Origin of the sequence: Nocardioides sp. NPDC006303 (assembly GCF_040613175.1) — a bacterium.
GTDB lineage: Bacteria > Actinomycetota > Actinomycetes > Propionibacteriales > Nocardioidaceae > Nocardioides.
The window spans coordinates 1-112,764 of sequence record NZ_JBEXRR010000005.1 but is presented as its reverse complement, the minus strand read 5'-3'; the positions used below and the strand labels follow the sequence as shown (position 1 = coordinate 112,764).

107 protein-coding genes and 1 riboswitch (1 of these 108 only partly in view) are annotated in these 112,764 nt (G+C 70.3%); of the genes, 36 read left to right on the top strand and 71 right to left on the bottom strand.

The features are described 5' to 3' along the window. The 3 genes from ABZY89_RS06250 to ABZY89_RS06240 all read left to right on the top strand — a co-directional run. Positions 1-183, top strand: the 3' end of a protein-coding gene (locus ABZY89_RS06250; RefSeq protein WP_355225653.1) for a gluconokinase. The gene continues 321 nt to the left of window position 1, outside the view; 183 of the gene's 504 nt are visible here — the last part of the coding sequence; the start codon falls outside the window, past its left edge; its stop codon occupies positions 181-183. Next, complete coding sequence (locus tag ABZY89_RS06245; protein ID WP_355225544.1) at positions 180-1,562, top strand: gluconate:H+ symporter; 1,383 nt, start codon at positions 180-182, stop codon at positions 1,560-1,562. Before ABZY89_RS06250 ends, ABZY89_RS06245 begins: the two co-directional genes overlap by 4 nt. Before the next feature lie 81 nt (positions 1,563-1,643). Further along, the gene (locus ABZY89_RS06240; RefSeq protein WP_350658041.1) at positions 1,644-2,222 is read left to right on the top strand and encodes a hypothetical protein; all 579 of its coding nucleotides are present in this window, start codon (positions 1,644-1,646) and stop codon (positions 2,220-2,222) included. Between the two features lie 47 nt (positions 2,223-2,269). On the opposite strand, the gene ABZY89_RS06235 is transcribed toward ABZY89_RS06240, so the two are convergent. Beyond that, a complete protein-coding gene (locus ABZY89_RS06235; protein WP_355225542.1) occupies positions 2,270-2,764 on the bottom strand; it encodes a VOC family protein in 495 nt (164 codons plus the stop codon). Positions 2,765-2,877: 113 nt separating this feature from the next. Between ABZY89_RS06235 and ABZY89_RS06230 the strand changes: the two genes are divergently transcribed. After that, positions 2,878-3,369, top strand: coding sequence for a MarR family transcriptional regulator (locus ABZY89_RS06230; protein WP_355225540.1), 492 nt, complete (start codon positions 2,878-2,880; stop codon positions 3,367-3,369). A gap of 73 nt (positions 3,370-3,442) precedes the next feature. On the opposite strand, the gene ABZY89_RS06225 is transcribed toward ABZY89_RS06230, so the two are convergent. Further along, positions 3,443-7,234 carry a S8 family serine peptidase gene (locus ABZY89_RS06225; RefSeq protein ID WP_355225539.1) on the bottom strand — a complete coding sequence of 1,264 codons (3,792 nt, stop codon included), beginning with the start codon at positions 7,232-7,234 and terminating at the stop codon, positions 3,443-3,445. A gap of 116 nt (positions 7,235-7,350) precedes the next feature. On the opposite strand from ABZY89_RS06225, the gene ABZY89_RS06220 reads away from it, so the two are divergent. Next, positions 7,351-8,382 carry a helix-turn-helix domain-containing protein gene (locus ABZY89_RS06220; RefSeq protein WP_355225537.1) on the top strand — a complete coding sequence of 344 codons (1,032 nt, stop codon included), beginning with the start codon at positions 7,351-7,353 and terminating at the stop codon, positions 8,380-8,382. Here ABZY89_RS06220 and der read toward each other — a convergent pair. The 17 genes from der to ABZY89_RS06135 form a co-directional block, all read right to left on the bottom strand. Beyond that, entirely contained in the window at positions 8,379-9,764 is a 1,386-nt protein-coding gene (gene der / locus ABZY89_RS06215) for a ribosome biogenesis GTPase Der (RefSeq protein ID WP_355225536.1), read from the bottom strand. The genes ABZY89_RS06220 and der overlap by 4 nt on opposite strands. Next, on the bottom strand, positions 9,757-10,497 hold the full coding sequence (locus ABZY89_RS06210; protein ID WP_355225534.1) for a lysophospholipid acyltransferase family protein: 741 nt from the start codon (positions 10,495-10,497) through the stop codon (positions 9,757-9,759). The genes der and ABZY89_RS06210 overlap by 8 nt, the downstream gene beginning before the upstream one ends. Beyond that, entirely contained in the window at positions 10,494-11,189 is a 696-nt protein-coding gene (gene cmk, locus ABZY89_RS06205; RefSeq protein WP_355225532.1) for a (d)CMP kinase, read from the bottom strand. The genes ABZY89_RS06210 and cmk overlap by 4 nt, the downstream gene beginning before the upstream one ends. Before the next feature lie 10 nt (positions 11,190-11,199). Then, entirely contained in the window at positions 11,200-12,300 is a 1,101-nt protein-coding gene (locus tag ABZY89_RS06200) for a prephenate dehydrogenase (RefSeq protein ID WP_355225531.1), read from the bottom strand. Between the two features lie 102 nt (positions 12,301-12,402). Then, complete coding sequence (locus ABZY89_RS06195) at positions 12,403-12,801, bottom strand: VOC family protein (RefSeq protein WP_355225529.1); 399 nt, start codon at positions 12,799-12,801, stop codon at positions 12,403-12,405. After that, a complete protein-coding gene (locus ABZY89_RS06190) occupies positions 12,798-13,601 on the bottom strand; it encodes a helix-turn-helix domain-containing protein (RefSeq protein WP_355225527.1) in 804 nt (267 codons plus the stop codon). The genes ABZY89_RS06195 and ABZY89_RS06190 overlap by 4 nt, the downstream gene beginning before the upstream one ends. 94 nt (positions 13,602-13,695) lie before the next feature. Further along, on the bottom strand, positions 13,696-14,934 hold the full coding sequence (thrS, locus tag ABZY89_RS06185; protein ID WP_355225525.1) for a threonine--tRNA ligase: 1,239 nt from the start codon (positions 14,932-14,934) through the stop codon (positions 13,696-13,698). A gap of 201 nt (positions 14,935-15,135) precedes the next feature. Next, positions 15,136-15,903, bottom strand: a complete 768-nt coding sequence (locus ABZY89_RS06180; protein WP_355225523.1) for a pseudouridine synthase — start codon at positions 15,901-15,903, stop codon at positions 15,136-15,138. Then, positions 15,900-16,580 (bottom strand): SMC-Scp complex subunit ScpB, encoded by a 681-nt coding sequence (gene scpB, locus ABZY89_RS06175; protein WP_355225521.1) that lies wholly within the window; start codon positions 16,578-16,580, stop codon positions 15,900-15,902. The genes ABZY89_RS06180 and scpB overlap by 4 nt, the downstream gene beginning before the upstream one ends. Continuing rightward, complete coding sequence (locus ABZY89_RS06170; protein ID WP_355225519.1) at positions 16,573-17,457, bottom strand: segregation/condensation protein A; 885 nt, start codon at positions 17,455-17,457, stop codon at positions 16,573-16,575. Before ABZY89_RS06170 ends, scpB begins: the two co-directional genes overlap by 8 nt. A 29-nt stretch (positions 17,458-17,486) precedes the next feature. Next, positions 17,487-17,855, bottom strand: a complete 369-nt coding sequence (locus tag ABZY89_RS06165; protein WP_355225517.1) for a hypothetical protein — start codon at positions 17,853-17,855, stop codon at positions 17,487-17,489. After that, a complete protein-coding gene (locus ABZY89_RS06160; RefSeq protein ID WP_350714237.1) occupies positions 17,837-18,673 on the bottom strand; it encodes an AAA family ATPase in 837 nt (278 codons plus the stop codon). Before ABZY89_RS06160 ends, ABZY89_RS06165 begins: the two co-directional genes overlap by 19 nt. Before the next feature lie 417 nt (positions 18,674-19,090). Then, positions 19,091-19,237, bottom strand: coding sequence for a hypothetical protein (locus tag ABZY89_RS06155; RefSeq protein ID WP_160023752.1), 147 nt, complete (start codon positions 19,235-19,237; stop codon positions 19,091-19,093). A 30-nt stretch (positions 19,238-19,267) separates the two neighbouring features. Beyond that, a complete protein-coding gene (locus tag ABZY89_RS06150; RefSeq protein ID WP_355225516.1) occupies positions 19,268-21,886 on the bottom strand; it encodes a DUF3516 domain-containing protein in 2,619 nt (872 codons plus the stop codon). Beyond that, positions 21,883-22,791, bottom strand: coding sequence for a site-specific tyrosine recombinase XerD (gene xerD / locus ABZY89_RS06145; protein ID WP_355225651.1), 909 nt, complete (start codon positions 22,789-22,791; stop codon positions 21,883-21,885). Before xerD ends, ABZY89_RS06150 begins: the two co-directional genes overlap by 4 nt. A 211-nt stretch (positions 22,792-23,002) precedes the next feature. After that, positions 23,003-24,118 carry an alanine dehydrogenase gene (ald, locus tag ABZY89_RS06140; protein WP_355225514.1) on the bottom strand — a complete coding sequence of 372 codons (1,116 nt, stop codon included), beginning with the start codon at positions 24,116-24,118 and terminating at the stop codon, positions 23,003-23,005. Between the two features lie 148 nt (positions 24,119-24,266). Beyond that, the gene (locus ABZY89_RS06135) at positions 24,267-24,908 is read right to left on the bottom strand and encodes an NUDIX hydrolase (protein ID WP_355225512.1); all 642 of its coding nucleotides are present in this window, start codon (positions 24,906-24,908) and stop codon (positions 24,267-24,269) included. A gap of 22 nt (positions 24,909-24,930) precedes the next feature. Between ABZY89_RS06135 and pepN the strand changes: the two genes are divergently transcribed. Both pepN and ABZY89_RS06125 read left to right on the top strand, forming a co-directional pair. Beyond that, on the top strand, positions 24,931-27,369 hold the full coding sequence (gene pepN, locus ABZY89_RS06130; protein WP_355225510.1) for an aminopeptidase N: 2,439 nt from the start codon (positions 24,931-24,933) through the stop codon (positions 27,367-27,369). A gap of 86 nt (positions 27,370-27,455) precedes the next feature. Beyond that, complete coding sequence (locus tag ABZY89_RS06125) at positions 27,456-27,929, top strand: SRPBCC family protein (RefSeq protein WP_355225508.1); 474 nt, start codon at positions 27,456-27,458, stop codon at positions 27,927-27,929. 63 nt (positions 27,930-27,992) lie between these two features. On the opposite strand, the gene ABZY89_RS06120 is transcribed toward ABZY89_RS06125, so the two are convergent. The 7 genes from ABZY89_RS06120 to ABZY89_RS06090 all read right to left on the bottom strand — a co-directional run bounded on the left by ABZY89_RS06120 (position 27,993) and on the right by ABZY89_RS06090 (position 36,778). Then, a complete protein-coding gene (locus ABZY89_RS06120) occupies positions 27,993-29,705 on the bottom strand; it encodes a CTP synthase (protein ID WP_355225506.1) in 1,713 nt (570 codons plus the stop codon). A 14-nt stretch (positions 29,706-29,719) separates the two neighbouring features. Continuing rightward, positions 29,720-31,651, bottom strand: coding sequence for a putative cytokinetic ring protein SteA (gene steA / locus ABZY89_RS06115; protein WP_355225504.1), 1,932 nt, complete (start codon positions 31,649-31,651; stop codon positions 29,720-29,722). A 170-nt stretch (positions 31,652-31,821) separates the two neighbouring features. Next, complete coding sequence (recN, locus tag ABZY89_RS06110) at positions 31,822-33,600, bottom strand: DNA repair protein RecN (RefSeq protein ID WP_355225502.1); 1,779 nt, start codon at positions 33,598-33,600, stop codon at positions 31,822-31,824. After that, positions 33,593-34,519, bottom strand: coding sequence for an NAD kinase (locus tag ABZY89_RS06105; RefSeq protein WP_355017332.1), 927 nt, complete (start codon positions 34,517-34,519; stop codon positions 33,593-33,595). Before ABZY89_RS06105 ends, recN begins: the two co-directional genes overlap by 8 nt. 65 nt (positions 34,520-34,584) lie before the next feature. Then, complete coding sequence (locus ABZY89_RS06100) at positions 34,585-35,448, bottom strand: TlyA family RNA methyltransferase (RefSeq protein ID WP_355225501.1); 864 nt, start codon at positions 35,446-35,448, stop codon at positions 34,585-34,587. 11 nt (positions 35,449-35,459) lie between these two features. After that, a complete protein-coding gene (locus ABZY89_RS06095; protein ID WP_355225499.1) occupies positions 35,460-35,732 on the bottom strand; it encodes a hypothetical protein in 273 nt (90 codons plus the stop codon). After that, positions 35,729-36,778 carry an HAD-IIA family hydrolase gene (locus tag ABZY89_RS06090; protein ID WP_355225497.1) on the bottom strand — a complete coding sequence of 350 codons (1,050 nt, stop codon included), beginning with the start codon at positions 36,776-36,778 and terminating at the stop codon, positions 35,729-35,731. The genes ABZY89_RS06095 and ABZY89_RS06090 overlap by 4 nt, the downstream gene beginning before the upstream one ends. A 64-nt stretch (positions 36,779-36,842) precedes the next feature. Here ABZY89_RS06090 and ABZY89_RS06085 point away from each other — a divergent pair, with 64 nt between their 5' ends. After that, on the top strand, positions 36,843-38,003 hold the full coding sequence (locus ABZY89_RS06085; RefSeq protein ID WP_355225495.1) for a DUF1015 family protein: 1,161 nt from the start codon (positions 36,843-36,845) through the stop codon (positions 38,001-38,003). On the opposite strand, the gene ABZY89_RS06080 is transcribed toward ABZY89_RS06085, so the two are convergent. The 10 genes from ABZY89_RS06080 to argC all read right to left on the bottom strand — a co-directional run bounded on the left by ABZY89_RS06080 (position 38,000) and on the right by argC (position 47,088). Next, complete coding sequence (locus ABZY89_RS06080; protein WP_355225493.1) at positions 38,000-38,422, bottom strand: single-stranded DNA-binding protein; 423 nt, start codon at positions 38,420-38,422, stop codon at positions 38,000-38,002. The two genes, ABZY89_RS06085 and ABZY89_RS06080, sit on opposite strands and share 4 nt — an antisense overlap. Positions 38,423-38,544: 122 nt before the next feature. Beyond that, positions 38,545-39,114: a DNA-3-methyladenine glycosylase gene (locus tag ABZY89_RS06075; protein ID WP_355225490.1), complete on the bottom strand. Its 570-nt coding sequence runs from the start codon at positions 39,112-39,114 to the stop codon at positions 38,545-38,547. After that, positions 39,114-40,535, bottom strand: a complete 1,422-nt coding sequence (gene argH / locus ABZY89_RS06070; protein ID WP_355225488.1) for an argininosuccinate lyase — start codon at positions 40,533-40,535, stop codon at positions 39,114-39,116. The genes ABZY89_RS06075 and argH overlap by 1 nt, the downstream gene beginning before the upstream one ends. Beyond that, a complete protein-coding gene (locus ABZY89_RS06065) occupies positions 40,532-41,002 on the bottom strand; it encodes an NUDIX domain-containing protein (RefSeq protein WP_355225487.1) in 471 nt (156 codons plus the stop codon). Before ABZY89_RS06065 ends, argH begins: the two co-directional genes overlap by 4 nt. Next, a complete protein-coding gene (argG, locus tag ABZY89_RS06060; protein ID WP_355225485.1) occupies positions 41,002-42,462 on the bottom strand; it encodes an argininosuccinate synthase in 1,461 nt (486 codons plus the stop codon). The genes ABZY89_RS06065 and argG overlap by 1 nt, the downstream gene beginning before the upstream one ends. Before the next feature lie 25 nt (positions 42,463-42,487). Further along, on the bottom strand, positions 42,488-43,015 hold the full coding sequence (locus tag ABZY89_RS06055; protein ID WP_141804442.1) for an arginine repressor: 528 nt from the start codon (positions 43,013-43,015) through the stop codon (positions 42,488-42,490). Further along, positions 43,012-43,935 (bottom strand): ornithine carbamoyltransferase, encoded by a 924-nt coding sequence (gene argF / locus ABZY89_RS06050; protein ID WP_355225484.1) that lies wholly within the window; start codon positions 43,933-43,935, stop codon positions 43,012-43,014. The genes ABZY89_RS06055 and argF overlap by 4 nt, the downstream gene beginning before the upstream one ends. Continuing rightward, complete coding sequence (locus ABZY89_RS06045; protein WP_355225483.1) at positions 43,932-45,122, bottom strand: acetylornithine transaminase; 1,191 nt, start codon at positions 45,120-45,122, stop codon at positions 43,932-43,934. Before ABZY89_RS06045 ends, argF begins: the two co-directional genes overlap by 4 nt. After that, on the bottom strand, positions 45,119-46,057 hold the full coding sequence (gene argB / locus ABZY89_RS06040; protein ID WP_355225649.1) for an acetylglutamate kinase: 939 nt from the start codon (positions 46,055-46,057) through the stop codon (positions 45,119-45,121). Before argB ends, ABZY89_RS06045 begins: the two co-directional genes overlap by 4 nt. Further along, complete coding sequence (argC, locus tag ABZY89_RS06035) at positions 46,057-47,088, bottom strand: N-acetyl-gamma-glutamyl-phosphate reductase (protein ID WP_355225481.1); 1,032 nt, start codon at positions 47,086-47,088, stop codon at positions 46,057-46,059. The genes argB and argC overlap by 1 nt, the downstream gene beginning before the upstream one ends. 80 nt (positions 47,089-47,168) lie before the next feature. On the opposite strand from argC, the gene ABZY89_RS06030 reads away from it, so the two are divergent. From ABZY89_RS06030 to ABZY89_RS06015, 4 genes are all read left to right on the top strand, one after another. Further along, positions 47,169-48,002 (top strand): maleylpyruvate isomerase family mycothiol-dependent enzyme, encoded by an 834-nt coding sequence (locus ABZY89_RS06030; protein WP_355225480.1) that lies wholly within the window; start codon positions 47,169-47,171, stop codon positions 48,000-48,002. A gap of 10 nt (positions 48,003-48,012) precedes the next feature. Next, complete coding sequence (locus ABZY89_RS06025; RefSeq protein ID WP_355225479.1) at positions 48,013-48,567, top strand: TIGR00730 family Rossman fold protein; 555 nt, start codon at positions 48,013-48,015, stop codon at positions 48,565-48,567. 69 nt (positions 48,568-48,636) lie between these two features. Then, entirely contained in the window at positions 48,637-49,647 is a 1,011-nt protein-coding gene (locus tag ABZY89_RS06020; protein WP_355225477.1) for an ATP-binding cassette domain-containing protein, read from the top strand. Position 49,648: 1 nt separating this feature from the next. Next, positions 49,649-50,467, top strand: a complete 819-nt coding sequence (locus tag ABZY89_RS06015; RefSeq protein WP_355017222.1) for an ABC transporter permease — start codon at positions 49,649-49,651, stop codon at positions 50,465-50,467. 13 nt (positions 50,468-50,480) lie between these two features. Here the strand turns inward: ABZY89_RS06015 and ABZY89_RS06010 are convergent, their stop codons facing one another. Beyond that, positions 50,481-53,468, bottom strand: coding sequence for a BTAD domain-containing putative transcriptional regulator (locus tag ABZY89_RS06010; RefSeq protein WP_355225476.1), 2,988 nt, complete (start codon positions 53,466-53,468; stop codon positions 50,481-50,483). A gap of 194 nt (positions 53,469-53,662) precedes the next feature. Between ABZY89_RS06010 and ABZY89_RS06005 the strand changes: the two genes are divergently transcribed. Next, positions 53,663-54,694: a beta-eliminating lyase-related protein gene (locus tag ABZY89_RS06005; protein ID WP_355225475.1), complete on the top strand. Its 1,032-nt coding sequence runs from the start codon at positions 53,663-53,665 to the stop codon at positions 54,692-54,694. Between the two features lie 61 nt (positions 54,695-54,755). Then, positions 54,756-56,966 (top strand): acyltransferase family protein, encoded by a 2,211-nt coding sequence (locus ABZY89_RS06000; RefSeq protein ID WP_355225473.1) that lies wholly within the window; start codon positions 54,756-54,758, stop codon positions 56,964-56,966. Positions 56,967-57,032: 66 nt separating this feature from the next. Here ABZY89_RS06000 and pheT read toward each other — a convergent pair whose 3' ends face one another. Together pheT and pheS are read right to left on the bottom strand one after the other, a co-directional pair. Further along, positions 57,033-59,522 carry a phenylalanine--tRNA ligase subunit beta gene (gene pheT / locus ABZY89_RS05995; protein ID WP_355225472.1) on the bottom strand — a complete coding sequence of 830 codons (2,490 nt, stop codon included), beginning with the start codon at positions 59,520-59,522 and terminating at the stop codon, positions 57,033-57,035. Then, the gene (gene pheS, locus ABZY89_RS05990; protein WP_355225471.1) at positions 59,519-60,640 is read right to left on the bottom strand and encodes a phenylalanine--tRNA ligase subunit alpha; all 1,122 of its coding nucleotides are present in this window, start codon (positions 60,638-60,640) and stop codon (positions 59,519-59,521) included. The genes pheT and pheS overlap by 4 nt, the downstream gene beginning before the upstream one ends. Before the next feature lie 175 nt (positions 60,641-60,815). Here pheS and ABZY89_RS05985 point away from each other — a divergent pair, with 175 nt between their 5' ends. From ABZY89_RS05985 to ABZY89_RS05950, 8 genes are read left to right on the top strand one after another with little or no spacing between them, the layout of a single operon-like run. After that, positions 60,816-64,469 carry a nitrate reductase subunit alpha gene (locus ABZY89_RS05985; RefSeq protein ID WP_355225469.1) on the top strand — a complete coding sequence of 1,218 codons (3,654 nt, stop codon included), beginning with the start codon at positions 60,816-60,818 and terminating at the stop codon, positions 64,467-64,469. A 1-nt stretch (position 64,470) separates the two neighbouring features. Continuing rightward, positions 64,471-66,168 carry a nitrate reductase subunit beta gene (gene narH, locus ABZY89_RS05980; RefSeq protein WP_355225467.1) on the top strand — a complete coding sequence of 566 codons (1,698 nt, stop codon included), beginning with the start codon at positions 64,471-64,473 and terminating at the stop codon, positions 66,166-66,168. Then, positions 66,165-66,836: a nitrate reductase molybdenum cofactor assembly chaperone gene (gene narJ, locus ABZY89_RS05975; protein ID WP_355225466.1), complete on the top strand. Its 672-nt coding sequence runs from the start codon at positions 66,165-66,167 to the stop codon at positions 66,834-66,836. Before narH ends, narJ begins: the two co-directional genes overlap by 4 nt. After that, on the top strand, positions 66,836-67,594 hold the full coding sequence (gene narI / locus ABZY89_RS05970; protein WP_355225464.1) for a respiratory nitrate reductase subunit gamma: 759 nt from the start codon (positions 66,836-66,838) through the stop codon (positions 67,592-67,594). The genes narJ and narI overlap by 1 nt, the downstream gene beginning before the upstream one ends. Continuing rightward, the gene (locus ABZY89_RS05965; protein ID WP_355225462.1) at positions 67,591-68,769 is read left to right on the top strand and encodes an MFS transporter; all 1,179 of its coding nucleotides are present in this window, start codon (positions 67,591-67,593) and stop codon (positions 68,767-68,769) included. Before narI ends, ABZY89_RS05965 begins: the two co-directional genes overlap by 4 nt. Positions 68,770-68,816: 47 nt before the next feature. Continuing rightward, positions 68,817-69,614 carry an ABC transporter ATP-binding protein gene (locus ABZY89_RS05960; protein ID WP_355225461.1) on the top strand — a complete coding sequence of 266 codons (798 nt, stop codon included), beginning with the start codon at positions 68,817-68,819 and terminating at the stop codon, positions 69,612-69,614. A gap of 27 nt (positions 69,615-69,641) precedes the next feature. Then, entirely contained in the window at positions 69,642-70,655 is a 1,014-nt protein-coding gene (locus ABZY89_RS05955; RefSeq protein WP_355225459.1) for an iron-siderophore ABC transporter substrate-binding protein, read from the top strand. Continuing rightward, the gene (locus ABZY89_RS05950; RefSeq protein WP_355225458.1) at positions 70,652-72,751 is read left to right on the top strand and encodes an iron ABC transporter permease; all 2,100 of its coding nucleotides are present in this window, start codon (positions 70,652-70,654) and stop codon (positions 72,749-72,751) included. Before ABZY89_RS05955 ends, ABZY89_RS05950 begins: the two co-directional genes overlap by 4 nt. Positions 72,752-72,763: 12 nt before the next feature. On the opposite strand, the gene ABZY89_RS05945 is transcribed toward ABZY89_RS05950, so the two are convergent. From ABZY89_RS05945 to ABZY89_RS05925, 5 genes are all read right to left on the bottom strand, one after another. After that, positions 72,764-73,807 (bottom strand): ATP-binding protein, encoded by a 1,044-nt coding sequence (locus ABZY89_RS05945; RefSeq protein WP_355225456.1) that lies wholly within the window; start codon positions 73,805-73,807, stop codon positions 72,764-72,766. Between the two features lie 35 nt (positions 73,808-73,842). Next, positions 73,843-75,045, bottom strand: a complete 1,203-nt coding sequence (locus tag ABZY89_RS05940; protein ID WP_355225454.1) for an oxygenase MpaB family protein — start codon at positions 75,043-75,045, stop codon at positions 73,843-73,845. Positions 75,046-75,113: 68 nt separating this feature from the next. Next, a complete protein-coding gene (locus tag ABZY89_RS05935) occupies positions 75,114-76,301 on the bottom strand; it encodes an MFS transporter (RefSeq protein ID WP_355225452.1) in 1,188 nt (395 codons plus the stop codon). A 4-nt stretch (positions 76,302-76,305) separates the two neighbouring features. Then, entirely contained in the window at positions 76,306-77,349 is a 1,044-nt protein-coding gene (locus ABZY89_RS05930) for a MerR family transcriptional regulator (protein ID WP_355225451.1), read from the bottom strand. Positions 77,350-77,404: 55 nt separating this feature from the next. Further along, entirely contained in the window at positions 77,405-77,947 is a 543-nt protein-coding gene (locus ABZY89_RS05925; protein ID WP_355225449.1) for a TetR/AcrR family transcriptional regulator, read from the bottom strand. Between the two features lie 80 nt (positions 77,948-78,027). On the opposite strand from ABZY89_RS05925, the gene ABZY89_RS05920 reads away from it, so the two are divergent. Next, on the top strand, positions 78,028-78,576 hold the full coding sequence (locus tag ABZY89_RS05920; RefSeq protein WP_355225447.1) for a hypothetical protein: 549 nt from the start codon (positions 78,028-78,030) through the stop codon (positions 78,574-78,576). Here ABZY89_RS05920 and ABZY89_RS05915 read toward each other — a convergent pair. The 5 genes from ABZY89_RS05915 to ABZY89_RS05895 form a co-directional block, all read right to left on the bottom strand. Next, the gene (locus ABZY89_RS05915; protein WP_355225445.1) at positions 78,566-79,369 is read right to left on the bottom strand and encodes an RNA methyltransferase; all 804 of its coding nucleotides are present in this window, start codon (positions 79,367-79,369) and stop codon (positions 78,566-78,568) included. The genes ABZY89_RS05920 and ABZY89_RS05915 overlap by 11 nt on opposite strands. Positions 79,370-79,453: 84 nt before the next feature. Next, complete coding sequence (rplT, locus tag ABZY89_RS05910; RefSeq protein WP_355225443.1) at positions 79,454-79,837, bottom strand: 50S ribosomal protein L20; 384 nt, start codon at positions 79,835-79,837, stop codon at positions 79,454-79,456. A 43-nt stretch (positions 79,838-79,880) separates the two neighbouring features. After that, the gene (locus tag ABZY89_RS05905; protein WP_008359371.1) at positions 79,881-80,093 is read right to left on the bottom strand and encodes a 50S ribosomal protein L35; all 213 of its coding nucleotides are present in this window, start codon (positions 80,091-80,093) and stop codon (positions 79,881-79,883) included. Positions 80,094-80,168: 75 nt separating this feature from the next. Continuing rightward, positions 80,169-80,912, bottom strand: a complete 744-nt coding sequence (infC, locus tag ABZY89_RS05900; protein WP_355225442.1) for a translation initiation factor IF-3 — start codon at positions 80,910-80,912, stop codon at positions 80,169-80,171. A 296-nt stretch (positions 80,913-81,208) separates the two neighbouring features. After that, positions 81,209-81,703 carry an SseB family protein gene (locus ABZY89_RS05895; protein ID WP_355225440.1) on the bottom strand — a complete coding sequence of 165 codons (495 nt, stop codon included), beginning with the start codon at positions 81,701-81,703 and terminating at the stop codon, positions 81,209-81,211. Positions 81,704-81,793: 90 nt separating this feature from the next. Between ABZY89_RS05895 and ABZY89_RS05890 the strand changes: the two genes are divergently transcribed. Both ABZY89_RS05890 and ABZY89_RS05885 read left to right on the top strand, forming a co-directional pair. Next, positions 81,794-82,258, top strand: a complete 465-nt coding sequence (locus tag ABZY89_RS05890; RefSeq protein WP_355225438.1) for a hypothetical protein — start codon at positions 81,794-81,796, stop codon at positions 82,256-82,258. 1 nt (position 82,259) lies between these two features. Next, the gene (locus tag ABZY89_RS05885) at positions 82,260-82,829 is read left to right on the top strand and encodes a 4-amino-4-deoxy-L-arabinose transferase (protein ID WP_355225437.1); all 570 of its coding nucleotides are present in this window, start codon (positions 82,260-82,262) and stop codon (positions 82,827-82,829) included. Between the two features lie 12 nt (positions 82,830-82,841). Here ABZY89_RS05885 and ABZY89_RS05880 read toward each other — a convergent pair whose 3' ends face one another. The 5 genes from ABZY89_RS05880 to ABZY89_RS05860 all read right to left on the bottom strand — a co-directional run bounded on the left by ABZY89_RS05880 (position 82,842) and on the right by ABZY89_RS05860 (position 87,929). Beyond that, positions 82,842-83,789, bottom strand: a complete 948-nt coding sequence (locus ABZY89_RS05880) for a TauD/TfdA family dioxygenase (protein ID WP_355225435.1) — start codon at positions 83,787-83,789, stop codon at positions 82,842-82,844. A 30-nt stretch (positions 83,790-83,819) separates the two neighbouring features. Then, entirely contained in the window at positions 83,820-84,722 is a 903-nt protein-coding gene (locus tag ABZY89_RS05875) for an ABC transporter permease subunit (protein ID WP_355225433.1), read from the bottom strand. Further along, on the bottom strand, positions 84,715-85,968 hold the full coding sequence (locus tag ABZY89_RS05870) for a betaine/proline/choline family ABC transporter ATP-binding protein (RefSeq protein WP_355225432.1): 1,254 nt from the start codon (positions 85,966-85,968) through the stop codon (positions 84,715-84,717). Before ABZY89_RS05870 ends, ABZY89_RS05875 begins: the two co-directional genes overlap by 8 nt. Continuing rightward, entirely contained in the window at positions 85,968-86,924 is a 957-nt protein-coding gene (locus ABZY89_RS05865) for an ABC transporter substrate-binding protein (protein WP_355225430.1), read from the bottom strand. The genes ABZY89_RS05870 and ABZY89_RS05865 overlap by 1 nt, the downstream gene beginning before the upstream one ends. A 129-nt stretch (positions 86,925-87,053) precedes the next feature. Next, a complete protein-coding gene (locus ABZY89_RS05860; protein ID WP_355225429.1) occupies positions 87,054-87,929 on the bottom strand; it encodes a LysR family transcriptional regulator in 876 nt (291 codons plus the stop codon). Between the two features lie 59 nt (positions 87,930-87,988). Between ABZY89_RS05860 and ABZY89_RS05855 the strand changes: the two genes are divergently transcribed. Genes ABZY89_RS05855 through ABZY89_RS05845 form a run of 3 tightly spaced genes read left to right on the top strand, consistent with a single transcriptional unit; the run spans position 87,989 to position 90,977 of the window. Further along, on the top strand, positions 87,989-88,891 hold the full coding sequence (locus ABZY89_RS05855) for an aldose 1-epimerase family protein (protein ID WP_355225427.1): 903 nt from the start codon (positions 87,989-87,991) through the stop codon (positions 88,889-88,891). After that, on the top strand, positions 88,888-89,526 hold the full coding sequence (gene ccmA, locus ABZY89_RS05850) for a heme ABC exporter ATP-binding protein CcmA (RefSeq protein ID WP_355225426.1): 639 nt from the start codon (positions 88,888-88,890) through the stop codon (positions 89,524-89,526). Before ABZY89_RS05855 ends, ccmA begins: the two co-directional genes overlap by 4 nt. After that, positions 89,523-90,977, top strand: coding sequence for a DUF6297 family protein (locus ABZY89_RS05845; protein WP_355225425.1), 1,455 nt, complete (start codon positions 89,523-89,525; stop codon positions 90,975-90,977). The genes ccmA and ABZY89_RS05845 overlap by 4 nt, the downstream gene beginning before the upstream one ends. Positions 90,978-90,984: 7 nt before the next feature. Here the strand turns inward: ABZY89_RS05845 and ABZY89_RS05840 are convergent, their stop codons facing one another. From ABZY89_RS05840 to ABZY89_RS05825, 4 genes are all read right to left on the bottom strand, one after another. Next, positions 90,985-92,199 (bottom strand): SGNH/GDSL hydrolase family protein, encoded by a 1,215-nt coding sequence (locus ABZY89_RS05840; RefSeq protein WP_355225423.1) that lies wholly within the window; start codon positions 92,197-92,199, stop codon positions 90,985-90,987. 91 nt (positions 92,200-92,290) lie between these two features. Next, on the bottom strand, positions 92,291-92,758 hold the full coding sequence (locus ABZY89_RS05835) for a PH domain-containing protein (RefSeq protein WP_355225421.1): 468 nt from the start codon (positions 92,756-92,758) through the stop codon (positions 92,291-92,293). Then, a complete protein-coding gene (gene hisG / locus ABZY89_RS05830; RefSeq protein ID WP_355225419.1) occupies positions 92,742-93,632 on the bottom strand; it encodes an ATP phosphoribosyltransferase in 891 nt (296 codons plus the stop codon). The genes ABZY89_RS05835 and hisG overlap by 17 nt, the downstream gene beginning before the upstream one ends. Before the next feature lie 10 nt (positions 93,633-93,642). Beyond that, positions 93,643-93,906: a phosphoribosyl-ATP diphosphatase gene (locus ABZY89_RS05825; RefSeq protein WP_008359350.1), complete on the bottom strand. Its 264-nt coding sequence runs from the start codon at positions 93,904-93,906 to the stop codon at positions 93,643-93,645. A 107-nt stretch (positions 93,907-94,013) separates the two neighbouring features. Between ABZY89_RS05825 and ABZY89_RS05820 the strand changes: the two genes are divergently transcribed. Together ABZY89_RS05820 and ABZY89_RS05815 are read left to right on the top strand one after the other, a co-directional pair. Further along, a complete protein-coding gene (locus tag ABZY89_RS05820) occupies positions 94,014-94,268 on the top strand; it encodes a helix-turn-helix transcriptional regulator (protein ID WP_355017193.1) in 255 nt (84 codons plus the stop codon). Continuing rightward, a complete protein-coding gene (locus ABZY89_RS05815; RefSeq protein WP_355225418.1) occupies positions 94,265-94,885 on the top strand; it encodes a hypothetical protein in 621 nt (206 codons plus the stop codon). Before ABZY89_RS05820 ends, ABZY89_RS05815 begins: the two co-directional genes overlap by 4 nt. A gap of 30 nt (positions 94,886-94,915) precedes the next feature. On the opposite strand, the gene ABZY89_RS05810 is transcribed toward ABZY89_RS05815, so the two are convergent. The 3 genes from ABZY89_RS05810 to ABZY89_RS05800 are packed head-to-tail and all read right to left on the bottom strand — an operon-like array spanning position 94,916 to position 96,839. Next, positions 94,916-95,443: a gamma carbonic anhydrase family protein gene (locus tag ABZY89_RS05810; RefSeq protein ID WP_355225416.1), complete on the bottom strand. Its 528-nt coding sequence runs from the start codon at positions 95,441-95,443 to the stop codon at positions 94,916-94,918. Between the two features lie 11 nt (positions 95,444-95,454). After that, positions 95,455-96,486, bottom strand: coding sequence for a cation diffusion facilitator family transporter (locus tag ABZY89_RS05805; RefSeq protein ID WP_355225414.1), 1,032 nt, complete (start codon positions 96,484-96,486; stop codon positions 95,455-95,457). After that, complete coding sequence (locus ABZY89_RS05800; RefSeq protein ID WP_355017189.1) at positions 96,483-96,839, bottom strand: metalloregulator ArsR/SmtB family transcription factor; 357 nt, start codon at positions 96,837-96,839, stop codon at positions 96,483-96,485. Before ABZY89_RS05800 ends, ABZY89_RS05805 begins: the two co-directional genes overlap by 4 nt. A gap of 318 nt (positions 96,840-97,157) precedes the next feature. Between ABZY89_RS05800 and ABZY89_RS05795 the strand changes: the two genes are divergently transcribed. Continuing rightward, the gene (locus ABZY89_RS05795; protein WP_355225412.1) at positions 97,158-97,322 is read left to right on the top strand and encodes a hypothetical protein; all 165 of its coding nucleotides are present in this window, start codon (positions 97,158-97,160) and stop codon (positions 97,320-97,322) included. 143 nt (positions 97,323-97,465) lie between these two features. Here the strand turns inward: ABZY89_RS05795 and ABZY89_RS05790 are convergent, their stop codons facing one another. Further along, positions 97,466-98,707, bottom strand: coding sequence for a DUF222 domain-containing protein (locus ABZY89_RS05790; protein ID WP_355225410.1), 1,242 nt, complete (start codon positions 98,705-98,707; stop codon positions 97,466-97,468). Positions 98,708-99,143: 436 nt separating this feature from the next. Here ABZY89_RS05790 and ABZY89_RS05785 point away from each other — a divergent pair, with 436 nt between their 5' ends. The 3 genes from ABZY89_RS05785 to ABZY89_RS05775 are packed head-to-tail and all read left to right on the top strand — an operon-like array spanning position 99,144 to position 101,144. Next, positions 99,144-99,752 carry a class I SAM-dependent methyltransferase gene (locus ABZY89_RS05785; RefSeq protein ID WP_355225408.1) on the top strand — a complete coding sequence of 203 codons (609 nt, stop codon included), beginning with the start codon at positions 99,144-99,146 and terminating at the stop codon, positions 99,750-99,752. 50 nt (positions 99,753-99,802) lie between these two features. After that, entirely contained in the window at positions 99,803-100,324 is a 522-nt protein-coding gene (locus ABZY89_RS05780; protein ID WP_355225406.1) for a VOC family protein, read from the top strand. Positions 100,325-100,340: 16 nt separating this feature from the next. Further along, entirely contained in the window at positions 100,341-101,144 is an 804-nt protein-coding gene (locus tag ABZY89_RS05775; protein WP_355225404.1) for a MerR family transcriptional regulator, read from the top strand. A 7-nt stretch (positions 101,145-101,151) separates the two neighbouring features. Here the strand turns inward: ABZY89_RS05775 and ribH are convergent, their stop codons facing one another. The 9 genes from ribH to ABZY89_RS05730 all read right to left on the bottom strand — a co-directional run bounded on the left by ribH (position 101,152) and on the right by ABZY89_RS05730 (position 107,889). Further along, on the bottom strand, positions 101,152-101,634 hold the full coding sequence (gene ribH, locus ABZY89_RS05770; RefSeq protein WP_350657968.1) for a 6,7-dimethyl-8-ribityllumazine synthase: 483 nt from the start codon (positions 101,632-101,634) through the stop codon (positions 101,152-101,154). Further along, the gene (locus ABZY89_RS05765) at positions 101,631-102,902 is read right to left on the bottom strand and encodes a bifunctional 3,4-dihydroxy-2-butanone-4-phosphate synthase/GTP cyclohydrolase II (RefSeq protein ID WP_355225402.1); all 1,272 of its coding nucleotides are present in this window, start codon (positions 102,900-102,902) and stop codon (positions 101,631-101,633) included. Before ABZY89_RS05765 ends, ribH begins: the two co-directional genes overlap by 4 nt. After that, positions 102,899-103,495 carry a riboflavin synthase gene (locus tag ABZY89_RS05760; protein ID WP_355225400.1) on the bottom strand — a complete coding sequence of 199 codons (597 nt, stop codon included), beginning with the start codon at positions 103,493-103,495 and terminating at the stop codon, positions 102,899-102,901. The genes ABZY89_RS05765 and ABZY89_RS05760 overlap by 4 nt, the downstream gene beginning before the upstream one ends. Continuing rightward, on the bottom strand, positions 103,495-104,580 hold the full coding sequence (gene ribD / locus ABZY89_RS05755; protein ID WP_355225398.1) for a bifunctional diaminohydroxyphosphoribosylaminopyrimidine deaminase/5-amino-6-(5-phosphoribosylamino)uracil reductase RibD: 1,086 nt from the start codon (positions 104,578-104,580) through the stop codon (positions 103,495-103,497). Before ribD ends, ABZY89_RS05760 begins: the two co-directional genes overlap by 1 nt. Before the next feature lie 92 nt (positions 104,581-104,672). After that, a riboswitch (FMN riboswitch) is annotated at positions 104,673-104,832 on the bottom strand. Between the two features lie 50 nt (positions 104,833-104,882). Next, positions 104,883-105,551, bottom strand: a complete 669-nt coding sequence (gene rpe / locus ABZY89_RS05750; protein WP_355225396.1) for a ribulose-phosphate 3-epimerase — start codon at positions 105,549-105,551, stop codon at positions 104,883-104,885. Between the two features lie 28 nt (positions 105,552-105,579). After that, positions 105,580-106,221 carry an HAD family phosphatase gene (locus tag ABZY89_RS05745; protein ID WP_355225394.1) on the bottom strand — a complete coding sequence of 214 codons (642 nt, stop codon included), beginning with the start codon at positions 106,219-106,221 and terminating at the stop codon, positions 105,580-105,582. 49 nt (positions 106,222-106,270) lie between these two features. Continuing rightward, positions 106,271-107,302, bottom strand: coding sequence for an alpha/beta hydrolase (locus ABZY89_RS05740; protein ID WP_355225392.1), 1,032 nt, complete (start codon positions 107,300-107,302; stop codon positions 106,271-106,273). Positions 107,303-107,339: 37 nt separating this feature from the next. Next, complete coding sequence (locus ABZY89_RS05735) at positions 107,340-107,489, bottom strand: hypothetical protein (RefSeq protein WP_355225390.1); 150 nt, start codon at positions 107,487-107,489, stop codon at positions 107,340-107,342. Next, the gene (locus ABZY89_RS05730; protein ID WP_355225388.1) at positions 107,455-107,889 is read right to left on the bottom strand and encodes an Ohr family peroxiredoxin; all 435 of its coding nucleotides are present in this window, start codon (positions 107,887-107,889) and stop codon (positions 107,455-107,457) included. The genes ABZY89_RS05735 and ABZY89_RS05730 overlap by 35 nt, the downstream gene beginning before the upstream one ends. A gap of 172 nt (positions 107,890-108,061) precedes the next feature. On the opposite strand from ABZY89_RS05730, the gene ABZY89_RS05725 reads away from it, so the two are divergent. Together ABZY89_RS05725 and ABZY89_RS05720 are read left to right on the top strand one after the other, a co-directional pair. Next, positions 108,062-110,761 carry a LuxR family transcriptional regulator gene (locus ABZY89_RS05725; protein ID WP_355225386.1) on the top strand — a complete coding sequence of 900 codons (2,700 nt, stop codon included), beginning with the start codon at positions 108,062-108,064 and terminating at the stop codon, positions 110,759-110,761. 114 nt (positions 110,762-110,875) lie between these two features. After that, positions 110,876-112,645 carry a tannase/feruloyl esterase family alpha/beta hydrolase gene (locus tag ABZY89_RS05720; protein ID WP_355225384.1) on the top strand — a complete coding sequence of 590 codons (1,770 nt, stop codon included), beginning with the start codon at positions 110,876-110,878 and terminating at the stop codon, positions 112,643-112,645. Positions 112,646-112,764: the final 119 nt, after the last annotated feature.

Here is a 112,764-nt window from a genome sequence, read left to right as displayed (position 1 = left end):
GCCCGCGCGGGGCACTTCATGCCGCCGTCACTGCTGCGCTCGCAGTTCGCGACCCTCGAGCCCCTCGCTCCCGACGAGCAGGGCACGACCATCGACATCGACCAGGACATCGACGCGATCGTCGACCGCTACCTCACCACCGAGAACCTCTCCCCGAACCTGATCTCCAAGGAGTCGGCATGATCCTCCTCGCCGCGCCAGAGCCGGTCGCACCGGTCGCCTCCGGCGGCGTACTCCTCGCCGCCGCGCTGGCCTCGATCGCCCTGATCGTCGTCCTCATCACCTACGTGAAGCTGCACCCGTTCCTCGCGCTCCTGCTCGGCGGCGTTGCGGTCGGCGTGCTGGCGGGACGCAACGTGATGGACGTGATCACCTCCTTCGGTGAAGGCTTCGGCGCGACCGCGACCAGCGTTGGCCTGCTGATCGCGCTGGGCGCGATGTTCGCCAAGCTCCTCTCCGACTCCGGCGGCGCCGACCAGATCGTCGACACGATCGTGGGCAGGTCCTCGGTTCGTACGCTGCCGTGGGCGATGGCGCTCGTCGGCGCGATCATCGGTCTGCCGATGTTCTTCGAGATCGGCCTGGTCCTGCTGATGCCGGTCATCTACCTGGTCGCCCGTCGCGCGCAGGTCTCGCTCATCACCGTCGGTATCCCCACCCTCGCGGGCCTCTCGGCGATGCACGGCCTGGTGCCGCCGCACCCGGGTCCGCTCGCCGCGATCGACGCGCTCCAGGCCGACCTCGGCACGACGCTCGCGCTCGGCGTACTCGTCGCGATCCCGGTCATCGTCGTCAGCGGCCCGCTGTTCGGCCGGCTCGCGGGCCGCTGGGTCGTCGTCGACGCGCCGCACACCTTCGACGCCACTCCGGTGAACCCGGAAGGCGACACCCGCCGCCCCTCCTTCGGCGTCACCCTGTTCAGCGTCCTGCTGCCGCTCGTACTGATGCTCGCCAAGGCGATCGTCGACATCGTCATCAACGACCCCGAGAACAATGTCCAGCAGGTCTTCGACGTGATCGGCTACCCGCTCGTCGCGCTGACCATCGCGGTCCTCGTCGCCATGTTCACGCTCGGCCGCGGGTCCGGGATGGACCGCCGCCAGATCGCCAAGACGGTCGAGATGTCGCTGCCGCCGATCGCGGGCATCGTGCTCATCGTCGCCGCCGGTGGCGGGTTCAAGCAGTCGCTGATCGACACCGGCATCGGCACCCAGCTCGCCGACTGGGCTCAGGGCTCCGGCGTGTCCGCGATCGTGCTGGCCTGGGTGCTCGCGGTCCTCATCCGCCTCGCGACCGGCTCCGCCACCGTTGCCACCATCACCGCCTCGTCGCTCGTGGTCGACCTCGTCGCCAACATGCCCACCGCCGAGGTCTCGCTCGTCGTGCTCGCGGTCGGCGCCGGCTCGGTGTTCTTCTCCCACGTCAACGACGCCGGGTTCTGGCTGGTCAAGGAGTACTTCGGCCTCGACGTCGGCCAGACGATCAAGTCCTGGTCACTGATGGAGACGGTGCTGTCGGTGTCCGGTCTGGTGTTCGTACTGGCGCTCAGCTTGGTGGTCTGACACCCGCACTCACGAAACTGTCGGTGCTGTCCGACAGAATCACTCCTGACACATGGATCACACCCACCACAGGAGCTCACCGTGTCGGACTTCCCCCTTGCTGACAACACAGCCCCGGGCAACACCGCACCAACCAGCAAGCTCGACCCGATCTCCCGCAAGGGCACACCGGCCCATCGCACGAAGTCGAAGCGGGAGGGCGCCGGGCGGCGCCAGGGCATGCCGGTGCAGGCGATCAGCCTCTCCGTGCCGGCATCCCTGGCGGCGCAGTGGAAGACCTACAGCCAGGAGGTCCCGCGCTCGCTGGTCGACGTCATGCTCGACGCCGTCGCTGCGACCCGCCCCCGGCTGCCGGTCCTGCTGCGCGCCCACCAGGCAGCGCTGCGCGAGAAGACCAGGCCCGTCTCCGACGGCACCTTCATGCGCACGGTCCCTCAGCCGAAACGGCTCGAGGACCCGTACGTCACGATGCCCCTGCGTCTGCTGGCGACGAATGTCGACGTGCTGGACGCCATGGTCCACGAGATGGCCGCGGAGTCCCGCTCGCAGCTGGTCGTCGTGGCGCTGACGGCGTGGCTGGCCGACCGGCGGGCCGAGGAGCAGGTCTACGCCGAGCAGCTCGAGCTCGAGGTGCCCGAGGACCCGTTCGACCGTCCCTGAGCGCGGCCGGGACGGGCCGAGACGACCCGTCCCGACTGCGTCCCGTCTCAGAGCACCTTGGTGCCGTACATCTCCCCCAGCGGGTCGGCGAGGAGCTCGAGCCGCTCGCCGTCGGGCCCCTTGAAGTAGAGCGACGACTTGGACTCGACCATGTAGTCGACGCCGGCGACGTCGAGCTTGGCGCGCAGGTAGTCCCAGTTCTCAGGTGTCACCGAGATCGCGATGTGGTGCAGCCCGCCGAGCACTTCCGCGTACGGGCCCAGGTCGAGCCCGGGAAGCGTGAAGAAGGCCAGCAGGTTGCCCGCCCCGACGTCGAAGAAGAAGTGGTCGGAGCCGGCGTAGTCGCGGTTCTCGAAGATCTCGGTCAGCGGGAACTCCAGGAGCCCCTGGTAGAAGTCGATCGACCTGCGTACGTCCGAGGAGAGCAGCGCGGTGTGGTGGATCCCGCGAGCCGTGCTGGCCGGGCGGAGGCCCTCCTCGCGGAGGTACTCCTTCTTGATCCGCTCACGGTCCTTCGTGATGAAGTCCATGTCGATGCTCATCGTGCTCTCCTCAGCCATAACGTCTCAGGTCCAGTCTAGTTTCTGCGTCAACAGTTGCCGGAGGCGGGCGGCGGTGCTGAAAGCGCGAGCTACGACTCGGTAAGGTGTGCCTTATGGATGAGGTCAAGTGGCTCAGTAACGACGAACAGGTGGCGTGGCGTGCCTGGCTCGCCGTCAACGCACAGCTCACCTCGCGGATGAACCGTGACCTCCAGTCCAAGAACGGCCTCTCCCTTGCCGACTACGACGTCCTGGTGAACCTGACCGACGTCCCCGACCGCTCGCTTCGGATGTACGAGCTCGGCGACAAGCTGCAGTGGGAGAAGAGCCGCCTCTCGCGCCAGGTGATGCGGATGGCCGCGCGTGGCCTCGTTGAGCGCCGCGAGTGCCTCGACGACCGGCGTGGTGCCTTCGTCGACCTCACCCCGGCCGGGCTGGAGGCCATCGAGGCCGCTGCCCCCGAGCACGTGAAGCTGATCCGCCACGTCATGTTCGATGCGTTCACCGCCGAGGAGGTCGCCGCCCTGACCAAGCTCTACCAGGGCGTGCTGGAGCGTCTCGAGGTCAAGCCCCCTTCGGTCGCCGCGGACGGCTCCGCCGCCTGAGCCCGTTCCGAAGACGTACGTCAGGCCCGCAGGTCACCACCGGTGACCTGCGGGCCTGAACTCTTGTGGGCCGCTAGCGCTTGATCCCGAAGGCCGAGACGACCTTCTGGGTCACCGTGTTGCCGGCATCGTCGCGGGCGGTGGCCCGGAGCGAGACCAGGTCCGCGCCGCGGGCCGGGATCCGCAGGCGCGTCTCCCACCGGTCACCGTCCTTGCGCAGCTTGGCCGCCGTCCAGGTCGACCCGCCGTCGTAGCTGACCTCCAGCGTCGCCGCCTTCACCGAGCCGGCCCGCTCGGCGCCCGGCACGGTGTAGGGCACCACAGCGAACGGGACCTCGGAACCCGCGCGCACCGTGCCGTCCAACGCCGTGTCGACGTCGTAGTCGAGCTGGAGCAGGGGCAACGGCGTACCGACCTCACCGGACGGGACCGGGTCGGCCTGATCGGCCACGAACGTCCAGGACGTACGGGTGCTGGTCGAGTAGCGGTGGGCATCGCCCGCCGCGTCGGTGTCGATCTCGAACCGGTACGTCTGCGGACCCTCGGCCACGGGGACAGCGGTCTGAACCGCGTGGCTGATGCTCTCCCGCACCAAGGTGTCGCCCTGGAAGAGACGCGAGGTCACCGGGGTCTCGCCCCACGGGAACCCACCGGTGATCCCGGCCGCCCCGCTTGAGTCGGGGACGTTGACCGCGAACCAGTCGCCACTGTGTCGCGGACCCCAGTAGCCGTCGCCCGTGCGGGGCGCGGTCACCGGAGCGAACCAGTTGCGCACGGTGGTCGTGCGCGGCTCGTAGGCCTCCCGTACGCCGCGCTGCTCCCAGGTGCTCTCGTGCTCCACGGCCTCGTACCAGGTCACGTCGTCGTAGGTGGAGACGTAGTCGGTCCGCTCGGTCGCCGTGGGCTGCAGCGCATACAAGGAGAGGCACGGCGGCCACTGGTAGCCGCGGCAATCGGCGCGGTTGTCGACAGCCAGACGCTGCTCGGTGTCGTTGTAGCGGCTCTTGACCGTGGCGAGCTGTCGCGAGGTCGGGGCCAGCGCCAGGTCCGCCGGGATCTCACCGGGCCAGCTCTTCGCCACGTCGTAGAGGTAGGTGGGGAACTCCACGGCATCACCGGTCAGGGTCAGTCGTCCCTTCTCCGCCGCGGCGAGCAGCTTCGCGCCCTGTGCCTGCGACACCGAGACGACCGGCAGGTCAGCCTGGGTGACGTAGTCGACCAGGGATCCGGGGCGGTCGTTGACGACCACGAGCAGGGCGGCACCGGCTGCCTGGGCGGCAGCCTCCCGCTCCGCGGCGGTGACGGCGTCGTCCCGGGTCACGAGAACAGCCCGATCCTTGGCGTCGACGCCTTCAAAGTCAGCACTCGCACCCTTGCCGGCCGCGACAGTCCGCAGCGAGACGCGACCGTCGAGCTTGGCCGAGCCGACCTGGTAGACCGGGTTGAACGCAAGCGGCCGGGAGCTCTTCGCGGTCACCTCGAGTGCCGGCTCGGTGGCCCTCCAACGTACGGCGAAGTCGAACTGCTCGCTGTCGACCTCACCCGTGGGTACGGCATAGAACGAGTCGACATCGGCCGGTACGGCGTATGCGGCACTGAGGCTCGAGAGCGGGCCGTCGATACCCGAGTCGTTGAAGAACTGGAAGCGGCGGTAGTCGACGTCGCTCTCCTTGGGCGTCTCGAGAGTTAGCTCGGTCGCCTCGCTCGCGTCGAAGACGCGCGACTGGTCCGCGTCGGTGATGACGATCTGCGGGTCACCGACCAGCGCCACGCCGGTCGAGCCGTCCCCTTGCGAGCCCTCGACCTCGAGGAACGCCGTGGCCGAGTAGACGCCGGGCTGCAGGCGCTGCGCCGCGACCTTGCCGGTGGCAGGGTCGATGGGCAGATTGCTGACGTACTCGTCGCCGTAGCGGTAGAAGGTCACGTAGCCGCTGGCTGGTTCGCCGGACCGGTCGAGCAGAGTGATGTCGAGGCCGTAGCGCTCCTCCTCCTTGACCAGCGCGGTCGCGGTGCGCACGGTGATCTCGCCGGAGGTGGCGACGACGGCGCCGCTGTACTTGCCGGTGAGGGCGGCGTCATCAGCGTCGGCCGTGATGGTGACCTCGGCGCTGCCGCCGGCCGGGACGACCACCTGGTCGGCCGAGAGCGAGACGAGGTCGCTCGCTTTGCCGTCGGGCCCGACGACATCGGTGCTCAGCGCGAGCCTCACGTCGGTGTCCGTGGAGTTGGTGTAGGTGACGGTCTCGCTGACGGGCTCGTCGCCGTCGTGCGGCCAGCCGTAGAAGCCGAGGAACCCGTCGCCGGAGCCGTCCACGCCGTCGAGAGCCGCGGGCACGTCGAGACGGCCGGTGCCGACCTCGTACGCCGGTGCGTCGATGTCCGCGGCCGAGGAGACCAGGGCGCTCTTGAGCTGCTCACCGGTGAGGTCGGGGTGGGCGCCCTTGAGGATCGCGGCGGCTCCCGCGACGTGCGGGGTGGCCATCGAGGTGCCGTCCATCGAGCGGTACCAGCCCTCGCCGGACGACTGCTGGGAGCGGGCCGCGACGATACCGACGCCGGGCGCGGTCAGGTCGGGCTTGATCGCGTGGTCGCCGACCCGAGGACCGTAGCTGGAGAAGTCGGCGCGTACGTCACCGTCGTCCACTGCGCCGACTGTCAGGGCGGCGTCCGCGGTGCCGGGGCTGCCGATCGATCCCTCGGCGTAGCTGTTACCGGCGGCGACGACGAACAGCGCACCCGTCTCCGCGCTCAGTGCGTTGAGCGCCTGCGCCATCGGGTCGGTGCCGTCGTTGAGGCTGGAGTCGCCGAGGCTCATGGAGACGATGTCGGCGTTCGCCGCACCCCACTCCATGCCGGCGATGATCCAGGAGTCCTGGCCGTAGCCGGCGTTGTCGAGGACCTTGCCGACCAGCAGGTCGGCCCCCGGGGCGACGCCCTTGTAGGAGCCCTCGCTGGCCGAGCCGGTGCCCAGGACGGTCGAGGCCACGTGCGTGCCGTGCCCGTGCACGTCGCTGGTGGCCTCCTCCCCCGGTACGAACGACTGCGCCCCGTCGACCTGGTCGGCGACGTCGGGGTGGGTGGCGTCGATGCCGGTGTCGAGGACCGCGACAGTCGCGCCCTTGCCCTCGAAGCCCGCGGCCCACGCCTCGGGCGCACCGATCTGCGCGGTGCTGCGGTCCAGGGTCGTCTCGGCCTTGCCGTCGAGCCAGATCTTCTCGACGCCGCCGCCGAGCTTCCCGGCCGCACCTGCTGAGCGCGTGGACGCCCCGCCGTCGGCAGCCACGGCCGACCAGAACGCGGACGACTTCTTCTTGCTCACCGCGACTGCGTCGGCGTCGATGCTCGACAGGTCGAGCGTACGTTCCGCGCCCGGCAGCTTCGCCGCCTTGGCGCGGGTCGACGCCTGCTCCAGGATCAGCGGCGTGGCATCGACGGTCTCGTCGTCATACCGCATCTCGAGGAGCGCGGTGACGTCGAACAGCCGGCGGTCGAGAGTGCCCGCGGCCAGGTACGGCTTGGCAGCGGTGGGGATCGCATAGAGGTGGTCGCCCACCTGCTGGGTCTCCATGGCACCGCTGGCGGAGTCGAACCCGATGGTCAGGACGCCGTCGTCGGTCGCGGTCACGTCGATGACGTCGCCGGTCACGAGGGTGATCGTGGTCCGTCCGTCGTCGAGGGCGGGCGTACGTGGCGCCGTGCCGGCCGTGGTGGCGCCGGCGTCGGTCTTGGGGGCCTCAGGCGTGGGGTCGGCGCCTGGGGTCGCGTGCGCACTGGTGGCCATGGTCGCGACCAGGGCAGTCGCGGCAGCAGCAGCCGCGACGGCCTTGGTGGCGGCCGAGCGGCCGGATCTGGTTGGGGGTCTCATGGAGATGGACCTTGTCAATGGGACGCGACAGGCGACAAGAGCCATGTCGTGGCGGTTTTACGGCATGGCGAGCCTCCGTCAGCGGTGGAACGCCCTCGTTCTGTCGTAGAAGTGACATGCTCGGCGACGTGCTCGGTCTGACCCCTGATGAGACCCTCGCCTACGGCGAGCTCATCACCATGCCCTCCGCCACCGCCGCCGAGTTCGCGGCCGCCCTCAGCGCCTTCGGCACCTCCCCGGGAGAGGCCCATCTGCTGCTGCGCCGGCTCGAGGAGCACGGCCTGGCCGCTCGGATCACCGGAGACGAACGGCGCTTCGCCGCCGCCCCGCCCGCGATCGCGCTCGGCGCGCTGCTCGCCCGGCAGCAGGACGAGGTGCGGCATGCCGAGATCGAGCTCAGCCGCCTCGACGAGGCCTATCGGGTGGCCGCCGCCGGCCGTGGACCCACCGACGTGGTCGACGTCATCCACGGCGAGGACGCCGTCCGGCACCGGTTCGAGCAGGTCCAGCTCGGCGCACGCGAACGGGTCGACGCATTCGTACGTCCGCCCGTGATCGTGACCTCCAGCCAGGAGAACTCTGCCGAGAACAAGGCGGTCGCACGCGGCGTGCTCTACCGCGTCGTCGTGGAACGCAGCATGCTGGAGAGCCACGACGTGACGGTCGACGAGGCGATCGAGGCGACCGACGCGGGCGAGGAGGTCCGGTTCGCCGATCAGGTGCCGCTCAAGCTCATCATCGTCGACCGGCGGCTCGCCCTGATGCCGCTGACCTCCTCCGGCGACGTCGTCGGTGCGCTGCTGGTCCGGGAGAGCACCCTGCTCGACGCACTGATCGCGCTCTTCGAGAACGTGTGGGACCAGGCGACACCGATGCTGGTGGGCACCTCAGGGCTCACCGGCGACGTCGCACAACAGGTCGACGACGAGGACGCGCAGGTCCTCGGGCTGCTGCTCGCCGGGCTCACCGACCAGGCCGTCGCCAAACAGCTCGGTACGTCGCTGCGTACCGTGCAGCGCAGGGTGCGGGCGCTGCTCGACCTGGCCGGCGTGGAGACCCGGATGCAGCTCGGCTGGCACGCCGCGAACAACGGCTGGGTGCAGGCAGGGGCGGACGGTCAGCTGACGCCCGCCCCGCCTGAGGACTAGCGCTTGCGCTTCTCCCGAACCCGCTGCTGGAGCACGATCGGGGTGCCGACGAAGCCGAACTCCTCACGCAGGCGGCGCTCGATGAAGCGCTCGTAGGAGGCCTCGAGCTTGCCGCTGGTGAACAGGACGAACGTCGGCGGCGCGGTCGAGGGCTGGGTGCCGAAGAGGATCTTCGGCTGCTTGCCGGACCGGACCGGGTGGGGGTGCTCGGCGACGAGGCGGCCGAGGAACGAGTTGAGCGCGCCGGTGCCGATCCGCGTCTCCCAGCCCTCGAGGGCCTTGTCGAGAGCGGGGACCAGGCGGTCGACGTGCCAGCCGGTGCGGGCGGTGACGTTGATCCGCGGGGCCCACTGCACCTGGACGAGATCGCGCTCGATCTCGCGGTCGAGCTGCCAGCGACGGTCCTCGTCGACCAGGTCCCACTTGTTGAACGCGATCACCAGGGCCCGGCCGGCCTCGCGGACGGTCTGCAGGATGCGGATGTCCTGCTCGGAGATCTTCTCGCCACCGTCGAGGACCAGGACGGCCACCTCGGCGCGGTCGATGGCGGTGGTGGTGCGCAGGGAGGCGTAGTACTCGTGGCCCGAGGCCTCCTTGACCCGCTTGCGGATCCCGGCGGTGTCGATGAAGCGCCACTCGCGGCCGCCGAGCTCGATCAGCTCGTCGACCGGGTCGACGGTGGTGCCGGCGACGTTGTCGACGACCGCCCGCTCCTCCTGGGCCAGCTTGTTCAGCAGGCTCGACTTGCCGACGTTGGGCTTGCCGACCAGCGCGATCCGACGCGGGCCACCGATCTCGGTGCCCTCGGGAAGCGGCGGCGGGTCGGGGAGCACCGCGAGGATCGCGTCGAGCATGTCGCCCGAGCCGCGGCCGTGCAGCGCGGAGACCGGCCAGGGCTCACCGAGCCCGAGGTTCCACAGCGCTGCGGCCTCGGCCTCGGTGCGCATGTCGTCGACCTTGTTGGCGGCCAGGACGACCGGCTTGCCGGACTTGCGCAGGATGCGTACGACTGCCTCGTCGGAGTCGGTGATGCCGACGGTCGCGTCGACCACGAAGAGGACGGCGTCGGCCAGGGAGACCGCGATCTCGGCCTGGGCGGCGATCCGCTCGGCCAGGCCCTGGGCGTCGGGGTCCCAGCCGCCGGTGTCGACCAGCGTGAACGCCTTGCCGTTCCAGTCGGCGTCGTAGGAGACGCGGTCGCGGGTCACGCCGGGGACGTCCTGGACGACGGCCTCGCGACGACCGATGATCCGGTTGACCAGGGTCGACTTCCCGACGTTCGGGCGGCCGACGACCGCCAGCACCGGCAGCGGGCCGGTCGGGGTCTCGTCGGTCTCGGTCAAGTTCCGTACGTCCTCATACGAAACGTCGGGGTCAGTCATTGTTCTCCTCGCTAGGTAGCGGACCGGGCAGTTCGCGACCGGTCAACGCCAAGGCATGGTCCTGTTGGACCTGCATGTGCTTCTGGATCAAACCCGAGACAAGCCCGACTTGTTCCCTCGTACGCGGCCAGCCTACGCGCTCGACGGCGAAAGGCTCGCCATAGACGATGTCGATGCGCGCACCCTTGCGCGGCAACGACGAGATGCCACCGCCCGGCTCGCGGCTGCCGAGCATAGTCACGGGCACCACGACAGCACCGGAGGCGAGGGCGAAATAGGCCGCTCCGCGGTTGAACCGCACCAGGTCGCCCGCGCCGCGGGTGCCCTCGGGGTAGATCCCCATCGCGTTGCCCTCACGCAGCACCCGCAACGCCAGCTTCACCGCCGCCGGGTCGCTGCCGAACCGGTAGAGCGGGATCTGGCCCGCCCAGCGCAGGAACGGACCGAGGAACCAGTGCTCGAACATCTCCGACTTGGTCAGCGCATGCACCGGACGCGGGGTGAAGATCGCCAGCAGCGGACCGTCGATGATGCCGACGTGGTTCGAGGCGAAGACCACCGGACCCGTCTCCGGGATGTTGGCGGTCTCGTGCAGCCGCACGTCGAACCGGCGCCGGATCAGCCACCGCGCGTAGACGTTGATGTGATACAGCGCCCACCGGCTTGGATGCGGGACCCCATCCAAGACGGGGAGCTCGGTGCGGGGCGTACCCGCGTGCGGGCTCGTGCTCACTCCCCCGCCTTCTGGGCGAGGTCGACGACGAGGTCGATGACCTCCTCCAGCGTGTAGGGCGTCGTGTCGAGGTGGGTGGCGCCCTCCGGCACCGCCGCACCGCCCTTGGTGGAGTCGATCCTGTCGCGGTTCTCCAGCGACGCGCGGACGGCTTCCGCGTCGGTGCCGCCCTCCTCGGCCGCGCGGCGCGCGGCGCGGGCGGCGGGGTCGGCGGTGACGTACAGCTTCAGGTCGGCCTCGGGCCAGACCGCGGTGCCGATGTCGCGGCCCTCGACAACGATGCCGGTGCCGGCGGCGAGCGCTTCCCGGATCTCCTGCTGCTGGAGCGCGACCAGCCGAGCGCGGACCTCGGGGACGGTGGCGACCGGGGAGACCGCCGCGTTGACCCGGTCGCTGCGGATCTCGACCGAGACGTCGGCCCCGTCGAGAGCGATCGTCGGCGCGAGCGGGTCGGTGCCGGAGGTGATCACCGGCTTGCCGGCTGCCGCGGCGACCGCGTCCGCGTCGTGCACGTCGATGTCGTTGCTGAGCATCCACCAGGTCATCGCCCGGTACATCGCGCCTGTGTCGAGGAAGCGCATGCCCAGGCGGTCGGCGACCCCGCGGGAGGTGCTCGACTTTCCGGAGCCGGAGGTGCCGTCGACGGCGATGACGATGCGTGCGGGGTCAGTGGTGGGATTGCTGCTGCTCACGGGCGGGAGCCTACCGGTGAGCGACCCAACCCCGGGACTCCAGAACCGCCTGCATCCGGTCGGCCGCGTCGTCGGCCACGATCAGCTCCATGACACCGACCGGGCGACCGGGGTCGTGGTCGATGCGTACGTCCTCGATGTTGACGCCGCTCTCCCCCGCGTCGGCGAAGAGGCGAGCCAGGTTGCCGGGCTCGTCGGGCACGGTGACGTAGATGGTCGCCTGCGCGGTCTGCGGCCGGCCGTGCTTGCCGGGGATCGCTCTGGTCCCGGCCTGACCTTCTTTGAGCAGTACGTCCAGGGCGGCCGCGTCACCGGTGCCCACCGCCGCGATCATCTCGTCGAGCTGGGCGCGCACCTCGGTCAGCAGGTCGGTCACCGCACGGGCGTTGCCGGCCACGATCTGGCCGTAGAGGCCGGGGTCGCCGGCGGCGACGCGGGTCACGTCACGTACCCCCTGGCCGCTGAGGCCGAGGTGTCCCTCTGGTGCCACCGCGAGGCGGCCGGCCACCAGGGCGGCCATCAGGTGCGGCACGTGGGAGGTACGGGCGACGGCCTGGTCGTGGTCCTCCGGGCTGAGCGTCAGCGGAACGGCTCCGCACAGCGTGGCGAGCTCGCCGACGAGCTCGATCGCCTCGGGGTCCGCCTCCGCATGCGGGGTGACCGCCCACGGCCGCCCCTCGAACAGCGTCGAGGTCGCGGCCAGCGGCCCGGAGCGCTCGCTGCCGGCCATCGGGTGCCCGCCGACGTAGCGTCGTACGTCGCCAGGGCTGTGCTCACGGACGTAAGCCAACGGCGAGGCCTTCACGCTGCCGACGTCGGTCACGACGGCGTCGGGGCTGTCGGCGAGCGCTCGGGCGATCACCTCGCCGAGGTGCGCCGGAGGGACCGCGACCACGACCAGCTGCGGAATGTCGCCGGGCTTGCGGCGGCGGCCTGCGCCGAGGCCGGTCGCGGTGCGTACGTGACTGGCGACCGAGTCGCTCAGCAGCACGTCGAGGCCGGCGGAAGCGCAGGCGAGTGCAACCGAGGTGCCGAGCAGGCCGACACCGACGATCTCGACCGGGCCGGTCAGAGCCGACAGCCCTCCCCCTGCTTGCCCGGTCTGTGTCATGTCTCCAAGGCTAAAGGGTCGATGCCTCGGGACCCTCCTCGTCTCAGCGCCTGTGGTGCGCTATCGCGGCTGACGACCACGGTGTGCGATATCGCCTGGCGATCACGATGGCTGGTAGCTGCCGATGGACCAGGAGTTGCCCTCGGGATCGGTCACGGTGCCGCCGCGGCCGCCGTAGTCCTGGTCGACCATCGGCCGGTCCACGGTGGCGCCGGCGGCGACCGCCTTGTCGAAGACGGCGTCGGGATCGTCGGTGACCAGGTAGGCGGAGGACACACCGGTGTTCTTGATGCCGCCGTCCTCGCGTACCTGTCCGAACATCAGCCCGCCTCCCCCGGGCCAGAGCCACTCCGCGTGGTGCACGATGCCGCCCTCGCGGTAGGTGGCGTGCTCGACGAAGCCGATTGCGCTCAGCCACGCCATCATCGCTTCGGGGTCCTGGAACGCCATCGACTGCCAGTACTTGATCTTCGCTACGTCGGTCTTCTGCTCAGTGCTCATGCATCCGAGTCAACCGCGGATGTGTCGGCCAGGTCTTGAACGAATGGGAACTCCTCCCGTAGCCAGGTCGTCGGCGTACACCCGCCGAACTCCTGCCACTCACGCGTCAGGTGCGCCTGGTCGGCATAGCCGCAGGCCGTCGCCGCCCGAGCCAGTGGCATCCGGCCGACGAATCCGCGGGAGCGGTCGAAGCGCGCCAGCCGCTGGAACTGTTTCGGCGCCACCCCGGTCTCCGCGCGCACCAGGTCACTGATCCGACGGCGGCTGTAGCCGACGTCGTCGGCCACCTCCTGCACTCCCGCTCCCCCGGTCAGCAGGGCCAGCGCACGCCCCACCTCCGCCCTCGGTCCGGGCTCGCCATGGCGCGCCAGCGCCTCGACCAGACTGCTCACGACCAACCGCGACCACTCCCGCGGATCGGCCTCGGCCAGCCGCTCCGGAAGGTGACGTACGCCCCCAGGTGCCGCGACCTCGTCGAGGGCGAGGAGCTCACCACGCCACGCCGCCGCCGGCATCCCGAACAGCGCCCGCACCCCGGCAGTCGTCAGCCCCAGCTGTACGCCGCGCTGGTAGCCGTGATGATGGATCGCCGCCGGCCGGGTGTGCAGCCCGGAGACCAGCGACCACGCCGTCACCGGCTCCGTCCCGCTCCCCCACGAGGTCACCAACGGCTCGTCGACCGAGAGCACGAAAGTGATCTCGGTCGACGGCATCCCCCGATGCACCCCCGGCGCCCCGAAATCCACGTCGTAGGTGACCAGCGAGGTGACATAGGGCCGCAGCACCTCCGGCACGGTCATGTCTCGATGGTGCCACGGTCGACGCGGGTTGCCCATGCACTAGCGCGCCAGGCGGAGATGGTGTGCGATAGCGCTGAGCGGCACGGCCCAGATCTCACCAGGAGATCTCAACCGCGCGAGACACATACGCCGCCTTCATCACAGCCACCAGATCATCGACATCAATCCGCCGCTCGAGACCCGCCGCGACGTCGCGTACCTGAACCTGCCCGGCGTCGGCCTCGACCGCCCCGATGACCGCGATCAACGGCTCACGCCGACGACGAGACTCCCGGATCCTGCCCCCGAGAGAGCCGCCCGCGTCCAGCCGCGGGCGAAGGCCCTCGGCGACGAGCGCGTCGACGAGCCCGCGGGCCGCGGAGTCCTGAGATGCGGAGACCGGGAGGACGGCGATCTGGGCTGGCGCCAGCCACAACGGTAGACGACCCTGGTAGCGCTCCAGGAGGGCGGCGGTGACGCGCTCCATCGACCCGACGGTGCCACGATGGACCATGACGACCCGCGGCTGGGAACCGTCGGCGGCGTCGTAGGTCAGGTCGAAACGCTCGGGCTGGTTGAAGTCGATCTGGACGGTGGCGATGGTCTCTTCGTGGCCCGCTGGGTCGATGACCTGCAGGTCGAGCTTGGGTCCGTAGAAGGCGGCCTCACCAGACGCCACGACGACGTCGACGCCCGCCTCGGCGGCCGCCTTCCTCAGCGCCTCCTCGGCGCCGTCCCACTGCTCGGCGGAGCCGAGGTAGGACGGGGAGGCGTCGCGGAGGGAGAGGCGTACGTAGTCGACCCGCAGACCGAGGATCTCCTGTGCCCTCAGCGCCGACCGCAGCGCCTTCCCCGCCTCCTCGGCGACCTGGTCGGGCCGGCAGAAGACGTGGGTGTCGTCGAGGTTGATCTGGCGTACCCGGCTCAGCCCCGAGAGCACCCCGGAGCGTTCGGCGCGGAACATCGGGGCGAGCTCGTGCAGCCGGATCGGGAGCTCGCGGTAGGAGTGCTGGCGGGCCTTGTAGACCAGCGCGTGGTGGGGGCAGTTGGCGGGACGGAGCACGAGCTCGTCGCCGCTCTCCCCCGCCGGACCCGACCCCATGGCCATCGGCGGGAACATGTCCTCGGCGAACTTCGCCCAGTGACCCGAGCGCTCGAAGAGCGCACGTTTCCCGAGCACCGGGGTCTTGACCGGTACGCAGCCGTCGGCCCGGGCCAGGTCGGCGGCGAGCCGCTCCAGCTCGGCGAAGATAACGGCCCCGTCGGGCAGCCAGAGCGGCAGCCCGGATCCGGCCAGCGGGTCGGTGGCGAAGATGGCGAGATCGCGGTTGAGGTCACGATGATCGAGATTCATGGTGGGTGCTCCTGAGGTGATGCCGGAGCACAGCCACCAGAGACGAGAACCGCCCCGGAGCGATGCTCCGGGGCGGTCTGCGAAAAGTGGACAGCAGGTCAGCGCCGGAGTGGGTCCGGCGTCGTCGTGCTCATCGCGCGCTGCTGCATGTCTCTCACCTTAGCGACTCAGGAAGGCGTACGCACCAGGGTTTCCGAGCCGTCAGAGCTCGGTGGTGTCGAGGAGCTCGCCGAGCTCCTCGCGGGAGAGGTCGCGCATCTCCCCCGGCTTCATGGTGCCCAGCCGGACGGGGCCGATCCGGGTGCGGGTCAGCCGGGTGACCGGGTGGCCGAGGTGGTCGAGGAGTCGGCGCACGATGCGGTTGCGCCCCTCGTGGATGACCAGCTCGATGATCGACTTGTCCTTGCGGGTCTCCATGATCCGGGCCTTGGTCACGGTCACCGGGCCGTCCTCGAGGGTGACACCGGCGAGGAGCCGCTTGCGTACGTTGGGGAAGATCTCGCCACTGACCTCGGCGACATAGGTCTTGTCGACCTCGTAGCTGGGGTGAGCCAGCCGGTGGGCGAAGTCACCGTCGTTGGTGAGGATGATCAGGCCCTCGGTGTCGGTGTCGAGACGGCCGACGTGGAACAGACGCTCCGGGCGGTCGGCGACCAGGTCCGAAAGGTTGCGGCGGCCCTCGGGATCGCTCATCGTCGAGACCACGCCACGCGGTTTGTTGAGGGCCAGGTAGACCTTGCCGGAGATCGGCGGAAGCCGCTTGCCGTCGACGCGTACGACGTCCTTGCCGGGGTCGACCTTGGTGCCGAGGCGGGTGACCACCTCGCCGTTGACCTCGACGGAGCCGTTGAGCATCAGGAGCTCGCTGCCGCGCCGCGACGCGATGCCGGCCAGGGCCAGCAGCTTCTGGAGCCGGATCAGGCCCTCGTCGTCCAGCGGCAGATCGTCTCGCTCAGGCAGGTCACTCACGTTTGCGATTCTGCCGTATCCGCCGAGTCATCCCCATTTGCCGCGCTCTCTTCGGGCTGCGCGGCGAGCGCCTCCTGGCTGACCTGCTCGGTCAGCTCCTCCTCCATGTCGGCGAGGTCGGGCAGGTAGGGAGCCAGCTCCGGCAGCTCGCCGAGGTCGGTGATGCCGATCCGCTCGAGGAAGTAGCCGGTGGTGCGGTAGAGATTGGCGCCGGTCTCGTGGTCCTGTCCGGCCTCCTCGACGAGGCCGCGGGTGAGCAGCGTACGCATCACACCGTCGACGTTGACGCCGCGGATCGCGGAGACCCGGGCGCGCGAGACGGGCTGCTTGTAGGCGACCACGGCCAGCGTCTCCAGGGCCGCCTGGGTGAGCCGGGCCTGCTGACCCTCGAGCACGAAGCCCTCGACGACGGCGGCGTACTCCTCGCGGGTGTAGAACCGCCAGCCGCCCGCTACGTTGCGCAGGTCGAAGCCGCGGCCCTGCTCGGTGTATTCGGCCGCCAGGGCCTGCAGGGCGTCGATCACCGCGGCCGTCGGGTGGCCGACCGCCGAGGCCAGCGAGGCCGCCGCCAGCGGCTCGTCGGCGACCATCAGCACCGCCTCGAGCGCAGGCCGCAGGTCGGCGAACTCGATCGCCAGGGTGTCCTCGGTGGTCTCCCCGGTCGCAGCCTCAGTCATCGTCCTTCTCCCCGTCATCGGCGCCGCCCTCCGCGGGTGGCTGCCCCTCGAACTCGTCCTGGATCAGCTCATCGACATCGAGCGCCTCGTCGCCGGTCCAGCGTACGGTCAGCTCGCCCAACGCGGTGACTTGGTCGAAGGCGACCGCACCCTCGCGGAAGAGCTCCAGCAGCGAGAGGAACCGGGCCACGGTGGTCAAGGTGTCGGGCGAGTCGGAGCAGAGGCTACGGAAGGTGACCTGTCCCCCGGCGCGCAGCCGCTCGATGACCAGGGCCGCCTGCTCCTTGACCGACACCTTCGAGCCGTGGATGTGGGACAGCCCGATCTCGGGCGGACCCGGCTTGGGCGCCATCGCAGCCGCGGCGAGCTGGGCGAACTGCTCCAGCCCGATCCCGATCAGCACCTCAGGCAACAGCCCCGCATAGCGCGGCTCGAGCTGGACCGAGCGTGGGTGTCGCTTCGACTCCTTCGCGAGCCGCTCACCGAAGACGGCCGCGACCTGCTTGAACGCCTTGTACTGCAGCAGCCGCGCGAAGAGGAGGTCGCGCGCCTCGAGCAGCGCAAGGTCCTCCTCGTCCTCGACGTCACCCTGCGGCAGCAACCGAGCCGCCTTCAGGTCGAGCAGCGTGCTCGCGACCAGCAGGAAGTTGGACGTCTGCTCGAGGTCCCAGGACCCGCTGTCGGCGGCGCCCTTCTTGACGTAGGCGATGAACTCGTCGGTCACCGTGGCCAGGGAGACCTCGGTGATGTCGAGCTTGTGCTTGGCGATCAGGCTGAGCAACAGGTCGAAGGGACCTTCGAAGTTGCCGAGGTGGACCTCGAAACCCCCGGTGCCGCTCGACTCCTGCTCCTCGGCCCCGTCCGGGGCGTCTGTCATCTGTGCGGCCGTCCGACCATCGAGCACCGTCACTCGGCGAGCCGGTGCACGAGGGCGCTGTCGTCCCCGTACTCCTCGAGGTCGGCCAGCACGATCGCGAGCGCCTCGCGCACCAGCCGGCCGCGGTCGACCGCGATGCTGTGTTTGGCCCGCAGGTTGAGCCGGGCGTGCTCGAGGTCGAGCAGCTCCTCGGAGGTGATGTAGACCGTCATCTTCTCGTCATGACGTACGCGGCCGCTGGACCGCTTCTTGGCGGCCGGCGCCTCCTCGGCCGGCTCGGGCACGGCGTGCACCGGCCGGGCCTTCGCCTCGGCGGCAGGTCCGGCGGCGGCAGCGCCGTCGGACGTACGCCTGAAGAGGTCGTCGGCGGCCGGAACCCTCACTCGCCGCGTTGCCATCGGGCCAGCACCTCCTTGGCGAGCATCCGGTAGGAGTCGGCGCCGGTGGAGCTGGAGGCGTACTCGGTGATCGGCTCGCCGACCACGGTGGAGTCGGCGAACTTCACGGTGCGGCGGATGACGCTGTGGAAGACGCGGTCGCCCCACCCGTTGACCAGGGTCTCCATGACCTCGCGGCTGTGCATGGTGCGGCTGTCGTACATCGTGCCCAGTATTCCGTCGATCTTCAGACGCGGGTTGAGCCGCTCCTGAACCTTGTCGATGGTGTCCTTGAGCAGGGCGACGCCGCGCAGCGCGAAGTATTCGCACTCCAGCGGCACGACCACGGAGTCGGAGGCGGTGAGCGCGTTGACGGTCAGCAGACCCAGGCTCGGCTGGCAGTCGATGAGGATCACGTCGTAGTTGGCGACGGCCGGAGCCAGGGCGCGGGCCAGGGTCTGCTCGCGGGCGACCTCCTGGACCAGCTGCACCTCGGCGGCGGAGAGGTCGATGTTGGCCGGAAGGAGGTCGACGCCGTCGATGCCGGAGGGGACGACGACGTCCTCGAGCGTGATGTCACGCTCCATCAGCAGGTTGTAGACGGTCAGCTCGATCTCGTTGGGCTGGAGACCCAGACCGACGGAGAGCGATCCCTGCGGGTCGAAGTCGACCATCAGGACCTTGCGACCGTGCTCGGCCAGCGCGGCACCCAGGTTGATGGTGGTCGTGGTCTTGCCGACGCCACCCTTCTGGTTGACCATCGCAACCGTGCGCGCGGGGCCGCCGGTGGCGGGGCCGGGCTCGGGAAGGTTGGGCCAGGGGCGACCGGTCGGGCCCATCTTGGTCTTGCCCGGGGAGTCGAAGGAACCCGCGTCGGGCTCGGGCGCGTTGGCGCGCAGCCGGGCCGAGGGCGGATAGGCCGGCGGCGGGGCTGCCGGCGTCTGCGGAGGCATCTGCGGCGCGGTCGCGCCACCTGCTCCGAAATAGCTGTCTTCCATTCCTCCACCCCCGGTTCAGTTGCCGCGGCCCTGGGACGATCACGGCTAGCGGGTCTATATGTCGACACGGCGACTCTAAGACCCGGATCTGCGCGACTGTAGGAGCCGCGCCGGGCGTGTCACAAGGCAAATCCGGGTGATTCTGCTACGCGACCCGAATCTGTTGATGACCTGTGCACTTGGCACCGTGCCAGCCCCACAGGAAGGGCCTTGGCTGTGGAGAAACCTGTGGATGAATCTCCGCTCGAACAGCCGGGCTCAGTGCGACCGGCGGCGCTTCTGGAACTGGTCGTAGGCCTTGCTCGCAGCGTCCTTGATCTTCTTCTGGTTCTCGGGCTTGCGAGCCTCGTTGGCGATCTTGGCGATGGCCGCGACGACGACGGGGTTCTTCAGTAGCTTGCGCACGCCCCAACGCTAGCGGAACCGAGCAACCCGTCACAGCCGACGCATCGACACCGTCGCCAGAACCAGCTCGCCGGCCTCGTCGCTCTCGTCCAGGTCGGCCACCGCCTCGATCACCCAGTCGTGGTCGCCGGCCGGATCGTCGAGGGTCTGGGTGACCCGCCAGATGCGGGTCTCGTCGTACGTCTCGTCATCCTCGTCGACGCCCGCGGGCGCTCCGCGCTCGACGGTCCAGGTGAGCAGCTTGGGCGAGCGCGAGTCGGCGGAGATGCCCACGTCGTCGTGCTCGGCGAAATAGGCCTCCAGGGCGTCGTCCCAGCGAGACCTGGTCATCACGACGTCGCGCGCAGGCTCGACCCGGTCAGCGGCGGAGCGTTCCAGTGACATCAGCGCGTCGAGGTCGTCTCGCGAGACGGCGTCGACCCGGGCCCACATCGCGTTGCGGACCATGATCTCGAACGCACGAGTCTGCTGGGACAGCGACCGCGGCGGCGGTGGCGCCTCGTGGTGGGCAACGGCCGACGGGATGTGCTCAGGGTCGGAGAGCGCCTCCCACTCGTCGAGCAGCGAGGAGTCGGTCTGCCGGATGGTCTCCCCTAGCCACTCGACCAGGTCCTCGATCTCGGGGCTCTTGTGGGTCTCGGGGAGGGTGTGCCGGAAGGTGCGGTAGGCGTCGGTCAGGTAGCGCAGCACCAGGCCCTCGGAGCGGGCGAGCTGGTAGCGGCGTACGACGTCGGTGAAGGTCATCCCCTGCTCGTACATCTCCCGCAGGATCGACTTCGGGTCGAGGGCGTCCTCGGGCAGCCACGGGTGGGTGCCGCGGTAGACCTCGAAGAGCGCCTCGAGCCGCTCGGCCATCGGCTTGGGCCAGGTGATCTCCTCGATGAGGGCCATCCGCTCGTCGTACTCGACGCCGTCGGCCTTCATGTTCTCGATCGCCTTGCCGCGGGCCTCGTGCTGCTGGGCGAAGAGGATCTGGCGCGGGGGCTCGAGGACGGACTCGATCACCGAGACGATCTCGAGGGTGTGCTCGGGAGACTCCGGATCGAGCGTGTCCAGCGCGGCGAGGGCGAAGTGGGCCAGCGGCTGGTTGAGCGCGAAGTCGGCGGGAAGGTCCTCGGTGAGAACATAGCGTCGTCCGTACGCATCGGGCTCGGCGAGCCTGGTCAGGACCCCGCTGTGGACCAGCGAGCGGGTCAGGCGCAGGGCCCGGCGGGCGAGCTTGAGCTGGGTGCGCCGCTCCTCGTGGTTGTCCATGGTGATCCGGCGCATCACCTCGAAGGCATCCTCGTCGCGGGCGACCACGTTGAGGATCATCGAGTTGTCGACCTTCATCTTGCTCTGCAGCGGCTCGGGGGCGCCGTCGACGAGCTTGGTGAAGGTCGCCTCGGTCCATACGACCGTGCCCTCGGGCGGCTTCTTGAGCTGGGCCTTGGAGTTCTTCTTGCCGGCCTTGCGGCGCTCCTCGGACTTCGCCTTGGCCTTCTCGTTCTCGATGATGTGCTCAGGCGCCTGGACGACGACGTAGCCCTGGGTGTCGAAGCCCGCCCGGCCGGCTCGTCCGGCGATCTGGAGGAACTCCCTGGTGCGCAGGATGCGCTGGCGGCGACCGTCGAACTTGGCCAGGCCGGTGAAGAGCACCGTGCGGATCGGGACGTTGATGCCGACGCCGAGGGTGTCGGTGCCGGCGATGACCTTGAGCAGCCCGGCCTGGGCGAGCTGCTCGACCAGCCTTCTGTATCTGGGGAGCATGCCGGCGTGGTGGACACCGATGCCCTTGCGCAGCAGCTTGGAGAGGGTCTTGCCGAAGCCGGCGGCGAAGCGCACCGGCTCGAGCCGCTTGGCGATCTGGTCCTTCTCCTCGTTGGACAGCTTCAGCCAGCCGGCGTTGAGCAGGGAGGTGCCGTGGGTGACGGCGTCCTTCTGAGTGAAGTGGACGACGTAGACCGGCGCCTGGCCGGTGGTGACGAGCTCCTCGAGGGTCTCCTGGAGCGGCGTGAGGCGCCAGTCGAAGGTGAGCGGAACGGGTCGTTCCGCTTGGTCGACGAGGACCGTCTCGCGGCCGTTTCGCCTGGTCATGTCCTTGGCCAGAGCGCTGGTGTCGCCGAGAGTCGCGGACAGCAGGAGGAACTGGGCCTGCGGCAGCTCGAGCAGCGGCACCTGCCACGCCCAGCCGCGGTCGGGCTCGCCGTAGTAGTGGAACTCGTCCATGATCACGAGCCCGACGTCGGCGTGTTTACCTTCTCGCAGCGCGAGGTTGGCGAGCACCTCAGCGGTGCAGCAGATGATCGGTGCATCGGCGTTGACGCTCGCGTCCCCGGTGAGCATGCCGACGTTCTCGGCCCCGAAGGTCTCCACGAGATCGAAGAACTTCTCACTGACCAGCGCCTTGATCGGCGCGGTGTAGAAGGAGACCTTGTCCTCGGCCAGCGCCGCCGCGTGCGCGCCCGCCGCGACCAGCGACTTCCCCGAGCCCGTCGGCGTCGCCAGGATGACGTTGTCGCCGGCCAGGATGGACATGATCGCCTCGTCCTGGTGGGGGTAGAGGCTGCGGCCACTCCCCTCGGCCCAGTCCACGACCGCCTCATAGACGTCGTCGGGGCTCGCTCCGACCTTGGGCATCCAGTCGCCGGGTTTGGTCGAAACGGTCACAGGGCCCTCGGGTGTGCGGTCGCGAAGACCTCTCGGAGATTGTCCACGGTGACAAGAGTGTAGATCTGCGTCGTGGTCACCGACGCATGGCCCAGCAGCTCCTGCACGACACGTACGTCGGCGCCGCCGTCCAGCAGGTGGGTGGCGAAGGAGTGACGCAGAGTGTGGGGCGAGACGTCCTTGTGGATCCCGGCGCGCTCGGCGGCACGGGTCAGGACGGTCCAGGCCGACTGGCGGGAGAGGCGGCCGCCGCGGGCGTTGAGGAAGAGCGCGCCACCCGAGCGGGCGGCTGCGAGGTCAGGGCGGGCCCGGGTCAGGTAGGCCTCGACCGCCTCGATGGCGTAGGAGCCGACCGGGACGATCCGCTCCTTGCCACCCTTGCCTCGCAGGAGTACGACGTGGTCGACCCGGTCGAGGTCGTCGACGTCGAGGCCGACCGCCTCGGAGATGCGGGCGCCGGTGCCGTAGAGCACTTCCAGGAGGGCCCGGTCACGCAGCGCGAGCGCCGTCCCGGGCGCGCCCGCCGCCTCCAGGATCGCCTCCACGTCGGCCAGCGGGAGCGCCTTCGGGAGCCGCTTCTCCGCGCGCGGCGGCTTCACGTGGCCGGCCGGGTTGGCCTCGACCAGCCCGTCGGCCACCGCGAACTTGTGGAACCCGCGTACCGCGACGACCGTCCGTGCCGCCGAGGTCGCGCTGAGCGCCGGGTGATCCTCGCTGCCTTCGCGTAGGTGGGCCAGGAACCCCGACACCGTCGCCTCCGAGACGCCGGCGAGGTCATCGACTCTCTGCTGGGCGAGGAACTCGGCGTACCTCCTCAGGTCGCGCCGATAGGAGGACAGCGTGTTGACTGCCAGTCCGCGCTCGACGGTGAGGTGGTCGAGGTAGGTGCGCATCGCGTGCTCCACCGCCGAAGCGGAGCCCGAGGCATCGGATACCGCGGTAGCGGAGCCCGAGACATTCGATGCGGCGGTCACGGGTCCATCCAACCAGGGGTGGTGGATCCGATCAGGTAGGAATACCCGGTTAACCGGGTATTCCGGCACTTCTCGGGCATTGCATTGCCTGAGAAGTGCCGGAATTGCCTGTACGGCGTGACTCCTGTGACTCCTGAGGAGATCAGCCGAGCACGTCCGCGAGCGCGACGGAGTCGATCCCGACCGCATCGCCGACGGGGCCGTAGGTGAGCTGGCCGGCGTGGGTGTTGAGGCCCTTGGCGAGCGCGGCGTCGTCACGCAGCGCCTGGGTCCAGCCCTTGTTGGCCAGCGCGACGGCGTACGGCATGGTCGCGTTCGTGAGCGCGTAGGTGGAGGTGTTGGGGACCGCGCCGGGCATGTTGGCCACGCAGTAGAAGGTGGAGTTGTGGACCTGGTAGGTCGGGTCCGCGTGGGTGGTGGCGTGGGAGTCCTCGAAGCAGCCGCCCTGGTCGATGGCGATGTCGACGAGCACCGAGCCCGGCTTCATCCGCGAGACCAGGTCGTTGGTGACCAGCTTCGGTGCGGCTGCTCCCGGGATCAGCACGGCGCCGATGACCAGGTCGGCCTGGAGCACCTGCTCCTCGAGCGCGAGCTTGTTCGACGCGAGCCCGTGGACCTGGTTGGAGTAGCGCCAGAACGACATCCGCAGCTTCTCCAGGTCGGTGTCGAGCAGCGTGACGTCCGCGCCCATCCCCAGAGCGATGTTGGCGGCGTTCTGGCCGGAGACGCCGGCACCGATGATGACGACCTTGGCGTTGGCGACACCGCCGACACCACCCATCAGCGTGCCGCGGCCGCCCTGGGCCTTGAGGAGGTTGTAGGCGCCGACCTGGGGCGCCAGGCAGCCGGCGACCTCCGACATCGGGTAGAGCAGCGGCAGCGCCCGGTTGGGCAGCTCGACGGTCTCGTACGCGATCGCGGTGACCTTCTTGGCCAGCAGCTCCTGCGTCAGCGGCTTGTCGGCGGCCAGGTGGAGGTAGGTGAACAGGGTCAGGCCCTCGCGCAGGCGGTGGTACTCCTCCGCGACCGGCTCCTTGACCTTGAGCACCATGTCGGCGTTGCCCCAGGTCTCGTCGGCATCGCCGAGGATCTTGGCGCCGACCGCGGCGTAGTCGCTGTCCGGGATCGAGGAGCCGACGCCGGCACCGGCCTCGACGAAGACCTCGTGGCCGTTGGCCACCAGCTCGTGGACGCCCGAGGGGGTGATCGCCACCCGGTACTCGTGGTTCTTGACTTCCTTGGGTACGCCGATTCTCATTGCCCTGCCCTTCATGTGATGGCCCCTGAATGTGGTGGTCAGTGGGTCTACGGGTCAGCCGGATGTGCGCCGCCTGACGCGGCATGTCTAACCCGGTGTGGCGCAAGTCACCAAAATCACGTCGCTCGGTCCTGACCAGACCCCCTGATCAGACTCTGCCACGAGACTTGAGAGCCGCGTACGCAAGCACGGCCTGGACGACCGGCGAGTCGGTCGCCCGGCCGCTCAGCACGGCCTCCAGGAGCTCCTCGAAGGGCACCCAGTGGACGCTCATCTCGGCCTCCTCGTGCTCGAGCTCGAAGCCGTCGCGGTCGCTCGCGGTGAGGCCGCGGGCGAGGAAGAAGTGGTGGATCTCCTCGGTGAGCCCGGGTGAGGCGTACGTCGAGAGCAGCGGCGTCCACTCGGCCGCCTCGTGGGCCACCTCCTCGCGCAGCTCGCGCACGGCGACTTCGAGCGGGTCCTCGCCGGGATAGTCGATCAGGCCGGCCGGCAGCTCCACGAAGCGCCGTTTGGCGGGATGGCGGTACTGGGTGATGACCAGGGCCCGCTCCTCCTCGTCCAGCGCCAGCACGACCGCGGCGCCCGGGTGCTCGACCACCAGGCGGCGGAACGGCTCCTCGTCCTCGTGGCCGGGGCGGTTGATCCGGTCGGCGCGCAGCGCGACCACCCAGCCGTCACGGTGGAGGTCCTCGCTCGAGGCGACCGGCCAGCTCTCCGGGACGTCCCACTCGGTGAGCGGTCCCTGGTCCAGCGGCACGGGCGAGTCGGAAATTCGTGCGTCCGATGTCATGGCCCGAGGCTACCCTCGGCTCATGTCTGACACCTCCCCCGCCGCCCCTGCCTCACTCACCCAGGAGGAGGCGGCCGCGCGGGCCGCCACGGTCACCGTCGAGCGCTACGACATCGCGCTCGACATGACCGGTCTGCTGGAGGGCGAGACGCTCTCGAGCGTCTCCACGATCACCTTCTCCGCCACCCCCGGCTCGAGCACGTTCGTCGACTGCGTGGCCGAGGTCAGCGCGGCCACTCTCAACGGCACCGAGCTCGACCTCGCCACGATCAGCGCGGGCCGGATCCCGCTCGAGGACCTCGCCGGGACCAACACCCTGGTCGTGACCGCCGCCCAGTCCGACACCGCCTCCTCCGAGGGCGTGCTGCGCACGGTCGACCCGTCCGACGGCAACGTCTATGTGTGGACCTCCTTCGAGCCCGACGACGCTCGTCGGCTGTGGGCCTGCTTCGACCAGCCCGACCTCAAGGCCGTGCACGGGTTCACCGTGGCGGCGCCCGAGCAGTGGACGGTGCTGTCCAACTCCGCACCTGCGAGCGTCTCGGACGCGGCAGCCGGCGCGCGGACCTGGGTCTTCGAGGACACGCCCCCGCTCTCGACGTACGTCGTGGTGGTCAACGCCGGGCCGTTCGTCGAGGTCCGCGAGGAGCGCGGCGGCTACGACCTGGGGCTCTACGCCCGTCAGTCGCTGCGCAGCCAGCTCGAGCGGGACCGGGAGGAGATCCTGCAGGTCACCGAGCACGGGCTGGCCTGGTTCGGCACCAAGTTCGGGATGCCGTTCCCGCAGCGTCGTTACGACCAGATCTTCGTACCCGACATGGGCGGCGCGATGGAGAACTGGGGCGCGGTCACCCACAGCGACGTGTTCCTCTTCCGCACGGCACCGACCCACGCCGACCGGACCGAGCGCACCAATGTGGTCCTCCACGAGATGGCGCACATGTGGTTCGGCGACCTGGTCACGATGCGCTGGTGGGACGACCTGTGGCTCAACGAGGCCTTCGCCTCGTGGGCGGCCGTGTGGGCCTCGGCCGCGCTCCCCGACCACGCCGACGTGTGGGCCTCGATCGCGCTGACCGAGAAGAAGGCGGGCTACGACATCGACGCGACGCCGGCCACCCACCCGATCCGCGGTGTGGTGCCCAGCGTCGACGTCGCGATGGCCAACTTCGACGCGATCACCTACATGAAGGGCCAGGCCGTGCTGCAGCAGCTGCACGCCTACATCGGCGAGGACGCCTACCTCGCCGGGCTGCAGGCCTACTTCACCGAGCACGCGTACGGCAACACCGTGCTCGATGACCTGATGGGCGCCTTCGGAGCGGCCGCGGGCAAGGACCTCTCCGCCTGGACGACCGCGTGGCTCGACCACGCCGGCACCGACGTGATCACCCTGGCCGACGGCAAGGTGTCGGTCACCAGCCCCGACGGAACCGTACGTCCCCACCGGCTCGACATCGCCTCCTACGACGCCTCCGGTGTCCTGCTCGCCACCACTCCGGTCACCGTGGCGGGCGAGCCCATCGCGGTCTCGCTCCCCGATGCCGCCGCGCACCTGGTCAACGCGACCGACGTGACCTTCGCGGCAGTGCGCTCGGATGAGGCCAGCGAAGCCTGGCTCGGCCAGAACGCCGGCATGCTGCCCGATGCGGTGGCGCGGGCGGTCGCGGTCAACAGCGCCTGGACCGCCCTGTTCCGCGGCGAGATCGCCGGCCCCGAGGTCGTCTCGCGCGTCCTCTCGGTCCTCGAGCGCGAGCGCAACCCGCAGGTCACCGGCGAGTTCCTGAGCATGGCCGTCACCGCTGCCGAGCTGTGGACGGCGCCGGAGCGGGTCGCCGAGCAGCGCGCGCTGGTCGCCGGAGCGGCCGCGGCGCTCGCCGAGGACCCGGCCAACCGCGACACCGCTCTTCGCGTCGTCGCAGCGCACGCCTCCACGCCCGCGCAGCTCGCGCTGGCCGAGGCAGGGGCCGCCGAGGACGTACAGGTGGCCTGGCGGCTGCTCGGCCGGCGCGCCGAGACGGGCGACTACGACGCCGAGGCGGTCGCCGCTCTGGAGGCACGCGACCCGGATCCCGAGTCCTGGGTCAGTGCTCTGGGCGTACGCACCGCGCAGCCGCTCGCGGAGGCCAAGGAGGAGGCCTGGCAGGTGTCCATGATCGAGCGCCGGCTGCCGCGCACCGACGGCGGATACGCGTTGAGCTCGGCGTTCTGGCGGCCCGGCCAGGAGCAGATCCTGGCTCCGTACGCCCACCGCTATCTCGACGCCGTCGCCGCCATCCGGGGTGGCGGGCTGCTCGCCTACGGACTCCAGCTCCGGTTCTACCCGGTGCAAGCCGGTGAGGAGGTCGCCGCTGCCGCACGCGCCGCGTGCGAGGGCGACGCGCTGGTTCCCTTCGTCCGGCAGACGGTCATCCGCATGGCCGACGTGCACTCGCGGCAGGTCGCCGCTCGCTCGCTGTAGGGCAGCCAGAATCCGGGCCGAGAAGGTATGGCTCGCGAGGTCGGCGGGTACCCCTCGTGTCGTACGCAATCGAGAGGAGACACGACATGAGCACCATCGAGAAGAGCGTCCAGGTCGAGGTCCCGGTCAGCACCGCGTACGACCAGTGGACCCAGTTCGAGTCGTTCCCGCAGTTCATGGAGGGCGTCGAGTCGGTCAAGCAGCTCGATGACAAGCACCTGCACTGGAAGGCGGAGATCGGCGGTGTGACCCGCGAGTGGGACGCCGAGATCGTCGACCAGGTTCCCGACGAGCGGATCACCTGGCGCGCCGTGGAGGGCGCCCAGAACAAGGGGACGGTGTCGTTCACCCAGGACCCGATGGGCAATGCGACCCAGGTGACGCTGCACCTGGAGTACGAGCCCGAGGGCGCGGTCGAGAAGACCGGTGACGTTCTCAAGATCGTCGACATGCGCGCCAAGGGCGACCTCGAGCGCTTCAAGGACTTCATCGAGAACCGCGGCACCGAGACCGGTGCGTGGCGCGGCGAGGTGAAGCCGACCGGCGAGGTACGTCGCTAACACACAGACACAGAGCCCCTGGGTCCGGAAAACACCGGTCCCAGGGGCTCTGTCAACTGATGCTCAGGCGTCAGCCGTCTCCGGCAGCTCGACCTCGCTGACCTCGCGGCGCAGGTTGGTCTCGTCGATCGGGAACCGCTGCTCCTTCTGCCGGTCGAGGGCCGCCTTCACCAGCCCGGCGAAGAGCGGGTGCGGGCGGGTCGGCCGCGAGCGAAGCTCGGGGTGAGCCTGGGTGGAGACGTAGTAGGGGTGTACGTCGCGGGGCAGCTCGACGAACTCGACGAGCTGGTTGTCGGGCGAGAGGCCGGAGAAGACCAGGCCGGCGTCCTCGAGCTGGTCGCGGTAGGCGTTGTTGACCTCGTAGCGGTGGCGGTGACGCTCCTCGATGGAGGTCTCGCCGTAGACCTCGGCCGCGATCGAGCCCTTCTTGAGCTCGGCCGGGTAGAGGCCCAGGCGCATGGTGCCACCGAGGTCGCCCGCGCCCTCGACGTAGGCCTTCTGCTCCTCCATCGTCGCGATGACGGGCTCGGGGGTCTCGGCGTCGAACTCGGTGGAGTCGGCCTTCTCCAGGCCGAGCACGTTGCGGGCGTACTCGATGACCATGCACTGCAGGCCCAGGCACAGGCCGAGGGTGGGGATCTGGTGAGCGCGGGTGTAGCTCAGCGCGCCGAGCTTGCCCTCCAGGCCACGGATGCCGAAGCCACCGGGGACGCAGACCGCGTCGACGTCGTGGAGGTTCTTGGCGGCGCCCTCGGGGGTCTCGCACTCGTCGGAGGGGATCCAGCGGATGTTGACCTTGGCCTCGTTGGCGAAACCGCCGGCGCGCAGCGCCTCGCCGACGCTCAGGTAGGCGTCGGGGAGGTCGATGTACTTGCCGACCAAGGCGATGGTGAGCTCCTCCTTGGGGTGGTGCACCCGGCGGAGCAGGTCCTCCCACAGCGCCCAGTCGACGTCGCGGAAGGGCAGGTCGAGCTTGCGTACGACATAGGCGTCGAGGCCCTCGCGGTGGAGCACCTTCGGGATGTCGTAGATGCTCGGGGCGTCGGCGGCGGTCACCACGGCGTCCTCGTCGACGTCGCACATGAGCGCGATCTTGCGCTTGATGCCCTCGGGCAGCTCACGGTCGGCGCGGCACACGATGGCGTCGGGCTGGATGCCGATCTGGCGCAGCGCCATCACCGAGTGCTGGGTCGGCTTCGTCTTGAGCTCCTTGGACGGGCCGATGTAGGGCACCAGGGAGACATGCACGAAGAAGACGTTGTCGCGGCCGAGACGCTGGCGCACCTGGCGGGCGGCCTCGAGGAACGGCAGCGACTCGATGTCGCCGACGGTGCCGCCGATCTCGGTGATCACCACGTCGATCTCGGGGCCGTGCATGGCCAGGACCCGCTCGGAGATCTCGTCGGTGATGTGCGGGATCACCTGGACGGTCTCACCGAGGTAGTCGCCGCGGCGCTCCTTGGCGATCACGTTGGAGTAGACCTGCCCGGTGGTCACGTTGGCGTGGCCGACCAGGTCGGTGTCGAGGAACCGCTCGTAGTGGCCGATGTCGAGATCGGTCTCGGCACCGTCGTTGGTCACGAAGACCTCACCGTGCTGGAACGGGTTCATGGTGCCGGGGTCCACGTTGAGGTACGGGTCCAGCTTCTGCATGGTCACGCTCAGACCACGCGACCGGAGAAGACGGCCGAGGGACGATGCCGTCAGGCCCTTTCCCAATGAGGAGGCGACGCCCCCGGTGACAAAAATGTGCTTGGTCAAGCTCGCCGACTTCATGGGCCTCAATCCTATCAACGCTTCAGCAGGCCGCCGAAACCTGACGCACCGAAATCGCCACCTTGTTGACTCATCTGCCGAGCCAGCGCGAGCGGAGCGGCGACCTGACCGGTGGTGGTCTCGATGCCGTCGACCGACGCGAACCAGCCCGGCCAGTCGTTGCCGCGGAGCGTCTCGAGGTCCTCGGAGCCCGTGGGTGCCGTCACGACCAGGCCTTTCGTGGTCGCGCCGAGACCCTCGACAAGGCCCTCGACCGCGGTCGTGTCCTTGCTGTCGTCGCCGAGGACGACCAGGACGAGGCCGGCCGGTCCGGTCGGTCGTCCCTGGGCCTTGACCAGGTCGCCGGTGAGCAACGCCACAGCGGCGGTCTTGGCGGGCTGGTCGAACGCTGTCGGCGGCTTCGTGCCGGCGTAGGTCTCCCCGATCACCTGGCCCATCCGCTGATAGGTCGCCTGTCCCGCGTCGCCGCGGCCGAGCTGCTTGACCAGCTGTGTGGCCAGGCTGTCGACGTACTGCTTGCGGTCGGGGTCGAGCAGATTCGGTCGTACGTCGAGCACCCCCGTCGTCTCGCCGCCGGCCGCCTCGATGTTGCCGGTGAGCGCTGCGACCGTCTTCTGGTCGGCGCCGGGGAGGGTGACGACGGCGACCTTCTGGCCGGTGAGCCTGCCGGGCAGGAGGGCGTCGCCGGCCTCGGCGACGAACTGGGCCTCGGCGCTCTGCTGGGGGTCCTTCGCGGCCTTCGTCTCGCTCTCGCCGGAGGTGGGGCTCGCCGCCGTCCCGTCGCCGGCTCTGTTCACGATTTCCGCGCCGATGGCGGTGAGGTCGTGGTCGGCGGCCCAGATGCCGGCGGGTACGCCGATCGCCAGCGCCGTCACCGCGGCCAAGACCGGGAGGACGAGCCGACGGCTGCGGGGCTCCTTGCGGCGCACCGCCGGAACCGCGGACGCGTCGATCAGCGTCGGGCCGAGGGCGAGCCGGGTCAGGTAGGTGCCGGCCAGGCCCGGGCGCTGGTCCTCGAGGAAGTCGGTCAGGGTGGTGCTCAGCCCGGCCCCGACCACCAGCGAGGGGTGCTGGGCGTAGGCGACCAGGAGGGCCGCGTCCTCGGGGGTGAGTGCGGACTCGAACCGCTTCGGCTGGACGCCGATCCGCTCGAGGAGCTCGGTGGCGTTCTCGCTCGCGGAGGCGCCGGGCGCGAGGACGACCTCGGCAGCGCTGGTGAGCACCTTCGGTTCGGGGTAGCCGTCGGTGTCGGGCCCCAGGACGATCACGGCGTGGCGTACCTGCTTCTTGGACAGCCTCTTCGCCGCGGGACCCACCGCGATGATGGCCGGGCGCTGCTCGCGCAGGAAGCCGGCGAGGTCGCCGAGGAGCCGGTCCAGGTCGGGGTGGTCGGCGACCACCACGACGGGTCGGCCGGCCAGCGGCGTGTCGAGAGGTGGTACGCCGTTGCCGTGCAGCAGCACCTCCTCCTCGCGCTTGAGGAGCTCGCTGCTGTTGTGGGTGAAGAGGTCCAGGTGGGAGCTCAGGCCGCGCTTGGCGTCCTCGAGGTCCTTGTCGAGGGACTCTTGGTCGAGCGCACGGCCGGAGGTCAGCAGCTGCTCACCGTCGAAGATCTCGCCGTCGAGGATCCGGGCCTTCCGCCCGTCGACGAGCTTCTCCTGCCCTGCCTCGCCGATCTTGTCGATCAGCTCGATCCCGGCGTCGGCCAGCGTCTGCGGACCCCGGTTCGGGTAGCGGCCCGAGACCATCGGCTGGGCGTTGACCACGGCGATCACGCCCTTGGCCGCGATCGCCAGCGCGGTGCTCCGGTCCAGGTCGACATGGTCGATGACCGCGATGTCGCCCTCTTTGAGCCGCGGGATCAGGGCCCTGGTCGGCCGCCCCGCGCGGAGCGTCCCGCGGATGCCTGGGAGTACGGAGGGAATCTGGCGAGTAGGCAGTCTCATGTCCCGCCAATCCTCTCCCCTCGCCGGCGCCCGTCCCAGGATCTCCCATCCGGCGAGTCGGTCGTTGTGGCGGCCGAATGCGTACGTTTGGCCGCCGAGTCGGTCGTTGTGGCATGTGTCGTTCGCCACAACGACCGACTCGGGTCGCCAGAAATGAGGTTTCGGCGGGATCAGACCTTCGCCGCGCGGGCCACCTCGAGGAGCTCGCGGGCGTGCGCGATGGCGGTGTCGGACGCCGTCAGCCCGGCCAGCATGCGCGAGAGCTCGCGCTCGCGGGACTCGTCGTCGAGGACGGTGAGGCCGGAGCTGGTGACCACGCCGTCGCTGGTCTTCTCGACGGCGACGTGGTGGTCGGCGAAAGCGGCGACCTGGGGCAGGTGGGTGACGACCAGGACCTGGGCGGTGCGGGCGAGGTGGGCCAGACGGCGGCCGATCTCGACCGCGGCGGAGCCGCCGACGCCGGCGTCGACCTCGTCGAAGACGAAGGTCGGGACCGGGCTGGTGGCCGCCAGAACCACCTCGATCGCCAGCATCACCCTGGAGAGCTCACCGCCGGAGGCACCCTTGTGGAGCGGGCGGGGCTCCGAGCCGGTGTTGGCGGCCAGCAGCAGCTCGACCTCGTCGAGGCCGTTGGAGCCGTAGCGGAGCCAGCGGTGGTTCTTGCCCGAACCGACCTGCCCCGATCCAACCAGTAGCGGCGCGTGCGGCTCGTCCTCGGATGCGGGCGCGTCGGTCTCCTTCTGGCGCACGTCGACCACCAGTCGCGCGTGCGGCATGGCCAGTCCGGTGAGCTCGTCGCTGACCGCTTCGGCCAGGGCGCCGGCGGCGTCGGTGCGGGCGGCCGACAGCGCCAGGCCGGCGTCTGCGAGGGCGGCTCGCAGCCGGGTGCGCTCCCCGCGGAGCTCCTCGATCCGGTCGTCGTCGGAGTCGAGCTCGAGCAGGCGCTTGGCGCCGGTCTCGGCCCAGGCGAGCACCTCGTCGATGGTCTCGCCGTACTTCCTGGTCAGCGCGGTCAGCGCCGCGCGGCGCTCGGAGACGACGGAGAGCCGCGCCGGGTCGGTCTCGATCGCGGTCGCGTAGGAGGCGACGTCGGCGGCCAGGTCGGAGAGCAGGTAGGAGACCTCCGCGAGGCGGTCGGCCAGGGACGCCGCGTCGGGGTCGTGGTCGCGGACGCCGTCGAGGGCCTGGCGCGCGGCCGAGATGGCGCCCAGCGCGTCGGGGGCGTCGACCTCCGAGGAGAGCGCCTCGCGGGCCTGCTCGGCGGCGGTGCGCAGGGTGTCGGCGTAGCCGAGCTTCTCCTCCTCCTGGGCGAGGGTGACATCTTCGCCGGACTCCGGCGAGACCTCCTCGACCTCACCGAGGCCGAAGCGGAGCAGGTCGGCCTCCTGTGCTCGCTCGCGGGCGTGGGTGGTGACCTCGTCGAGCTCGCGCTCGACCTTCTGGAGCTCGGCGTAGATGTCGCCGTAGGCCGCGATGAGCTTGGCGACCGCGTCGCCGCCGAAGCGGTCGAGCGAGTCGCGCTGGGCACGCGGCTGCAGCAGCCGGTGCTGGTCGGACTGGCCGTGGACCGCGACCAGCGGTGAGGTCACTGAGCCGAGGGTCGCGACCGGGACGGTCGCTCCCCCGACGTACGCCCTCGCTCGGCCTTCGGCGGCGACGGTGCGGGCCACCAGGACGCGGCCCTCCTCGACCTCTCCCCCGGCCTCCTCGGTCGCCTCGATGACGCTGGGCAGCGACCGGGCGTCGATGACGCCCTCGACCCGGGCCGCTTTCTTGCCCTTGCGGACCGAGCCGGCGTCGCCGCGGCCGCCGAGCAGCAGCCCGAGCGCGGTCACGATCATGGTCTTGCCCGCGCCGGTCTCACCGGTCACCACGGTCAGCCCTGGTCCGAGCTCCAGGGTCGAGGACTCAATGATCCCGAGTCCGGAGATCCTGATCTCCTCAAGCATTCTCGCCTCCGTTCATCCTGAACGGACGCCGTTCCGCGGCGCCTCGCCATCCCTCCACAGACAGTCCGAACTTCCGCACCAGACGATCCGTGAACGGGGCCTGGTGCAGGCGAACGAGTCTGACAGGCTCCACCCCCCGGGTGACCTCGATCCGGGCACCCGGGCCCAGGTCGTAGGAACGCCGGCCGTCGCACCAGAGCACTCCGGCGCCGTCGGCCCGAGAGATGACCTCGACGGCCAGGACCGAGGTCGGCGCGACCACCATGGCCCGCGCGAAGAGCGCGTGAGCGCTGATCGGGGTCAGCAGGAGCGCCTCGACGCCCGGCCACACGACCGGGCCGCCGGCGGAGAAGTTGTAGGCCGTCGAGCCGGTCGGGGTCGCACAGACGACGCCGTCGCAGCCCCACCTCGACAGCGGTCGGCCGTCGATCTCGACGACGACTTCGAGCATCCGCTCGCGCGCGGCCTTCTCGACGCTGGCCTCGTTGACCGCAAACGTACGGAAGACCTTCTGACCGTCCTCGAAGACGCTGACCTCGAGCGCGAGGCGGTCCTCGGAGGTGTAGCGACGCTGCACGATCGCCTCGATCGTCGACTCGACGTCGTCGTACTCCGCCTCGGCCAGGAACCCGACGTGTCCCAGGTTGACCCCGAGCACCGGGGTGCGGTGGGGCTGGACGATCTCGGCCGCGCGCAAGATGGTGCCGTCGCCACCGATGACCAGCGCCAGCTCGCAGTCGCGGCTCGCGTCGTCCTCGTCGGCGGCGAGCTCGAGCTGCGGTTCGTACGCCGCCGGGTCGATGCCCAGGTCGGCGGCCTCGCTCGCCAGCACGCGGACCACGATCCCGTGGACCGCCAGCGACTTGGCGCAGGCGAGGCCGACCTCGCGGGCCTCCTCGCGCCCGGTGTGGATGAGCATGAAGACCCGCCGAACCTCGGCTGGGTCCACAGGCGCTGGGTCCACCTGAGCGGTGTCGGCGTCGGTCACGGATCAACCTTCTCAGACGGCACCGACACAGCCCCGGTGGCGGGGCTCTCCAGGCCGCGCTGCTCGCGCACGGCCTCCTCGATCTCCGCCTCGGTGACGGTGGCCTCCCCGCGTCGCAGCCACAGGAAGAACTCGACGTTGCCCGACGGGCCCGGGAGCGGGCTGGTGGTGACCGCGCGTGCACCCCAGCCTCGTCTCGCGGCGGCCGCGGCGACTGCGTTGACGGCCTCGGCCCGCAGGGCAGAGTCGCGAACCACGCCACCCTTGCCGACCCGGTCCTTGCCGACCTCGAACTGGGGCTTGACCATCAGCGCCAGGTCGCCGTCGGGGCTGGTCACCCGGATCAGCGCGTCCAGGACGAGCTCGAGAGAGATGAAGGAGAGGTCGCCGACGACGACGTCGACGGGTTCGCCGACCACGTCGAGGGAGAGGTCGCGGATGTTGGTGCGGTCGTGGACGACGACCCGCTCGTCCTGCTGCAGCCGCCAGGCGAGCTGGCCGTAGCCGACGTCGACGGCGACGACCTGCCGGGCCTCGTTGCGCAGCAATACGTCGGTGAACCCGCCCGTCGACGCGCCGGCGTCGAGACAGCGGCGGCCCTTGACCGAGAGCCCGAGCGGTTCGAACGCCGCGAGTGCTCCGGCGAGCTTGTGCCCGCCGCGGGAGACGAAGTCGGGACGGTCGGGGTCCTCGGTGACCACGATCGCGACGTCGGTGGTGACGCCCGTGGCCGGCTTGGTGGCTCGGTTTCCCGAGACCGTGACCCGCCCGGCAGCGATCAGCTCACTGGCGTGCTCGCGGGACCGGGCCAGCTTGCGCCGGACCAGCTCGGCGTCGAGACGCAGGCGGCGAGGAGGCATGCGCTCGCCTCTCAGGGCTGGTCGGTCGGCTGGGACTCGCCGGACGCCGCGGCGATCCGGGCCATCGCATCGTGGGCCCCGGTCTCGGGGTCCAGGGCGCGACGCAGCTCGGTGTGAGCGGCCTCGAAGACGCCGACGTGCTCGGCCAGCGGCAGCTCGTCGAGCCGGTCGAGCGTCTCGAGCACCGCGTCGACGCGGGCGACACCGGTGTGCGGCGCCGTGCCGGCGCCACCCAGCCCGGCCGAGGCCTCAGCCGGAGTCTCGTCGAAATGCTGCTCGCTCATGAGGCTGAGACTACCGTCCCGCCGTCGGCATCCGGGCCAGGCGGCACGGCCTGTGCGCCGATCGTGGCCACCGATCCGGTGGCGTCCAGGTGTGCCCAGGCGCCGGCCGCGGCCACCCGCCACCAGTCGTCGGGTCTCCCCTCGCCGGTGACCTGCAGCTCTCCGTCGCGTACCTCTGCCGTCCAGCCGCCGAGCCGCGCGGTCGTGCCTTCGGTCTCCGGCGCCGGGTGGGTCTCCAGCAGCCCGCCCAGATCGGCGGAGATGTAGGAGGGCCGTCGCTGCGGCTCGGCCGCGACCAGGTCCTCGAGCCCGGTGACGCCGGTGAGCACGAGCAGCGTGTCGATGCCGGCGTTGCGGCCGCCCTCGATGTCGGTGTCGAGCCGGTCGCCGACCATCAGCGGGTGATCGGCCTCGGTGCGCCGGATGGTCTCCTCCAGCAGCGGTCGCGACGGCTTGCCCGCCACGACCGGCTCGACGCTTGAGAAGCGGCGCAGCGTGTCGACCAGGACGCCGTGGCCCGGCGCGATCCCGTAGGCCGCCGGGAAGGTCATGTCGGTGTTGCTGGCGACCCAGAAGAGCCCGTCCTTGATCCGCACGGCCGCGCGCAGGATGTCCTTCCACAGCAGCTCGGGGTTGTAGCCAGTGACGATCGCCTCGGCGTCCTCGTCGACGGCCACCGGCACCAGGCCGGCTGCCTCGAGCGGCTCGCGCAAACCGGCGGCACCCAGGTTGACGACCTTCGCCCCCGGGGCGAGCCGCTCGGCCAGGACACGCGCAGCCGCCTGGGCCGAGGTGACCACGTCCTCGGCGGTCGCCTCGATCCCCAGGTTGCGGATGTTCTCGGCGACCTTGGCCGGAGGCCGGGCGGCGTTGTTGGTGATGAACGCCAGCCTGAGCCCGGCCTCGCGTGCGGCGGCGAGCGACTCCGGGGCGCGCCGGACCGCTGTGCCGCCGATGTAGACCACGCCGTCGAGGTCGAGCATCGCCACGTCATGGGCGGCGGCGAGCGGCTGGGCTGAGCCCTTCAACTGATGGCCGGTCAGCACACGAAGTTCCTTCTCTGAGTCGGGGGTTCGGCGAATGGCACCAGTGTGACCCTACGATGTGCGGATGGACGATACGGGTGTGGTCAGGGCGCCGTACCTCGGGCGTCCGCTGCGCCTGGAGCCGTTTCGAGCGCTCTCGTTGGCCCCTTCACGGATCGGGGACCCGACCTCCGCACGGCTCTACTCCCGCCCCTATCGAGGGGTCGCCTCCCGGATCAGCTCGTGGCTGGCGCGTGGCGATCTGCGCCAGCACCAAGACCTCGCGCTCTACCTCCACGAGTACACCGCCGCGGGGATCACCGTGCGTGGCGTCGTCGGGATCCTCGACGTCTCGCACCGCACTGACGACCCCGCTGTTGCCGCGGTCATCCCCCACGAGGGCGTACGCACCGCCCAAGCCGAGCAGCTCGCCTCCCGGATGCGGCAGATGCGGGTGCATCCGGCGCCGATCCTGCTCACCTACCACGCTCCCGACGGAATCGCGGCCCTGCTCGACCGGGTGCAGAGCGGCACGCCCGAGGAGCAGTACGACGACCACGGCGGCCAGCACCATCGCGTCTGGGCGATCACCGACGAGGCGCTGATCGGGCAGCTGCGCACCGCATGGGCAGATCAGCAGGCACTGATCGCCGACGGTCACCACCGCTACGCGGCGTACGCCGAGCTCCAGGGTCTCGCCGAGCCCGGCGACGGCGCCGCAACCGACTTCGGTCTGGCGATGCTGATCGACCAGGACGACACTCCGTTGCAGCTCGGGGCGATCCATCGGGTGCTGGCAGGGGTGAACCTGCGCGACCTACGGGCCGCGGCCGAGTCCGTCGGCGCCGAGTGGACCCCCGGCAGCCGCGACGCCGCCCTGAGCAGGCTCGGGCCTGGTGTCATCGTGCTCAGCGACGGCCGGGGCTGGGCCAGCCTCGACGTCGACACCGCCAACAGCCCGATCACTGGTGATGTCGGCTATCTGCACGACCGCGTCCTCCCGGAGCTGCGCCGGCAGCCGTCGCGGGTGCTGCACGCCCACCAGGTCGACGCCGCGCTGAAGCGGGCCCGCCCGGGCCGCGACGTCGCCGTGCTGTTGGCGGCACCGACTTTCGACACCATCCTCTCCTCCGCCTCGATCGGGCAGCTGCTCCCGGAGAAGGCGACCTCCTTCCAGCCCAAGCCGCACCCGGGCGTGCTCATCCGTCTCCTGGACTCGGCGCGGCTGGAGAAGTCGCGCCACTAGCTGGCCTGCCTGGCCGCGGCGGCCGCCCGGCTCACCCGCCTGGCCGACGACACCTCCACCTCGGTCATCGACTGCAGCCGGCCGCCGGTCTTGAAGAACCGGCGACGAAGGGAGCCGTTGACCTCGATGACGTCCCCGACCTGCCAGGTCATAGCCGCTCGGCGGACCCGGGCGACCCAGGTGTGACACTCGAGCGCGTCGATCTGCACCCGGCTGCTCCCCCGGCGTTTGTCCCGCGGTCTGTTCACAACCACCCGGAACGCGGTGAGCTGATCTCCGCTCGGGAGCTCCTTCTCCTCCGCGGCCAGCGACAGCCGACCGATCAACCGCACCTCGTTGACCGTCGCCAGCCCGCCGGCCGGCCCCATCCGCTCGCCATCGTCCGGTGATGGCTCCTTCTCTACCCTTGCGACCGTCATCTCGATCACCTCCGACCACCATCCTGATCAGGGGCACCGACAGTTCCGCCCGGGCCTGTGCGGCCTGTGGAGAACCGCGGTCCGAACCGGGCCTGTGGACGGTGATCGGCCCGGCCGGCCAGCTATCGGAGGGCTTTCGCCGGCCGGTAGGGCGAGACGGTCGGGTCACCTGCGACCCAGAACCGCCAGGGACGGTCCGGGGCGAGACGCAGCCCGACGCGCGGTCCGGCCGCAACCTCGATCTCCGCCCACGTCTCGGTCGGCGCCAGGTCCAGCTCGAAGTCCGTGGTCCCGTTCATCGTGAGGTCGATCCCGAGCGCCGAGCAGAGCCGCGCGGGTCCCCGGGCGAGGTCGACGTCGCGTACCGCTCCACGCCGCTCCCGGGCGATCTCGATCCCGTCGATGATCTCGCCGGCACGCAGCAGGATCCCCCCGGGCTCACCGTCCGGATGGCAGACGAGGTTCGCGCAATAATGCATGCCGTAGGTGAAGTAGACGTAGAGCCGCCCGGGCGGACCGAACATCACCCGGTTGCGGTTCGTCTCGCCCCGGAAGGCGTGCGAGCCGGGATCGTCGGCCGCGTACGCCTCCACCTCGGTCAGCCGCACCTTCACGCCGTCGAAGGACAGCGTCGCCCCGAGGAGCCGCGGAGCGGTCACCTCGGGGCGCTGGTTCAACAGGTTCGCGAGCACTACGAGGGACGGAACCCGGCTGCCTTGGCCCGGAGCTCGGCGAGCTGCTCGGCGACCCGGTCGGGAGCCGTGCCACCACGGCCGTCGCGGGACGCGACCGAGCCTTCGATGGTCAGCACCAGGCGTACGTCAGGGGTCAGCGCCGGCGAGATCGTGGCGAACTCCTCGTCGGTGAGCGCGTCCAGCTCCACGCCGCGCTTCTCCGCCGCCTGGACACAGGCGCCGGCGAGCTCGTGCGCGATCCGGAACGGGGTGCCCTGCCGGACCAGCCACTCGGCGATGTCGGTGGCCAGCGAGAAGCCCTGCGGGGCGAGCTCGGCCATCCGGTCGGTGTTGTAGACCAGTGTGGCGACCTGGCCGGTGAAGGCAGGGAGCAGCACCTCGAGGGTGTCCAGGGAGTCGAAGACCGGCTCCTTGTCCTCCTGCAGGTCGCGGTTGTACGCCAGCGGCAGCGCCTTCAGCGTCGTCAGCAGCCCGGTCAGGTTGCCGACCAGGCGTCCGGCCTTGCCGCGGGCGAGCTCGGAGATGTCGGGGTTCTTCTTCTGCGGCATGATGCTCGAGCCCGTCGACCACGAGTCGTGCAGCGTGACGAAGTCGAACTCCTTGGTCGCCCACAGGATGATCTCCTCGGCGATCCGGCTGATGTCGACCCCGATCTGCGCGCACACGTAGGCGAACTCGGCGACGAAGTCCCGCGAGGCGGTCCCGTCGATCGAGTTGGCGCTCGAACCCGTGAAGCCCAGCTCGGAGGCGACCAGCTCCGGGTCGAGCCCCAGCGACTGCCCCGCGAGCGCCCCGGAACCGTACGGCGAGTCGCACACGACCCGGCTCTGCCAGTCGTTGAGCCGATCGACGTCGCGCAGCAGCGACCAGGCGTGAGCCATCAGGTGGTGGGAGAGCAGCACCGGCTGGGCGTGCTGGAGGTGCGTACGTCCGGGCATGATCGCGCCCAGATTCTGCTCCGCCTGCCCCGCGAGCGCGTCGATGAGATCGAGCACGAGCCCACGAAGCACCCGCTCGTGGTCGAGCAGATAGCTCCGGAACAGGGTCGCGATCTGGTCGTTGCGCGAGCGCCCCGCCCGCAGCTTGCCGCCGACGTCGGGACCGATCTCCTCGATGAGGAGCCGCTCCAGCGCGCCGTGTACGTCCTCGTCCGAGTCAGCCGGAAGCAGCCGCCCGGCGGTGAACCGGTCGGCGAGGACGTCCAGACCCCGGTGGATCTCGTTCTCCTCGTCACCGGTGAGCAGCCCGGCCGCCCCCAGCGCCTTCGCATGGGCGTGGGACCCGGCGATGTCGTAGAGCGCCAGCCGCCAGTCGAACTGCGTCGAGCGCGAGAGCGCCTCGAGCTCCGGCGATGGACCACCGGCGAACCGGCCGCCCCAGAGCTTGCCCTCGTTGGTGGTGTTGGCAGGCGTGGTCACGACTCTCCTCGTACGGCTTTGATAGCGATCTCCATGATGTCAGGAAGTGCGCCCGGGGACGCGGTGCCCTCGGCGCGGAGCTTGTCCGGCGTCCACCAGCCGGCCTGGACGACCGACCCGACCTCGATCGGCTCCAGGTTGGCGAAGCTGATCTCGACCTCACGGTCGAGCGCCAGGGCGAAGTAGGTGTTGTGGCCGCTGTAGTCGACGCCGTTCCAGCTGTACTCGTCGGAGTGGACCTGGATGGGGCCAACCAGCGCCTCGGGCAGGGTCCGGATGCCGGCCTCCTCCCACAGCTCCCGCACCGCCGCGCCTACCGCGTCCTCGCCGGGGTCGATGGCGCCCCCGATGCTGGTCCAGTAGGCGCCCCGCGACGGGTCCCCCGGGTCGGTGTCCTGCAGAAGCAGCACCTCGCCGTCGGCACTGACCGGGAGAACCCGCGCGGACTCGCGGTGCACACGCACCATCAGTCGTTGCCCGCCTCCAGCGCGGCCTCGTCCAGGATCGTGTCGTCCAGGACGGACGCCTCGACCGGGAGCGCGGCCGGGAGCGGCTTGCCGTCGGTGGCGGCGATGCGGTCGAAGCCGCCCGCGGGCAGCTCGCCGAAGAGGGTGCCGTGCTCGACGAGCACCGTTCCCTGGTCCAGGGGATGCCCGGCGTAGATCTCCAGCTTGGAGCGGGAGTCGGCGATGTCGAGGTTGCGCATGGTGAGCTGGCCGATGCGGTCGACGGGACCGAAGGCGGCGTTCTCGACGCGCTCCATGGAGAGCTTCTCGGGGTGGTAGGAGAAGTGCGAGCCCTCGGTGTTGAGGATCGTGTAGTCCTCGCCGCGGCGCAGCCGAAGCGTGACGGTCCCCGAGACCAGCGACGCGATCCAGCGCTGGATCGACTCGCGCAGCATCAGCGCCTGCGGGTCGAGCCAGCGACCCTCATACAGCAGCCGGCCGAGCTTGCGGCCCTCGTTGTAGTAGTTGGACATGGTGTCCTCGTTGTGCACCGCGTTCAGCAGCCGCTCGTAGGCCGCCCACAGCAGCGCCATCCCCGGCGCCTCGTAGATGCCGCGGGACTTGGCCTCGATGATCCGGTTCTCGATCTGGTCCGACATGCCCAGGCCGTGGCGGCCGCCGATCGCGTTGGCCTCGTAGACCAGCTCGACGGGGTCGGAGTAGGACTTGCCGTTGATCGCCACCGGGCGGCCCTCGACGAAGGACACCGAGACGTCCTCGGACTCGATGGAGACCGACGGATCCCAGAACTTCACGCCCATGATCGGCTCGACCGTCTCCAGCGACACGTCGAGGTGCTCCAGGGTCTTGGCCTCGTGGGTGGCGCCCCAGATGTTGGCGTCGGTGGAGTAGGCCTTCTCGGTGGAGTCGCGGTAGGGCAGGTTGTGCGCGACCAGCCACTCCGACATCTCGTGGCGTCCACCGAGCTCGTGGACGAAGTCGGCGTCGAGCCACGGCTTGTAGATGCGCAGCTCGGGGTTGGCCATCAGGCCGTAGCGGTAGAACCGCTCGATGTCGTTGCCCTTGAAGGTCGACCCGTCGCCCCAGATGTTGACGTTGTCGGCCTGCATGGCCCGGACCAGCATGGTGCCGGTCACCGCACGCCCCAAAGGCGTGGTGTTGAAGTAGGCGCGGCCACCGGAGCGGATGTGGAAGGCACCGCAGGCGAGCGCGGCAAGGCCCTCCTCGACGAGCTGCGGCTTGATGTCGATGGCGCGGGCGATCTCGGCGCCATAGGCCATCGCACGGTCCGGTACGCCGGAGATGTCGGGCTCGTCGTACTGCCCGATGTCGGCGGTGTAGGTGCACGGCACCGCGCCCTTGTCGCGCATCCAGGCGACCGCCACGGAGGTGTCGAGACCTCCGGAGAAGGCGATGCCGACGCGCTCACCCTTGGGAAGGGAGGTCAGGACCTTGCTCACGAGATGTTGCTCCTTGCTCTGAAACTTACGGAATGTCTGTGGTCTTGCCAGCGAGGCTGAGGAAGCGGTTGACGAGCGCAGCGCCGCCCTTGGGCTCGCGGCCGATGACGAGCACGGTGTCGTCGCCGGCGATGGTGCCGAGGATGTCGGGGTATTCGGCGCGGTCGATCGCGGAGGCGAAGTACTGGGCACCCCCTGCAGGAGTACGCAGCACCACGAGGTTCCCACTGCCGTCGGCGCTCACCAAGAGCTCTCGGGCGAGTCGGCCGAGCTTGCTGCGTCCGCTGGCCGACTCCCCCGGGGCGACCGCGGTGCGGTCACCGCCCTCGCCGGGAACCGCGTAGACCAGCGCACCCGAAGGCGCCCGCACCTTCACCGCGTCGAGCTCGTCCAGATCACGCGAGAGCGTCGCCTGGGTGACGTTGACCCCGTGGGCGAAAAGCGCCTCGGAGAGCTCGGTCTGGGACCGGATCTCCTTGCCCCAGATGATGTCCACGATCAGGGACTGGCGCGCGCCCTTGGTCGCGGGCCGCTGGGTCTCGTTCGTCGTCATCGTCGCTCCCACAAGAAGGCCAGGATCGCCTTCTGGGCGTGGCGCCGGTTCTCCGCCTCGTCCCACACCAGGCTGCGCGGCCCGTCGAGCACCTCGGCCTCGATCTCCTTGCCGCGGTAGGCGGGCAGGCAGTGCAGCACCACCGCGTCGGGGTCGGCGTGGCCGAGCAGGTCGGTGGTGAGCGCGTAGGGCGAGAAGACCGCGACCCGCGCGGCTGCCTCGCTCTCCTTGCCCATCGAGACCCAGGTGTCGGTGATGAGTACGTCGGCCCCGGCTGCCGCCGCAACCGGGTCGGAGGTGACGGTGACCGAGCCGCCGGTCTCCTGGGCGATCTCCTTGGCCCTGACCAGCACCTCCGCGTCGGGCGCGTAGCCGTCCGGCGCGCCGAACCGGACGTGCATCCCGGCGATCGCTCCGGCCAGCGCCCAGGAGTTGCCCATGTTGCAGGCGGCGTCGCCGAGGAAGGCCGCGGTCAGGCCCGCCAGTGATCCCTTGTGCTCGCGCAGCGTCTGCAGGTCGGCGAGCAACTGGCAGGGGTGGAACTCGTCGGTGAGCGCGTTGACGACCGGGACCCCGGAGTGGGCGGCCATCTGCTCGAGGTCGGTCTGCGCGAACGTACGCCACACGATCTCCCCCGCCTGCCGGCCGAGGACTCGGGCGACATCGGCGACGGACTCCCGCTCGCCGATCCCAGCCAGGCGGCCGTCGACGAGCATCGAGTGACCGCCGAGCTCGGCGATCCCGGAGGAGAACGAAGCCTGGGTACGCAGCGTCGGCTTGTCGTAGATCGTGGCCACGGTCACCGGGCCGGCGAGCGGCTTGGCGGCGTAGGGGTCCTGCTTCATCGCTGCCGCGAGCGCCAGCACCTCGGCCTGCTCGGCCGGGGTGAGGTCGTCGTCGCGGAGGAAGTGTCTGGTCACTTCGTCCCCTCCGCCGCGTCCAGGATCGCGGGCCAGGCGGCCAGGAGGCTCTCGGCGTCGTCCTCGGTGAGCACCAGCGGCGGCACGATCCGGATCCGCTCGGGCGTGGCGTTGTTGAGGATGAAGCCCGCCTCGAGGGCGGCCGCGGCGACAGCGCCGGAGTCGAGACCGGCGAGGACCACTCCGATGAACAGGCCCTCCCCGTCGACCCGGGCGACCCGCGGGTCGGCGGCGAGGCCGTCGCGGAGCTTCTGGCCGAGCACGGTGACGTGCTCGAGGAGCCCGTCGGCCTCGATGGTGTTGATCACCGCGAGGCCAGCCGCGCAGGCGACCGGGTTGCCACCGAAGGTGGTGCCGTGGTTGCCGGGCTCGAAGAGCGTCGCGGCCCGGCCCAGGCCGATGCAGGCGCCGATCGGGAAGCCGCCACCGAGGCCCTTGGCGAGGGTGACGATGTCGGCGGTGATGCCGGAGGTCTCGTGGGCGAACCAGCGACCCGTGCGGCCGAGGCCGGACTGGATCTCGTCGAGCCAGAGCAGGGCGCCGTGCTCGTCGGCCACGGCCCGCGCCGCCGCCAGGTAGTCGGCGGGCGGCACGATGACGCCGGCCTCGCCCTGGATCGGCTCCAGGATGATCGCCGCGGTCTCGTCGGTGACCGCCGCAGCCAGCGCCTCGGCGTCGCCGTAGGGGACGAAGGTGACCTCGCCCGGCAGCGGCTCGAACGGCGCCCGGTAGGCCTCCTTGGCGGTCAGCGCCAGGGCGCCCATCGAGCGGCCGTGGAAGGCGCCCTGGGCAGCTACGATGTGCTTCCGCCCGGTGCGTCGGGTCAGCTTGAAGCCGGCCTCGTTGGCCTCGGTGCCGGAGTTGGTGAAGAAGACCCGGCCGGTCTCGCCACCGGGGACCCGGGCGAGCAGCGCCTCGGCCAGCTCGACCTGGGGGTGGGAGGTGAAGAAGTTGGAGACGTGGCCGAGGGACTCCATCTGGGAGGTCACCGCGGAGACCAGCGCCGGGTGGGCGTGGCCGAGCGCGTTGACCGCGATGCCGGCCAGCAGGTCGACGTACTCCTTGCCGTCCTCGTCCCACACATGGGCGCCCTCGCCTCGGGTGAGGACCAGCTTGGGAGCGCCGAAGGTGTTCATCATGGCGCCGGCGTAGCGCTCGGACCAAGAAATGGGCTCAGTGGTCGTCATTTGTCGAGCTCCCTTGCCTTGCGGGTCTTCGTGGTGACGCCGGGGAGCACCTGGGTGCCGACCCCCTCGGCGGTGAACAGCTCCAGCAGTACGGCGTGCTCGGCGCGACCGTCGACGACGGTGGCGCGCTTGACGCCGCCCTTGACCGCCTCGAGGCAGGCGCTCATCTTCGGGATCATCCCGCTGGCCAGCTCGGGCAGGATGCCCTCCAGCGCCTCGGGACTGATCTCGCCGATGACCTCCTCGGGGTCGGGCCAGTCGAGGTAGAGACCCTCGACGTCGGTCAGGACCAGCAGCTTCTCGGCCTCGAGCGCGACCGCCAGGGCCGAGGCGGCGCGGTCGGCGTTGACGTTGTATACGGCGCCATCGATGTCGGGCGCGACGCTGGAGACGACCGGGATCCGGCCCGCCTGGATGAGGTCGAGGACCGATTCGGGACGTACGTCGACGACCTCGCCGACCTGGCCGAGGTCGATCTCCTCACCGTCGATGACGGTGCTGGCCGGCTCGGCGGTGAAGAGGCCGGCGTCCTCGCCGGAGAGCCCGACGGCCAGCGGACCGTGCTCGTTGATCAGCCCGACGAGCTCACGCTGGACCTGGCCGACCAGGACCATCCGGACCACGTCCATGGCCTCGGGTGTGGTCACCCGCAGTCCGCCGCGGAACTCCGACTCGATGCCGAGCCGGTCGAGCATGCTCGAGATCTGCGGGCCGCCGCCGTGCACGACGACCGGCTTGAAGCCGGCGAACCGCATGAAGGCGATGTCCTCGGCGAAGGCACGCTTGAGCTTGTCGTCGGTCATGGCGTTGCCGCCGTACTTCACCACGACGATCTTGCCGTGATACTCCTTCAGCCACGGCAGGGCGCCGGCGAGCGTACGCGCCTTGGCGGGGTCGGGGCGTCCGGGCTCGTGGGCCACGGTCTCCAGGTCGATCACGGCGCGACTCCAACCGTCGTCAGGCCCGTGGTCTCCTCGAGACCGAGCGCGAGGTTCATGCACTGGATCGCTCCCCCGGCGGTGCCCTTGGCGAGGTTGTCCTCGGCACCGACGACGACCAGCCGCCCGGCGGCCTCGTCGACGGTCACCTGCAGGTGGACAGCGTTGGAGCCGAGCACGGCCTGCGTCTGGGGCCACTGGCCCTCGGGGAGCAGGTGGACGAAGGGCTCCTCGCCGTACGCCTTCTCGTAGACAGCACGCGCATCGGCCACCGTCACGCCGTCGCCGAGCTTGGCCGAGCAGGTCGCCAGGATGCCGCGCGGCATCGGCACCAGCACCGGTGTGAAGGAGACCGACACCTCGCCGTCGACCAGCGCGGAGAGGTTCTGGACGATCTCGGGGGTGTGCCGGTGGACGCCGCCGACGCCGTAGGCGCTGACGTTGCCCATGACCTCGGCGCCGATCAGGTGCGGCTTGGACGACTTCCCCGCGCCGCTGGTGCCGGTGGCGGCGACCACGACGACCTCGGGCTCGACGATGCCGGCCTCGACCGCCGGAGCGAGGGCCAGGGTGGAGACGGTCGGGAAGCAGCCCGGCACCGCGATCCGGCTGGCCGAGGAGAGTGCGGCCCGCTGCCCGGGAAGCTCAGGGAGCCCGTAGGGCCAGGTGCCGGCGTGGTCGGTGCCGTAGAACTTCGCCCACGTCTCGGCGTCGGCGAGCCGGTAGTCGGCGCCGCAGTCGATCACGACCACGTCGTCGGGAAGGCTTGCCGCGATCGGCCCGGACTCGCCGTGCGGCAGCGCCAGGAAGACGACGTCGTGACCGGCCAGGGTCTCGGCGGTGGTGGGCTCCAGGACTCGGTCGGCGAGCGGGATCAGGTGGGGCTGGAGGCTCCCCAGGGTCTTGCCCGCGCTGGAGGCGGCTGTCAGGGCGCCGATCTCCACCTCGGGGTGGGCCAGCAGCAGCCTGAGCAGCTCACCTCCGGCATATCCACTGGCACCGGCGACGGCGACGCGCTTCTTCGTCATGTGCATGAACATACGTCAGGCTGCATGTATGTCGCAAAACCCGTTCGGAGATTGAGACGTGGGCCTTTAGTGTTCGCTCCATGACAACCCGCCTCACCCCCACCGCCTACCTCGACCACATCCGGTCGGAGTCGGCGCGCTTCCGTGCCGTACTCGCCGACACGGACCCCACCACCCCGGTCCCGACCGCTCCGGAGTGGACCGCCGCCGACCTGCTGTGGCACGTCGGCGGCGTGGTGCAGCACTTCTGGACCTTCATCCTGGAGACCCGGCCCGCCGTGCCTACCGACGAGACGTACACCGAGCCGGAGAAGCCGGCCGAGGCGACGTACGAGCAGCTTCTCGCCCACTTTGACGAGGTCAACGCCCGGTTCATCAAGACCCTCGAGGAGACCGGGCCCGAGGAGCCCGCCTGGACCTGGTCGCGGGAGCAGACCGCCGGCTTCACCTATCGCCGCCAGGCCCACGAGATCCTCATCCACCGCCTCGACGCCGAGCTCACCGCCGGCGCGGTGACACCCCTCGACCCGGCCCTGGCCGCCGACGGGATCGACGAGATCCTCGACGTCTTCTACGGCGGCAAGCCGGAGTGGGCGAGCTTTGCCGGCGGCGGTCAGTACGTACGCGTCGACGCGGTCGACACCGACACCCAGACCTGGATCGAGCTCGGCCTCGTCTCCGGCACTCGCCCCAACGGCGACAGCCTCGAGGACGAGCACGACCTCAGCGTCGTCTCCCCCGGCGACATCCCCGCCGGAACCGAGCCGGACGCCCTGGTCGAGGGCACAGCGGCCGACCTGGACGCCTGGCTCTGGCGCCGGCGCGACGACGAGGGCATCCAGGTCACCGGCGACAAGGACGTCTACGAGCGCTTCCGCGCGTTGACGAACCAGGCGATCACCGACGACGACTAACCTCACGCCCATGATCAAGCACCTGGCGGTCTTTCTCGGCTCCCGCGACGGCAACGACCCGGCGCTCATGGAGACGGCCTACGAGGTCGGCAAAGGGCTCGCCGAGCGCGAGATCGAGCTGGTCTACGGAGCGGGCGGCGGGGGCCTGATGGGCCAGATCTCCCAGGGCGCGATCGACGGCAACGGCAAGGTCTTCGGCGTGATCCCACGGTTCATGGTCGACCGCGAGTGGGGTCGCGTCGAAGGCGCGCCGGGGATGCAGACGGTCGTGGTCGACACCATGCACGAGCGCAAGGCGCTCATGGCCGAGCGCGCCGACGCCTTCCTCGCGCTCCCCGGCGGGATCGGCACCCTCGAGGAGCTCTTCGAGGTCTGGACCTGGCAGACCCTCTCGCTGCACGGCAAGCCGGTCGGCCTGTTCAACATCAACGGCTTCTGGGACCCGCTCGTGGAGATGATGGAGCGCATCGCCGCGGCGGGCTTCCTGCACGGCTCCCCCGCGGAGTCGCTGGTGGTCGGCGACGATCTCGACGACGTCCTCGCCCGCCTCGACGCAGCCCGCTGAAACCAGGCCCGAGAGCTCGTGAAACCACGGTGAAGGCGCCCTGAAACCGGCGCCCCACACCCTGGGAGCATGACAACAACCACCGAACTGGCCGTATCGGCCTCAGGTCTGGTCAAGACCTTCGGAGACTTCACCGCAGTCGACGGGATCGACCTCGAGATCCGCCGCGGAGAGGTCTTCGGCGTGCTCGGCCCCAACGGCGCCGGCAAGACCACCACCTTGAAGATGCTCGCGACCCTGCTCCCGATCGATGCCGGCAAGGCGGAGATCTTCGGGGTCGACGTCAAGGCGCACCCCCACCAGGTGCGTCAGCTCGTCGGCGTGACGGGGCAGTACGCCTCCGTCGACGAGAACCTCACCGCCACCGAGAACCTGGTCCTCTTCGGCCGGCTGCTGGGCATGTCCAGCAAGTCCGCCCGGGCCGCCTCGGAGGAGCTGCTGGAGTCCTTCGGGCTCCAGGAGGCCGCCAAGCGGCAGATCTCGAAGTTCTCCGGCGGCATGCGCCGCCGCCTCGACCTCGCCGCCTCGCTGCTGTCCCGCCCGCCGCTGATCTTCCTCGACGAGCCGACCACCGGCCTGGACCCACGCACCCGGGGCCAGATGTGGGACACCATCCGTACGCTGGTCGCCGGCGGCTCCACCGTCCTGCTGACCACGCAGTACCTCGACGAGGCCGACCAGCTCGCCGACCGGATCGCGGTCATCGACCGCGGCGTCAAGGTCGCCGAAGGCACCTCGGAGCAGCTCAAGACCTCCGTCGGCAACTCCACGCTGCACCTGCGCCTGAGCGACAAGACGCAGGTCGCCACCGCCGCCGCCGTGGTCGAGAAGGTCACCGGCGATCATCCGGTGCTCACTCCCGAAGCGGGCGGCGTCAACGTACCGCTGGCCGATGCCGACCGGGCCGCCGACGTGCTCATCGGCCTTCGCCACGCAGGCATCTCGATCACCACCGCCAACGTGCAGCAGCCGACCCTGGACGAGGTCTTCCTCGCCCTGACCGGTCACGGCACCGAGAGCTCACAAGACTCAGCGCACACCGGCGTCCACACCGACATCAACACCGAGGAGGTGGCCTGAGATGGCTGCACTGATCTCCACGTACGCCGTCGCCGACCGCCCGCTCAAGGCTCGCCCGGGCGTGGGCGAGACGATCGGCCAGACGCTGACCATGGCCCGCCGGGCGTACATCAAGATGATGCGCAACCCCGAGCAGTTCTTCGACGTCACGATCCAGCCGCTGCTGTTCACCGCGATGTTCGCCTACATCTTCGGCGGCGCGATCTCCGGTGACGTGAAGTCGTACCTGCCCACCATCATCACCGGCATCCTGGCCCAGACCGCGCTGACCGCCTCGATGGCGCGCGGCACCCAGCTGCGAGAGGACATGGACAAGGGTGTCTTCGACCGGTTCAAAGCGCTCCCGATCGCCCGGATCGCGCCGCTGGCCGGTCCGGCGGTCGCCGACCTGCTCCGGTACGGGATCGCGGCGACGCTGACCATCGTGGTCGGCCTGCTGATGGGCTACCGGCCCGGTGGCGGCGTCGGCGGGGTGCTCGCCGGCTGGGCGCTGACCATCTTCGCCGGCTGGTCGCTGAGCTGGATCTTCACCTGGCTCGGCACGGTCCTGAAGACCGCGGGCGGGGTGCAGGGCCTGGGCATGATGATCATGTTCCCGCTGACCTTCCTCTCCCCCGCGTTCGTACCGAAGGAGACGATGCCCGACTGGCTGCAGCACTTCGTCGACGTCAACCCGGTCACGCTGGTCATCAACGCCACCCGCGACCTGATGAACGCCGGCGACGTCACCCTGAGCGTCGTGTGGGCGCTCGTCGGCTGTGCCGCGGTCGTCGCGATCTTCGCGCCGCTCTCGGTGTGGAGCTACAGCAAGAAGCTCTGACGGCTCCCGGGTCTCAAGCCAGGCGCGCGATCACGCCGCGGGCCTCGTCCAGCAGGGCGAGCCCGCGGCGTTCGCCGTACTCCTCGCAGACCCGTTCCAGTACGCCCGGCGCGAGCCGGTTCGCGTCGACGACCGCACGCTCCCAGCGCATGTCCAGGAACGAGCGGGAGTAGCCGAACCGGTCGGCCAGCACCACCAGCCGCACCGACTCCTCGCGCGGCAGCGCGTCCCGCAGCAGGCCCCACAGCCCGAGCGCGAGCAGCACCATCCCGGTGACGGGATAGTCCTGAGCCCGGCGCTCCTCGGAGACCAGGCGCGGCGCCTTGCCCATCAGGGCCTCGAAGAGGTCGGAGCCCTCCGGACCCTCACCGTGCCGGGCGCAGGCGACCACGGTGACCGCCTCGGCCGCCACGCGCCACGGCACCAGGTCGGGGTCGTCGGTGAAGCCCGGGAACGGCATCTCGCCCATCGTCTCCACCACCTCGCGGAACAGCGCGAGCCCCTCGCCGACCCGTCCCTGGGCGAGGAGGAGTTGCGCCCGGGCGCCGTGGACGGCGCCCCGGGAGCCGAAGCCGCCGTGGGGCTGCTCGTCGGCGAGCTGGGCGAGGATCTCGGCCGCCTCCTCGAGGCGGCCCTGCTCCACGGCGTACGTCACCAGGATGGCGTTGGTCTGGACGAGGTCGTCGTCGGCACCGAGACGGCGCAGGACCGGGACGGCCTCGCGGGCGTGCTCGGCCGCCTCGCCGAGCCGGCCGAGCTGGGCATAGAGGCCGCTGAGCTGGGCGTGCAGCATCGCCTGCGGCCAGAGTCCGCCGTCGGTGCCGGTCAGACGCAGCGCCTCCCTCCCCGCGGCGACCGCACCCTCGGGGTCGCCGAGGTTCTCCCGCTCGTGGCTGAGGAAGGTGTAGGCCCGAGCGCGTACCTCTTGGTCGGGATCGGTGACCAGGTCGGCCAGCTCGTCCTCCAGCGGCCGCCCGGCCCCGGTGCCGGCTCCGTTTCCAGAGACGGTGGCCGCCATCGCCTGCATGACCTTCAGCATCACCCTGAGCTGTGGGTCCGCGGCCTCGGCGCCGACCCGGTCCAGGATCGTCATCAGCCGCTCGAGGCCGGAGCCACCGGTCACGGCGGCACCGAAGAGCAGCAGGGCCAGGACGAGCCGGGTCTTCTCCAGCAGCTCGGGAGGCGGCTCCCACTCGGCGAGCAGATCGGCGACCGGTCCAGCCAGCATGATCACCCGCTGGTGCTCGCCCGCGATGGTCCAGAAGACACCCATCGCGCAGAAGAGACGGATCACCGACTCGGCCTCGTCGTCGGCCAGGACCTGGCGCAGGATGTCGGCGAGGTTGCTCTCCTCGGCGCGCAGCTCGTCCATGGCGTCGAACTGCTCCGGGGAGTAGATCCGGCCGGCGCTCGCGTCCGCGTAGTCGCGCGCCCACGCGCGCTGCGCCGCCCGGGCCGCGGCGTCCTCTCCGGCGTCGATCAGCTGCATCCGGCCGAACTCGCGGACGGTCTCGAGCATCCGGTAGCGGAAGCCCAGCGGCGCGTCGACGACGGTCAGCAGCGACTGGTCGACGAGCTCCTCGATCGCGGCGAACGTGTCGGCGCCGAGCATCGACTCTGCCGCCGCGAGGGTGAACCCGTCGTGGAAGACCGAGAGCCAGCGCATCGCCCGCCGCTCGCGTTCGGAGAGGAGGTTCCAGGACCAGTCGATGACCGCGACCAGGGTCTGATGGCGATCGGGAGCACTGCGGTCGCCACCGCGCAGCAGCTCGAACCGGTTCTCCAGGCGCCGCGCGATGTCGTCGACCGACATCGCCCGCACCTTCACCGCGGCCAGCTCGATCGCCAGCGGCAGGCCGTCGAGCCGGGTGACGATCTCGTCGACCCGGCCCTCGTCGAGGTGGACCCCGGGCCGCGCGGCGACGGCGCGGCGCCGGAACAGCTCGCTGCCGTCGTACGTCCCCAGCCGGCCGAGCGGGTAGACCCGCTCCGCGCCGATGGCGAGCGGGCTCCGGGAGGTGGTCAGGACGGTGAGGTCGCGCACCGTCGCGACCAGGAAGGCGACCAGGTCGGCGACGGCGGCCACGATGTGCTCGCAGTTGTCGAGAACGAGCAGTGTCGGTACGCCGTCGAGCTGCTGCGCGATCCGCGACCGCACGTCGGCCCGCTGATCGGGAGTGAGCCGGTCGCGGTGGGCGACCGAGTCGCGCACGCCGAGAGCCGAGCCGACCTCGCTGACCAGGTCCTCGGGAGCGGTCACGCCGACCAGCTCGACGAAGTGGACCACCGGTTGCTCGGCGCCGTGGGCGATGACCTGGGCCAAACTGGTCTTTCCGAGTCCGCCGGGGCCGAGGATGGTGACGACCCGCGAGGCCTTCAGCAGGGCGGAGACCTCGGCGGCGTCCTGCTCGCGACCGATCAGCACGTCGGCGTCGTGACGCAGCCCCGAGCGCACCGGGCGGTCGCGCGCGAGCAGCTCGGCATGAACGGCCCGCAGCCGCGGGCTCGGGTCGACGCCGAGCCCGTCGGCCAGCCCGCTCCGGTACGCCTCGAAGCGCTCCAGCGCCGCCGGCACACCGTGCACCGCGGCGACCGCCCGCAGCACCGCCTCGGTGACTTCCTCGTCGGGGTCGAGACGGAGGAGCCGTTCGAGGAGCGGGAGCGCCTCGGCGTACCTCTTCTCGGCGGCCAGCCTCAGCGCCTCCGGACGCAGCGACCAGGCGTCGACGTCGCCGGCCTGGAGGTTGAGGCGGTAGCCCCGCGGCGTACGTTCGATCGCGCTGGATTCGGTAGCCGTCCGGGCCCGGGAGACGACCACCTGGAGCGCCTTCGAGGGGTTGGCCGGAACGTCGTCACGCCCCCAGACCTCCTCGACGAGAGCAGCCTCGGAGGCACCTCGCGGGCCGGCCTCGACCAAGGCACGCAACAGCGCCCGGGTCCGCTCGCCGGCCACCGGCGCGCCCGCCCAGGTGACCTCGTCCAGCACACTCAGCGTCGTCACAGCCGCCATTCTGTCATAGCGATATATCGCGTACGTACGGGATAGATCCCAGCCCCTCCTCGACGCGCCGCCCGCCTGTAACACGTTGTTCGTAGGACTGCTCGCCCCATTAGATAGGGCGAGTAGTCCTACGAACAACGTGTTACCCCGCGTCCCGCCGACCGAGGCGACCAGGCGATCGCCAGAATGGGTCCGTGACCGTCGAACTACGCTCTGACAACGCCGCCTCCGTCTCCCCCGCGATCCTGGAGGCGATGGCCGCCGTGAACTCGGGCTCCGCGCTCGCCTATGGAGGTGACGAGGTCACCGCCATAGGCGAGGCCCGTGTTCGCGAGGTCTTCGAGCACCCGACGGCACGCGTGTTCCCGGTGCTGAGCGGCACCGCGGCCAACGCACTCTCGCTCTCCGCGCTGACCCCGCCCTGGGGCTCGGTGCTGTGCCACGAGACCGCGCACATCCTGAGCAGCGAGGGCGGCGCCACCTCCTACCTGAGCGGCGGCGCGGTGATGACGGGCCTCACCGGCGAGGGCTACAAGATGGCGCCGGAGGCGCTGCAGGCCCACCTGGACGGCGTACGTTGGGGCGACCCGCACCACTCCCAGCCGACCGTCCTCTCGCTGACCTCACCGTCCGACTACGGCACGGTCTACTCCGTCGCGGAGATCTCCGAGCTCACCGGGATCGCCAAGACCCGCGACCTGCGGGTGCACCTGGACGGCGCTCGGTTCGCGAACGCCGTCGTGGCCACCGGCGCCGCGCCGGCGGACCTCACCTGGCGGGCGGGCGTCGACGTACTTTCCCTGGGCGCGACCAAGAACGGCGCCCTCTCGGCCGAGGCGATCGTCTGCTTCAGCGACGCTCCCGCCGACGAGCTCGTCTACCGCACCAAGCGCAGCGGCCACGTCACCTCCAAGATGCGCTACCAGTCGGCACAGCTGCTGGCCTACCTCACCGACGACCTCTGGCTCCACAACGCCCGCAACGCCAACGAGCGGATGGCCGAGCTCGCCGCCGGCCTGGAGAAGGCAGGCGTACGCATCACCAACTCCGTCGACGCCAACCTCGCCTGGGTGGATCTCCCCGAGGAGACGGCGGACCGCCTGGAGGCGGCCGGGGTGCTCTTCCACCGGCTCGGAGGCCAGGTCCGGTTCGTGACGTCGTGGCAGACCACGAGCGAGGACGTCCGCACCGTCCTGAGCCACCTCGAGGTGGGCGGCGCGAGCTGAGACATGGCCGACAGGCCACATCTGGGAATCCAGGGGGTGAACTCGGTAACCTCACCCGCCTATGTCTCACGACCTCCAGGTCCCCCACCTCGCCCCCAGCACGACCGTTTCGAACCAGCCTGCCTCCGTGCCGGCGAAACGGCTACGTGGCGACGTCCAGGGGCTACGCGCCGTCGCCATCCTCACCGTCCTAGCCGCCCACGCGGGAGTCTCCTGGTTCGCCGGCGGGTTCGTCGGCGTCGACGTCTTCTTCGTCATCTCGGGCTTCCTGATCACTCAGCAGCTCGTCGGAGAGCTCGGCCGGACCGGCCGGATATCGCTGCGACGCTTCTACGCGCGCCGGGCGCGGCGCATCCTCCCGGCTGCCACCCTCACCCTCGCGGCCACCGTGGTCGCCGCGGTGGTGCTCCTGGGACCGGCGCAGGTCGCCCCGCTCGCCGTCGATGCGGTCTGGGCCTCGGCGTTCGCCGCCAACATCCGGATGGCCATCGCCGGGACCGACTACTTCCAGGCCGAGCTGCCGCCCTCCCCGGTCCAGCACTTCTGGTCGCTGGCGGTCGAGGAGCAGTTCTACCTGGTCTGGCCGCTCGTCGCGCTGATCTGCATCGTCCTGGCGAGCAGGATCGGCGGCTCCCGGGGCGGCGGCGAGCGTGACGTCCAGCAGGGCTCGGCACGGGCTCGCCGGTTCCTCCTCGCCGCGATCGCGCTGATCACCCTCGCGAGCTTCGTCTGGTCGATCGTCCACACGCCGGGCGAGGCGACCGCGGCGTATTTCTCCTCGCTCACCCGCGCCTGGGAGCTCGGGATCGGCGCGGCGCTGGCGATCCTGGTCACCAGCGGCCGGGTGATGCAGCGGCTCGGGGGCGTACGCCTGGTCCGCGAGATCCTCGTCCTGGGCGGGCTGATCGCGATCGTCTGGGCCTGCCTGGCCTACGACGAGTCCACCCCGTTCCCCGGCTACCACGCCGCGCTCCCGGTGCTCGGCTCCGCGGCCATCATCCTCGCCGGTGCCCTTCCCTCGGGCGAGACGACGATCGGCGCCCGACTGCTGTCGGTGGCGCCGATGCGGGCGATCGGTGACTGGTCCTTCTCGCTCTACCTGTGGCACTGGCCGCTCCTGGTGCTACCCGAGATCGTCCTCCAGCGTGAGCTCACCTGGCCCGAGCGCGGCCTGGCCGTCGCGGGCGCGTTCGTGCTGGCGTACGTCTCCTTCCGGCTCGTCGAGGCGCCGTTCCGCGAAGGTGCGATCTGGCGGCCGACCCGGCGCGCGCTGACCTTCTACCCGGTCAGCATCGCGCTCGTGGCGGCCATCGCGTTCGGTGGCACCGCCTACGCCGACTACGAGGCCACCCGCGGCGACTTCCAGCCGGCGATCACCCTGGCCGACGCACCCGCGGCCGATCCGTCGCTGGACAAGCAGGAGGCGCTGGTGCGGGCGTCGGTGCTCGCGGCGCGCGAGGACACGCCGGTCCCGACCGAGCTGCGTCCTGCGCTCACCGAGCTCGACTCCCTCAAGCCGAGCCGGACCAGGTGCGACTACACCGACGACTCCGAGCGCGACCTATGCGTCGACGGCGACCCCGACGGGAAGAAGACGATGGTGGTCTTCGGGAACTCCCACGCCCTGCACTGGGTCCCGACGCTGAACGACATCGCGAAGAAGCACGGCTTCCGAACCTACTTCCTGGTCAAGAACCGCTGCGTGTCAGCCTCGATCACCACCGACCGCGGCAGCGAGAAGGACCCCTACACCGAGTGCGACGACTTCAACCGCTGGGCCTTCAAGCAGTACCGCCGCCTCGACCCCGACCTGACCGTCGTCTCCACCGCCCCGCCGATCCAGGGCGTCTTCGACGAGGACGGCAACTGGGTCGGTGAGAGCCGCAAGATCGACGAGCTCATGCATCCGGCCTACACCGACTTCCTTCGCCGCGTGGACAAGCACACGAGGCGTACGGTGCTGATCCGCGACATCCAGGGCTTCGACGCCAACGCCGGCACCTGCCTGTCCCGGCCCGGCGCCACGCTGGGTGACTGCCTGATGGGTGCGGTGGAGTCGCGGGAGCGGTCGATCGACGTGCAGGTCCGGGCGGCCGAGGAGGTCGGTGTCGACGTCGCCGACATGAGCTCCTACTTCTGCTGGGACGGGTCCTGCCCTGCTGTCGTCGGCGACACCATCACCCACTACGACGGCACCCACATGTCGCGCCAGTACGCACCCCAGCTCGCCGAGCCGCTGGCCCGCGAGCTGGACATCCGCGGCCGAGGATAGCGACCGTACGCAGCAGGGAGGGCCGCTCGCATCACGCGAGCGGCCCTCCCCGTTCTGGTCAGATCCTCAGCGCTGGACGGCGCCGGTGAGCTCGGCCGCCCTGGCGACCGCCGCATCGCGTGCGGCCGCGGTCTCCTCGGCCTTCAGCGTGCGGTCGGGAGCGCGGAAGCGCAGCGCGAAGGCCAGCGACTTCTTGCCCTCGCCGACCTGGTCGCCCTCGTAGACGTCGAAGAGCCGCACCGTCTCCAGCAGTGGCCCGGCACCCTCACGCAGCGCCGCCTCCACGGCGGCCACAGTGACGTCGACCGGCACGGTCAGCGCGACGTCCTCCTTCGCGATCGGCATGGTCGAGAAGACCGGGCCGGCGGCGGTGGCGGGCACCTTCGAGATCAGGAAGTCGAGGTCGATCTCGACCGCTGCCGAACGGGCCGGCAGCCCGAACGCCTTGCACACGTTGGGGTGCAGCTCGCCGGCGTGGCCGAACTCGACACCGTCGACGGAGACGACCGCACAGCGACCCGGGTGCCACGGCGCCCGCGAGGCCGAGGCGACCTCGACCGGGACTCCGAGCTCGGTGCCCAGGCGGCGTACGACGTCGATGGCGTCGGCCCACGATGCCGTCTCGGCGGCGCCCCACCAGCCACCCCGCGTACGCTCCCCGGCGAGCACGACGGCGAGATGCAGGGGCTGGCGCGGGATCGCGGCGAGGAGCTTCTCGAGCTCCTCCTCGGTCGGGCGCCGGTCTACGCCATAGATCGGCGCGGCCTGGTCGACCGGAAAGGCGACGGTCGCGGTCTCGAAGAGGGAGACCCCGTCCTGACCCCGGGAGACGTTGCGGGCTGCGACCTTGAGCAGGCCCGGGAGCAGCGTCGTGGTGTAGCCGGGCTCCTCGCTGCTGAGCGGGTTGGCCAGCTTGACGGTGTGCCTCAGCACGTCGTCGGCGGGCAGCCCGAGGCGATCGAAGTCGGCCTCGCCGACGAACGGGAAGTCGACGACCTCGACCAGCCCGGCGCCGGCCAGGGCACGCCCGATCCGGCGGCGCAGCTGCTGCGCGCGGGTGAGACCGCCACCGGTCGCCCGGCGCGGCAGCACCGAGGGGACCTTGTCGTAGCCGACGATGCGGGCGACCTCCTCGACGAGGTCGTAGGGGTCGGTGAGATCGACGCGGTAGCTCGGGATGGTCGCACGCAGCGAGTCACCCGACACGGCGACCCGCGCCCCGATCAGCTCGAGCGACTTCACCACCGTCGCCTCGTCGATGTCGAGCCCGATGATCCGGGCCGGCAGGTCGACCGGGATCGTGATCGTCCGGAACGGCTCGCGCGTCTCGGGCGAGGCCCCCGGCCCGACCTCGGAGACACCGACGGCCTGGCCGCCACCGTGCTCGACGAGCAGCTCGACGACGCGCTGGGCCGCGGCGGGCGGCAGCAGCGGGTCGACGCCGCGCTCGAAGCGCTTGGACGCCTCCGAGGGAAGCTTGTGGCGCTTCTGGGAGCGGAAGACGGTGGTCGGGTCGAAGTGCGCGGCCTCGACCACGATGTCCGTGGTCGACTCCGAGATCTCCGTGGACGCTCCGCCCATGACACCGGCGATGCCGATCGGGCCGGAGTCGTCGGTGATCAGCAGGTCCTCCTCGGAGAGCACCCGGACCACGTCGTCGAGCGTGGTGATCTTCTCGCCCTCGCTCGCGCGTCGCACCACGATGTCGCCGGACAGCTTGGCCCGGTCGTAGCAGTGCGTCGGCTGGCCGAGCTCCATCATCACGTAGTTGGAGACGTCGACGGCCAGCGAGATGGAGCGTACGCCGGTGGCCTCGAGCCGCTTCTTGATGAACTCCGGCGTCGGCGCGGCCGGGTCGAACCCGGTGATCACGCGGGTGACGAAGAAGTCGCAGCCGTCGTCCTCGAGCCGGACCGGGTAGCCCGAGCCGTCGGCGACGGGGTAGTCGACCTGCGCCGGGTCGTGGAACGGTACGTCGAAGCCGAGCGCCGCGTCCCGAGCGATGCCGCGCATCGACAGGGCGTAGGCACGGTCCGGGTTGATCTCGAACTCGATGATCTCCTCGCCGAGCCCGAGCACCTCGCGCGCGTCGGTCCCGGGCGCGGGAGCGTCGGCCGGCAGCACGATGATGCCGTCGGCCTCCTCCCCCAGCCCGAGCTCGCGCGCGGAACAGATCATTCCGGCCGACATGTGACCGTAGGTCTTGCGGGCCGAGATCTGGAAGTTGCCCGGCAGCACGCCGCCGGGCAGGATCACGACGACCTTGTCGCCCGGCTTGAAGTTGTGCGCGCCGCAGACGATGCCCTGCGGCTCACCGGTGCCGTTGGCGTCACCGACGTCGACGGTGCACCAGTTGATCGTCTTGCCGTTCTTCTGCGGCTCGGGCTCCTGGGTGAGCACCTGGCCCACCACGAGCGGGCCCTCGATGCCGGCGCCGGAGGTCTCGATCGCCTCCAGCTTGAGGCCGAGCGCGGTCAGCCGGTCGGTGATCTCCTCGATGCCGAGATCGGCCGGCAGGTCGACGTACTCCTTGATCCAGGAGAGGGGGGCCTTCACAGTTCACTCCCGAATGCAGTAGTAAGCCGGACGTCACCCTCGAAGAGGGTGCGCAGGTCGGACAGGCCGGTGCGGAACATCAGGGTGCGGTCGATGCCCATGCCGAACGCGAAGCCGCTGTACTTCTCCGGGTCGACACCGCAGGCGACCAGGACGCGCGGGTTCACGATCCCGCAGCCGCCCCACTCGATCCAGCCCTCGCCCTTGCAGGTGCGGCAGGTGACGAGCTGACCGTCTCCGGCGTCGACGACCTGTGCGCCACGGCAGACGAAGCAGGTCAGGTCGACCTCCGCCGAGGGCTCGGTGAAGGGGAAGTACGACGGCCGGAACCGGGTCACGATGCCCTCGCCGAACATCTGGGTGGCGAAGTGGTCCAGGGTGCCCTTCAGGTTCGCCATCGAGATGCCCTCGTCGATGGCGAGGCCCTCGACCTGGTGGAACATCGGCGAGTGGGTCGCGTCGTACTCGTCGGTGCGGAAGACGCGTCCGGGGCAGACCACGTAGATCGGCGCCTCGCGGGTCAGCATGGTGCGCGCCTGGACCGGGCTGGTGTGGGTCCGGAGAACGACGTGGTTCTCGGCGGGCTCGGTCCAGAACGTGTCCTGCATGGTGCGGGCCGGGTGGTCCGGACCCAGGTTGAGAGCGTCGAAGTTGAGCCACTCCGCCTCGATGAGCGGGCCCTCGGCGACCTCCCAGCCCATCGCCACGAAGATGTCGGCGATGTACTCGGCGCCGGTGGTGAGCGGGTGCCGCCCACCAGCGGGGAGCCGGTCGGTCGGGAGCGTCACATCGACGGTCTCCTCGACCAGCATCCGCGCCTCGTGCTCGGCCTCGAGCACCTTCTGCCGCGCCGCGAGCGCCTGGTTGACCGCGCCGCGCGCCTTGCCGACGCGCTGGCCGGCATCCTTGCGCGCCGCCGGCGGCAGCGCGCCGATCTCACGGTTGGCCAGGGCCAGCGGCGAACGGTCGCCGGCGTGGTCGAGCCGTGTCTGCTTGAGCTCCTCGAGACTGGTCGCGGCGTCGATGGCCTTGAGCGCGGCGTCGCGCGCGGCCTCGACCTCCTCAGCCTTCAAGGGGGTGACCTCTACCGGGTCATAGTCGGTGTTGGGACCGGACATCACTGGCTTTCGTCGCATCGAGTGTGTGAGCGACAGTCTAGGAACCTCGCAGGCCCCCGCGCGAACCGGACATCCCCTGGACGCCAGGCGTCACCGACAGTCGGCCACAGGCGACTCATTGTTAAGGACTTGTGGTCCCTTGTATCCATACCTTTACTGTGGCGATAGTAAAGGCATGACCCGAGTCGACGGTCCGGCCAGCGACCTCCTGCTCAAGGCAGGTCGCTTCTTCACCAGATGGGACGAGACCGACGACGGTCGCGCGGTCTTCCGCAAGGGCGGTCGAGCCGGTGACGTCTTCTATCGGGACCGATGGAGCCACGACAAGGTGGTCAGGTCCACCCACGGGGTGAACTGCACCGGGTCGTGCTCGTGGAAGGTCTACGTCAAGGACGGCATCATCACCTGGGAGACCCAGCAGACCGACTATCCCTCTGTCGGGCCCGACAGGCCGGAGTACGAACCCCGTGGCTGCCCTCGCGGCGCCGCCTTCTCCTGGTACACCTACTCCCCGACCCGGGTCAGGTACCCCTACGTCCGCGGTGTCCTCCTCGATCTCTACCGCGAGGCCAAGCAGCGCACCGGGGGCGACCCGGTGGAAGCCTGGGCCGACATCCAGGCCGACCCCGAGCGCCGGCGCCGTTACCAGCAGGCTCGGGGCAAGGGCGGCCTGGTACGCGCCAGCTGGGACGAGGCGCTCGAGATCGCCGCGGCCGCGCAGGTGCACACCATCAAGTCCCACGGCCCCGACCGCAACATCGGCTTCTCCCCGATCCCGGCGATGTCGATGGTCTCCCACTGCGTCGGCACCCGCTACACCCAGCTCATCGGCGGCGTGATGACCAGCTTCTACGACTGGTACGCCGACCTACCCGTCGCCTCGCCGCAGGTCTTCGGTGACCAGACCGATGTGCCGGAGTCCGGTGACTGGTGGGACTCGACCTACCTGATGATGTGGGGTTCCAACGTCCCGGTCACCCGCACCCCGGACGCCCACTGGATGGCCGAGGTCCGCTACCGCGGCACCAAGGTCGTCACGGTCAGTCCCGACTTCGCCGACAACACCAAGTTCGCCGACGAGTGGCTGCCCGCCCAGGCCGGCACCGACGCCGCGCTCGCGATGGCCATGGGCCACGTGGTCCTACGCGAGTTCTTCGTCGAGAAGCAGACCCCGTTCTTCGAGGACTACGTCCGCACCTACACCGACCTCCCCCATCTGGTCCGCCTGGAGGAGAAGGACGGCGCCTACGTCCCGGGCAAGTTCCTCACCGCCGCCGACCTCGATCCCCTCGGCGCCGAACACGGCCCGCCCGAGGAGCGCTGGAAGACGGTGCTCATCGACGAGAACACCGGCCAGCCGGTCATCCCGAACGGCTCGATGGGCTTCCGCTACGCCGACTCCGGGCTGGGCAGATGGAACCTCGACGTCGACGGCGTACGACCCCAGCTGACCCTCCACGGGGACGGCGGGGCCGTCGAGGTGCTGCTGCCGGCGTTCACCAGCGCCGACGGCACCGGTGAGGTGCTGCGCCGCGGCGTACCCACGACCCGGGTCGGCGGCCACCTGGTGACGACCGTGTTCGATCTGATCCTGGCGCAGTACGCGGTCCGGCGAGAGGGGCTGCCGGGCAGGTGGCCGTCGGGCTACGAGGACGCGAGCGTTCCCTACACCCCGGCCTGGCAGGCAGAGATCACCTCGGTTCCGGCCGAGGCGTGCATCCGGATCGCGCGCGAGTTCGCCGCCAACTCCGAGGAGTCCCAGGGCCGGTCGATGATCATCTTGGGGGCCGGCGTGTGCCAGTGGTTCCACGGCGACACGATCTACCGCGCGATCCTCTCCCTGCTGATCCTGACCGGCTGCATGGGACGCAACGGCGGCGGCTGGGCACACTACGTCGGGCAGGAGAAGTGCCGTCCGATCACCGGCTGGATCTCGCTGGCCAACGGACTCGACTGGTCCCGGCCGCCGCGGACGATGACCGGCACCTCGTTCTGGTACATGCACACCGGCCAGTGGCGCACCGACGGCTACAGCGCCGACTCGTTGGCCTCGCCGCTGGCCGCAGGACACCTGCGCGGGCACACGGCCGACGTGATCGCCGCCTCGGCCGCAAAGGGCTGGATGCCCTTCTACCCACAGTTCGACCGCAACTCGCTCGACGTGGCGGACGAGGCGGCGAAGGCGGTCGCCGCCGGCTACGCCGACGACGCGGCCCACTACGTCTCGACCGCTCTGGCCGACGGCACCCTCGAGCCGGCCATCGCCGACATCGACGCCCCCAGCGCCTGGCCGCGGACCCTGGTGCTGTGGCGCTCCAATCTGCTCGGCTCCTCGGCGAAGGGTAACGAGTACTTCCTGCGTACGCTGCTGGGAACGCATCACAACGTGCTCGGCTCGGAGAACCCGAACACCCCGCGTCCGAGCAGCGTGAGGTGGCACGACCGGCAACCCGAGGGAAAGCTCGACCTGCTGGTCTCGGCCGACTTCCGGATGACGTCTACGACACTGCTCTCCGACGTCGTCCTGCCGGCGGCGACGTGGTACGAGAAGCACGATCTCTCCTCCACCGACATGCACCCGTTCGTGCACGCCTTCACTCCAGCGATCGACCCGCCGTGGGAGGCGCGAACCGACTTCGATCTCTTCCACGGGCTGGCCGAGAAGCTGTCCGGGCTGTCGAGGAAGCATCTCGGCACCCGCAAGGACATCGTCAGCGTCCCGGTCCAGCACGACACCCCGGGCGAGACGCCGGCCGACCCGGACGACACCAGAGCGGTGATCGCCGTGGTGGAGCGGGACTACACCGCCATCGCCGACAAGCTCGCCTCGGTCGGGCCGCTGGCCGACACCCTCGGGTTCACGGTAAAGAACATCACCTACCGCCTCGAGGAGCAGACCGCGAAGCTGGCCAGGCAGACCGGCGTGATGCCGAGCGGTCCCGCCGAGGGACGCCCGGCGATCGACACCGACGAGAAGATGGCCGAGGCGATCTTGCTCTTCTCCGGCACCACCAATGGCGAGCTCGCCGTCCAGGGTTTCAAGACCCTCGAACGACGCGTGGGCAAGCCACTCGCCGACCTCGCCGAGGGCTCGGAGGAGAAGCGGATCACCTTCGCCCAGACGCAGTCGGCGCCGGTGCCGGTGATCACCTCCCCGGAGTGGTCCGGCTCGGAGACCGGCGGGCGCCGCTACGCGCCGTTCACGGTCAACATCGAGCGCCTCAAGCCGTTCCACACGCTCACCGGGCGGATGCACTTCTACCTCGACCACGACTGGCTCAGCGACATCGGCGAGGCGATGCCGATCTACCGCCCGCCTGCGGACATGCATCGTCTCTTCGGCGAGCCCCGGATCGGCCCGGACGGCTCGGCGCAGGTCACCGTCCGCTATCTCACGCCCCACTCGAAGTGGTCGATCCACTCCGAGTACCAGGACAACCTCTTCATGCTGTCCCTCTCCCGCGGCGGTCCCACCGTCTGGATGTCACCACAGGACGCGGAGGCGATCGACGTACGCGACAACGACTGGGTCGAGGCCACCAACGCCAACGGCGTCGTGGTCGCCCGAGCAGTCGTCTCCCACCGGATGCCGGAGGGCGTGGTCTATATGCACCACGCCCAGGACCGCACCATCGACGTACCCAAGTCGGAGGCCACCGGCAGGCGCGGTGGCATCCACAACTCGGCCACCCGGTTGCTGGTCAAGCCCAGCCACCTCATCGGCGGCTGCGCACAGCTGTCCTACGCGTTCAACTACCTCGGCCCGACCGGTAACCAGCGAGACATGGTTGCCACCGTCCGCAAGCGCTCCCAGAAGGTGGACTACTGACATGCGCGTGATGGCACAGATGGCGATGGTCATGAACCTGGACAAGTGCATCGGGTGTCACACCTGCTCGGTGACCTGCAAGCAGGCCTGGACCAACCGGGCCGGCACCGAGTACGTCTGGTTCAACAACGTCGAGACCCGTCCCGGCCAGGGCTACCCCCGGCGCTACGAGGACCAGGAGAAGTGGCGCGGCGGCTGGACGTTGGACAAGAAGGGCAACCTCCGTCTCAAGGCAGGCGGCCGCGTGAAGAAGCTGCTCACGATCTTCTCCAGCCCTGTTCAGCCCGAGCTGGCGGACTACTATGAGCCCTGGACCTACGACTACCAGACGCTCATCGACGCGCCGCTCGGCGACGACTTCCCGGTGGCCCGCCCCAAGAGCCTGATCACCGGCGAGGACACCCGGATCACCTGGTCGGCCAACTGGGACGACAACCTCGGCGGCTCGATGGAGCACGGCCACCTCGATCCGATCGTGCAGAAGATCCGCGAGGAGTCGAACACCAGGATCAAGTACGAGCTCGAGCAGACCTTCATGTTCTACCTGCCGCGGATCTGCGAGCACTGCCTCAACCCCTCGTGCATGGCCTCGTGCCCCTCGGGCGCGATCTACAAGCGCGAGGAGGACGGGATCGTCCTCGTCGACCAGGACCGCTGCCGCGGCTGGCGTCAGTGCGTCACGGGGTGTCCGTACAAGAAGATCTACTTCAACCATCGCTCCGGCAAGGCCGAGAAGTGCACGCTGTGCTACCCGCGCGTCGAGGTCGGGCTGCCGACGGTGTGCGCGGAGACGTGCGTGGGCCGGCTGCGCTACCTCGGTCTGGTGCTCTACGACGCCGACGCGGTGACGGAGGCTGCTTCGACGCAGTCCGAGGAGGACCTGTACGCCGCCCAGCTCAACGTCATCCTCGACCCCAAGGACCCGGACGTCATCGCCGCGGCGAGGAAGCAGGACATACCCGAGGACTGGCTCGACGCGGCGCGCCGCTCGCCGACGTACGCGCTGATCAAGGACTACAAGGTCGCGCTGCCGCTGCATCCGGAGTATCGGACGATGCCGATGGTCTGGTACGTCCCGCCGCTCTCCCCCGTCGTCGACCTCCTCAAGGAGCAGGGCCACGACGCCGAGGCCGCCCCCAACCTCTTCGGCGCCATCGACTCGCTCCGCATTCCGGTGGAGTATCTCGCCGAGCTGTTCACCGCCGGTGACACCACCGAGGTCGACCTGGTGCTCAAGAAGCTCGCCGCGATGCGCGCCTACATGCGCGACGTCACGCTCGGGCGCGATCCGGACGGCTCCATCCCGGCCGCGGTCGGCATGTCGGAGGAGGAGATCTACAACATGTACCGCCTCCTCGGCATCGCGAAGTACGAGGAGCGCTACGTCATCCCCACCGCCCATGCCGAGCAGGCCCACGACCTCGAGGAGATGGGCTGCTCGCTGGAGTACGACGACGGTCCGGGCATGACTGGGCCCGGTCTGGTGGGGTCCGGGCCGATGGGCGAGGCCAGCGGCCGTCCGGTGCCGATGGCCGTGGAGAACTACCACGCGCTCAAGCAGCGCCAGACCACCGACTCGGCCGCCTCCGACGAGACCCTGCGCGGCCGGGTCAACCTGCTCAACTGGGACGGCAACGGCACCCCGGAAGGCCTCTTCCCCGACAAGCACAGTTCCGAGCGTGAGGAGGAGCGGTCATGAAGCGGCGTACGACCGACTGGCGCGTCGTCCACCAGGTCGCCGCCTGGTGCCTCGGCTACCCCGACGACGAGCTGATCGCGAAACTGCCCCTGCTGCGCAGCGCGCTCGACGAGCAGCCGGCCTCAGAGCCGGTGAAGCTGCTGCGCGGCTTCGTGGACACCCTGGCCCGCCAGGACCCGCACGCTCTGCAACACGTCTACGTCGAGCTCTTCGACCTGCACCGCCAGCAGACACTGCACCTGTCCTACTGGCGTGACGGCGACACCCGCCGCCGTGGTGAGTCGCTGGCCGACTTCAAGTCGCGCTATCGCGACGGCACCACGAAGGGCGACGGCTGGGTGGTCGACACCGGCGGCGAGCTGCCCGACCACCTGCCGATGGTGCTGGAGTACGCCGCTCTGGCCGACCCCGAGGGCGGCCGCCGACTGCTCATCGAGAACCGCTCTGCGCTCGAGCTGATCCGGCTCGCCCTGGTCGACCGCGGCTCCGCCTACGCCGACGTGCTCGCGGCCGTCTGCGCCACGCTGCCGGGACCCTCGGCCAAGGACAAGCAGGAGGCCCTCGCGATGGCCCACGCCGGACCACCCGCCGAGTCGGTCGGCCTGGAGATGCTGCCCTTCCCCAAGGCCGGACCGGTCTCGGCCGCCACCATGATGGGAGCCCGCTGATGGACGTGCTCCTGTGGGGCGTACTCCCCTATGTCGCCATCGCCGTCCTCGGCGTCGGCACCTGGTGGCGCTACCGCTACGACAAGTTCGGCTGGACGACACGCTCCTCCCAGCTCTACGAGTCACGGCTGCTGCGGATCGGCTCGCCGCTGTTCCACTTCGGCATCCTGGTCGTCATCGTCGGCCACGCCGCCGGACTGCTCATTCCCGCCTCGTGGACCGAGGCGATGGGCATCTCCGATGGCGTCTACCACGGCAACGCGCTCTTCTGGGGTCTGATCGCCGGTGCCTGCACGTTGGCCGGCCTGGTCCTCCTCGTCTATCGGCGGCGTACGACCGGACCGGTCTTCATGGCCACCACCAAGAACGACAAGATCATGTACGTCGTGCTGGTGGCCGCGATCGTCCTGGGCCTGTGGACCACGGTGGTCGCCCTCGCCGAGGGACATCAGGCGCACGACTACCGCGAGACGGTCTCGCCCTGGTTCCGCTCGCTGTTCGTTCTGCAGCCCGACGTCGCCGCGATGGCCGCCGCGCCCGTCCAGTTCCACGTCCACGTGCTCGTCGGCCTGCTGCTGTTCACCATCTGGCCGTTCACCCGGCTGGTGCACGCCTTCACCGCACCGGTGCACTACCTGTTCCGTCCCTACATCGTCTACCGAAGCCGCGACGCGGGCCGCCAACCCAGCTCACGACCCGACCAACCGGGCTGGTCCCCCGTCGGCACCGCCGACCGAGACCGAGGACGTCTCCGATGAGCGAGCGGATGAAGAACCTCGTGCTTGCGACCTGGGCGTTCACCATCACCTTCTGGGCCTGGAACATGATCGGCCCGCTGGGCATCCGCTATGCCGACGAGCTCGGCCTCGACTCGACCGAGAAGTCGGTGCTGGTCGCCCTACCTGTGCTCGTCGGGTCGCTGGGGCGGATCCCGGCGGGTGCGCTCACCGACCGGTTCGGCGCTCGGCTGATGTTCCCGGCACTCACCGTGCTCACCATCCCCGCCGTGCTGCTGGTCGCGTTCGCCGGCAGCCAGAACTCCTATGGCCTGCTGCTGGTGTTCGGCTTCTTCCTCGGCGTCGCGGGCACGACCTTCGCGGTCGGTATCCCTTTCCTCAACGCCTGGTTCCCGCCCGAGCGTCGCGGGTTCGCGACCGGTGTGTTCGGCGCCGGGATGGGCGGAACAGCGCTGTCGGCGTACTTCACCTCCCGGTTCGTCACCTGGTTCGGGTACGTCACGACGCACGTCATCATCGCGGCCGCGCTGGCCGTCACGGCCGTGGTCGTCTGGCTATTCCTGCGTGACTCCGCGACGTGGAAGCCGCAGCGCGATCCGTTCATCCCCAAGATCCTCGGAGCCGCCCGACTGCCGATCACCTGGGAGATGGCCTTCCTGTATGCCGCCTGCTTCGGCGGCTTCGTCGCGTTCTCCACCTACCTGCCGACGTACCTCCACGACGTCTATGCCTTCGGTCTCGCCGAGGCAGGCACCCGTACCGCCGGCTTCGCGGTCGCCGCCGTCCTCTGCCGCCCGCTCGGTGGCATCCTCGCCGACCGGATCGGGCCGCGGAAGGTGCTGTTCATCTCGTTCCTCGGCGCCCTGGTGATGGCCGCCATCCTCGCGACGCGGCCTTCTCTCGAGTGGCGCGCCGGGCTGTCGTTCGTGCTGATCGCCGCCTTCATGGGTCTCGGCAGCGGCGCGGTCTTCACCTGGGTCGCGCAGCTGACTCCACCGGACAGGGTCGGTTCGGTGACCGGCATCGTCGGCGCCGCGGGCGGCCTGGGCGGCTTCTTCCCGCCGTTGGTGATGGGGGCGACGTACAACGAGGTTCAGCACAGCTACACCACCGGTCTCATCCTGCTCGCCGTGGTGACCGGCCTGGCACTGATCCTCACCGAGTTCCTGATCGTCCCGAGGCGCACGCCCGAATAACGGGACCGGGAAGAGCATCCCCCGAGTCATTAGGTTAGCCTCACCTCATGCCTCCTGCCCTTTCCGGTCATGAACTCGTGCTCGGCTACGCCCGTGCCACCGTGGTCCATGGCGTCTCGATCGGTCTCGAGTCGGGTCGGGTGACCGCGCTGATCGGGCCGAACGGCTCGGGGAAGTCGACCGTGCTGCGCTCGCTGGCGCGGCTGCACCGGGTGACCTCGGGGTCGGTGCAGCTCGAGGGTGCCGACAGCGCGCCGCTGAACGCACGCGCGTTCGCGCGCAAGGTCACGCTGCTCTCCCAGTCCCGCCCGCACCCCTCCGGCCTGACCGTCCGCGACGTCGTCGGGTTCGGGCGCCACCCCCACCGCCGGCGGTTCGCCGCCCTGACGGAGGAGGACCTGGAGAGCATCGACCGGGCGATGGAGCTCACCGGGACCGCCACGATGGCGGACCGGGCCGTCGACCAGCTCTCCGGTGGCGAGCTGCAGCGCGTCTGGCTGGCCAGCTGCCTGGCCCAGGACACCGGCGTGCTGCTCCTCGACGAGCCCACCAACCATCTCGACCTGCGCTACCAGGTCGAGATCCTTGACCTGGTCCGCGATCTCGCGGACCACCACGGGACGGCCATCGGCGTCGTCCTGCACGACCTGAACCAGACCGCCGCAGTGGCGGACAAGGTCGTACTGCTGCACCACGGCGATGTGCACGCCGCCGGCGAACCCGCTGACGTGCTCACCGCCGAACACCTCTCTGAGGTGTACGGGCTCCCGATCGAGGTGACCTCCGATCTGGAGTCCGGGCGCGTCCGGGTCGAGCCACGCGGCAGGCATCACGCCCGGCTCTGACGCCGGCGGACACGAAGAGGAAAGACGATGTTTCGACGTACGACCACTGCTGCCCTGACAGCGGCCGGCGCCTTGATGCTGGCCGCCTGCGGACAGACGACGACCGCTGCCGAGTCCGGTGAGCCCGAGAAGAAGGCCTCCGCCGGCTGCGAGGGCGTCGCGACCTCCAGCGGCCCGGTCAGCCTCACCGACTCCTTCGGCAACAAGGTCGAGCTCGACAAGCCCGCCGAGCGGGTCGCGGTCCTGGAGTGGCAGCAGACCGAGGACCTGCTCAGCCTGTGCGTGGACCCGGTCGCGGTCGCCGACGGCAAGGGCTTCCGTACCTGGGACACCGCGGAGGAGCTCCCCGAGAGCGCCACCGAGGTCGGCACCCGGGGCGAGCCGAACCTGGAGACGCTGTTCGGCACCAACCCCGACCTGATCGTCGTCGAGGCCTACACCGCCGAGGACGAGATCCTCAAGCAGCTCGCCAAGTACGACGTCCCCGTCCTCGCCACCAAGGGCGCCGACGCGAAGGACCCGGTCGCCAACATGGTCACCACCTTCGAGATGATCGCCGAGGCGACCGGCCGCGAGGAGCAGGCTGACAAGGTCGTCGGCGAGTTCGAGGACAAGCTCGCCGCCTCCAAGAAGGCGGTCGAGGAGGCCGACGCCGCGGGCACCGAGTTCGTCTACTTCGACGGCTGGATCGACGGCGCCAACGTGGCGATCCGCCCGTTCGGCCAGGGCTCGCTGATCGGTGAGCTCGGCGAGGAGCTCGGCCTGAAGAACGCCTGGACGGGCGAGGTCGACCCCGCGTACGGCCTCGGGCAGACCGACATCGAGGGCATGACCACGCTCGGCGACGCCACCTTCTTCCACACCGGCACGGTCGACCCCGCCGGCGACATCAACGCAGAGCTGGCCAAGAACAAGGTCTGGAAGTCGATCCCGGCCGTCAGCGAGGGCCGCACCCACGCCTTCCCCGAGGGCATCTGGACCTTCGGTGGACCCAGGTCGGCCGAGCAGGTCCTGGACGCGTACGTCGACCTGCTCAAGTGACCGATGCCCTCAAGGCCCCGCGAGCGGGTGCCGGAGGCGCCTCTGTCGTCCTCCTGTGCCTGCTCGCCGGGCTGCTGCTGACCGCCTCCTGGCATCTCACCCAGGGCACCTCGGGCGTAGGGCCCGCCGACTTCCTCGACGCGCTCCTCGGGCGTGAGCAGTCCCACGGCGCGACCGCGTCGACGATGGAGATCATCACCGGGTCGCGGATCCCCCGCCTCGCGGCGGGGATCGCGGTCGGGTTCGCCCTCGGCGTCGCCGGGGCGCTCCTGCAGTCCCTCGCGCGCAACGCGATGGCTGCCCCCGACACCCTGGCGGTGACCGGCGGCGCCTACTTCGCGGTCACCCTGGTCGCCGCGTTCGGCCTGTCGGTCCCGCTGTGGGCCTCCGGCATCACGGCCTTCCTCGGCGGCCTCGTGGCCGCCGGGATCGTCCTCGCCCTCGCCGGTGGCGCGGGCACGTCGACGACCCGGCTGATCCTGGCCGGCTCGGCGGTGGCGCTCGCGCTCCAGGCCGCTACCTCGACGCTGCTCATCCTCTACTCCGAGGAGACCACGAGCCTGTTCGCCTGGGGCAGCGGATCGCTGAGCCAGCTCGGGCTGCAGGCTTTCTGGCAGGTGGCACCGGTGGTCGTGGTGGCGACCGTCTGCGGCCTGCTGCTCGCCCGCCGGCTCGACCTGCTCTCGGCAGGCGACGACGCCGCCTCGGTCCTCGGCGTACCCGTCCGCTCCACGCGGGCGATCGGGACCGTGCTCGCGGTGCTGCTCACCTCGGCAGCGGTGACGCTGGCGGGGCCGATCGGCTTCGTCGGGCTCTGCGCCCCGGTCCTGGTCCGCCTGCTCGGCCGGGTCGTCCCGGCGCTGAACCGGCACGCCGTCCTGATCCCGGCCGCCGGTCTCGTGGGCGCCCTCGTCGTGGTCGTGGCGGACGTCGTCGTCCGGGCGGTGCTCGGTGCGGACGAGGCCATGTCCGTGCCCACCGGGGTGACGACGACGATCGCCGGTGCGGTCGTGATGGTGCTCCTCGCCCGTGGCGGACGCGACTCCGGGCCCACCCGCCGGCCACCCGGGGCCACCGTCACCATCCGCAGCCGGCTCCGGTTCCTGGTGGTGCTCGTCCTGCTGCTCGCGCTGACCGTCGGGGCCACCGTCGTCGGCCTGCTGGCCGGCCACCAGTGGCTCTACACCGGCGACATCGTCGCCTGGCTCCAGGGCGAGGGCATTCCGCTGGTCCAGTTCGCTCTCGACGAGCGTGCGCCCCGGGTCGCCGCAGCGGTCCTTGCCGGTGGTGCCCTCGCACTCGCCGGCACCTTCGTCCAGGCCACCTGCCGCAACCCGCTGGCCGAGCCTGGGATCCTGGGCATCACCGGCGGCGCCGGCGTGGGCGCGGTCATCGTGGTGACCGGCCTCTCCTCGGGCTGGAGCGGCGGCAGCTCGGCCGCGGCCTCGACGACCACCATGCTCATCGCCGCGACCGTCGGAGCGCTGGTCGCCTTCGGCCTCGTCTACGGCCTGGCCTGGCGGCACGGCATCGACACCGACCGGCTCGTGCTCATCGGCATCGGCGTCTGGTACGGCTCGGTCTCGCTCAGCACCTTCCTGCTGGTGCGCTCCAACCCGTGGGACACACCGCGGATCTACACCTGGCTGTCCGGCTCGACCTACGGTCGCAGCTGGGAGCAGGTCGTCCCGGTCGCGGTGGCGCTGGCCGTCGCGATTCCGATCGCCTTCGTCGTACGTCGCGAGCTCGACCTGCTGACGCTGGACGACGACACGCCACGGCTGGTCGGCGTCTCCTCGGAGCGGGCGCGCCTGCTGATCCTGCTGACCGCCGCGGTGCTCACCGCGATGGCGGTCTCTGCCGTCGGTGTCGTCGGCTTCGTCGGCCTGGTCGCGCCGCACATCGCGCGCGCCCTCGTCGGCGGGCGCAGCGCGCGGGTGGTCCCGGTCGCCATCCTGGTCGGGGCGCTGCTCCTCGTGGTCGCCGACGCCATCGGCCGCACCGCGATCAGCCCCGCCCAGATCCCCGCGGGTCTCGTCGTCGCGCTCATCGGCGCGCCGTACTTCATCTTCCTGCTGGCCCGCTCGAGGCCGTAGGAACGGTGATCCTTACGCCGACGGCGGATTCCGGGGCCAGGCGACCTCGATGCGGGCCCCGCCGCCGTCGGCGTCGGCGATCGTGACCGAGCCGCTGTGGGCGCGGGTGAGGCCGCCGACGATGTAGAGGCCCAGGCCCGAGCCGCCGCGGGCGCCGTGCTTCCAGAACTTCGTGAACACGCGCTGGCGGAGCTCGGCGGGGATGCCCTCGCCGCGGTCCTCGACGACCAGCAGGACCTGGTCGGGGTCGTCGGGCCGCACACCCAGGCTCACGGTGACGACGCCGTCTCCGTGGCGTACGGCGTTCTCGACGAGGTTGGTGACGACCTGGGTGAACTTGTCCGGGTCGGCGTGGATCTCGAGCTCGTCCTCGCCGGCGGAGATGTCGAGCTCGATCGGCCGGGAGGTAGCCGAGCGCACCGACTCGACCACCCGCGTGACCAGCACCGTCGCGTCGCTGGCGCGCGGGTAGAGCTGCAGCCGGCCGGTGTCGATCCGGGCCACGTCGAGGAGCTCGGCGATCAGCCTCGAGAGCCGGTCGGAGTCGGAGGCGACGGTCTTGAGCATGAGCTTCTTCTGATCGTCGTTGAGCCGGTCCCAGCGGTTCAGGAGCGCCTGGACGAACCCTTTGACCCCGGTCAGCGGCGAGCGCAGCTCGTGGGCGACGGTGGCGACCAGGTCGGAGCGCTCCCGGTCCAGGCGCTTGCGGCCCCGGCCCGAGCGCAGCGAGATCGAGACCTGATCGACGTCGGCATCCAGGGACGGGCGACGGATCGTGGAGACGACCAGCACCTCGGTGCCGTCGGGCAGCAGCCAGGCCTGCTCCGGGGTGCCGGTGACGGTCCGCAGGGTGTCGTAGGGCCGGTTGGCCTCGGCCCAGGTCTGCCCTTCGGTGTTGCTCAGCGTGAGTACGTCGCCCAGCGGCTTCCCCAGGCTCGAGACCGGGTCCACGCCGAGCATCCGCCCGGCCAGAGCGGAGACCAGGACGACCGCGCCATCCGCGTCGGCGACGACCACACCGTCGGGCAGGGCATCGGCGAGTTCTCTGGCGTCCACGCCGCCACCCTAGACCGACGGACGGTCCGGAGCCGCTACTCCGGCCGATTGCTCAGCGGCAGCGTGATCGGCGCCGGGTCGCCGGGCGAGAAGTAGATCTTGATGAAGGTGTGCACCGCCTCCGGGAGCAGGTTGGAGACGAGCGGGATGTTGGGGACGGTGCTCTGGTAGGACCGGACCAGCAGCGGCACGGCGCTCGCCCAGACCGGAGCGAGCACCGGGTCCTTGTCGAAGGCGATCATGTCGGCGTACGCATCCCCGATCACGTAGCGCCCCAGCGACTCGAGCTCGTGGCGCAGCAGCGGATTGCCCTCGCCGATCACGGCGTCGAGCAGAGACTGGGCGAGCTCGACGCCCTCCTGGGTGCCGCCCGTCGCCGGGCCCATCACCTGGTCGTACTGCGCGTACGCCGCGGCCCAGTCCTTCGGCAGATACTGATCCTGCACGCCGAGGAGATGCAGATCCACGTTCCAGGCGTGCAGGAAGGCGTCGGCGAGCTCCTTGCTCGGCGCGATGTTCCACTCGGTGAACTTCTTCATCACCCAGGTGCCGAGGCTATGGAAGGTGACCAGGATGTCGGCCTGGCTGATCGGGATCTCCTGGCCGGCGCCGACCTTCGTCCAGTGCGGGGACTGCGGCAGCAGGTGGCGTACGGCGGCGTGGACCATCCGGGTCTTGACCGAGTCGACCATCAGCCGGCCGGACGCGGTCCAGCCCTGGGCGTCCATCACGTCGTAGCCGAGCACGGTCGTCTTGGCGATCCGGTCGCGCATGTTCGCGCCGCCGTAGGAGTAGTAGACCGACCACGCCTCGCGCTTGATGGCACAGCTGATCAGGCCGCTGCCGAGGGTGTAGACGAGCGCGAGGAAGAAGCCGTACCTCTCCTCGTTGAACGTGCCGGCCAGCTGCAGCTTCCCCTGGTCGGCCCAGGTCGGGAGCCGGCGCGCCTCCTCGATGAAGTCGGTCAGGTAGCCCGGCAGCCCGTCGGGAACCGGCTGGTCGTTGGTGGTCCAGCCCTTCAGGATCTCGTTGACCTCCGCGACCTTGTCGATGCCCTCGCCGTAGAGACGTTCGATGACCGGGTCGGCGCGGACGTCCCAGACGTACTCGGGGTCCAGCCCCTCCCCCGTGCCCGCGATCGACGCGCTCGGCGACCACGTCCACAGCGGGAAGGTCGCGCCCGCGGCCGCCGCCGCGCCGCCAGAGGCCAACAGTCGTCGTCTGCTCACGTTCGTCATGCCGTGCTCCTTCGCTTCGCCCTGAGAAATCTCCGCATCCCGAGTGAAACAGATTTACCTTTCGTGTATCAGACCCTCTGGGGTATCGGGCGAGGCAGCCGGGCGACCCGGGCGGCGGCCGGGACGGTGGCCAGGAGCAGTGCGGCGATCACGGCAAGAGCCAGCCGTACGTCGACCCCCGCCGCCACACCCAGCAGCGGTGTCGCGAGCAGGACCGGGCCGGTCTGGGCCAGCTGGGTCAGGCTCGAGAACCGCGCGAGCATCTCCGGCGGGGTGCGGGCGACATAGGCCGGGAGGAGGTAGCTGGTCAGCATGGTGGTGCCGACGCCGACGAGGCCGACCGCGAAGATCCCGGCCCAGATCTCCGTACGCACCGCCAGCAGCACCACCCCGCCGGCCGCGAGCACCGGGCCGGCGACCGCGACCGGTGCGCGCGGCGCGCCCCAGCGGGCGACGGCGAGGGTCATCACCAGTCCCCCGGCCACCCACGCGCCGGAGACGAGACCGGTCTCGGCAGCCGTCCAGCCGCGTTCGCGGCCGGCGAGCGGCAGGGCGAGCATGACCAGCGGGAGCACCGTCGCGGCGAGGCCGGTGATCGCGACCAGGACCGGGACGACCCCGGGCGTGCGCACCGCTGTCCTGGCACCGTCGGCCAGGCTGTGCCAGACCGAGCCCTGGGCGGGCTCGGGAGCCGGCTCGTGCGGTGGCCGGACCAGGAGGAGCGCGACGAGCACGATGGCGTACGTGGCCGCGTCCAGGCCGGCGGTCAGCGGCAGGCCGCCGTGGCCGATCAGGAAGCCGCCGGCCGCAGGTCCCGCGGTGCGGGCGATCTGGTGGGCCGAGCCGACCAGGGCCATCCGCCGATCCAGATCCTCGGCCCCGAACAGCCGCGGGAAGACTCCTTCAGCGGGTCGCCGCAGGGCCTGGATGGTGCCCGAGAGAGCACCGACCGCGACCAGCATCCACAGTCCCGCACCATCGATCGCGCCGACCGCGAATGCGGCCATGACCAGCACCATCGCGGCGTCGCACGCGGCCATCGTCCGCCGGATCCCGAGCCGGTCGGCCAGCACTCCCCCGGCGAGCACCAGTGCGGCCAGCGGGATGCCCTCGATCGTCAGCACCAGGCTGGCCGCGTCGGCGCCGAACCCCGCCGCCGCCCAGCCGATCGCGAAGAAGGTCACCGAGTCGCCGAAGACCGATGCGGTCGACGCTGCCAGCCAGGGGCGGAACCCCTGACGCTGGGCCAAACCCACGGGCTCAGCCTTCGGAGTCGTGCCGCACCGGCATGACCAGCGCGGTGAACCCGGGCTGGTAGGGCGAGGTCACCACCACCGGCCGGTCCGGCGCGGTCACCGCCAGCTGCACTTCGTCGCCCAGGCACGCCGCCAGCGCGCGGCCGAACAGGGCCGTGCCCAGCCGGAGCCGGCTCGGCGGGCCGGTCACCACGCCGCGTACGTCGCTCTGCTCGGCTGTGTGCGGCGAGCGGAGCCGCGTCTGGTCGCCGAGGAAGAGGTCGACCTCGGCGTAGGCCGCCGCGTCGAGGCCCGCGAGCAGGTCGGCCTTGCTGAGCACCGCGCGGGTGACGGCCGGCTCCAGACCGGCCAGCACGAGCCGGTGTGCCGGGTAGGTGGTGTCGCGGCCCAGCTCCTGCCCGGCGAGGGTGAGGGTGCCGTCGGCGATGCGCAGCTCGGCGGTGGTGATCGCGTCCAGCCGGTCGACCAGCGCGGCTGCGTCGGGCAGGGACAGCACCGCCCGGCCGCCGTCGCCCTCGGCGGCCGCCGGCAGCTCCCGCACCGCCATCCAGTAGCGGTTGGTCGCCACCACGTCCACGCCGGCTCCACCGACGTCGATCAGGACAGAAGCGAGCTCGGAAGCCGGATCGGACTCGGCCGCGTGCCGCACCTGCCGGATCGCCGCCGCCAGCACGGGACCGGGCAGCTCGACGAGCGCCGGCCTGGCGGCGGGCCCGGCATCGACGGCGGCCAGCACGCCGCGTACGGCCTCCTCGGCCCGCGCAGTACGCGCGCTCTGGTCCTCGAGGAACTCCGCCAGCGCGGCCCTGGCCTCAGCTGTCGGCGAGTCGAGGACAATCCGCATCGTCTCGATCGGGACCCCGGCCTCGCGCATCCCCACGATCAGCCGGGCCCGGTCGGCGAGCTCGGGTGTGTAGTAGCGATAGCCCGTCCCGGAGTCGACCTCCGCCGGCACCAGCAACCCGCACTCGTCGTAATGCCGCAGCGCGCTCGCCGTCAGGCCCACAGCCCGCGCGAACGCCCCGATCGTCAACAGTGGCTCGTCCATGCCGCAACCATCGTCCTTCAGGCCAGATGAAGGTCAAGACGCCGACGAGAGCCCGTCACGGGAAGGTCAGCAGCCGGATGACCGGGCGCGCGACGTCGCCGGCGTCATCGGCAGGGTCGTGCGGAACCGAGCCGGTGAGCCACAGGCTGGCGAAGCCGTGCACGATCGACCATGCGGCCAGTTCGGTGGTGTCGTTGGCCGATGTCGACAGCGCCTCGGTGAGCGCCCGGCCGGCGCGTTGCTCGGCGGCGGCAAGTTCCGGCGCATCGGGGTCGTACAGCGCCGGGCTGAACATCACCTCGAAGTGCGCCCGGTGCCCCACCGCGAACCGCACGTACGCCACCCCGGCCTCGATCATGTCGCCACCGGCAGCGGACAGTGCGTCCGCGAGCAGGTCGTAGCCCTCGGCGGCGAGCGCTGTGAGCAGACCGCGCTTGCCGCCGAAGTGGTGGGAGAACGCCGCGTGCGAGACGCCGGCTCGCCGGGCGACGTCGCGCATGCTGAGCGCGGCAGGTCCGCCGCCCTCCTCGAGCGCCTCGACGGTCGCGGCGAGCGCGGTTCTGCGCAGGTCGCCGTGATGGTAGGTCCGATCGGTCACCCGGCGATCTTACCATTGACAACATTTGGCAGTGCGCCTATCTTGCCAGTGGTAACTTAAACGTCGGAGGAGAGCACTCAATGTTCGAGACACTCATGCTTCTCGTTGTTCCCACGGTCGGGTTCAGACTTCTCGGGGCCCTGGGCCTGAGCCGTTTCGCGACCTGGCGATCCAGCGCCACCCACGGCTTGGCGGTGCTGCTTCTGTTCACCGGGAGCGCGCACTTCGTTCCGGACAGCGTCACGATCATGCCCAGCCATGACGACCTGGTCGCCATGGTCCCGCCGTTCGTTCCCGCCCCCAGCCTCATGATCTACATCACCGGCGTGCTGGAGCTTCTGGGCGCCATCGGGCTCGTCATCACGCGGACGCGTCCGGCTGCCGGGCTCGGACTGGCCGTGCTCTTCGTTCTGCTGGTGCCGGCCAACATCTACGCGGCGGTCGAGAACATCCCGCTCAACGGCGATCCGGCTACGCCGCTCTGGTTCCGACTCCCCGAGCAGGTCGTCTACGTCGTCGTGGCGCTCTGGGCGGCGCTACCCGTTCGGCACGGCCGCGTCCCGAAGCCGGCAGACGCGACGAGCCCCGGAGCCACCGAGGCCGATCGACGTTTCGGCGTCAGGAACTGACTTCTCGGCGTTGGGCCTTGGCGCTGGCGTAGACGCAGAGGGCGGCGGCGGTGGAGAGGTTGAGCGACTCTGCCTTGCCGAAGATCGGGATGCTCACGATCTCGTCGGCCTCGGCGGCGAGCTCGGGCGGGAGGCCCCAGGCCTCGTTGCCCATCAGCCAGGCGGTGGGCCGGGCGAGGAGCGCGTCGGCGGTGAAAAGGTCGGCGGTGCCGTGCATGTCGGCGGCCAGGACGGTCAGGCCGGCGGCCTTGACTGCCTTGACCGCGACCAGCGGATCCCGCTCGATCGCGATCGGGAGGTGGAAGGCGGAGCCGACCGAGGCCCGGATGGTCTTGGGGTTGTAGAGGTCGACCGAGTCGCCGGCCAGGATGACCCCGGACGCACCGGCGGCGTCCGCGCAGCGGATGACGGTGCCGGCGTTGCCGGGATCGCGTACGTCGGCACAGATCACCACCAGCGGACCCGCGATGTCGTCGAGCGGCACGTCGAGGAACCGGCACAGTGCCACCACCCCGGCGGGAGTCACCGAGTCGGAGAGCCCGGCCATCGCTCGGTCCTCGACCAGCGTGACCGACTGGCCGGCCAGCACCGAGGCGTACGTCTCGGCTCCGGCTTCCGTCGCGAAGATCTCCTGCACGCAGCCAGGAACGCCGAGGGCACCCTCGACCGCCTTCGGACCGTCGGCCAGGAAGACCCGCCGCTCCGTGCGAACCGCGCGTCGCGCGAGCTTGCGGATCTCCTTGAGGCGCGAGTTCCCCGCGGACAGCTTCACGTTCTCCCCCGACTCATTCACTGACGAAGACTCCCATGTCCCAACAGAGAACGACGCCCCCAACCCGGCACAGCGGCCGGTGGGGGCGTCGTTTCAGATGCAAGCTCAGGCGTTCGCCGGGGCGTTGACGTCCTCCGGCAGCGCAGCCTTGGCCTGGGCGACGATCGCGTTGAACGCGGCCACGTCGTTGACGGCGAGCTCGGCGAGGATCTTGCGGTCGACCTCGATGCCGGCCAGGTTGAGACCCTGGATGAAGCGGTTGTAGGTCATGCCCTCGGCACGCGCCGCGGCGTTGATCCGCTGGATCCACAGCTTGCGGAAGTTGCCCTTGTTCTTGCGGCGGTCGTTGTAGGAGTAGACCAGCGAGTGGGTGACCTGCTCCTTCGCCTTGCGGTAGAGGCGCGAGCGCTGGCCACGGTAACCCTGGGCCCGCTCGAGGGTGGTGCGACGCTTCTTCGCAGCGTTCACTGCGCGCTTGACGCGTGCCATTTCAGTGCTCCTTGAATGCTAGGGAAAGTTTCGGGGTGATCGCTCAGCGACCGAGCAGCTTCTTCGCGCGCTTCACGTCGGCGGGGGCGAGCTCCACCAGACCGGCGTTGCGACGGTGCTTCTTGCGCGAGCCGGTCGTCGGCGCGGAGGCGAACGCAGCGCCGGACTTACGGCCGGCCTGCAGGCGCTGGATCTTCCCGGAACCGGTCACCTTGAAGCGCTTCTTGGAACCGGAGTGGGTCTTGTTCTTCGGCATGTTCTTCTCTCTCTCGTCGTCCGGCCGGTCACGGGGCGCCGCGGCGGCGGAAGTCTCTTGCTGGGCCCGGGAGGCTCAGACGTCGATGTCGGGGTCGAGGTTCTCCGAGCGGCGCTTGACCTTCGGGGTGGAGGCCGGACGCGCGGCGTTCGCAGCCGTACGCTCCGCCTTCTCGGCGGCCTCGTCGGCAGCGCGCTCGGCGGCCTTCTCCTCCTTGGCCTCCTTGGCCTCGACCTTGGCGTCGGCCTTCTTCTTGTGGGGGCCGAGCACCATGATCATGTTGCGGCCGTCCTGCTTCGGCGAGGACTCGACGAAGCCCAGCTCCTGGACGTCGTCGGCCAGCTGCTGCAGCAGGCGGAAGCCGAGCTCGGGACGGTGCTGCTCACGACCGCGGAACATGATCGTGATCTTCACCTTGTCCCCAGCGTTGAGGAACCGCACGACGTGACCCTTCTTGGTCTCGTAGTCGTGCTTGTCGATCTTCGGACGAAGCTTCATCTCCTTGATGATCACGTTCGTCTGGTTTCGACGGGCTTCACGGGCCTTCTGGGCGTTCTCGTACTTGAACTTCCCGTAGTCCATGAGCTTGCAGACCGGCGGCTTGCCCTGCGGGGCGATCTCGACCAGGTCGAGGTCGGCCTCCTGGGCCAGGCGCAGCGCGTCAGGGGTCGGCACGATGCCGACCGTCTCTCCGTTGGGACCAACGAGGCGGACCTCGGGAACCCGGATCCGGTCGTTGATACGAAGCTCAGTGCTGATGTGTCCTCCAGTTGTTGTGGCTGCGGAGGCTCTGGATCTCGGCTTCCGGGCCGCGTGCACGGGCGGTCCGGAAATCAAAAAAGGCTTCCGCTGGATTGTTACAAGCGGAAGCCAGTCAGGACGCTCACCCACCATCGGGCTCGCACCGCCGAATCCAGTGACCCAAGAACTTCTGGGGCACTCTCTTCGGGACCGGACCCGACGACCTTTGTTGCTAGGCGGTCGATGCGGGTGGGAGAACGCTGTCGTGATCTCCGCTTGTTGGATCAAACCGACGGCGTACGTCGGCTGATCGGTCAACACGGAACACTACTGCAACATTCCCTGCCGCACCCAATCCTGGTCGAGCACAGCCTTCAGGGACGCACCCAGGCCGTACGTGGCCCGACGGTCGCCAGCTGCCAGCCCTCGGCGACCTTCTGGAGGTCGTCGCCCTCGATCGCGAACGGGACCGGGCCGGCGAGATCGAGCACGAGGGCGTCGGCGCCGTCGTGGACGGCGGCCTGAGCCGCGTCCCGCAGGGAGACCGGAACCGGGCGGGCGTCGGCCTGCCACGCCTGCAGCGGCGCGGTGCCGGTGAACCCGAGCAATGCCTGCCGCCCGTCGGCGCCGGTGAGCAGCACGGTGGCCATGTCGGAGGTCTTGTCGTGGGCCAGACCGGCGTCGTCGACCCCGACCTCACCCAGCACCGCGACGACCGGGACGAGCACCCGGGCAGCGGCCAGGGTGGTGAGCACATCGGCGTGCGTGGCCTGGCCCGCGGCGTACGACCTCATCACGGTCGCGACCTCAGGGCTCGTCTCACCGGTGTCGCCGCGAAATGCCGTGCCGAGGAGTCGTTTGTCGTTCATCGCCTCCCCATTCAACAACAGAGCAACATCAGGGCAGATATCGGGGACAGTCCGGGTGTCAGACGACCACGACGGTGGAAGACTGCAGGTATGGACCAAGGCGCCTACCTCGCACTAGCCGCCGCGCTCACCGTTCTGGGCGCGATCTGGACCTGGGTCGCGTTCCGACGGCGCGGCCTCGGAGCCGGCGTGAAGGCTGCCGGGTGGACGCTGCTCGCCCCGGCGGCGTACCTCACCGGCCTGCTGCGCGCCGGCGGCCGGATCGTCGACGCGATCGCCGACTGGGCCGCGCGCCTGGTCTTCAGCCCGACCGTCTGGATCGGGTTCGGCATCGCCGCGCTCGCGATCGTGCTGATCTTCGTCTCCCGCCTCCTGCCCACGAAGGAGAAGCCGAGCCGAGCGGCCCGGAAGGCGGCTGCCGGTGCTGCGCCCGCCGGCTCGGCCGGCCCGGCCTCGGTCGCGGCTCCGAAGACGGCCAAGGGCCCGCTGGTCGACGACGATGACGACGACATGGCCGACGTGAACGACATCTTGAAGAAGTACGGCATCTCCTGACTTGACCGACTCCACTGACGGCCTCGGGCTGCACTTCGGCGAGCCGGCAACCGATCTCCTCACGATCGCGATGAGCCGTCCGGCCACCCTCGGCCCCGGACGGCTGATCTGCGTCGACGGCCCCGCCGGCTCCGGGAAGACGACGCTCGCCACCGCCCTGGCCGAGATGACACAGGCCCCGGTGGTCCACATGGACGACCTGTACGCCGGCTGGGACGGCCTCGCCGAGGGCATCGCCCAGCTCGAGACGATCCTGCTTCCCCTCGTCGAGGGAGCCCCCGGCTCCTACCGCCGTTACGACTGGCACGCACGCGAGTTCGCCGAGACCGTGCTGGTCCCGCCGAGCCCGCTGCTCGTCATCGAGGGCGTCGGCAGCGGCGCCGCCGCGTACGACGGCTTCCGCACCGCCCTCGCCTGGGTCGACGCACCCGAGGAGGAGCGCCGGCGACGCGGCATCGACCGCGACGGCGAGACCTTCGCACGCCACTGGGACGCCTGGGCAGCGGCCGAGATCGAGCACTTCGCCCACGACCTGACCGCCGCCCGCGCCGACATCATCGTGACGACCTAGCCCCCGTCGAGGTCAGGAGATCAGCTCGTCCAGGCGGCTGTAGGCCCGCGCGTCGCCCTGGAGGACCTCCGAGCGCCGCCCGTCGACCGAGACCGGTACGTCACCCGCGACCGTGACCCGGCGCATCTCGCGCGGGTGGTGGTCGAAGTCGGCGACCGCGTAGTGCTGGGTGGCGCGGTTGTCCCACATCGCCACATCGCCGGGCTGCCAGGCCCAGCGGATGGTGTTCTCGAGCTTGGTGACACGGTCCTGGAGCAGGTTGAACAGGTGGATCGACTCGGTGGAGGTGAGGTCGTCGAACTCCTTGACGAAGCTGCCCAGGACCAGCGACCGCTCCCCCGTCTCGGGGTGCACGCGGACGACCGGGTGCCGGGTCTCGAAGTGGACCGAGGCGAAGTCGTCGCGGGAGTAGTTGGCGTCGGGCTGTTCGTGCTCCTCGTCGCGCTGGGCGTAGTCGTAGGAGTTTGTGTGCACCGCCCACAGTGCGTCGGCCAAGGCCTTCAGCGGCGCCGGGAGGCGGTCGTAGGCGGCAGCGGTGTTCGCCCAGATCGTGGTGCCGCCGTAGGGCGGCAGGGTGACCGCGCGCAGCACCGAGATCGCCGGGACCCGGTCCACGAAGGTGACGTCGGTGTGCCAGGCGTTGGCCGCCATGCCGGCGTTGGCGGTGACCCGGAGCACCCGCCCGGAACCGGTGTTGACCGTCGGGTGCGCGGTCGTCAGCTCACCGAACCGGGCCGCGAAGGCGCTCTGCGCCTCGTCGGTGAGCCCGTCCTGACCCCGGAAGAAGAGCACCTTGTGGCGCAGCAGGGCGTTGCGTACGTCCTGGATCTGGGTGTCGTCGGCCTCGGCCAGGCTCAGGCCCTCGATGACGGCGCCGATCCGGGCACCGGCGCGGCGGATCCGCACGCCCGAGGGCGTCTCGACAACGTCCGCGGGGCGATGCAGCTCGGTGATGGTCACAGTCGTTCTCCTCCGATCATGGATTCCGGGTCAGGCGGGGGTGAGCTCGGGCTCTGGGGACTTCGCGCGAGCTCCGCGGCCGAGCTTCGGCCACCAGGACGGCACCAGGCCACGCTGGCCGCCGAGCGCGGCCGAGACGCGGTCGAGGTAGATCGCGATCACGACGACGGCCAGACCGCCCTCGATCGAGGCGCCGATCTGCAGGCCCTGGACCGCGTTGACGACGACGCCACCGAGGCCGGAGCCGCCGACGAGACCGGCCACGACGACCATCGAGAGGGCCAGCATGATGACCTGGTTGACGCCGGTCATGATCGAGTCCTTGGCCAGCGGGAGCTGGACCTCGCGCAGGATCTCCCAGCGGCCCGCACCGAAGGCGGTGGCCGCCTCGACGGTCTCGGGGTCGACCTGGTTGATCCCGAGCTGGGTGAGCCGGACCGCCGGCGGCAGTGCGAAGACAATCGTCGCGACCAGGCCCGGCGCGTCACCGACACCGAAGAAGAGGATCGTCGGCAGCAGGTAGACGAAGACCGGCAGCGTCTGCATCAGGTCGAGGACCGGCCGCAGCGCCGCCCGCAGCGGTGGCGAGAAGGCCGACCAGATGCCCAGCGGGATGCCGATCACCAGCGCGACGAGCGTCGCCACGAGCACCGAGGTGGTGGTCTGCATCGTCTCGTACCACAGGTCCATCGACTCGATCAGGAGCAGCCCGGCGGTCAGCACCAGGGTCAGCACGACCTTGCGGGTGACGACCAGCGCGATCACGGCGAGCACGATGATCATCGCGATCGGCGGCAGCCCGCCGAGCACGTTGTAGACCATCCGGAGCAGGAAGTTGAGCGCCTCCTTGATGCCGTCGAAGAACTGCCCGAGGTTGTCGGTGAGGAAGTTGATGACGTCCTCACCGATGTCGCCGATGTGGAGGTCAGGCATGGGCCACCTCCGCAGCCTCGTCGTCGACGGTGTCGTTGACAGTGGAGAGCGCCGAGAGGATCGCGCCCCGCGGCACCACGCCGCGCAGCCTGCCGTCCTCGTCGAGGACGGTGACGGGCACGACCTGGCGGCCCGCCAGATGCATGAAGTCGCCGATCACGTCGTCCTCCTTGACCTTGTGGTAGTCCTCCCCCAGCGCGCCATGGACGCTCTTCGCGCCGCGGCGGGTCAGGTTCACCAGCCGGTCGTCGGTCACGACGCCCAGTAGCCTGTCGTCCGCGCCGGTCACGAACGCTCCGGTCACCTCGTTCTCCCCCAGCCTGCGCAGCGCGTCGTGGGGCGTGATGTCGTCGGGGAGTACGAGGCGGGCCGGCCGGATCAGGTCGGCGGCACTGAGCACCCGGGCCCGGTCGACGTCGGAGACGAACTCGCTGACGTAGTCGTCGGCGGGATGGGCCACGATCTCGGGTCCGGGAGCGAGCTGGATGACCCGGCCCTCGCGCATCACCATCACCCGGTCGCCGATCCGCATCGCCTCGTTGAGGTCGTGGGTGACGAAGACCGTGGTGCGCTGGTCCTGGGCCTGGAGCTCGACCAGCAGGTCCTGCATGTCGCGACGGATCAGCGGGTCCAGCGCGGAGAACGGCTCGTCCATCAGCAGGATCGGCGGGTCCACGGCCAGCGCGCGGGCGAGACCGACCCGCTGCCGCATGCCGCCGGAGAGCTCGTGCGGAAGCTTGTCGCCGCGCCCGCCCAGGCCGACCCGGTCCAGGGCGGCGTCGGCCCTCTCGAGCCGCTCCGGCTTCGTGATGCCGCGTACCTTCAGGCCGTACGCCGCGTTCTCCCGCACCGTCCGGTGCGGGAAGAGCGAGAAGTGCTGGAAGACCATCCCGATGCCGTTGTTGCGGAGCTCGCGCAGTCGCTGGTCGGAGACCTTGGTGATGTCCTCGCCGTCGATCAAGAGCTCGCCGGCGCTGGGCTCGTTGAGCCGGTTGATCATCCGCAGCACGGTCGACTTGCCCGAGCCGGACAGGCCCATCACGACGAACATCTCGCCCTTGGCGATCTCAAAGTCGATCTCGTGGGCGCCGAGGTAGCCGCCCGCGGCAGCGGCCGCGGCACGCGGGTCCTGGGCGGCCAGTGCCTTCTCGGCCTGCCTCCTGCCGAGGCCGTAGACCTTGCTCAGGCCACGCCCGACGATCGCGGGCTCGGCCGTCTCGTCAGCTTGCAACGTCGTCTCGCTCATCAGATCTTCGCCTTCTCGCCGTCTGCGTCCTCGACCCCGTCGAGGAACTCGGCGACTCTGTCGGGGTTGTCGTCGATCCACGCCTCGGCGATGTCGGCGAGCTCCTTCCCGGACTTGTCGTGGTCGTAGTAGAACTGCCCGGCCTCGTCGGTGGTGAAGGTCAGGTTGGAGAGGAACTCGGCGATCTCCGGGTTGTCGTCCTCGAACCCCTTGCGGGTGACCGTGCGGATCTCACCGGCGCCGCCCCAGACCTTGTCGGGATCCTCGAGGAAGGCGGCGTCGAACTGCACGGTCATCCAGTGCGGGCTCCAGCCGAGGAACACGATCGGCTGGCCGGCCTTCTGCGACTTCTCGACCTGGGCGAGCATCGCCGGGGTGCCGCTGGCGACCAGCTTCCAGTCCCCCAGGCCGTACGCGTCCTCGTCGATCGCCTTCTGGATCGTCTCGTTGCCCGGGGAGCCGGCCTCGATGCCGTAGATCTTCTTCCCGAACGTCGAGGCGTTGGCGTCGAGGTCGGCGAGCGAGGCGATCCCGAGCTCATCGGCGACGTCGCCGGGGATCGCAGGGGCGTACTCGGTGCCCGTCACGATCGTCGAGAGCACCTCGACGTCGCCCTCGTCGATGGGGTCGCCGAAGCTGGGCTCCTGAGAGGGCCACCAGTTGCCGAGGTAGGCGTCGATCTGGCCCGAGGAGACCGCGGTCGCCGCGTTCTCGACGGACAGGTTCTTCTTGATGCTCGCGTCGTAGCCGAGCTCCCGGAGGAGCTGGACGGCGATCTCGTTCTCGACCTGTAGGTCGACCCACGGCTGCTCGGCGAGGACCACCGAGTCCTCGGCTCCTCCGGCGTCGCTCTGGGCGAAGCCGTCACGCTCGCTCGCGGTCGTGCAGGCGGTCAGGGTGCCGGCTGTCGCCACGATGGCGAGTGCGGCCACAGCAAGGCGGTGGGGGCGGCGCATGCGTGCTCCATCCAATCGGTTCATATATGTCTAACACACTAGACATTCGCCTCCTGGGTGTTCCAGCACGTCCGCGCAGCGAGCAAGACAAAGATCGAGAGGCTGCGATAGAGAGTCTCTATAGGTGGGTCATTGGTCGGTGAGATCCTGGGCCAGCGCGACGAACTGCTCCACCAGCGCGTCGCCACGTTCCTCCAGCCACACCAGAGACACGCTCACCCGCGCCACCGGGGTCAGCGGCACGACCTTCGCCCCGGCTCGCGACGCCGCACCCGCCATGCCTTCGGTTAGCATCGCGACCCCGGCCCGCGCCAGCACCAGCGGGATGATCGAGGCGACGTGGGCCGTCTCGATGGCGACCTCCGTGGGCAGCCCGGCGGCCTCGAGACGGGCATCGAGGAACGTACGCAGCGCCGTTCCTGCCGGCGTCGCGATCAGGCCGACCTCGGCGAGCTCCTCGATCCGGATCTCCTCCGGCGCCTCGCCCGAAGGCGGCAGCACCGCCACCAGCTCGTGCTCGGCGAGCCGGTGCGAGCCGAAGGGGCCGTGCGGCGTCGCGCCGTCGATGAGCCCCACGTCGGCCTCGCCCTTGCGCACCTGGTCCAGGACGTCGGAGCGGTGCTGCGGGTCGGTGACGACCACCTGCGCGCTGGGCTGGATCCGGCGGAACTCGGCGAGCACCGGCACCAGCGGCTCGACCGCCCAGACCGTGCTGGAGGTGATCCGCAGCCGCCCGAACCCCTCGTCCGAGACCGACCGGACCGCACCCGCGGCGAGCTCGAAGCCACGTACGACCCGGCGGGCCGGCCCGAGCAGCGCCGAGCCCGCAGGAGTGAGCCGCACTCCCCTGCCGTGGCGCTCGAAGAGCGGACCGCCGAGCTCCCGCTCGAGCCCGCGCACGGCGTACGACAACGACGGCTGGGCGACGTGGAGCCGCGCCGCGGCGCTGGTGAAGCTGCCGGCCTCGGCGATCGCGAGGAAGAACTCCAGCTGTCGTCGCTCCATGGCCCGAGGCTAACCCGACCGGCCACCGGGGTGGACCGGCCACTCGATAGCCTGTGACCGTGCTGAGACCGAGTGGAGAGCAGTTCACGATCGATGGCGGGGGCTACACCGCGACAGTGACGGAGAGTGGCGGCGCGATGCGGCTGCTGTCCTACGAGGGGCGGGACCTGATCGCCGGGTTCGGCGACGACGAGCAGTCCAGCGGCGGCAAGGGTCAGCTGCTGGCGCCGTGGCCCAACCGGATCCGCGACGGCCGCTACGAGTTCGGCGGGAAGACCTATCAGCTCGGGCTCACCGAGGTCGCGCGCAACAACGCCTCCCACGGGCTGGTGCGGTGGTCACAGTGGCTGCCCATCGACGAGGCCAAGGACTCGATCACCCTGGCCACCCGGTTGATGGCGCAGAGCGGCTATCCGTGGACGCTCGACCTCGAGGTGACGTACGCCATCGGGCCCGCCGGGCTCACCGTGACCCAGTCGGCGACCAATCACGCCGACTCCCCCGCGCCCTACGCCGTCGGCGCCCACCCCTATCTCACCGTCGGCGCGGGTCCGGTCGACGAGTGGACGCTCACCCTGCCGGCGCGGACGCGCCTGCTCTCCGACGAGCGCAAGCTGCCCACCACGAGCGAGGCGACGGCGGGGACGGCCTACGACTTCACCTCCGCCAAGCCCATCGGCGACGTCGTCCTCGACCACGCCTTCACCGACCTCGACCGGGACGAGGACGGGCGGGCGACGGTCACGATCCAGGGCCCCGACGGCGGCGTCGCGCTCTGGGTCGACGAGCACCACCCGTGGCTGATGGTCTACAGCGCCGACGACCAGTCGCCGGCCCGCGGCGGTCTCGCCGTCGAGCCGATGACCGCTCCCCCGGACGCGTACAACTCCGGCACCGACCTGATCGCGCTCGCCCCCGACGAGCGCCTCGAGGTCACCTGGGGCATCAACGCGCTGACATGACGCTGCTGACCGTCTCCGGGCTCAGCAGGACCTACGGCGACCACGCCGTCCTCGACGGGCTCGACCTCACCCTCGCGGCCGGCCGGGCCATCGCCCTGACCGGCACGAACGGGTCGGGTAAGTCGACACTGCTACGTTGCGTGGCCGGCGCCGACGAGCCGACCGCCGGCGAGGTGCTGCTGGACGGCAGGCCGTACGACGAGCGCTCTGCGCAGATGCGCCGCGACGTCGCCGCTCTGCTCGACGACCTGGACCTCTTCCCAGACCTCGCGGTGATCGAGCATCTCGACCTGGTCGCGCACGCCCATCGGGTCGAGGATCCCGAGGGCACCGTCGACGGCGTGCTGGACGAGGTCGGCCTCAACGACCAGGCCGACCAGCTGCCCGGGTCGCTCTCCTCGGGTCAGCGTCAGCGGCTCGCGCTCGCGCTCCTCCTGGTCCGGCCCCGCCGGCTGCTGCTCCTCGACGAGCCCGAACAGCGGCTCGACGCCGAGGGCGCCCTCTGGCTCGCCGACCTGCTCCAACGGGAGAAGACGGCCGGGGTCGGCATCCTCTTCGCCAGCCACCACCCGGCTCTTGTCGAGGCCGTGGCCGACGACGTCGTACGCCTGGGCTCCTCCTCCGACGAAGCATGAGCACGGAGACACCGGCCCCGACGCCGGCTGAGATCCGCCGACTGGTCCGCGAGTGGCGTCGCGGTCACGTCACCGCACCCTGGGGCGAGGTGCTCTACCAGGCCTACCTCGCTCTCCTGACGGTCCTGATCTACGGCTCGGGGCTCGTCAGTGCGGTGGTCAATGCCGGGCAGGCGGTGGAGGGCTGCACCACCGGGCCCTGCGTCGGCACCCGCGCCGCCGGACCGGTCCTTCTCGTGCTGGTCTGGCTGGCCCTGGGCGCCGCGGCGCTCCGGCTCCTCGGACCGCTCATGGCCTCGCCCGCGACGTCGGCGCTGGTGCTCTCCACGCCGGTGGACCGTGGCCGCTGGCTGGGGCGGCAGTACGCGACGGCCCTGACCCTAGGAGCCCTCGCCGCCGCGGTCCCGGCCCTCCTCGCCGCCGTGACCGCGGGCTGGCCGCTGCTCACCGGAGGCGCGCTGGCGCTCGCCGCGGCGCTGCTGGCACCGGCGACGTACGCCGCGGGGACCGTCGCCCAGGCACGACCGGGGTCGGCATGGCGGATGGTCGGGCCGGTGACGGTGCTCGTCGCCCTGGCCGCGGTGGCGGCCGTGGCCGCCGGCGTCACGGCCCAGCTGACCCCGCCCGCGGACGCGCGGTGGTGCCTGGTGCCGGCTGTGCTCGCGCCGGTGAGCGCCGTGGCCGCGGTGCTCGCGCGCCGTCGTCTCGGTGACCTGCACCGTCGTGACTTGACTCGCGGGCATGGGCTGGCCAACGGCCTCTCCGGCGCCCTGGCCGGGATGGACACCGCCCTCGCCTACGACGTCGTACTCCAGCACACCAGCAGCCAGCGTGCCGTCGTCCGGGCGCGGCGCCTCCGGGGTCCTCGCGGGCCGCTCGCGCTCGTCACCGCCGATCTCGTCCGATTGCGGCGGGCGCCGCTGCGCGTCCTGGCACCCGCCGCCGCGGTCGTGCCTGCGTACGCCTTGGCGGAGGCGGGCGCGGGTGCGCTGGTCGTGCCGGTGATGGTGGTGCTCGGCTTCGGGGCGGCCATCCCGCTCGGCGCCGGGCTGCGGGTGCTGTCGCGATCGAGCAGCCTCGCACGGCTGCTGGGCACCTCCTCCTGGCAGCTGCGGCTCGGCGTGCTGGTGGTGCCGACGGTGCTGCTGATGGCCTACGGGCTGGGCTGTCTGTGGGCGCTGCCACACCCGCTGCTGGCTCCAGCGATCGGGCTCGGCGCACTGGCCACGCTCACTCGGTGGCTGGTCGCTCCCCCGCCCGACTACGCCTCCGCGATGGTCTCGACGCCGATGGGGGCGATGCCGGTCTCGCTGTTCGGCAACGCGGTGCGCGGCTTCGACATCGCCGGGCTGGTGAGCATCCCGGCGCTGTTCGCCCCCGACGCCCTCGGCGCCACCGTCTCGATGGCGATCTCGGTCGTGACGCTCGGGGTGCTCGTCGGCCGCCGCTGAGCCAGGCTCAGCGGTCACACTCCAGCAGCCGCAGGTCGACCGCCTCGGCCATCGCCGCATAGCCGGCGTCGCCGGGGTGGAGGTGGTCCCCGGAGTCGTACGTCGGCAGGAACCGCGCCGGTCGCTCGGGGTCCCGCGTGGCCGCGTCGAAGTCGACGATGCCGTCGAACTCACCGGAGGTCCGGATCCACTCGTTGACCGCGACCCGCACCCGGTCGCGCGCCGGGGTGTAGCGGCTGCCGCCCTCGTACGGGGTGAGGGTGGCGCCAATGACGCACACGTCCTCGGCGTGCGCCTGCGCGATCAGGTCGCGGTAGGCCACGATCAGGTCGGACGGCTCGTCGGCATCGTCCCAGCGGATGTCGTTGATCCCCTCCATGAGCACGACCGTGGAGACTCCGGGCTGGTCCAGGACGTCTCGCCGGAAGCGGTCCAGACCGCGCTCGCCACCGGTGCTGTCGACGAGCACGCGGTTGGCGGAGATGCCCTCGTTCATCATGCCGAACCGCCCGGTGAACGAGCTCCCCGCCACCCGGTCGGCCAGCACGTCGGGGTAGCGCCGGTCGGCTCCGACCGTGGAGCCGTTGCCGTCGGTGATCGAGTCGCCGAAGAGCACCACGGTCTTGACCCGGCGCGGCTTCTCGACGACGACGCTCTCGACCCAGTACCAGCTGGAGATCTCCGTCGTGAACGCCGCACCCGACTCCTCGCCGGCCACGTCCGCGCCCGTAGTCCCGGAGACGTAGGAGGTCTGCGTGGCCACGTCGTGCCCGGTGATCGGGCCGCTCTCGCCGACGACGTGGAAGCTCACCGCGAGGGTCGTATCGGCCGGCACCGACGCGTCGACCGGGTCGCTGAGCACCTCGGTGCCGGGGGCGACGGTGACCTGGCCGGCGCCGTCGAAGGTCAGCGGCCGGTTCGTGCCTGACACCACCGCGGCGCCGTCCGCAGCCAGACCGATGTGGGCCGAGGCGAAGGTCACCGGACGGTCGCCGAACACGTTGGACAGGGTGATGCGTACGCCGGAGCCACCCAGCGACGTGTGCACCAGGTTGCGCACCGACCGGTCCGTCAGGCCGGCGGCGCCGGTCTGACCGCCCACCTCGTCGGCCGAGGCACCCCAGGTGCCGACCGGATGCACCGGCGCGGCCTGAGCCGGCACGGTCGAGACCAGAGTGAGGACAGCCGCCAGCGCCGCGAGAGCACGAGTCCATGAGATCACGCAGACACGTTAAGTCGCCGCGGGCGCCGCAATCAGAGGTTCGGGAGAGTCTTCCCCGAAGCGTAGTAAGTGGTTCGCCGCAGGGTCGCTGCTAGGACAGCTCTTCGGCCAGCGTGCGCAGTGTGCGTACGGCCTTCTTCGACGAGCCCCCGTCGGAGGCCTGGATGCCGAGGACGGAGATGTTGTGGCCCGAGGCCAGGTCGATGTTGGGCCACGGCGCGCCACGCGGGAAGTTGATCGCGAGGACCTCGGCCCACTCCAGGTCACGGCGCTTGAAGCCGTTGACCACGGTCAGACCGTCCTCACGTGCGACCACCCGCGACCGGGTCACCGCGTGCACGCAGACCACGATCCCGATCCCCAGGGCCCCGAAGGTGAGTCGCTCGAACATGGTGACCTGGGCCTTGATCTCGGCTGAGAACCCGACCCACACCATGGTGCACATCACCGCCAGCGCGGCTACCAGGAACCAGCCCATGACGCGTGCCCCGAGCGGACGCCAGGTGTGCGGCAGCTTCACCGGCAGCTCGGATCCTGTGCGGTCAGATCCGGCAGGCATTGATCTCCGTCAGCAGGATCGCGCGGGCGCCCACGGCGTACAGGTCGTCCATCAGCTTCTGCGAACCCGCGCGCGGCACCATCGCGCGGACGGCGACCCAGCCCTCGCGGTGCAGCGGGCTGACCGTCGGCCCCTCGAGGCCGGGCGTCATCGCGGAGGCCTCGGTGAGGTCCTCGGCGCGGATGTCGTAGTCCATCATCACGTAGCTGCGCGCGATCAGGACGCCGTCGAGACGGCGCTTGAACGTCTCGTACGCCTCCGGCAGCTGTGTCGAAGCGGAGCCCGAGACATCCAGGCCGCCGGATCGGGTGATCACCACGGCCTCGGAGCGCATGATCGGCTCACCGAAGATCTCCAGGCCGGCCTGTCGCATCGTGGAGCCGGTCTCGACCACGTCGGCGATCGCGTCGGCGACACCGAGCTGGATCGAGGTCTCGACGGCACCGTCGAGCCGGGTGACGCTCGCGTCGATCCCCTCGCGCTCCAGGTAGGCGGAGACGACCCCGACATAGGAGGTCGCGATCCGCTTGCCGCGCAGCTCCTCGACCGAGGTGAAGGCGCCGGCGCGGCCGGCGAAGTGGAACCGGCTCCGGCCGAAGCCGAGCCCGATGACCTCGTCGGCCTTGGCGCCGGAGTCGAGGAGCAGGTCGCGGCCGGTGATGCCGATGTCGAGAGTGCCCTCGCCGACGTAGAGCGCGATGTCGCGCGGGCGGAGGTAGAAGAACTCGACGCCGTTCTCCTCGTCGATGAGGGTCAGGCGCTTGGAGTCGTCGCGCTGGCGGTAGCCCGCCTCGCGCAGCAGCTCGGAGGCCGCGACCGAGAGCGAGCCCTTGTTGGGCACGGCGATCCGGAGAAGCTTTTCATCGGTTGTCATGCGGGTTCCCCTACAGGTGTGAGTAGACGTCGTCGATCGAGATTCCGCTGGCGAGCATGAGCACCTGGGCGTGGTAGAGCAGCTGGGAGATCTCCTCCGCGGTCGCTTCCTTGCCCTCGTACTCGGCCGCCATCCAGGACTCGGCGGCCTCCTCGACCAGCTTCTTCCCGATCGCATGGACCCCGGCGTCGAGCTGTGCCACGGTGCCGGATCCTTCAGGTCGGGTCCGGGCCTTCTCGCTCAGCTCGGCCCAGAGCTCGTCGAACGTCTTCACGAGCGTCAAGCCTAGGCCGTACGCGACCCGGCCCCCGAATCGTCTCACCGAATCGATAGCAGTCCTGCTATGGACAGGCATAGCAGGACTGCGATACCTTCGATTTCATGAGCACCGACGACGAGGACACCGCGTTCTACGTCGGGATCGCCGCGCAGGTCACCGAGCACCGGGTCGCGCGGGGCCTGTCCCAGCGCGAGCTCGCCGAGCTCTGCGGTACGACCCAGTCGGCGATCGCGCGACTGGAGTCCGGGTCCCGCCCACCCAAGATCGACACCCTTCTCCGGGTGGCAGCCGCCCTCGACTGCCGCCTCGAGGTCGGCTTCCATGCCCGCACCCGAGCCCACAGGAGCACGCCATGAAGACCCCCATCTCCGCCGATGAGGTCGAGTCGACCCGCAGCGAGCGGTTCCTGGCGGTCGCACTGACCGCCTTCCTGCTCGTCGGCACCGTCTGGTTCTACGTCAAGGTCGCCGGCTGGTGGCCGCTCTACATGGACTGGGACCAGTGCAACAACGGCCAGACGGCGTGCGAGATCCCCGGCCATGAGGCGATCCAGATCGGCATCCGCCTCGGCTTCATCATCCTGCTCTGCCTGGTCGGATTCTGGGTCCTCTACCGGCTGCGCCGCAGCGGCTCCCGCTTCCTCCCGCTCGGCTTCGCGCTCGCCGCGACCGGGGTGATCATGGCCCTGGTCTTCGCCTTCCACTACACCTTCGAGTACGCCGACTTCGGCCCGCTCATCCTGTCGCTGTTCGGTGCCGCGGCCACCGTCGGCGTATTCGTCGCTGTCCAGCGGCTCCTCGCCAAGCGGATCCCGGCCATGCGCGTACGCAAGGGCGACTGCCCCTACTGCGGCTACCCGGTCCGCGGCAAGCACTGCGAGGGCTGCGGCCGCGAGACCATCGCCCCGTGCGCGACCTGCGAGGCCGACCGCCGGGTCGGCTCGCTCCACTGCGTGGCCTGCGGCGCCGACTGACCCTCCACCTCAGGGTGAGGGTTAGACCGGTTAGGCCGGTCGTACGGTCGCGCGGTGCAACTTCATGAACTCAACGTAGCCAGGCGCGTTGAGCTCGAGGATCGCCGCGGGGTTGCTGCCGGGCTCGATCGTGCCGCGGATCTTGGCCGGCACGCCCATCACCAGGCTGTGGTCGGGCACCTCGGTCCCCTCGACCACCATCGCGCCGGCGGCGATCAGGCAGCCGTCGCCGATGACCACGGCATCGGAGACCACGGCGCCGTTGCCGATCAGCGACCCGGTCCCGATCCGGTCACCGTGCACCACGCAGCCGTGCGCGATGGTGCTGTGCGCGCCCATCTCGAGGGAGGAACCGGGGCGTACGTGCAGCACCGAGTTGTCCTGCACGTTGGAGCCCTCGCCGATGACGATCGGCCCGACGTCGGCACGCAGCACCGCGCCGTACCAGACACTGGCGTTCGACCCGAGGCGTACGTCACCGATCAGCGTCGCTGTCGGCGCCACCCAGGCGTCGGGATGGATCTGCGGACTCTTGCCGTCGAATTCGAAGATGTTCATCGACGCAGATCCTAGGCGTGCGCGCCATCGGGGCTGACGTGGAGGACCACGCTGGTCAGCCGCGGCAGTGCCTCCAGGAGATGCTCCTCGGCATGATGGGCGATGTCGTGCCCGGCGGAGACGGGCAGATCGGCCGACACGGTGATGTCGCCGTCGGCGTGGAGGGTGTGGCCAATCCACCGCAGCCTCAGGCTGCGAACCTCGAGCACACCGTCGACCGTGCCGACCGCCTCCCTCGCCCTGCGTACGTCATCCGGGGTGACCGCGTCCATCAGCCGAGCGCCGACCTGCTTGAGCGCCGAGCGCAGCACGCCGAGGATCGCGATGGCGATCAGCAGCCCGATCACCGGGTCGGCCCACGGCATCCCGACCGCGACCCCGGCAGCACCGAACACGACGGCCAGCGAGGTGAAGCCGTCCGTACGTGCGTGGAGCCCGTCGGCGACCAGCGCCGCCGAGCCGATCTGGCGGCCCACCCGGATCCGGTAGCGCGCGACGATCTCGTTGCCCAGGAACCCGACCACCCCGGCCGCCGCGACCGCCCAGACGTGCTCGACCTCGCGAGGATGGAAGAGCCGGTCGATGGCCTCCCAGCCCGCCAGGATGCTGGAGAGCGCGATCATGGCGACGACGAAGAGACCGGCGAGATCCTCCGCCCGGCCGTACCCGTAGGTGAACCGGTCGTTGGCCGGACGCCGGGCGAGCCAGAACGCCACCAGCAACGGCACCGCCGTCAGCGCGTCGGCAACGTTGTGGAGCGTGTCCCCCAGCAGAGCCACCGACCCGGTCAGGCTCACCACGACCGCCTGCAGTCCCGCCGTCAGCGCAAGCACACCGAGACTGACCCACAGCGCCCGCCGCCCACGTACGTCAGCCTCCAACGCCTCGTCGACCTGATCCGCCGCATCATGGGAGTGAGCCCCGAAGACGTCCGAGACCGCATGCTTGACCCGAGCCCACCGCCCATCGTGCGCATGGCCGTGATCGTGACCGTGGCCGTCCTGGGCATGGTCGCGTGGGTGATCGTGGAGCGTATGGGTCATGCCGACTCCTCCCCCGACCGGTGGTGCGCCGGGACCTGATCCAGGAGATGCTCCACGTGGCCGATCGTGTCGAGGACCAGCTGGCGCACATGCCCGTTCTCGACGCGATAGAGCACCGAGGTCCCCTCCTTCCGCGTCGTCACCAGCCGAGCCATCCGCATCTTCGCCAGATGCTGCGAGACCCCCGGCACCGGCTTGTCCAACATCGAGGCAAGCTCGGAGACGGACCGCTCCTCATCCAGCAACAGCCCCGCCATCTGCAGACGCGTCGGATCAGCCAGCATCCGCAGCACCTCGACGGCAAGCGTGACGACATCGTCACCCCACACCGGAGGTTGCGTATTTGCATGCATGCGCAAATTGTAGCGATACGACGGCCTCCTCGACACCCCACCCACGGCACCGTCGAGTCGGCAGCTTTGCCTCGCACGGCCTGACGGGCGCCTTCACCGGATGCCGACCGACCCCTTGAGAGGGCCGTGCCGGCGAAGGCCTGAATCCGGAAGTGCGCGGCGGCGCCGTGGCAGAGGCCGTGACCGAGGCCGGGTTCGAGCCGGTGATCTGACCGGGGTCGAGGCGGTCCAACTGCCACCGTCACCAAGCCGAGCTAGGTACCGGAGGCAGCGTTGCACGGGCCAGGTGCGGCGACGGTGCGGACCTGGAGGACGCTGTTGGAGCCCAGAGAGATCGGCCGAGACTACGAACGTCGCGGTGGCGCCGGCCCAGCACCCCCGGCGCTCGCGAACGCCGGAGACCAGGACGGCGGCGGCCACGACCGGCATCTCGTTGGTTCGCCGGGGCGGCTGGAGGCCGGCATCAGCTTCGGCGCGATCTGAACGGGGCTGCCGCTTGGCGCGATCGATCCTGGCTTCCTGGGTAGTTCGGCGTCACGGGAGTGGAACAGACGCGCCTATTCGACCTAGTCGGACGGTTCTTAGGCGCTCGGCTGGTGCGGTATGAATCGCTGTGATCGGTCGGTCTATGTGCGTCTGGTGAAGCGGATGTCGCCGCTGAGTAGGCGCTCATGGAGGTAGGCGGTGTCGTGGGCGCGGTGGTGGTGATGGGAGCAGAGGAGGGCGGCGTTGTCGAGGTCGGTCGGCCCGCCTTGGGCCCATTCGAGCCAGTGGTGGGCTTCGGCCCAGGTGCCGGGGATGTCGCAGCCCTCGGCCTCACAGGTCTCCGAACGGAGCAGGAGGGCGCGGCGTTGGGCGGCGGTGAAGAAGCGTTCCTTGCGCCCGAGGTCGAGGACCTCCGAGGCACCGCCGAGGACGGCGGGGATGATGTTGGCGGTGCAGGCCAGGCGGCGTGCCTCGGCCGCGGTGATCGGGGTGCCGCCGAGGATCTGGGCGATGCCGGCGTCCTTGCGGAGCTGGTCGATGTCGATGGTCACGATCACCGTGGTCGCATCGCCGCCGTGGATCGGGAGCCGGGTGGGGTCGAGGGTTTCGAGGAGGTGGCAGAACGCCCGTCCCAGACGGCGGTCGTAGGGCAGGTAGTCGCCGGTCTCGGTGCGGGTGCCGTCGTCGCGGCGGGGTGAGGCGAAGGCCTCGAGGTTGGTGGCCAGCCGGTCCGCGGCCGCATCCGGAACCACCGCGGAGATCCGGGTGGTGCCGTCCCCCAGACGGCGCATGGACAGGCGGGTCTTCTTCCTCGCGTGGGCTTCCTCCGACGCTAGGCGTCGGGCTTCCTCGGCCTCGGCGATCTCAGGCGCGATCACATCGAGGATCCGGCGCCCGATGCGGCGGAGCTGGGTGGGGTCGAACTGGGTCGCATAGGCGACCAGGGCTTCTTCGGCCTTCGCTCGGATCTCGGGATCGAGGTCGGCAGGCAGGTCGTCGAGGGCGTCGACGATCACCTGGGCCTGGGCCGGGTTGCAGGCACCGGCCCGCATTGCGGCCGCGACCAGCCCGTAGGAACGGTCCAGGGCCTCAGCCAAGCGCAGGTCGGCGCGCAGGGTCTCGGGGCGTTGGTGGGTGTGGTGATGCAGCCACGCCACGACATCGCGCGCGGCACTCTCGGCGGCGACGTCGTCAGCGGTCGCGAGCACGCGCAGCTCGAGCTCAGCCAACTGCGCCTTCGCCCGGGCGATCTCGAGCAGCGTGGTGGCCTTCTGGTCGGTGGCCATGAACGAGGGGTTCGCCTCAGCAACCAGACCAAGCGAGGCGGTAACCGCGACCACCGCACCCAGCAGAGGGTGCTGCGGCTGTTGCAGCGTGCTCATCGAACCGGTCACCTCCCGACGTACGAACTCTCCACACCCGCGCGCGGATGTGTTCTGGTTCGCTGGTCTCGGAGGCCCGGCAGTACGGGCTATTACTTACCCTCGCAGCTCAGCGTTCACGCCCCTGGTTCCCCTGGATTACCCCCCACCCGTTGTGTCTCGGATGAAAGGGCACGCCTCTTTCGAGGTGGTCGGCCTTCACGTTTACGCCTGCGCCGAGCCTACCACACAACGCAAACAACCAAACCCAATCAGGGACAGATATCCCCACCAAAACCCAGACCGCTGCTGGTAGTCCGCAAGACAGCCAAATGGCGCCCCACCCAGACACCCTGGTTCTAAATCTCCCAACCCAAACAACGTATTGGCCCCACCCGTGCTGGAAGTCCGCACGAGACCACACAGACACACATCACCCCGCTACCCTCGATGACCGATGACCATGACCGAGATCGGCGCAGCGTACGACAGCCGCGCAGCCGAGTACATCGACCTGTTCGGAACGATCGACCAGCTCGCCGAGCGCGACCGCGAGACGATCACCACCTGGCGAGACACCACGTCCGGCCGCCTATTAGATGCCGGCTGCGGCCCCGGCCTCTGGAGCCAGGAGCTCACCACGGGCGGCGTACGCGACGTGGTCGGCCTGGATGCCTCGGCCGAGTTCGTCGCCGCTGCACGAGCGCGGCACCCAGACGTCAGCTTCCAGCGAGCGGACCTCGCCGCGCTTCCCCTGGAGGACCGGGCGCTCGGCGGCATCCTGGCGTGGTGCTCGATCATCCACACCCCACCCGCTGACCTCCCCGCGATCCTCGGCGAGTTCGCCCGCGTGCTCACGCCCGGCGGGTCGGCGCTGGTCGGCTTCTTCGACGGCGAGCCCGGCGAGGCCTTCGACCACGCCGTGCACACGGCCTACTACTGGTCCGCCGAAGCGCTCGGCGATCTGCTGACACCGCATGGGTTCGTCGTCGAGCAGGCGTCAGCCCGGCAGGATCCGGGTGCGCGTCGCCGGCAAGGCGATCTGGTCGCGAGACTCGTCGCCTGATCCCCTGTCGGCTTGACCCTCACGCAACGTGAGGCTGAACGATTCCGGGCATGAGCGACTACTACGACGCATTCGAGGTAAGCCCCGTGCCACTGCCGGGACCCGATGCGGTGGCCCCGGAGCCGTTCCGAGGGATCTACGGCATGCCTCAGTTCCTGACTGTTCCATGCGCCGACCTGGCCGCCTCGACGGACTTCTGGGTTCGTGGGCTCGGCTTCATCGACCTGTTCAGCGTCCCTGGACAGGTGGTGCATCTACGCCGCTGGATGTTCCAGGACGTGCTGCTCGTCCCCGCCTGGCCCGGGCTCGCTGAGCCGACAGCACCGCCGACCATGAGCGTCAGCTTCTCCTGCGTACTGAGCCAGATCGAGCAGATCGCCGAGAGCTGCCGGGCGATCGCCGCCGACAGCATCGAAGGGCCGCGCGACACCTACTGGAACACCCGCGACATCGAGGTGATCACGCCCGAGCGCACGCGGGTGATCTTCACGGCCGCGAAGCAGTACGACGGCACGAGCCAGGAAGCCCGCAACCTCGACTCGATGGGCATCCCCGCCCCGAACGAGGCCTGAGGGCACAATGACGTACGTGGCTGAACGACCGCATGACACCGACCTGACGGTCGGCGAAACCGCCGCGCTGAACGGCGTGACCGTGCGGACGCTGCACCACTGGGACGAGATCGGCCTGGCCACGCCATCCGTTCGTACGCCGGCGGGATACCGCCTCTACACCGACGCCGACCTGCAGCGGCTGAGCCGGATCATCGCCTACCGGGAGACCGGCCTCGGGCTCGACACGATCCGCGGCGTACTCGATGACGCGGCCTCGGAGATCGGAGCCACTCTCAAGGCGCAGCGCGAACGGCTCGCCGCGCGGATCGCCGACCTGCGACGGCTCGAGGACCGACTGGCCACGATGGCCGAGGCGCACGAGCACGGGATCCCGTTGAGCCCCGACGAGCAAGAGACCTTCTTCGGGCCCGACTGGGATCCGCATCGGAACGTCGAGGCCCGCGCCCGCTGGGGCGATTCACCTCAATGGGCGCAGTTCGCGGAGCGTGCTGCGTTCCGCTCCAAGCAGGAGTGGCGCGATCTGAGCCGGGCGATGACCACGCTCGAGCAGGATCTCGGTGCCGCGATCGACAGGGGCGTACGGCCCGGAAGCCCCGCGGCCAACGAGCTCGCCGAGCGTCACCGTGAGGTCTTCGGCAACTTCTTCCCGATCACACGCCAGATGCAGGTCTGCCTCGGACGGATGTTCGAGGCAGACCCGGGCTTCGCGGCCCACTACGACGGGATCCGCGACGGTCTGGCGAGCTGGTTCCGCCAGACCGTCGACGAATCGGCGAGAGCACACGGCATCGACCCCGACCTGGCCACCTGGCGGTGACGACGTCTCAGTAGTGGCGTACGCAGTCGCGCAGGGCGAGCGCGGTCTCCATGGCCGCCGCGGCGGCCTCGTAGCCCTTGTCCTCGCTGGACCCCTCGAGCCCGGCCCGGTCGAGCGCCTGCTCCTCGTTGTCGCAGGTCAGCAGGCCGAAGCCGACGGGGATGAGGTGGTCGATCGCGATCCGGTTCAGACCATCGGTGGCGGCCGAGCAGACATAGTCGAAGTGCGGGGTGCCGCCGCGGATGACCACGCCCAGCGCGACGATGGCGTCGTAGCCCGACTTCGCGAGCGCGGCCGCGGCGACCGGGAGCTCGAAGGCGCCCGGGACCCGGACGACCGTCAGGCCGCCGACGGCGGCGTCCTTCAGCGCTCGCTCGGCGCCGTTCAGCAGGCCGGCCATCACCTCGTCGTGCCAGCGCGCCGCCACGACGGCGACCCGCAGGTCGCTCGCGTCGACGACCTCGGGGGTCGGGGCTCCCTTGCCACTCATCGGTTCTCCTCAGACAGATCGGGCAGTGCGTGACCCATCCGGTCACGCTTGGTCAGCAGGTAGGCGAGGTTGTGCTCGTTGGGTCGCGGGGTGAGCGGGACCCGCTCGGCGACCTCGACACCGTACGCCTCCAGGTGACTCACCTTCTCAGGGTTGTTGGTCATCAGACGTACCGAGTCGACCTTGAGGTCGCGCAGGATCTGCGAGGCGGCGCCGTAGTGTCGCGCGTCGGCCGGCAGGCCGAGATCGAGGTTGGCGTCGACCGTGTCGCGACCGCCGTCCTGGAGCTGGTAGGCCTGCAGCTTGGCGAGGAGCCCGATCCCGCGGCCCTCGTGGCCGCGCAGGTAGACCACCACGCCGCAGCCCTCGGCCGCGATCCGCGAGAGAGCTTCCCGCAGCTGTGGCCCGCAGTCGCAGCGCCTCGACCCGAACACATCGCCGGTCAGGCATTCCGAGTGCACGCGCGCGAGCACCGGGTCGCCTCCGGCGGTGTCTCCGTAGACCAGCGCGACGTGCTCGACCCCGTCGTCGGTGGTGCGATACCCGTACGCGGTGAAGTCACCGAACTCGGTTGGCAGCCGCGTCACCGCGCGCCGCTCGACCAGCACCTCCGTACGCCGCCGGTAGGTGACGAGGTCGGCGATCGAGATCATCGCGAGACCGTGCTCGTCGGCGAACTCCCGCAGCTGCGGGGCGCGCTGCATCGTGCCGTCGTCGTTGACGAGCTCGACCAGCGCACCGGCAGGCTCCAGACCGGCCAGCCGGGTCAGGTCGACCGCGGCCTCGGTGTGGCCGACCCGGACCAGCACTCCCCCGTCACGTGCCCGCAGCGGGAAGACGTGTCCGGGCCGGGTCAGATCACCGGCCACCGACGACGGACCGGCGAGCAGCCGGGTCGTGAGCGCCCGGTCGGCCGCCGAGATGCCGGTCGAGACGCCCTCGCGGGCGTCCACCGAGACCGCGTACGCCGTCTGCTTGCGGTCCTCGTTGACACGAGTCATCGGCGGCAGGTCGAGGGCGTCGAGCCGCTCCCCCGGCAGCGCCACGCAGATCACGCCGGAGGACCAGCGGATCGCGAACGCCATCACCTCCGGGGTCGCCAGCTCGGCGGAGAAGATCAGGTCTCCCTCGTTCTCCCGGTCCTCGTCGTCGACGACCACGACCGGCTTGCCGGCCGCCAGGTCGGCGATCGCGTTCTCGACCGGATCCAGCCGGACCCCCACGTACTGCTCCGTGCCGTTCTCGATGCTGCTGTGCTCGATACTCACGGCTGAACCCCTCCCAGAAGCTTCTCTACGTGCTTGGCGATGATGTCGGTCTCGAGGTTGACCTCGTCGCCGACGGCCCGGAACCCAAGCGACGTACGCGCCAAGGTCTCGGGGATGAGGCTCACGGTGAAGGCGTCATCGCTCACCGAGACGACGGTGAGACTGATCCCGTCGACCGCGATCGAGCCCTTCTCGACGACATAGCGAGCCAACTCAGGGTCGAGGGAGATCGTGACGACCTCCCAGTGCTCGCTGGGCTCACGGGAGACGACGCGCCCGACGCCGTCGACGTGCCCTTGCACGATGTGGCCACCGAGCCGGGTGCTCGGGGTGACCGCACGCTCCAGGTTGACCTGGTCGCCGACCGAGAGCGCGTGCAGGCTGGTGCGCTTGAGCGTCTCCAGCATCACGTCGGCGGTCCACTCGTTCTCCCCGAGCGTGGCGACGGTCAGGCAGCAGCCGTTGACCGCGATGGAGGCTCCCAGCTCGGCGTCCGACAGCACGGTGGCGGCGGAGATGGTCAGGCGTACGGCGTCGCCCTGGTCCTCGATCCCGGCGACGGTGCCGAGCTCCTCAACAATCCCGGTGAACATCACTGCTCCCCTTTCTGTGGTTCCAAGCTGCTGTGTGGTTCCAAGAGGAAACGCACGTTCGGCTCCTCGCCCGGTGCGGCCGGAGAGAGCACGTCGACAGAGCGCACCCGCGGCCGGAAGGCGTCGGAGATGGTGGTGATCCCGAGGTCGGCGACGGCCGAGCGACCGGCGCCGAGCAGGAACGGGGCGACGTAGACGACGATCTCGTCGACGAGGCCGGCGTCCAGGAAGGCCGCGGCCAGCGTCGGCCCGCCCTCGAGAAAGACATGGCGGCGCTCGCGCTCCCACAGGGCGGCGAGCGCCTCGTGCGGGTCGCGCGTGCGGAGGTGCAGGGACGGCGCCTGGGCGTCGAAGATCCGGCGGTCCTCGGGAAGGTCGCGCTCCCCCATGACGACCCGGAGAGGCTGTACGCCGACGGGCCGGTCCTCCAGGTCACGGACCGTGAGCGCGGGGTCGTCGACCGCGACCGTGTTGGTCCCGACCAGCATCGTGTCGCTGAGCGCCCGCAGCTTGTGGGTGTCGAGTCGCGCGGCTCGCGAGGAGACCCAGCGCGAGGTGCCGTCGGCGGCGGCGCTGCGTCCGTCGAGGGTGGTGGCGAACTTCCAGGTGACGTAGGGGCGCTGCAGCTCGGCCGCCCGGGTCCAGACCCGGTTGAGCTCACGGGACTCCGCTGCGTACAAGCCCTGCTCGACCTCGATGCCCGCCTGCTTCAGCGTGGCGGCGCCGCCGGCGGCGACCGGGTTGGGGTCGGACTGGGCGTAGACCACCCGGGCGACGCCGGCCTCGATCAGCGCCTGCGAGCAGGGGCCGGTGCGGCCGGTGTGGTTGCACGGCTCGAGCGTCACGACCGCCGTCGCTCCCCGAGCGGCCTCCCCGGCGCCGGCCAGCGCATCGACCTCGGCGTGAGGCGTCCCGGGCCCGCGGTGGTAGCCCTCGGCGATCATCGATCCGTCAGGCGCCAGGAGTACGCAGCCCACCCGCGGGTTCGGGTAGATGGCAGGTCCCGGGGCGCCGATCGCAGCGGCCAGCTCCAGGGCGCGACGCATCGCCCCCGGCTCCGGGTCACGCTGGTCCAAGCACTTCATCTGATCCCCTCTGGTCCGTCTCACGGACTCCGGGGTCAGGCCGAGACATCGCGCCGCGCCCTGTTGGTCCAGAGCGGTCACGACGAATCGGGCTGCGTGCGTCTTCCCATCCGGACTTTAACCGTCGGTCCAAGATTCTCACTTGGTCAACCGATGACTGGCTGCCATCGGGTCGCGGACTTCTAAGCCCCAAATTGGTAGAGGGACTCAGTCACCGCCGGCTCGGAATTTCACCGACCCCAGAGCACGCGAGCACAAGCTCGTCTTCAACCAGTGTGCCACACACGTGGCACGGTCCTGGATCAGGCGTCGACTGCTGAGACGGCCTTGTCGCGCAGCGCGTTGACCATCACATCCGGGTCGGCGGCCGAGTAGACGGCGGAGCCGGCGACGAAGACGTCGGCTCCGGCCTCGGCGCAGCGCTCGATGGTCTCCAGCGAGACCCCGCCGTCGACCTGCAGCCAGGTCTCGACACCGTGCTTGTCCATCAGCGAACGGGTCCGGCGGATCTTGGGCAGCACCAGGTCGAGGAACTTCTGCCCGCCGAAGCCGGGCTCGACGGTCATCAGCAGCACCATGTCGAGCTCGGCCAGCATGTCCTCGTACGGCTCGATCGGGGTCGCCGGCTTGAGCGCCATCGAGGCGCGCGCGCCCTTCGCGCGGATCTCGCGGGCCAACCGGACCGGGGCCTTGGTGGCCTCGACGTGGAAGGTCACCGAGCCGCAGCCGGCCTCGACGTACGCCGGGGCCTCACGGTCTGCGTTCTCGATCATTAGGTGAGCATCGAGCGGCGTGTCCGTGGACCGCGCGATCGCCTCGACCATCGTCGGCCCGAAAGTCAGGTTGGGCACGAAGTGGTTGTCCATCACGTCGACATGGATCCAGTCGGCGCTGGGGATCCGGGCAACTTCCGCCCCGAGGGCTGCGAAGTCGGCGTTCAGGATGGACGGAGTGATCTGGATGTGGCCCACGGAAGGCACCCTAGATGACCCGGAGCGGTCAGAGGGCAGCCAGGTCGGCGTACGTCATCCCCTCGAGCGTGTCGCGGAAGACCCGGCGCTCGCCGGGGGCGACAGGGACATGGTTCTCGACCACCAGGACGGTGCAGCCGGCCGCCTCGGCGGAGCGTGCTCCGGTGTTGGAGTCCTCGACCGCGATGGTGTCCTCGGCCGCGACACCGAGCGCGGCGGCCGCGGTGAGGTAGGGCTCGGGGTGGGGTTTCCCGTTGCGGACCATGTCGCCGGTGACGATCACCTTGAAGGTGCCCTCGGGAAGCTGCTGGAGGATGGGGCCGACGAACCGCGCGTACGACATCGTCACCAGCGCGCACGGCACACCCTGCTCGAACAGGTCGGTGAGGAGCTCACGTGCTCCCGGTCGCCACGGGACCTCGCGCTCGACCTGCTCGACGACGCCGTCGAGGAGCATCTCGACGATCTCCTCGGGCTCGTGGGGAAGGCCCATGCCCTCCTTGACCAAGCGCGCCGACTCGATCAGCGCGTTGCCGACCAGCTCCATCGCCTGCTCCTCGGACCAGGTCGCTCCGAAGCGCTCGGCGATGGCGTACTCCGCGGCGATCCAGTAGGGCTCGGTGTCGACCAGGGTGCCGTCCATGTCCATGAGAACAGCCGCAGGTTTCATGGCGGGAATCTTGCCACAGCGTCTTTGCCCGGACGTCGCCCCGGGAGCCTCACAGCGCGTCCGCGTCGAGGACCGCACGGGCGAAGTCGGCCGGAGCCTCCTGCGGGACGTTGTGACCGATGCCCGGGAAGGTGCGGTGGTCGTACGGGCCGGTGAAGTGATGGCGGTAGCCCGCTCCGTCGCCGGCCGGCGTGAAGGGATCGGCGGCCGGGTCGATGGTGATCGTCGGAACCGCGATCGGTGGGGCCGCCGCGAGCCTGCGCTCCAAGGCGTCGTACCGCCGCGCGCCGTCGGCCAGGCCGAGGCGCCAGCGGTAGTTGTGGAGCACGATGTCCACGTAGTCCGGGTTGCTGAACGCCGCGGCCGTGCGAGCGAAGGTGGCCTCGTCGAACTCCCAGGTCGGAGAGTTGAACCGCCACACGAGTCTCGCGAGGTCGGTGCCGATCCGAGGGTCGGCGAGGCCCTTCGCGCCGCGCTCGGTGGAGAAGTAGTACTGGTACCACCAGGCCCATTCCGAGGCCGCGGCAATGGGGTCGCGCTGGGCCTCGCGGTTGGTGATCAGGTAGCCGGTCACCGACACCAGTGCCTTGACGCGCTGTGGCCAGATCGCGGCGATGATGTCGCCGGTCCGCGAGCCCCAGTCATAGCCGGCGATCACGGCCCGGTCGATGCGCAAGGCATCCATGAAGTCCGTGATGTCGAGCGCGATCCGGGACTGCTGCGCATTGCGGAAGGTGTCGGGTGAGCGGAAGGTCGTCGTGCCGAAGCCGCGGAAGTACGGCACCAGGGCTCGGTAGCCCTGCTTCGCCAGGATCGGCGCGACCTCGGCATAGCTGTGGATGTCGTAGGGCCAGCCGTGCAACAGGATCACCGGCTGACCGTCGCGGGGCCCGAGGTCGACGTACCCGACGTTGAGCTCTCCGGCATCGATCTGGAGGACGTCGTCGAACGACGTGCTCGCTCGTCCGGGGCGTACCGGGCGGGCAGCCGCCCCCTCCCCCGTCGCTGCCAGCCTCGCGCTCGCTACTGCTGTCGAGGTCGCGGCCAGGCCGACCGCCTTGGCAAAGGTCCTGCGGTTCATCATGGTCTTTCCGTCTTTCGCTCAGGTCCGGATGTGGTCACACCTGGAAAGGGTTCGGGCCCTCGAACCAGCCCAGGGCCGCGTACGCATCGCGGATGAGTGCCTGGGCGGCCCGGGCGAGCGCGTCGCTCGGCTCGGGCCGCCACTCGGCCTCAGGCGACGCGGGCGAAGAAGTCCACGTCGACATTGCCGGTGATCGCCTTCGAGTACGGGCAGATCTGGTGGGCACGCTTGGCCAGCGTGCCGATGGTCTCCTCGTCCAGCCCGCCGACGACGATCTCGAGCTCGGCGCTGAGGAAGAACTCCTCGGTCGGGTCGGTCGTCTCGGCGTGGTTGAGGGTGACGTTCGCGGTCACCTCGATGCTGTCGAACCGGATCCGCTCCTCGGCGGCCACCCGACGGAACGCGCCCATGAAGCAGGCGGACCAGCCCGCCGCGAAGAGCTGCTCGGGGTTGGTGGCGCCGCCGGCGCCACCGAGCTCCTTCGGAATGGCCAGGCCCAGATCGATGAGTCCGTCCGTGGATGCGAGGTGGCCGCCGTTGCGCCCCTCGCCGGTCGCTGTCACGGTGCCGGTGTAGTTCGCCATGTCACTTCTCCTTGTAGTTCTGAGTGGGTGTTGCTCGGTGACGTGACGACTTTCGCCGGGGACTCACGGGCCCGGCGCCAGTGAGACCCACTGGTCGACTCCCTGGCCGACCCGGGAGAATGAAGGTGCTGCACTGGTGATGACCGACTCGAGGTGTCGATTGAAGATGGGGATGCCCCTCACGGGGCGGCGGGCCGAGCAGGACGCACTGGACCGGCTGGTCCGCGGAGTCCGAGCGGGCGAGAGCCGCGTGCTCGTCCTGCGTGGCGAGGCCGGCACCGGCAAGACCGCCCTGCTCGACTACCTCGCAGACCGGGCCGGTGGCCGGGTGATCCGAGCCGCTGGTGTCGAGCCCGAGTCGGAGATCGCCTACGCCGGCTTGCAACAGCTCTGCGCTCCCCTGCTGGACCATCTCGACCGGCTCGCCGAGCCACAGCGTCAGGCACTCTCCACCGCCTTCGGTCTCAGCGCCGGCGATCCCCCAGAGGCGCTCGTGGTCGGGCTCGCGGTGCTCGGACTGCTCGCGGAGGCCGCGACCGATCAGCCGCTGGTGTGCGTCGTGGACGACGTGCAGTGGCTCGATCGGATGTCGGAGGTGATCCTCACCTTCGTCGCCCGCAGGCTCGACGCGGAGTCGGTCGCGCTCGTCTTCGGCGTACGCAGTCCTGACGACGAACAGCTGCTTCCGGACCTTCCGGAGCTGCGGATCGAGGGCTTGCCCGATGCCGACGCCCGCCGCCTGCTCGAGTCCGTGCTGCCTGGCCCCGTCGACGCGCGGGTCCGTGACCAGATCGTCTCGGAGACGCGCGGCAACCCGCTCGCGCTGCTCGAGCTGCCGCGTGGGCTCACCCGCGCGGAGCTGGCGTTCGGGTTCGACGGCCAGAGCGCCAAGCCGGTGGCCAGTCGCGTCGAGCAGGGCTTCCAGCGGCGCATAGCCAACCTCCCCGAGCAGACTCGTACGCTGCTGCTCACCGCGGCCGTCGAGCCGGTCGGCGACGTCACCCTGCTGTGGCGTGCGGCCGAGCGACTCGGGCTCGACCTGGACGCCGCCGCCCCGGCAGAGGCCGCCGACCTGATCTCGATCGGGACCCGGGTCCGGTTCCGCCATCCGCTGGTCCGCTCGGCCAGCCGCCGCTCGGCCGGGCCCGCCGCCCTGCGGGCCGTGCATCACGCGCTCGCGCAGGTGACCGATCCCGCGCAGGACCCTGACCGGCGGGCCTGGCATCGGGCGCATGCGGCGATCGGGCCGGACGAGGCCGTCGCCGCCGAGCTGGAGGAGTCCGCAGACCGGGCGTTGGCACGCGGCGGACGGGCCGCCGCGGCGGCATTCCTCGAGCGGGCGGTCGAGCTCACCACCGACCCGGCGACACGAGCCGGGCGCGCCCTGGCCGCGGCGGAGGCACGGTTCGCGGCCGGCGCGATCGCCGAGGCCGCGCAGCTGCTCGACACCGCCGAGATCGGCCCCCTCGACCCTGCCCAGCTTGCCCAGGTACAGCGGCTGCGCGGCCGGCTGGCGTTCGCGCTCAACACCGGACGGTCCGTGGTACCGCCGCTGCTCGAGGCGGCCGGTCGGCTCGAGCAGCTCGATGCGGGGCTCTCCCGCACGACGTACCTGGCTGCGATCGCCGCCGCGATCAACGCGGGGAGGCTGGGCGGCGACGATCTGCGCCGGGCCGCCCTCGCGGGCCGTGGCGCTCCTCCTGGCGAGGATGCGGTCGGTCGCCTGCTGACCGGGCTGAGCACCTGGGTGATCGACGGGCACGCCGCCTCCGTGTCGTTGCTCGCCGACGCCGTCGAGGACATCGGAATCGAGACCGATCTCGAGCTGGCGTGGCTGTGCAGCGCGGTGACCCACGAGGTCTGGGACTCCGAGGCCTACTTCGGGCGCTCCGAGGACCTGCTCGGCCATGCCCGAGCCAGCGGCCGACTGTCGTTGCTGGCGGCCGCGTTGACCTTCCGCGCCACGGCCCTGATCCACGCCGGCCGGTTCGAGGAGGCCGCCACGATCCTCGACGAGGCCGACGCTCTCGGCGCCATGGTCGGCGTGTCGCCCCATCCCGCGAGCGCGGTGATCCTGGCCGCCTACCGCGGGCGCGAGGAGGAGGCGACGGCCGCCATCGATGCCGCCGTCAGCGACGCGCGAGCGTCCGGGGTCGGCTGGAACCTGGGGGTGGCGGCGTACAGCCGGGCGGTGCTGTCGAACGGCCTCGGTCGCTACCGCGACGCGCTCGCGGCCGCGCAGGAGGCCATCGAGTTCGAGGACCTGGCCGTGATGCAGTGGGCTCTGATCGAGGTCGTCGAGGCGGCAGCCCGCAGCGGGGCGGACGACGTCGCGGCTACGGGGCGCGACCGGCTCGTCGCACGTACTTCGGTCGTCGACTCGCCGTGGGCACGCGGCACGGCGGCCTACGCCGACGCACTGACCAACACCTCCGGCGAGGGCGAGAAGCACTACCGCACGGCGATCGACGAGCTCACCTCGGCGGGCATGACGCTGTACGCGGCTCGGGCTCAGCTTCTCCTGGGCGAGTGGCTACGCCGGGAGAACCGTCGCACCGAAGGTCGTCAGCAGCTCCAGGCGGCGCATGAGCTGTTCGCGAGCATCGGCGCCGAGGCCTTCGCCGAGCGAGCGGCCCGGGAGCTCGCGGCGACGGGCGGCGTCGCCCGGACACGTACGCGTGGAGCCGAGGTCGACCTCACCGCGCAGGAGGCCCAGATCGCGCGGCTGGCTGCCGCAGGGCGTACGAACCCGGAGATCGGCGCAGTGCTGTTCCTCAGCCCGCGGACGGTCGAGTGGCACCTGCGCAAGATCTTCACCAAGCTCGACATCTCCTCGAGGCGGGAGCTGGCTGCGGCCCTGCGCAACCAGTGAGCCGCGACCGGCCAGGGTGTGCACCAGGGCATCACCCTGGTGCCGGCCGACCACCTGTGCCGGAAGTCTCCTCGTATGCCCGACCGAGCGGGCCCCATGAGGAGAAGAGAGACGATGAAGAGACTGCTGCTGGTAGCCGCCGCCGCTCTGCCGCTGGCCGCTGCGCTGACGGCGGTGCATCCCGGCGCCACTGCCGCCGAGACGCCCCCGGCCGTGTCCGACAGAGCAACGCCCCAGAGTGCCGACAGGTGTGTGGCACCCGCGCTCACGCCGCCCAAGGATGCCCGCATCGTGTCGGTCAGTGCCGTACCGAAGCAGGGCGGCACCTTGACCTACCCGCCCCAGCCCGGAGCGTCCGAACCGCCCCCGCCGGTCACCGGCGTCCCGCCCTACTGCCAGGTGGACGTGACGCTCACCCACGGCTCGGCCGGCGACCGGGAGCTGATCCAGGTCTGGCTCCCCGCTACCGGCTGGAACGGCCGCTTCCAGGCCCTCGGCGGCAGCGGCTACCTCGGCGGTGACTTCGGCCCGAGCCTGCCGAGCGCGGTCAAGGCCGGGTACGCCGTCGGCACGACCGACGCCGGTGCGACCCCGACCACCGGCTTCACCGCCGACTGGGCGCTCACCGACGACGGCCAGGTCAACAAGACGGTGCTGAAGAACTTCGCCGAGCGCGGACCGCACGAGCTGGCCGTCCTCGGCAAGGCGATCACGAAGGACTTCTACGGCCGCGCGGCGCACCACGCGTACTGGAACGGCTGCTCGACCGGCGGGCGCCAGGGCTACATGGAGGCCCAGCGACACCCGGGCGACTTCGACGGGATCCTCGCCAACGCCCCGGCGATCTCCTGGGACCGCTTCGCCGTCGGTGACCTGTGGCCGTACGTCGTGATGAACGAGGAGGACAACCACCTCGCGCCCTGCGAGCTCAACGCCTTCACCACGGCCGCGACGGCTTCCTGCGACGGCGACGATGGGATCGTCGACGGGATCGTCGGCAGCGCCATCGCCTGCGACTTCGACGCGGCATCGCTGGTCGGCGAGACCGTCTTGTGCGACGGCGAGGAGCTGACCATCTCAGCCCGGGACGCGGCCGTGGTCGAGAAGATCTGGGACGGCCCTCGGGCTGCCGACGGGAAGCGGCTGTGGTTCGGGCTGACCCCCACAGCCAACCTCGGCTACGTGGCCGGCTCGGCGCCGTTCCCGGTGGCGTCGTCGTGGGTGCAGAACCTGCTCGTGAAGGACCCCACCTTCGACGTCTCCACCATCACCTACGCCGACTACGAGAGGCTGTTCGCGCAGTCGGTCGACGAGTACCACCGCGTCATCGGCAGCGACGACGCCGATCTGTCGGGCCTGCGTCGCGCCGGCGCCAAGCTGTTGACCTGGCACGGTGGTGACGACCAGCTCGTCCCGCTCGTGAAGGACCCCACCTTCGACGTCTCCACCATCACCTACGCCGACTACGAGAGGCTGTTCGCGCAGTCGGTCGACGAGTACCACCGCGTCATCGGCAGCGACGACGCCGATCTGTCGGGCCTGCGTCGCGCCGGCGCCAAGCTGTTGACCTGGCACGGTGGTGACGACCAGCTCGTCCCGCTGGCGGGCACGCTGCGCTACCGCAAGGAGGTCGCGAGGCGCTTCGGCGACATCGACGACTTCTACCGCGTCTTCGTCGCCCCCGGCGCCTCGCACTGCCAGGCCGGAGCCGGTCCCGCACCGACGGATCCGCTGGGCGCGCTGGTCGAGTGGGTCGAGAACGGCCACGCCCCCACCACCCTGGCCGCGACCTCGGTGGCCGCCGACGGGACGACCACCGAGCGTGACATCTGCCTCTACCCGAGGACCAGCCACCTCAGCGGTGACTCCTTCACCTGCCGCTGAACCCGACCCGCTGCCCGCGGACGGAGTGGTCGTCGCCGGCCGCGTCACCGACACCGGTGACGTCGCCATCATGATGGTCGAGGCCGAGTCCACCGAGCAGACCTGGGACCTGGTCCAGT

What these genes read in the sequence shown, in the direction of transcription:
- ABZY89_RS06135 (WP_355225512.1), bottom strand. Translation starts at nt 24,908, where the DNA reads ATGACATCGGACGCACGAATTTCCGACTCGCCCGTGCCGCTGGACCAG.
- ABZY89_RS06120 (WP_355225506.1), bottom strand. Translation starts at nt 29,705, where the DNA reads ATGAAGTCGGCGAGCTTGACCAAGCACATTTTTGTCACCGGGGGCGTC.
- pheS (WP_355225471.1), bottom strand. Translation starts at nt 60,640, where the DNA reads ATGTCCGGTCCCAACACCGACTATGACCCGGTAGAGGTCACCCCCTTG.
- ABZY89_RS06225 (WP_355225539.1), bottom strand. Translation starts at nt 7,234, where the DNA reads ATGAGACCCCCAACCAGATCCGGCCGCTCGGCCGCCACCAAGGCCGTC.
- ABZY89_RS06000 (WP_355225473.1), top strand. Translation starts at nt 54,756, where the DNA reads ATGTCTCACGACCTCCAGGTCCCCCACCTCGCCCCCAGCACGACCGTT.
- ABZY89_RS05790 (WP_355225410.1), bottom strand. Translation starts at nt 98,707, where the DNA reads ATGAGCACGCTGCAACAGCCGCAGCACCCTCTGCTGGGTGCGGTGGTC.
- ABZY89_RS05845 (WP_355225425.1), top strand. Translation starts at nt 89,523, where the DNA reads ATGAGCACGGAGACACCGGCCCCGACGCCGGCTGAGATCCGCCGACTG.
- ribD (WP_355225398.1), bottom strand. Translation starts at nt 104,580, where the DNA reads ATGAAGTGCTTGGACCAGCGTGACCCGGAGCCGGGGGCGATGCGTCGC.
- ABZY89_RS06235 (WP_355225542.1), bottom strand. Translation starts at nt 2,764, where the DNA reads ATGAGCATCGACATGGACTTCATCACGAAGGACCGTGAGCGGATCAAG.
- ABZY89_RS05940 (WP_355225454.1), bottom strand. Translation starts at nt 75,045, where the DNA reads ATGACGAACGTGAGCAGACGACGACTGTTGGCCTCTGGCGGCGCGGCG.
- ABZY89_RS06125 (WP_355225508.1), top strand. Translation starts at nt 27,456, where the DNA reads ATGAGCACCATCGAGAAGAGCGTCCAGGTCGAGGTCCCGGTCAGCACC.
- ABZY89_RS05905 (WP_008359371.1), bottom strand. Translation starts at nt 80,093, where the DNA reads ATGCCGAAGAACAAGACCCACTCCGGTTCCAAGAAGCGCTTCAAGGTG.
- ABZY89_RS06025 (WP_355225479.1), top strand. Translation starts at nt 48,013, where the DNA reads ATGATCAAGCACCTGGCGGTCTTTCTCGGCTCCCGCGACGGCAACGAC.
- ABZY89_RS05810 (WP_355225416.1), bottom strand. Translation starts at nt 95,443, where the DNA reads ATGAACATCTTCGAATTCGACGGCAAGAGTCCGCAGATCCATCCCGAC.
- ABZY89_RS06020 (WP_355225477.1), top strand. Translation starts at nt 48,637, where the DNA reads ATGACAACAACCACCGAACTGGCCGTATCGGCCTCAGGTCTGGTCAAG.
- ABZY89_RS06200 (WP_355225531.1), bottom strand. Translation starts at nt 12,300, where the DNA reads ATGACACAGACCGGGCAAGCAGGGGGAGGGCTGTCGGCTCTGACCGGC.
- ABZY89_RS06100 (WP_355225501.1), bottom strand. Translation starts at nt 35,448, where the DNA reads ATGCCTCCTCGCCGCCTGCGTCTCGACGCCGAGCTGGTCCGGCGCAAG.
- pepN (WP_355225510.1), top strand. Translation starts at nt 24,931, where the DNA reads ATGTCTGACACCTCCCCCGCCGCCCCTGCCTCACTCACCCAGGAGGAG.
- ABZY89_RS05835 (WP_355225421.1), bottom strand. Translation starts at nt 92,758, where the DNA reads ATGCCTGCCGGATCTGACCGCACAGGATCCGAGCTGCCGGTGAAGCTG.
- ABZY89_RS06105 (WP_355017332.1), bottom strand. Translation starts at nt 34,519, where the DNA reads ATGCTCATCCACACCGGGCGCGAGGAGGCCCGCGAGGTCGGCCTCGCC.
- ABZY89_RS06055 (WP_141804442.1), bottom strand. Translation starts at nt 43,015, where the DNA reads ATGACGACGAACGAGACCCAGCGGCCCGCGACCAAGGGCGCGCGCCAG.
- ABZY89_RS05735 (WP_355225390.1), bottom strand. Translation starts at nt 107,489, where the DNA reads ATGTCGACGTGGACTTCTTCGCCCGCGTCGCCTGAGGCCGAGTGGCGG.
- rplT (WP_355225443.1), bottom strand. Translation starts at nt 79,837, where the DNA reads ATGGCACGCGTCAAGCGCGCAGTGAACGCTGCGAAGAAGCGTCGCACC.
- ABZY89_RS05920 (WP_355225447.1), top strand. Translation starts at nt 78,028, where the DNA reads ATGTTCGAGACACTCATGCTTCTCGTTGTTCCCACGGTCGGGTTCAGA.
- ABZY89_RS06170 (WP_355225519.1), bottom strand. Translation starts at nt 17,457, where the DNA reads ATGACAGACGCCCCGGACGGGGCCGAGGAGCAGGAGTCGAGCGGCACC.
- ABZY89_RS06165 (WP_355225517.1), bottom strand. Translation starts at nt 17,855, where the DNA reads ATGGCAACGCGGCGAGTGAGGGTTCCGGCCGCCGACGACCTCTTCAGG.
- ABZY89_RS06195 (WP_355225529.1), bottom strand. Translation starts at nt 12,801, where the DNA reads ATGAGCACTGAGCAGAAGACCGACGTAGCGAAGATCAAGTACTGGCAG.
- ABZY89_RS05815 (WP_355225418.1), top strand. Translation starts at nt 94,265, where the DNA reads ATGAAGACCCCCATCTCCGCCGATGAGGTCGAGTCGACCCGCAGCGAG.
- ribH (WP_350657968.1), bottom strand. Translation starts at nt 101,634, where the DNA reads ATGAGTGGCAAGGGAGCCCCGACCCCCGAGGTCGTCGACGCGAGCGAC.
- narI (WP_355225464.1), top strand. Translation starts at nt 66,836, where the DNA reads ATGGACGTGCTCCTGTGGGGCGTACTCCCCTATGTCGCCATCGCCGTC.
- ABZY89_RS05745 (WP_355225394.1), bottom strand. Translation starts at nt 106,221, where the DNA reads ATGAAACCTGCGGCTGTTCTCATGGACATGGACGGCACCCTGGTCGAC.
- ABZY89_RS05955 (WP_355225459.1), top strand. Translation starts at nt 69,642, where the DNA reads ATGTTTCGACGTACGACCACTGCTGCCCTGACAGCGGCCGGCGCCTTG.
- ABZY89_RS05965 (WP_355225462.1), top strand. Translation starts at nt 67,591, where the DNA reads ATGAGCGAGCGGATGAAGAACCTCGTGCTTGCGACCTGGGCGTTCACC.
- ABZY89_RS05860 (WP_355225429.1), bottom strand. Translation starts at nt 87,929, where the DNA reads ATGGAGCGACGACAGCTGGAGTTCTTCCTCGCGATCGCCGAGGCCGGC.
- ABZY89_RS06095 (WP_355225499.1), bottom strand. Translation starts at nt 35,732, where the DNA reads ATGAGCGAGCAGCATTTCGACGAGACTCCGGCTGAGGCCTCGGCCGGG.
- ABZY89_RS05930 (WP_355225451.1), bottom strand. Translation starts at nt 77,349, where the DNA reads ATGGACGAGCCACTGTTGACGATCGGGGCGTTCGCGCGGGCTGTGGGC.
- ABZY89_RS06065 (WP_355225487.1), bottom strand. Translation starts at nt 41,002, where the DNA reads ATGGTGCGTGTGCACCGCGAGTCCGCGCGGGTTCTCCCGGTCAGTGCC.
- steA (WP_355225504.1), bottom strand. Translation starts at nt 31,651, where the DNA reads ATGAGACTGCCTACTCGCCAGATTCCCTCCGTACTCCCAGGCATCCGC.
- ABZY89_RS06045 (WP_355225483.1), bottom strand. Translation starts at nt 45,122, where the DNA reads ATGACGACCACTGAGCCCATTTCTTGGTCCGAGCGCTACGCCGGCGCC.
- ABZY89_RS05740 (WP_355225392.1), bottom strand. Translation starts at nt 107,302, where the DNA reads ATGAACCGCAGGACCTTTGCCAAGGCGGTCGGCCTGGCCGCGACCTCG.
- ABZY89_RS06220 (WP_355225537.1), top strand. Translation starts at nt 7,351, where the DNA reads ATGCTCGGCGACGTGCTCGGTCTGACCCCTGATGAGACCCTCGCCTAC.
- ABZY89_RS05875 (WP_355225433.1), bottom strand. Translation starts at nt 84,722, where the DNA reads ATGCCTGACCTCCACATCGGCGACATCGGTGAGGACGTCATCAACTTC.
- recN (WP_355225502.1), bottom strand. Translation starts at nt 33,600, where the DNA reads ATGCTTGAGGAGATCAGGATCTCCGGACTCGGGATCATTGAGTCCTCG.
- ccmA (WP_355225426.1), top strand. Translation starts at nt 88,888, where the DNA reads ATGACGCTGCTGACCGTCTCCGGGCTCAGCAGGACCTACGGCGACCAC.
- ABZY89_RS05805 (WP_355225414.1), bottom strand. Translation starts at nt 96,486, where the DNA reads ATGACCCATACGCTCCACGATCACCCACGCGACCATGCCCAGGACGGC.
- ABZY89_RS05730 (WP_355225388.1), bottom strand. Translation starts at nt 107,889, where the DNA reads ATGGCGAACTACACCGGCACCGTGACAGCGACCGGCGAGGGGCGCAAC.
- ABZY89_RS05870 (WP_355225432.1), bottom strand. Translation starts at nt 85,968, where the DNA reads ATGAGCGAGACGACGTTGCAAGCTGACGAGACGGCCGAGCCCGCGATC.
- ABZY89_RS05760 (WP_355225400.1), bottom strand. Translation starts at nt 103,495, where the DNA reads ATGTTCACCGGGATTGTTGAGGAGCTCGGCACCGTCGCCGGGATCGAG.
- ABZY89_RS05960 (WP_355225461.1), top strand. Translation starts at nt 68,817, where the DNA reads ATGCCTCCTGCCCTTTCCGGTCATGAACTCGTGCTCGGCTACGCCCGT.
- argC (WP_355225481.1), bottom strand. Translation starts at nt 47,088, where the DNA reads ATGACGAAGAAGCGCGTCGCCGTCGCCGGTGCCAGTGGATATGCCGGA.
- ABZY89_RS06015 (WP_355017222.1), top strand. Translation starts at nt 49,649, where the DNA reads ATGGCTGCACTGATCTCCACGTACGCCGTCGCCGACCGCCCGCTCAAG.
- ABZY89_RS05800 (WP_355017189.1), bottom strand. Translation starts at nt 96,839, where the DNA reads ATGCATGCAAATACGCAACCTCCGGTGTGGGGTGACGATGTCGTCACG.
- ABZY89_RS06230 (WP_355225540.1), top strand. Translation starts at nt 2,878, where the DNA reads ATGGATGAGGTCAAGTGGCTCAGTAACGACGAACAGGTGGCGTGGCGT.
- narJ (WP_355225466.1), top strand. Translation starts at nt 66,165, where the DNA reads ATGAAGCGGCGTACGACCGACTGGCGCGTCGTCCACCAGGTCGCCGCC.
- ABZY89_RS06160 (WP_350714237.1), bottom strand. Translation starts at nt 18,673, where the DNA reads ATGGGCCCGACCGGTCGCCCCTGGCCCAACCTTCCCGAGCCCGGCCCC.
- ABZY89_RS05780 (WP_355225406.1), top strand. Translation starts at nt 99,803, where the DNA reads ATGAGCGACTACTACGACGCATTCGAGGTAAGCCCCGTGCCACTGCCG.
- ABZY89_RS05895 (WP_355225440.1), bottom strand. Translation starts at nt 81,703, where the DNA reads ATGAACGACAAACGACTCCTCGGCACGGCATTTCGCGGCGACACCGGT.
- ABZY89_RS06190 (WP_355225527.1), bottom strand. Translation starts at nt 13,601, where the DNA reads ATGACCGTGCCGGAGGTGCTGCGGCCCTATGTCACCTCGCTGGTCACC.
- ABZY89_RS06030 (WP_355225480.1), top strand. Translation starts at nt 47,169, where the DNA reads ATGACAACCCGCCTCACCCCCACCGCCTACCTCGACCACATCCGGTCG.
- ABZY89_RS05820 (WP_355017193.1), top strand. Translation starts at nt 94,014, where the DNA reads ATGAGCACCGACGACGAGGACACCGCGTTCTACGTCGGGATCGCCGCG.
- ald (WP_355225514.1), bottom strand. Translation starts at nt 24,118, where the DNA reads ATGAGAATCGGCGTACCCAAGGAAGTCAAGAACCACGAGTACCGGGTG.
- ABZY89_RS05865 (WP_355225430.1), bottom strand. Translation starts at nt 86,924, where the DNA reads ATGCGCCGCCCCCACCGCCTTGCTGTGGCCGCACTCGCCATCGTGGCG.
- der (WP_355225536.1), bottom strand. Translation starts at nt 9,764, where the DNA reads ATGACTGACCCCGACGTTTCGTATGAGGACGTACGGAACTTGACCGAG.
- ABZY89_RS05890 (WP_355225438.1), top strand. Translation starts at nt 81,794, where the DNA reads ATGGACCAAGGCGCCTACCTCGCACTAGCCGCCGCGCTCACCGTTCTG.
- ABZY89_RS05720 (WP_355225384.1), top strand. Translation starts at nt 110,876, where the DNA reads ATGAAGAGACTGCTGCTGGTAGCCGCCGCCGCTCTGCCGCTGGCCGCT.
- narH (WP_355225467.1), top strand. Translation starts at nt 64,471, where the DNA reads ATGCGCGTGATGGCACAGATGGCGATGGTCATGAACCTGGACAAGTGC.
- thrS (WP_355225525.1), bottom strand. Translation starts at nt 14,934, where the DNA reads ATGAATCTCGATCATCGTGACCTCAACCGCGATCTCGCCATCTTCGCC.
- ABZY89_RS06085 (WP_355225495.1), top strand. Translation starts at nt 36,843, where the DNA reads ATGGACGATACGGGTGTGGTCAGGGCGCCGTACCTCGGGCGTCCGCTG.
- ABZY89_RS06245 (WP_355225544.1), top strand. Translation starts at nt 180, where the DNA reads ATGATCCTCCTCGCCGCGCCAGAGCCGGTCGCACCGGTCGCCTCCGGC.
- hisG (WP_355225419.1), bottom strand. Translation starts at nt 93,632, where the DNA reads ATGACAACCGATGAAAAGCTTCTCCGGATCGCCGTGCCCAACAAGGGC.
- ABZY89_RS05785 (WP_355225408.1), top strand. Translation starts at nt 99,144, where the DNA reads ATGACCATGACCGAGATCGGCGCAGCGTACGACAGCCGCGCAGCCGAG.
- ABZY89_RS06080 (WP_355225493.1), bottom strand. Translation starts at nt 38,422, where the DNA reads ATGACGGTCGCAAGGGTAGAGAAGGAGCCATCACCGGACGATGGCGAG.
- ABZY89_RS05725 (WP_355225386.1), top strand. Translation starts at nt 108,062, where the DNA reads ATGCCCCTCACGGGGCGGCGGGCCGAGCAGGACGCACTGGACCGGCTG.
- scpB (WP_355225521.1), bottom strand. Translation starts at nt 16,580, where the DNA reads ATGACTGAGGCTGCGACCGGGGAGACCACCGAGGACACCCTGGCGATC.
- ABZY89_RS05985 (WP_355225469.1), top strand. Translation starts at nt 60,816, where the DNA reads ATGACCCGAGTCGACGGTCCGGCCAGCGACCTCCTGCTCAAGGCAGGT.